The sequence below is a fragment of the Roseovarius sp. TE539 genome (assembly GCF_003298505.1).
GTDB lineage: Bacteria > Pseudomonadota > Alphaproteobacteria > Rhodobacterales > Rhodobacteraceae > Roseovarius.
The window spans coordinates 1-89,304 of sequence record NZ_QNGB01000013.1 but is presented as its reverse complement, the minus strand read 5'-3'; the positions used below and the strand labels follow the sequence as shown (position 1 = coordinate 89,304).

88 protein-coding genes, 1 tRNA gene and 5 pseudogenes are annotated in these 89,304 nt (G+C 64.1%); 54 read left to right on the top strand and 40 right to left on the bottom strand.

All coding sequences use genetic code 11. From position 1 onward, the window contains the following. Positions 1-352: 352 nt before the first annotated feature. Positions 353-1,369, bottom strand: coding sequence for an IS110 family transposase (locus tag DQW77_RS10310; protein ID WP_113258139.1), 1,017 nt, complete (start codon positions 1,367-1,369; stop codon positions 353-355). Between the two features lie 57 nt (positions 1,370-1,426). Here DQW77_RS10310 and DQW77_RS18775 point away from each other — a divergent pair, with 57 nt between their 5' ends. From DQW77_RS18775 to DQW77_RS10260, 10 genes are all read left to right on the top strand, one after another. Next, positions 1,427-1,621 (top strand): integrase core domain-containing protein, encoded by a 195-nt coding sequence (locus DQW77_RS18775; RefSeq protein ID WP_181711235.1) that lies wholly within the window; start codon positions 1,427-1,429, stop codon positions 1,619-1,621. A gap of 73 nt (positions 1,622-1,694) precedes the next feature. After that, positions 1,695-2,393, top strand: coding sequence for an ABC transporter permease (locus DQW77_RS10300; RefSeq protein ID WP_113258137.1), 699 nt, complete (start codon positions 1,695-1,697; stop codon positions 2,391-2,393). Positions 2,394-2,406: 13 nt separating this feature from the next. After that, a complete protein-coding gene (ade, locus tag DQW77_RS10295; RefSeq protein ID WP_113258136.1) occupies positions 2,407-4,197 on the top strand; it encodes an adenine deaminase in 1,791 nt (596 codons plus the stop codon). Positions 4,198-4,659: 462 nt separating this feature from the next. Beyond that, positions 4,660-5,619: an ABC transporter permease gene (locus tag DQW77_RS10290; RefSeq protein ID WP_113258135.1), complete on the top strand. Its 960-nt coding sequence runs from the start codon at positions 4,660-4,662 to the stop codon at positions 5,617-5,619. Further along, the gene (locus DQW77_RS10285) at positions 5,616-6,518 is read left to right on the top strand and encodes an ABC transporter permease (protein WP_113258134.1); all 903 of its coding nucleotides are present in this window, start codon (positions 5,616-5,618) and stop codon (positions 6,516-6,518) included. Before DQW77_RS10290 ends, DQW77_RS10285 begins: the two co-directional genes overlap by 4 nt. Position 6,519: 1 nt before the next feature. Then, the gene (locus DQW77_RS10280) at positions 6,520-8,577 is read left to right on the top strand and encodes an ABC transporter ATP-binding protein (RefSeq protein WP_113258133.1); all 2,058 of its coding nucleotides are present in this window, start codon (positions 6,520-6,522) and stop codon (positions 8,575-8,577) included. 301 nt (positions 8,578-8,878) lie between these two features. Continuing rightward, positions 8,879-9,913 carry a TRAP transporter substrate-binding protein DctP gene (dctP, locus tag DQW77_RS10275; RefSeq protein ID WP_181711234.1) on the top strand — a complete coding sequence of 345 codons (1,035 nt, stop codon included), beginning with the start codon at positions 8,879-8,881 and terminating at the stop codon, positions 9,911-9,913. Further along, positions 9,913-10,470, top strand: a complete 558-nt coding sequence (locus DQW77_RS10270) for a TRAP transporter small permease (RefSeq protein WP_113258131.1) — start codon at positions 9,913-9,915, stop codon at positions 10,468-10,470. Before dctP ends, DQW77_RS10270 begins: the two co-directional genes overlap by 1 nt. Beyond that, positions 10,457-11,764 carry a TRAP transporter large permease gene (locus DQW77_RS10265; protein ID WP_113258130.1) on the top strand — a complete coding sequence of 436 codons (1,308 nt, stop codon included), beginning with the start codon at positions 10,457-10,459 and terminating at the stop codon, positions 11,762-11,764. The genes DQW77_RS10270 and DQW77_RS10265 overlap by 14 nt, the downstream gene beginning before the upstream one ends. 6 nt (positions 11,765-11,770) lie before the next feature. Then, complete coding sequence (locus tag DQW77_RS10260; RefSeq protein ID WP_113258129.1) at positions 11,771-13,321, top strand: class I adenylate-forming enzyme family protein; 1,551 nt, start codon at positions 11,771-11,773, stop codon at positions 13,319-13,321. Here DQW77_RS10260 and DQW77_RS10255 read toward each other — a convergent pair. Continuing rightward, positions 13,291-14,238: a nitronate monooxygenase family protein gene (locus DQW77_RS10255; protein ID WP_113258128.1), complete on the bottom strand. Its 948-nt coding sequence runs from the start codon at positions 14,236-14,238 to the stop codon at positions 13,291-13,293. The genes DQW77_RS10260 and DQW77_RS10255 overlap by 31 nt on opposite strands. Before the next feature lie 216 nt (positions 14,239-14,454). On the opposite strand from DQW77_RS10255, the gene DQW77_RS10250 reads away from it, so the two are divergent. Both DQW77_RS10250 and DQW77_RS10245 read left to right on the top strand, forming a co-directional pair. Continuing rightward, positions 14,455-16,017 (top strand): class I adenylate-forming enzyme family protein, encoded by a 1,563-nt coding sequence (locus tag DQW77_RS10250; RefSeq protein WP_113258127.1) that lies wholly within the window; start codon positions 14,455-14,457, stop codon positions 16,015-16,017. A gap of 41 nt (positions 16,018-16,058) precedes the next feature. Continuing rightward, positions 16,059-16,769 carry a hypothetical protein gene (locus DQW77_RS10245; RefSeq protein WP_113258126.1) on the top strand — a complete coding sequence of 237 codons (711 nt, stop codon included), beginning with the start codon at positions 16,059-16,061 and terminating at the stop codon, positions 16,767-16,769. Between the two features lie 65 nt (positions 16,770-16,834). On the opposite strand, the gene DQW77_RS10240 is transcribed toward DQW77_RS10245, so the two are convergent. Further along, on the bottom strand, positions 16,835-17,464 hold the full coding sequence (locus tag DQW77_RS10240) for a TetR/AcrR family transcriptional regulator (RefSeq protein ID WP_181711233.1): 630 nt from the start codon (positions 17,462-17,464) through the stop codon (positions 16,835-16,837). Between the two features lie 165 nt (positions 17,465-17,629). On the opposite strand from DQW77_RS10240, the gene DQW77_RS10235 reads away from it, so the two are divergent. Beyond that, on the top strand, positions 17,630-18,433 hold the full coding sequence (locus tag DQW77_RS10235) for an enoyl-CoA hydratase/isomerase family protein (protein WP_113258124.1): 804 nt from the start codon (positions 17,630-17,632) through the stop codon (positions 18,431-18,433). 39 nt (positions 18,434-18,472) lie between these two features. On the opposite strand, the gene DQW77_RS10230 is transcribed toward DQW77_RS10235, so the two are convergent. From DQW77_RS10230 to DQW77_RS10215, 4 genes are read right to left on the bottom strand one after another with little or no spacing between them, the layout of a single operon-like run. After that, positions 18,473-19,735 (bottom strand): thiolase family protein, encoded by a 1,263-nt coding sequence (locus tag DQW77_RS10230; RefSeq protein ID WP_113258123.1) that lies wholly within the window; start codon positions 19,733-19,735, stop codon positions 18,473-18,475. Then, the gene (locus DQW77_RS10225; protein ID WP_181711232.1) at positions 19,728-20,720 is read right to left on the bottom strand and encodes a zinc-dependent alcohol dehydrogenase family protein; all 993 of its coding nucleotides are present in this window, start codon (positions 20,718-20,720) and stop codon (positions 19,728-19,730) included. The genes DQW77_RS10230 and DQW77_RS10225 overlap by 8 nt, the downstream gene beginning before the upstream one ends. A gap of 37 nt (positions 20,721-20,757) precedes the next feature. Further along, complete coding sequence (locus DQW77_RS10220) at positions 20,758-21,996, bottom strand: cytochrome P450 (protein WP_113258121.1); 1,239 nt, start codon at positions 21,994-21,996, stop codon at positions 20,758-20,760. Positions 21,997-22,049: 53 nt separating this feature from the next. After that, positions 22,050-22,304 carry a hypothetical protein gene (locus tag DQW77_RS10215; RefSeq protein WP_147094956.1) on the bottom strand — a complete coding sequence of 85 codons (255 nt, stop codon included), beginning with the start codon at positions 22,302-22,304 and terminating at the stop codon, positions 22,050-22,052. Positions 22,305-22,334: 30 nt separating this feature from the next. Here DQW77_RS10215 and DQW77_RS10210 point away from each other — a divergent pair, with 30 nt between their 5' ends. The 4 genes and pseudogenes from DQW77_RS10210 to DQW77_RS10195 form a co-directional block, all read left to right on the top strand. Beyond that, on the top strand, positions 22,335-22,865 hold the full coding sequence (locus tag DQW77_RS10210; protein WP_113258119.1) for a carboxyl transferase domain-containing protein: 531 nt from the start codon (positions 22,335-22,337) through the stop codon (positions 22,863-22,865). After that, positions 22,862-23,482, top strand: coding sequence for a 2-hydroxychromene-2-carboxylate isomerase (locus tag DQW77_RS10205; protein WP_113258118.1), 621 nt, complete (start codon positions 22,862-22,864; stop codon positions 23,480-23,482). The genes DQW77_RS10210 and DQW77_RS10205 overlap by 4 nt, the downstream gene beginning before the upstream one ends. Then, positions 23,479-24,234: an enoyl-CoA hydratase-related protein gene (locus DQW77_RS10200; RefSeq protein ID WP_113258117.1), complete on the top strand. Its 756-nt coding sequence runs from the start codon at positions 23,479-23,481 to the stop codon at positions 24,232-24,234. The genes DQW77_RS10205 and DQW77_RS10200 overlap by 4 nt, the downstream gene beginning before the upstream one ends. Positions 24,235-24,670: 436 nt before the next feature. Next, positions 24,671-24,831 (top strand): annotated as a pseudogene (locus tag DQW77_RS10195) (IS5/IS1182 family transposase); the annotation flags it as partial. Between the two features lie 32 nt (positions 24,832-24,863). On the opposite strand, the pseudogene DQW77_RS10190 reads toward DQW77_RS10195, so the two are convergent. From DQW77_RS10190 to DQW77_RS10180, 4 genes and pseudogenes are all read right to left on the bottom strand, one after another. Further along, positions 24,864-25,076 (bottom strand): annotated as a pseudogene (locus DQW77_RS10190) (IS3 family transposase); the annotation flags it as partial. A gap of 19 nt (positions 25,077-25,095) precedes the next feature. After that, positions 25,096-25,446: pseudogene (locus DQW77_RS18495) on the bottom strand (transposase); the annotation flags it as partial. 552 nt (positions 25,447-25,998) lie between these two features. Then, a pseudogene (locus DQW77_RS18490) lies at positions 25,999-26,811 on the bottom strand (DUF6538 domain-containing protein); the annotation flags it as partial. Between the two features lie 91 nt (positions 26,812-26,902). Further along, positions 26,903-26,977, bottom strand: a tRNA-Thr gene (locus DQW77_RS10180). Between the two features lie 86 nt (positions 26,978-27,063). On the opposite strand from DQW77_RS10180, the gene DQW77_RS18210 reads away from it, so the two are divergent. The 8 genes from DQW77_RS18210 to DQW77_RS10145 all read left to right on the top strand — a co-directional run bounded on the left by DQW77_RS18210 (position 27,064) and on the right by DQW77_RS10145 (position 32,610). Beyond that, positions 27,064-27,231 carry a hypothetical protein gene (locus tag DQW77_RS18210; protein ID WP_181711231.1) on the top strand — a complete coding sequence of 56 codons (168 nt, stop codon included), beginning with the start codon at positions 27,064-27,066 and terminating at the stop codon, positions 27,229-27,231. 6 nt (positions 27,232-27,237) lie between these two features. Next, positions 27,238-28,506: a UDP-N-acetylglucosamine 1-carboxyvinyltransferase gene (murA, locus tag DQW77_RS10175; protein WP_113258115.1), complete on the top strand. Its 1,269-nt coding sequence runs from the start codon at positions 27,238-27,240 to the stop codon at positions 28,504-28,506. After that, complete coding sequence (locus tag DQW77_RS10170) at positions 28,503-28,976, top strand: DUF2948 family protein (RefSeq protein ID WP_113258114.1); 474 nt, start codon at positions 28,503-28,505, stop codon at positions 28,974-28,976. Before murA ends, DQW77_RS10170 begins: the two co-directional genes overlap by 4 nt. Positions 28,977-29,268: 292 nt before the next feature. Next, positions 29,269-30,570, top strand: coding sequence for a histidinol dehydrogenase (gene hisD, locus DQW77_RS10165; protein WP_113258113.1), 1,302 nt, complete (start codon positions 29,269-29,271; stop codon positions 30,568-30,570). A 118-nt stretch (positions 30,571-30,688) separates the two neighbouring features. After that, positions 30,689-31,168, top strand: a complete 480-nt coding sequence (locus DQW77_RS10160) for a UPF0262 family protein (RefSeq protein ID WP_113258112.1) — start codon at positions 30,689-30,691, stop codon at positions 31,166-31,168. A 4-nt stretch (positions 31,169-31,172) separates the two neighbouring features. Further along, positions 31,173-31,634, top strand: a complete 462-nt coding sequence (locus DQW77_RS10155) for a low molecular weight phosphatase family protein (RefSeq protein WP_113258111.1) — start codon at positions 31,173-31,175, stop codon at positions 31,632-31,634. After that, positions 31,631-32,029, top strand: coding sequence for a ketosteroid isomerase-related protein (locus tag DQW77_RS10150; protein WP_113258110.1), 399 nt, complete (start codon positions 31,631-31,633; stop codon positions 32,027-32,029). The genes DQW77_RS10155 and DQW77_RS10150 overlap by 4 nt, the downstream gene beginning before the upstream one ends. Then, entirely contained in the window at positions 32,029-32,610 is a 582-nt protein-coding gene (locus tag DQW77_RS10145; protein ID WP_113258147.1) for a GNAT family N-acetyltransferase, read from the top strand. The genes DQW77_RS10150 and DQW77_RS10145 overlap by 1 nt, the downstream gene beginning before the upstream one ends. A gap of 110 nt (positions 32,611-32,720) precedes the next feature. Here DQW77_RS10145 and DQW77_RS10140 read toward each other — a convergent pair whose 3' ends face one another. Beyond that, positions 32,721-33,503: an arylmalonate decarboxylase gene (locus DQW77_RS10140; protein ID WP_113258146.1), complete on the bottom strand. Its 783-nt coding sequence runs from the start codon at positions 33,501-33,503 to the stop codon at positions 32,721-32,723. Between the two features lie 153 nt (positions 33,504-33,656). Between DQW77_RS10140 and DQW77_RS10135 the strand changes: the two genes are divergently transcribed. From DQW77_RS10135 to DQW77_RS10110, 6 genes are all read left to right on the top strand, one after another. Further along, positions 33,657-34,802: a Xaa-Pro peptidase family protein gene (locus DQW77_RS10135; protein WP_113258109.1), complete on the top strand. Its 1,146-nt coding sequence runs from the start codon at positions 33,657-33,659 to the stop codon at positions 34,800-34,802. A gap of 121 nt (positions 34,803-34,923) precedes the next feature. Beyond that, complete coding sequence (locus DQW77_RS10130) at positions 34,924-35,847, top strand: lipid A deacylase LpxR family protein (RefSeq protein WP_258523814.1); 924 nt, start codon at positions 34,924-34,926, stop codon at positions 35,845-35,847. A 90-nt stretch (positions 35,848-35,937) separates the two neighbouring features. Beyond that, positions 35,938-37,002, top strand: coding sequence for a Hint domain-containing protein (locus DQW77_RS10125; protein ID WP_113258108.1), 1,065 nt, complete (start codon positions 35,938-35,940; stop codon positions 37,000-37,002). A 230-nt stretch (positions 37,003-37,232) separates the two neighbouring features. Beyond that, entirely contained in the window at positions 37,233-37,853 is a 621-nt protein-coding gene (gene rpsD / locus DQW77_RS10120) for a 30S ribosomal protein S4 (RefSeq protein WP_113258107.1), read from the top strand. A gap of 109 nt (positions 37,854-37,962) precedes the next feature. Beyond that, positions 37,963-39,045 carry a histidinol-phosphate transaminase gene (hisC, locus tag DQW77_RS10115; RefSeq protein WP_113258106.1) on the top strand — a complete coding sequence of 361 codons (1,083 nt, stop codon included), beginning with the start codon at positions 37,963-37,965 and terminating at the stop codon, positions 39,043-39,045. Next, positions 39,045-39,962, top strand: a complete 918-nt coding sequence (locus DQW77_RS10110) for a prephenate/arogenate dehydrogenase family protein (protein ID WP_113258105.1) — start codon at positions 39,045-39,047, stop codon at positions 39,960-39,962. The genes hisC and DQW77_RS10110 overlap by 1 nt, the downstream gene beginning before the upstream one ends. A gap of 64 nt (positions 39,963-40,026) precedes the next feature. Here DQW77_RS10110 and DQW77_RS10105 read toward each other — a convergent pair whose 3' ends face one another. The 4 genes from DQW77_RS10105 to DQW77_RS10090 form a co-directional block, all read right to left on the bottom strand. Then, positions 40,027-41,127, bottom strand: a complete 1,101-nt coding sequence (locus DQW77_RS10105) for a transporter (protein ID WP_113258104.1) — start codon at positions 41,125-41,127, stop codon at positions 40,027-40,029. An 81-nt stretch (positions 41,128-41,208) separates the two neighbouring features. Further along, positions 41,209-41,685 carry a copper chaperone PCu(A)C gene (locus DQW77_RS10100; RefSeq protein ID WP_113258103.1) on the bottom strand — a complete coding sequence of 159 codons (477 nt, stop codon included), beginning with the start codon at positions 41,683-41,685 and terminating at the stop codon, positions 41,209-41,211. Positions 41,686-41,766: 81 nt separating this feature from the next. Beyond that, positions 41,767-42,123: a DUF2946 family protein gene (locus DQW77_RS10095; protein ID WP_113258102.1), complete on the bottom strand. Its 357-nt coding sequence runs from the start codon at positions 42,121-42,123 to the stop codon at positions 41,767-41,769. A gap of 57 nt (positions 42,124-42,180) precedes the next feature. Further along, positions 42,181-43,185, bottom strand: coding sequence for a DUF2125 domain-containing protein (locus tag DQW77_RS10090; RefSeq protein ID WP_113258101.1), 1,005 nt, complete (start codon positions 43,183-43,185; stop codon positions 42,181-42,183). Positions 43,186-43,251: 66 nt separating this feature from the next. Here DQW77_RS10090 and DQW77_RS10085 point away from each other — a divergent pair, with 66 nt between their 5' ends. The 3 genes from DQW77_RS10085 (at position 43,252) to DQW77_RS10075 (ending at position 48,043) form a co-directional block, all read left to right on the top strand. Beyond that, complete coding sequence (locus tag DQW77_RS10085; RefSeq protein ID WP_113258100.1) at positions 43,252-43,782, top strand: gamma-glutamylcyclotransferase; 531 nt, start codon at positions 43,252-43,254, stop codon at positions 43,780-43,782. Between the two features lie 65 nt (positions 43,783-43,847). Further along, positions 43,848-45,071 carry a biopolymer transporter ExbB gene (locus DQW77_RS10080; RefSeq protein ID WP_113258099.1) on the top strand — a complete coding sequence of 408 codons (1,224 nt, stop codon included), beginning with the start codon at positions 43,848-43,850 and terminating at the stop codon, positions 45,069-45,071. Continuing rightward, the gene (locus tag DQW77_RS10075; RefSeq protein WP_113258098.1) at positions 45,071-48,043 is read left to right on the top strand and encodes a peptidoglycan -binding protein; all 2,973 of its coding nucleotides are present in this window, start codon (positions 45,071-45,073) and stop codon (positions 48,041-48,043) included. Before DQW77_RS10080 ends, DQW77_RS10075 begins: the two co-directional genes overlap by 1 nt. Positions 48,044-48,186: 143 nt before the next feature. Here the strand turns inward: DQW77_RS10075 and clpA are convergent, their stop codons facing one another. Then, on the bottom strand, positions 48,187-50,520 hold the full coding sequence (gene clpA / locus DQW77_RS10070) for an ATP-dependent Clp protease ATP-binding subunit ClpA (RefSeq protein ID WP_113258144.1): 2,334 nt from the start codon (positions 50,518-50,520) through the stop codon (positions 48,187-48,189). A gap of 158 nt (positions 50,521-50,678) precedes the next feature. Next, the gene (gloB, locus tag DQW77_RS10065; protein ID WP_113258097.1) at positions 50,679-51,446 is read right to left on the bottom strand and encodes a hydroxyacylglutathione hydrolase; all 768 of its coding nucleotides are present in this window, start codon (positions 51,444-51,446) and stop codon (positions 50,679-50,681) included. A 63-nt stretch (positions 51,447-51,509) separates the two neighbouring features. Between gloB and DQW77_RS10060 the strand changes: the two genes are divergently transcribed. The 7 genes from DQW77_RS10060 to DQW77_RS10030 all read left to right on the top strand — a co-directional run bounded on the left by DQW77_RS10060 (position 51,510) and on the right by DQW77_RS10030 (position 58,127). After that, positions 51,510-52,250 (top strand): methyltransferase domain-containing protein, encoded by a 741-nt coding sequence (locus tag DQW77_RS10060; protein WP_113258096.1) that lies wholly within the window; start codon positions 51,510-51,512, stop codon positions 52,248-52,250. 454 nt (positions 52,251-52,704) lie between these two features. Continuing rightward, on the top strand, positions 52,705-53,265 hold the full coding sequence (locus DQW77_RS10055; RefSeq protein ID WP_113258143.1) for a F0F1 ATP synthase subunit delta: 561 nt from the start codon (positions 52,705-52,707) through the stop codon (positions 53,263-53,265). Beyond that, positions 53,266-54,804 (top strand): F0F1 ATP synthase subunit alpha, encoded by a 1,539-nt coding sequence (atpA, locus tag DQW77_RS10050; protein WP_113258095.1) that lies wholly within the window; start codon positions 53,266-53,268, stop codon positions 54,802-54,804. A gap of 15 nt (positions 54,805-54,819) precedes the next feature. Further along, entirely contained in the window at positions 54,820-55,698 is an 879-nt protein-coding gene (locus DQW77_RS10045; protein ID WP_113258094.1) for a F0F1 ATP synthase subunit gamma, read from the top strand. Positions 55,699-55,715: 17 nt separating this feature from the next. Next, a complete protein-coding gene (atpD, locus tag DQW77_RS10040; RefSeq protein WP_113258093.1) occupies positions 55,716-57,140 on the top strand; it encodes a F0F1 ATP synthase subunit beta in 1,425 nt (474 codons plus the stop codon). 65 nt (positions 57,141-57,205) lie between these two features. After that, complete coding sequence (locus DQW77_RS10035) at positions 57,206-57,631, top strand: F0F1 ATP synthase subunit epsilon (protein ID WP_113258092.1); 426 nt, start codon at positions 57,206-57,208, stop codon at positions 57,629-57,631. A gap of 145 nt (positions 57,632-57,776) precedes the next feature. After that, a complete protein-coding gene (locus DQW77_RS10030; protein ID WP_113258091.1) occupies positions 57,777-58,127 on the top strand; it encodes an H-type lectin domain-containing protein in 351 nt (116 codons plus the stop codon). Positions 58,128-58,176: 49 nt separating this feature from the next. Here the strand turns inward: DQW77_RS10030 and DQW77_RS10025 are convergent, their stop codons facing one another. Beyond that, on the bottom strand, positions 58,177-59,193 hold the full coding sequence (locus DQW77_RS10025) for a ribose-phosphate pyrophosphokinase (protein ID WP_113258090.1): 1,017 nt from the start codon (positions 59,191-59,193) through the stop codon (positions 58,177-58,179). Positions 59,194-59,299: 106 nt separating this feature from the next. Here DQW77_RS10025 and DQW77_RS10020 point away from each other — a divergent pair, with 106 nt between their 5' ends. Continuing rightward, positions 59,300-59,899: a 2-hydroxychromene-2-carboxylate isomerase gene (locus tag DQW77_RS10020; RefSeq protein ID WP_113258089.1), complete on the top strand. Its 600-nt coding sequence runs from the start codon at positions 59,300-59,302 to the stop codon at positions 59,897-59,899. Further along, on the top strand, positions 59,900-60,709 hold the full coding sequence (locus DQW77_RS10015; protein WP_113258088.1) for an alpha/beta fold hydrolase: 810 nt from the start codon (positions 59,900-59,902) through the stop codon (positions 60,707-60,709). A 311-nt stretch (positions 60,710-61,020) separates the two neighbouring features. Here the strand turns inward: DQW77_RS10015 and DQW77_RS10010 are convergent, their stop codons facing one another. The 6 genes from DQW77_RS10010 to DQW77_RS09985 form a co-directional block, all read right to left on the bottom strand. Then, positions 61,021-62,067 carry a low specificity L-threonine aldolase gene (locus tag DQW77_RS10010; protein ID WP_113258087.1) on the bottom strand — a complete coding sequence of 349 codons (1,047 nt, stop codon included), beginning with the start codon at positions 62,065-62,067 and terminating at the stop codon, positions 61,021-61,023. Then, positions 62,067-62,537, bottom strand: a complete 471-nt coding sequence (locus tag DQW77_RS10005; RefSeq protein ID WP_113258086.1) for a YcgN family cysteine cluster protein — start codon at positions 62,535-62,537, stop codon at positions 62,067-62,069. Before DQW77_RS10005 ends, DQW77_RS10010 begins: the two co-directional genes overlap by 1 nt. Next, on the bottom strand, positions 62,534-63,469 hold the full coding sequence (locus DQW77_RS10000; protein ID WP_113258085.1) for a bifunctional riboflavin kinase/FAD synthetase: 936 nt from the start codon (positions 63,467-63,469) through the stop codon (positions 62,534-62,536). Before DQW77_RS10000 ends, DQW77_RS10005 begins: the two co-directional genes overlap by 4 nt. Before the next feature lie 48 nt (positions 63,470-63,517). Further along, positions 63,518-63,700, bottom strand: coding sequence for a hypothetical protein (locus DQW77_RS09995; protein ID WP_113258084.1), 183 nt, complete (start codon positions 63,698-63,700; stop codon positions 63,518-63,520). A gap of 158 nt (positions 63,701-63,858) precedes the next feature. After that, a complete protein-coding gene (locus DQW77_RS09990; RefSeq protein WP_113258083.1) occupies positions 63,859-64,302 on the bottom strand; it encodes a MaoC family dehydratase in 444 nt (147 codons plus the stop codon). Between the two features lie 571 nt (positions 64,303-64,873). Beyond that, positions 64,874-65,743 (bottom strand): TIGR01459 family HAD-type hydrolase, encoded by an 870-nt coding sequence (locus DQW77_RS09985; RefSeq protein ID WP_113258082.1) that lies wholly within the window; start codon positions 65,741-65,743, stop codon positions 64,874-64,876. 101 nt (positions 65,744-65,844) lie between these two features. On the opposite strand from DQW77_RS09985, the gene DQW77_RS09980 reads away from it, so the two are divergent. Next, positions 65,845-66,450 (top strand): flavin reductase family protein, encoded by a 606-nt coding sequence (locus DQW77_RS09980; protein WP_258523813.1) that lies wholly within the window; start codon positions 65,845-65,847, stop codon positions 66,448-66,450. A gap of 25 nt (positions 66,451-66,475) precedes the next feature. Here the strand turns inward: DQW77_RS09980 and DQW77_RS09975 are convergent, their stop codons facing one another. Beyond that, positions 66,476-67,396, bottom strand: a complete 921-nt coding sequence (locus DQW77_RS09975; RefSeq protein ID WP_113258081.1) for a manganese-dependent inorganic pyrophosphatase — start codon at positions 67,394-67,396, stop codon at positions 66,476-66,478. Between the two features lie 321 nt (positions 67,397-67,717). On the opposite strand from DQW77_RS09975, the gene groES reads away from it, so the two are divergent. From groES to DQW77_RS09955, 4 genes are all read left to right on the top strand, one after another. Continuing rightward, positions 67,718-68,029 (top strand): co-chaperone GroES, encoded by a 312-nt coding sequence (gene groES / locus DQW77_RS09970; protein ID WP_113258080.1) that lies wholly within the window; start codon positions 67,718-67,720, stop codon positions 68,027-68,029. A 57-nt stretch (positions 68,030-68,086) separates the two neighbouring features. Further along, positions 68,087-69,736 carry a chaperonin GroEL gene (gene groL, locus DQW77_RS09965; RefSeq protein ID WP_113258079.1) on the top strand — a complete coding sequence of 550 codons (1,650 nt, stop codon included), beginning with the start codon at positions 68,087-68,089 and terminating at the stop codon, positions 69,734-69,736. A gap of 142 nt (positions 69,737-69,878) precedes the next feature. Then, on the top strand, positions 69,879-70,727 hold the full coding sequence (locus DQW77_RS09960; protein WP_113258078.1) for a DMT family transporter: 849 nt from the start codon (positions 69,879-69,881) through the stop codon (positions 70,725-70,727). Further along, positions 70,690-71,919 (top strand): hypothetical protein, encoded by a 1,230-nt coding sequence (locus DQW77_RS09955; RefSeq protein ID WP_147094955.1) that lies wholly within the window; start codon positions 70,690-70,692, stop codon positions 71,917-71,919. The genes DQW77_RS09960 and DQW77_RS09955 overlap by 38 nt, the downstream gene beginning before the upstream one ends. Positions 71,920-71,967: 48 nt before the next feature. Here DQW77_RS09955 and DQW77_RS09950 read toward each other — a convergent pair whose 3' ends face one another. Next, positions 71,968-72,411 (bottom strand): NUDIX hydrolase, encoded by a 444-nt coding sequence (locus tag DQW77_RS09950; protein WP_113258076.1) that lies wholly within the window; start codon positions 72,409-72,411, stop codon positions 71,968-71,970. Between the two features lie 64 nt (positions 72,412-72,475). Here DQW77_RS09950 and DQW77_RS09945 point away from each other — a divergent pair, with 64 nt between their 5' ends. Further along, positions 72,476-73,210 (top strand): alpha/beta fold hydrolase, encoded by a 735-nt coding sequence (locus DQW77_RS09945; protein WP_113258075.1) that lies wholly within the window; start codon positions 72,476-72,478, stop codon positions 73,208-73,210. Next, positions 73,207-74,364, top strand: a complete 1,158-nt coding sequence (locus tag DQW77_RS09940; RefSeq protein ID WP_113258074.1) for an alpha-D-ribose 1-methylphosphonate 5-triphosphate diphosphatase — start codon at positions 73,207-73,209, stop codon at positions 74,362-74,364. Before DQW77_RS09945 ends, DQW77_RS09940 begins: the two co-directional genes overlap by 4 nt. Positions 74,365-74,547: 183 nt before the next feature. Here DQW77_RS09940 and DQW77_RS09935 read toward each other — a convergent pair whose 3' ends face one another. From DQW77_RS09935 to DQW77_RS09925, 3 genes are all read right to left on the bottom strand, one after another. Then, positions 74,548-75,630, bottom strand: a complete 1,083-nt coding sequence (locus DQW77_RS09935) for a 5-(carboxyamino)imidazole ribonucleotide synthase (RefSeq protein ID WP_113258073.1) — start codon at positions 75,628-75,630, stop codon at positions 74,548-74,550. Beyond that, the gene (gene purE, locus DQW77_RS09930; RefSeq protein WP_113258072.1) at positions 75,623-76,111 is read right to left on the bottom strand and encodes a 5-(carboxyamino)imidazole ribonucleotide mutase; all 489 of its coding nucleotides are present in this window, start codon (positions 76,109-76,111) and stop codon (positions 75,623-75,625) included. Before purE ends, DQW77_RS09935 begins: the two co-directional genes overlap by 8 nt. A 438-nt stretch (positions 76,112-76,549) precedes the next feature. Continuing rightward, a complete protein-coding gene (locus DQW77_RS09925) occupies positions 76,550-76,774 on the bottom strand; it encodes a YdcH family protein (RefSeq protein ID WP_113258071.1) in 225 nt (74 codons plus the stop codon). Between the two features lie 159 nt (positions 76,775-76,933). Between DQW77_RS09925 and DQW77_RS09920 the strand changes: the two genes are divergently transcribed. Together DQW77_RS09920 and DQW77_RS09915 are read left to right on the top strand one after the other, a co-directional pair. Next, positions 76,934-77,347: an Hsp20 family protein gene (locus DQW77_RS09920; protein WP_113258070.1), complete on the top strand. Its 414-nt coding sequence runs from the start codon at positions 76,934-76,936 to the stop codon at positions 77,345-77,347. A gap of 5 nt (positions 77,348-77,352) precedes the next feature. Then, positions 77,353-77,580: a DUF1150 domain-containing protein gene (locus DQW77_RS09915; protein WP_113258069.1), complete on the top strand. Its 228-nt coding sequence runs from the start codon at positions 77,353-77,355 to the stop codon at positions 77,578-77,580. 76 nt (positions 77,581-77,656) lie between these two features. On the opposite strand, the gene DQW77_RS09910 is transcribed toward DQW77_RS09915, so the two are convergent. From DQW77_RS09910 to trxB, 3 genes are all read right to left on the bottom strand, one after another. Next, positions 77,657-78,373, bottom strand: coding sequence for a hypothetical protein (locus DQW77_RS09910; protein WP_113258068.1), 717 nt, complete (start codon positions 78,371-78,373; stop codon positions 77,657-77,659). Between the two features lie 120 nt (positions 78,374-78,493). Next, positions 78,494-80,200 carry a bifunctional sulfate adenylyltransferase/adenylylsulfate kinase gene (locus tag DQW77_RS09905; RefSeq protein ID WP_113258141.1) on the bottom strand — a complete coding sequence of 569 codons (1,707 nt, stop codon included), beginning with the start codon at positions 80,198-80,200 and terminating at the stop codon, positions 78,494-78,496. 217 nt (positions 80,201-80,417) lie between these two features. Further along, positions 80,418-81,407: a thioredoxin-disulfide reductase gene (gene trxB / locus DQW77_RS09900; protein ID WP_113258067.1), complete on the bottom strand. Its 990-nt coding sequence runs from the start codon at positions 81,405-81,407 to the stop codon at positions 80,418-80,420. A 201-nt stretch (positions 81,408-81,608) separates the two neighbouring features. Here trxB and DQW77_RS09895 point away from each other — a divergent pair, with 201 nt between their 5' ends. Further along, a complete protein-coding gene (locus tag DQW77_RS09895) occupies positions 81,609-82,109 on the top strand; it encodes an Lrp/AsnC family transcriptional regulator (protein WP_113258066.1) in 501 nt (166 codons plus the stop codon). A 10-nt stretch (positions 82,110-82,119) separates the two neighbouring features. Here the strand turns inward: DQW77_RS09895 and DQW77_RS09890 are convergent, their stop codons facing one another. From DQW77_RS09890 to lgt, 5 genes are all read right to left on the bottom strand, one after another. Continuing rightward, positions 82,120-82,884 (bottom strand): Hint domain-containing protein, encoded by a 765-nt coding sequence (locus DQW77_RS09890; RefSeq protein WP_113258065.1) that lies wholly within the window; start codon positions 82,882-82,884, stop codon positions 82,120-82,122. A 231-nt stretch (positions 82,885-83,115) separates the two neighbouring features. Further along, on the bottom strand, positions 83,116-83,259 hold the full coding sequence (locus DQW77_RS18205) for a hypothetical protein (RefSeq protein ID WP_181711230.1): 144 nt from the start codon (positions 83,257-83,259) through the stop codon (positions 83,116-83,118). Between the two features lie 227 nt (positions 83,260-83,486). Beyond that, positions 83,487-84,242 carry a peptidoglycan editing factor PgeF gene (pgeF, locus tag DQW77_RS09885; RefSeq protein ID WP_113258064.1) on the bottom strand — a complete coding sequence of 252 codons (756 nt, stop codon included), beginning with the start codon at positions 84,240-84,242 and terminating at the stop codon, positions 83,487-83,489. Beyond that, positions 84,239-85,300 carry a class I SAM-dependent methyltransferase gene (locus DQW77_RS09880; protein ID WP_113258140.1) on the bottom strand — a complete coding sequence of 354 codons (1,062 nt, stop codon included), beginning with the start codon at positions 85,298-85,300 and terminating at the stop codon, positions 84,239-84,241. The genes pgeF and DQW77_RS09880 overlap by 4 nt, the downstream gene beginning before the upstream one ends. After that, entirely contained in the window at positions 85,297-86,193 is an 897-nt protein-coding gene (lgt, locus tag DQW77_RS09875; protein WP_113258063.1) for a prolipoprotein diacylglyceryl transferase, read from the bottom strand. The genes DQW77_RS09880 and lgt overlap by 4 nt, the downstream gene beginning before the upstream one ends. A 96-nt stretch (positions 86,194-86,289) precedes the next feature. Between lgt and DQW77_RS09870 the strand changes: the two genes are divergently transcribed. Further along, positions 86,290-86,529, top strand: a complete 240-nt coding sequence (locus tag DQW77_RS09870; RefSeq protein ID WP_113258062.1) for an accessory factor UbiK family protein — start codon at positions 86,290-86,292, stop codon at positions 86,527-86,529. A gap of 251 nt (positions 86,530-86,780) precedes the next feature. Here DQW77_RS09870 and DQW77_RS09865 read toward each other — a convergent pair. Together DQW77_RS09865 and serS are read right to left on the bottom strand one after the other, a co-directional pair. Next, positions 86,781-87,421, bottom strand: a pseudogene (locus tag DQW77_RS09865) (transposase); the annotation flags it as partial. A 177-nt stretch (positions 87,422-87,598) separates the two neighbouring features. Next, positions 87,599-88,891 (bottom strand): serine--tRNA ligase, encoded by a 1,293-nt coding sequence (serS, locus tag DQW77_RS09860; protein WP_113258061.1) that lies wholly within the window; start codon positions 88,889-88,891, stop codon positions 87,599-87,601. Positions 88,892-89,304: the final 413 nt, after the last annotated feature.

Here is an 89,304-nt window from a genome sequence, read left to right as displayed (position 1 = left end):
CGGGGGACACGCCCCGGGCAACGGTCTTGCCGTCTGCATCAACAACGCAGATCGAAATCTCTTTCAGTGAAACGTCCAAACCAGCATAGTAAATCATGGTCGTTCTCCTCACGGCTGTTTCTCAGTGAGGCCATTATACCGGACCTCGCACGCCACCGGAGAGCGACCGCCGCAATCACACCATGTATGCTGTTCGGAAGGCCGGGTTCACATCGGTTCAGAGAGCTGCAAGCGCTCGAGCCCCGGGACTGGATCTCCCACCTTGAACTTCGAAGTCCGTGTCGCCTACTCCTCGTCGATCGCTCACCCTGGCCTTGCGGCCATGCCGTGCCCTTGCCCGTTCGGGTTCTGGTCACGCCATTCGATAATCCTCTCCCCTGGTCGTCATGGCCCAGATCATGCGGGCCATCTTGTTCGCCAGCGCGACGGCCGCGACCATCTTGGGCTTGCGCGCCACGAGCGCGGCCAGCCAGCGGTTCGAACTGCCGCCCTTCCTTACCACCCAGCGGATCACGCTCATCGCGCCCACGATCAGCAGCCGGCGGATGTCGGTCTGACCCATCTTGCTGACGGAGCCCAACTTGGACTTGCCGCCCGTCGACCTCTGTCGTGGCACCAAGCCAAGCCAGGCGGCGAAGTTGCGCCCGCTGTCGAACGTGTCGAGGTCCGGTGCGAATGCCGCGACCGCGCCCGCGGTGACCGGACCGATCCCGGGGACGGTGCACAACCGACGCAACTGCGCATCTGTCTTCGATGCCGCCTCGAGCTCGTCCGCCAGCTGTTCGATCACCTCGGTGAGCCGCGCGATCTGCTCGAGATAGATCTTCCCCATTTCCCGGACCGGGCCAGGCAGATCGCTGGTCTCGTCGGCCAGCGCGTTCTCGAGTACCTTCAGGCTCGCAGGCCCCTTCGGCGCCACGAGCCCGAACTCGGCCAAATGTCCCCGGAGCGCGTTGATGAGCTGTGTGCGTTGCCGGACCATGCATTGGTGCGTTCGGAAGGCCACCGCGCGCCCCTGGGTCTCGGCGCTCTTCACCGCCACGAAGCGCATGGTCGGGCGCAGGGCCGCCTCCGCGATGGCTTCCGCGTCTGCCCGATCATTCTTCTGCCGTTTCACGAACGGCTTCACGTAAGCGGCCGGGACGAGCCGCACCTCGTGGCCGTGCCGTTGCGCAACCCGGCCCCAATGGTGCGACGTGGCACAGGCCTCCATCGCCACCACGCAGGCCGGCTGCTCGGCGAGAAGCGTTGCCAGCCGCGTCCGCGACAGACCTCGGTTGTACAAAACCGCCCCATCCTGCCCCACGGCGCAGACCTGAAAGCTACCCTTCGCCAGGTCGATCGCCAGCATGCTGATATTCGTCGTCATCGGTGTGCCCTCCGCTAAGTTCCAATCGAACTATTATGGCATAAAGGATGCCGTCAGGTGGGGGCATCCACCGCATCAGTTCACTGCATCTACCGGAACGCCTTCGAGTCCGGGGCGGAAGCCCGTTCCGGGATCGGCGTCTGGATCAGCTACCACAGCGAAAGACGCCCGCATTCATCGCACGGGCTGCCGACGCCGGCCGAGGCCTATGATACGTCGCCCCAAGACCCTGAAAGCCGCCGCCTGACATGAAACCAATGCTATAGCTTAGCCAGGCGGAAAACTGGTCGAAAAAGCAGGACTATCTCTCCACCTCTGTCTGGCCGTGGGTCTGCTCATCGGGTTCATGACGATCACCTTGCGGGTGGACCATTTCGTCACCGGGCTGGGTTTCAACCTGTTGGCCAGCGGTCTGACGCTGTTCTGGTTCCGCAGCTATGTCGGCGGGGCTAAACCGCCAAGTTACTCGACCATCGACAAGGCGCCAATTCCCGGTCTGTCGGAAATACCCGTGATCGGGCCGATCCTGTTCGACCAGCACCTGCTGACGTATATTGCCTTTCTGGGCGTGCCGGTCATCGCGGTCTTCCTGCGACGCACGGCCTACGGGCTCGAGACGCGCGCGGCCGGCGAGAATTCGCAATTCCTCGAAGCAAAGTGGCTTTCGGTGGCGACCCGCCAGTATAGCGCTGTCCTGTTCGGGTCGGCACTGACCGCACTCGGAGGGGCCTTCCTTCTGCTTGCCTTTGCCGACCAGTTCCGTCCGGATATTTCCGGTGGCCTGTGGTGGCTGACAATCGTGGTCGTCATTGCAGGTAACTGGCGCCCCGGGCGTACCATGACTGCCGTTCTGATCTTTGCCATCCTAGACAGCGTGGCCGTCCATGCTCAGGGTGTCGGAGTGGATATTCCTTATCAGTTCTTCCTGATGCTGCCATATGTGGCATCCATCCTGTTGCTGGTCATGATCCGAAGCCGGTCCGGCCAGCCTGCCAAACTTGGCGTACCCTACCTGAGACACTAGCCCGGAGGTCATCATGCCCGTTCAAACCTGGACCGAAACCGCCCCCCGCCTGATCGACGTGGCGATGGGGCGGACAATGGCCGAGACCGTCGTGCGTGGCGGCAAGTGGGTCAACGTCTATTCCGGCGAGGTCATCCCGGATACGGACATCGCCATCGCCGCGGGGCGCATTGCCTATGTCGGGCCGGATGCCAGCCACACGGTTGGCGCGCAGACCCGAATCATCGAGGCGGGGGGCCGTTACATGGTGCCCGGGCTGTGCGATGCGCACATGCATGTGGAGAGCGGCATGGTCACCGTCTCCGAGTTCGCCCGCGCCGTGATCCCGCACGGCACCACCTCGATGTTCATCGACCCGCACGAGATCGCCAATGTACTGGGTTTGAGGGGTGTCAAGATCATGCATGACGACGCCGCGGGCCTGCCGATCAATGTGCAGGTGCAGGTGCCCTCCTGCGTGCCTTCCGCGCCGGGGCTCGAGAATGCCGGCGCCGAACTTTCGGTCGAGGACGTGGCCGAGGCGCTGAACTGGCCACAGGTCTGCGGGCTGGGCGAGATGATGAACTTCCCGGGTGTGGCGATGAATGACCCGAAGATGCTGGGTGAGATAGGCGCAACCCAGAACGCGCACAAGACCGTGGGCGGGCATTATGCGTCGCCCGATCTGGGCCTGATGTTCCACGGCTACGTGGCGGGTGGCCCGGCCGACGACCATGAAGGCACCCGCAAGGAAGATCCGATCGCCCGCGTCCGGCAGGGCATGCGCGCCATGCTTCGGCTCGGCTCCGCCTGGTACGACGTTGCAGAGCAGGTCAAGGCGATTACCGAGGACGGAATGGACCCTCGCAATTTCGTGCTGTGCACCGATGACAGCCATTCCGGGACCCTGGTGCGCGACGGGCACATGAACAGGGTGGTCCGGCATGCTGTTGCGCAGGGGCTGAAGCCGGTCACCGCCATCCAGATGGCAACGCTGAACACTGCGCAGCATTTCGGCATGGAGCGCGACATCGGGTCCATCGCGCCGGGGCGGCGGGCGGACATCATCCTCTCGTCGGACCTGCCGTCGCTGCCTGTGGAGCTCGTGATCGCCGGGGGCGAGGTCGTGGCCGAGAACGGCGCGCTCAAGGCCGATATCCCGGAGGCGGAGTATCCGGCGTTCTGCCGCAACACCGTCAAGCTGGGCAAGGCCCTCGCGGCTGACGATTTCGACATATTCGCTCCTGAAGGCGCAAAGGAGGTTCGGGCCCGCGTGATCGGCGTTCTTGAGAACCAGGCCCCAACGCGGGCATTGGAAAAGTCCCTCAAGGTCGCGAACGGTCTGGTGCAGATGGATGCGGATGAAGACGTGTGCCAGATCGCCCTGGTCGAACGGCATCGCGGAACGGGTGGCGTGGTCAACGGGTTCGTCTCGGGGTTCGGTTATGACAAGCCTTGTGCCGTCGCCTCGACCGTGGCGCATGACAGCCACCACATGATCGTGGTCGGCACCTCCAGGGAGGACATGGCGGCGGCGGCCAATCATCTCGGCAAGGTCGGCGGCGGCATCACCGTGTTCTCGGAAGGGCGGGAACTGGCGACGGTCGAGCTTCCGATTGCCGGGCTGATGTCGGACGAACGGGCCGAAGTGGTCGCCCGAAAGGCAGACGCGATGGTCGACGCGATGGGGGCCTGTGGCTGCAGGCTGAACAACGCCTACATGCAGCATTCGCTTCTGGCACTTGTCGTCATACCCGAAATCCGCATTTCCGATCTGGGGATCATCGACGTCACGAAATTCGAGAAAGTCGATCTGCTTTTGTGAGCGGGCGCATGCCGGGCGCGTAAGTGTGGCGGCGACAGGCGGCTTGCCGGGTCAGCAGGTAGCCGCTTATGTCGCGAGTGGGGTCTCGCCCTAAGGCCGCCCGACCACGCGGGATCGGCGCACACCCGGACAAAGGGCTGTGGCGTCCGATCTGGGAATGCCAACGCGCCGTGTGCCAAATGGGAACCGCCCGTTCAGGGCCGACGTGATCGACAGGGTCTACACGGGGCGGCAATCCACCTTCGCATGACGGCCGGACCCTCGATACCGGGCGCGGCGGGTGTATCGCGCAAAGAAGGCTTGCGGGTATCGCGATGCCCCGGCCGCGATCTGGCGATGTACGAGGCGACGGCACAGGTGCTCCGGCGCTTAGGGCGCGTCCGGCAAGAAGTTCTCGACTAATCGCTTTCGCGCGGGTTAACGTCCGGACAAAAGAAACCGTGCCGAGGGACAGACACGACGATGACCCGCATGATCCTGCGCCGCCTCCTGTTGGGTGCCGTGACAGTCTGGCTGGTCTCGGTGATCATTTTCGCCGGGGTCGAGATACTGCCCGGCGATGCCTGCACCGCTTTCCTGGAGCGTGAGGCGAAGGGGCAGCTTCTGGCCAATTGCCGGGCTGATCTGGGGCTGGAGCGCCCCGCGGCCCTGCGCTACCTCGATTGGGCCTGGGGCGCCCTGCAGGGCGATCTCGGCGTGTCGGCCGACGGTCAGGAAAGTATTGCCAGCCTCGTGGGCTCGCGGCTCAGGAACTCTGCGCTGCTGGCAGCCTGTGCTCTGGCCGTCGGCGTTCCGATGGCCATCGTGCAGGGCGTGGTTGCCGGGCTGCGGTGTGACGGACCACTGGATTACGGCATCTCGTCGCTGGCGATCGTGTCGATGACGATCCCCGAATTCGTTTCCGCCACGGTGCTGATCCTCGTGTTCTCGGTATGGCTGGGCTGGGTGCCGGGGATCGTGGTGGCCCCCGCCGACTACCCGGTTTCGGCGTTCTTTCCGGGCATAATCCTGCCGGTGGCGGTTCTCACGCTGCTGATGGTGGCGCACATCCTGCGCATGGTGCGGGCCTCGGTGATCGAGGTCATGGCCAGCGATTACGTGCAGATGGCGCTGTTGCGCGGGGTGCCGTACCGCCGCATCGTGTGGAAACACGCCTTGCCCAATGCGCTTTTGCCGGCGATCAATGTCGTGGCGCTGACGGTGGCCTGGCTTCTGGGCGGCGTGGTGGTGGTCGAGGTCGTGTTCAACTATCCCGGCCTCGGGAGGATGACCATCGACGCGATCTCGGATCGCGACCTGCCCGTGGTGCAGGCCATCGCACTGATCGTCGCCTCCGCCTATGTGGGCGTGAACCTTCTGGCCGATCTGCTGTCGCTTGTCCTCAACCCGCGCTTGCGCACCCACACCGCGAGGCGTGCATGACCGCCCCTGACGCGTCCGCCCCCGTTCCGCCGCGCGGCAACAGCCGGGCCCGCCGCGCCTGGCTGGTCGTGCGCGCGATGCTGCGCGAGCCGGCCGGCTGGTTCGGGCTGTCCCTCGTGGCCGCGCATCTGCTTCTGGCGATCTTCGCGCCGCTGCTGGTTCCATACAACGCGACTGCCATGGATGCCGGGGCGATCCTTGGGGAACCGTCGATGGCGCATCCGCTGGGCACCGATCACCTGGGCCGCGACATCCTGACCCGCACAATGCTGGGGGGGCGCGAGGCGCTCATTGTTACCGGCATCGGCACCCCCGCGGCGCTGGTCTGGGGCGGATTGCTGGGGATCTTCACCGGGTTGGTCGGGGGGCGTTTCGACGAGGTGCTCATGCGTATCGTCGATGCCTTCCTGTCGCTGCCCTGGATCCTCAAGCTTCTGGTCCTCGTGGTCACCTTCGGCACCACCAACGCGGTTCTGATCCCGACACTCGCATTCTTTTTCGGCATTCCGGTAATACGGGTCGCCCGCGCCGCCACCCATGAAGTCGTGGCGCGCGATTTCATCCAGGCCGCCCGGGCGCGCGGGCACGGCCGCGCCTCGATCATGATGCGAGAACTGCTGCCGAACGTCACCGGCCCGCTGATGGTGGAAGGCGCGATGCGCTGGTCCTGGATGCTGCTGGCCTTCTCGTCCTTGTCCTTCCTGGGCTTCGGCGCCACACCGCCGACACCCGACTGGGGCCTGATGATCTCGGATGGCAGGCTCTACATGACTGTTGCCCTCTGGGGTGTCCTGGGGCCGATGGTTGCGCTGGCGTCATTGATCATAGGCATAAACCTCGTGGCTGACGCACTGGCGATCGTGATGCGGGTCGACCACTCCAGAAGAGACGAAATCTGACATGGCGATACCTCCGCTCATCGATATCTCGGGGCTGGGCATCGGCCTGCCTTCACGCCGCGGCCACGCCCGCCCCGTCCTGCGTGATGTCAGCCTTCAGGTCTGCCCGGGTGAAAGCGTCGGCATCGTCGGAGAAAGCGGTTCGGGAAAGTCCACGCTCGCGCTTGCGGCCCTGGGCTACTTGCGCGGAGCGCTATGCCGTACCGGTGGCGACGTGCGCTTTGACGGTCAGGATGTGTTCGCCCTGCCCGGACCGGCGCTGGAGCGGATGCGCGGCGGCGACCTCGGCCTCATACCGCAGAACTCCGGTCAGGCGCTGACCCCCACCATGCGCGTGGGTCACCAGATTGCCGAGGCATTGCGACTGCATTCCGATACCCCGTCCGAAAAATGCGAGGAACGGGTGCGCGAACTTCTCGAACAGGTCCGCCTTCCCGACGCAAAGGGGTGTGCCGCGCGTTATCCTCACGAACTGTCTGGGGGGCAGCAGCAACGCGTCGCGGTGGCGCTGGCGCTGGCGGGCAATCCCAGGGCGCTGTTGCTGGATGAACCCACGACCGGGCTGGATGTGACCACCCAGGCTCATATCCTTCGGCTGCTGCGCGATATCGCTGCCCAGCGTGACATGGCGATGGTCTATGTCAGCCACGATCTCGGGGCCGTGGCGCAGGTTTGTGAGCGCACGGTGGTGATGTATGCCGGGCAGGTGGTGCTCGAGGGGCCGACGCGCGGCGTCCTGCGTGCGCCCCGCCACCCTTACGCCCGGGGTCTTCTGGCCTCGATCCCGAGGCTCCGCGAAGGCGGACTGCCCCGGGCGCTGGACGGGCGCCCGCCGGGCCCGGGCGAAGCCGGACCGGGATGTGCCTTCGCTGACCGCTGCGCATTGGCTATTGACGCTTGCCGCGCCGAGGTGCCGCCGCTTGTCGAAACCGATTGCAGCAGCAGGGCGCGCTGCATCCGTCTCGACGCGCTTGACAGCCTCCCCGCGGCTCCCGGGCCCCGGCCCGACGACCGCGGCGCTGCCGTAACCGATACCGGTACGGTCGCCCCGGCCCTCGATATCTCGGGGCTTTGCATCACCTACAACCGCCGGAACCTGATTCAGCGCCTTGCCGGCGCTCCGGTGCCTGTGGCCACGGTGGATGGGATCGATCTTCAGGTTCCGCCGGGCGAGACGCTGGCACTGGTGGGTGAAAGCGGGTCCGGAAAATCCACCATCCTCAAGGCCATCGCCGGGATGCTGGAGCCGGAGGAGGGCAGCATCACCGTCGCCGGGGGCGCGCCCCTTGCGGCCTCCGTGGAACGGCGCGACCCGTCGATGCTGCGCAAGGTCCAGATCGTTTTCCAGAACCCGGACGACAGCCTCAACCCACGCCACAGCGTGGCCGACATCCTTGCTCAGCCCCTGCGTCTCTACGAGGGGCTGACCGGTGAGGCCCTGCGCACCCGCGCTGCCAACCTGCTCTCGCAGGTGCGCCTTGGCGCCCATTACCTGGACCGGCTTCCGGCGCAGCTTTCGGGCGGCGAGAAACAGCGCGTCGCGGTGGCCCGTGCCTTTGCCGCCGACCCCGACCTGGTCCTGTGTGACGAGGTCACATCGGCGCTTGACGTCTCGGTGCAGGCGGCGGTGCTGGATCTGCTGCGCGACCTGCAGGCCCGGCGCGGCACCAGCTATGTGTTTGTCAGTCACGACCTCGCCGTCGTGCGTGCACTGGCGGACCGGGTGGCGGTTCTCTATCAGGGCAGGATATGCGAGATGGGCGAAACCGAACGCGTCTATTCCGCACCTTCGCATCCCTATACCGAGGCGCTTCTCGGTGCGGTCCTCGAACCCGACCCGGATACCGTGCCCCGCCTGATGACCGATGATCGTCCGGAACATGCCCCGCCGGCGCGCGGCTGCCCGTTCCAGCGCCGTTGTCCGCGCCACCTGGGCGCGATCTGCGACGAAACCGATCCTCCCTGGCACCGGCCCGGTGGCAGCCATGCACTGCGCTGCCACATCGCCCCCGAGGACCTGGCCGCGGCCGCAACGCCTGAAAAGTCTCGCAGCGCCTGACACGGGTCAGCCGCTGGCTCGCAAATGGTGGCACGGGTCGGTCTGATTCGCCCCAAAAGGGTGGAACCGGACCTGCCGCCCCCCTCACGTCGTTCCGCCGCGTGATCGGATCACGCTCTCCCGGAACCGCCTGCCCGGGCCGGCGATGATATCCTGCGGCGGCGCGATCCCGTCCGGATCAGGGCGCACACACGCATCTTGACATTTCGCAAAAGCAAACGATTGTTAGGTTTCGGAAAGGCGTTGGTAAACGGATCAGTTTCGGCAACGGTTTTCAAAGAAAAGACACAGGGAGGAACAAGTGTTGAATCGGATTTTCCGCGCAACGAGCGCAATTGCAATCGCGTTGATGGCACAACAGGCCACGGCCGAAGATTACCCGAACGTCACGCTGAGGATGGCACATCCGCTACCGGAAAGCTGGCCCGCGGTTCAGTGGGACAAGTGGTGGGCCGAGGAGGTCGAGCGCCGGTCGGACGGTGCCGTGAAGGTTGATATCTTCTGGTCGGGGCAGCTTGGCGGACTTCTCGAGATCAAGGAACTGGTGTCGTCCGGCTCGGTCGATCTCGGTGTTTTCGCGCAGGCCGTCCACGCGTCGGAGATGCCGATGACGGCGATCGCGGCCGGGCTTCTGAACCGCGTGTCAGCCGATCCCGAAACGGCGCATGAGCTGGCCCGGGACGTTTACGCAGCCGAGCCGGTTCAGCAGGAACTGGATGAGTTGAACCTGCATCCGATCAAGTGGACGGTGACATCGCCGTACCGTCTGACTTGCAACAAGCCGATCGAGAAAATGGCCGACCTCGAGGGTCTGAGGGTGCGGGCCGTGGGCGGCGCCTATGTCCCGATCTGGATGGAATCCTACGGAATGGTGCCCACCCGGGTGCAGGCGACGGAAATCCGCGAGGGATTGCAGCGCGGAACCCTGGACTGTAATTTCGGCCCGATCGAATGGGTTCCCTTTTTCTCGCTTCAATCCGTGGCGCCGTATGTTTCGGATATCAATACCGGAACCTTCACCACGTTCCAGCTCTATGCATCGGCGGACACCTGGAATTCCTGGCCCGAAAGCGTGAGAAACCTGATGACCGAGGTCGCGAACGACGCGATGCAAAAGGATCTCGAATGGATCGAGGGGGCCGAAGAAGAAGCGATGGAGACCTTCCGCGAGGCCGGAGGGCAGGTTGTCGAACTGTCAGACATGGACGAGTTCGTGGAACAGTCGCCCGACATGATCTCCATCTGGGAGGAGAAAATGGCCGAGCAGGACATGGGCGAGGAGATCGCGCCGCTTGTCCCTCTGCAGCGTGAAGCCGCCAAAAGCTTCAAGCCGTGATGCGTGACGGCAAGGCAAGGACCCGGGGGCGGCACGACGCCTCCGGGCTTTCGAGACTTTACCGCCGGAACGACCCGACACTTGCCGAGCGGCTTGCGCTGTCCTTTTGTGGAATAACGCTTTTCGTCGTGATGTTCGTCGGGGCCGCCGATATCGTATCGGGAGAGGTCTTCGGTGTTTTTCTGGCCCTCAAGGTCGATCTGTCGGGGACACTGGCCGCGGCTGCGATCTTTCTTGCCTGGCCGATGGTGCAGCGAGAGCGCGCGCATATCCATGTCGACCTGTTCCTGTCCCGGCTGCCCGGCCCGCTGATCAGTCTCGGGTGGTGGCTGGGCCAGATGATAGGGATGGCCATATTCGGCCTGATTACCTACGGGGCGGTTGAACTCGCGATAGACAGCGTATCCATCCGGGAGACATCCGCGGCGACAATGAATTACCCGATCTGGCCGGCCAAGATTGCCTGCGCGGTCGGTGCGGCGATCACGATGTTTGTTTTCGTATTCCAGGCGTTGAACCGCCTTTTCGGGGATCAGGGAAACAATGAGCGGTCTTGAACAGGGCGGGCTGGCCTTCGTCGTACTGCTGGCGATGCTGGCCATCGGCGTTCCCGTAGGCTTTGCCCTCGCGGGTGTGGCCGCCGCGGGGCTTTATCTCAGTGTCGGCACGACATTCATGCTGACCACCTTCAAGGTCACCCCCTACACACTGGCCAGTGATTACACATTCGTCGTGGTTCCCATGTTCGTCCTGATGGGGGCGATTGCCGGACGGGCGGGGATCATCGGCGATCTTTATGCGGCGGCGCAAGCAATGCTGAGCCGCGTCCGCGGCGGGTTGTTCATGGCGACGATCATGGCGCAGGCCGGCTTTGCCGCGGCGTCCGGCTCTACCGTGGTAGCATCGGGCGTGTTCACCCGTATGGCACTGCCGGAAATGTTGCGATTCCGGTACGATCCCGGGGTGTCCGCGGGCTGCATCGCGGCGGCCGGCACACTTGCAGGTCTGATCCCCCCTTCGATCGCAATGGTCCTTTATGCCCTTTTGACGGGCGAACCTGTCGGTGCGCTGCTGATCGCGGGCATTCTGCCCGGCCTACTGACCGCGGGCGGTTACATGCTCGGCATCCGGATATGGTTGCAGTTTCGCCCGGACTGGGCACCCCCGATGACCGAGCACGTCTCCTGGTCCGCTAGGTTCAGTGCGCTTGGCCGGGTCTGGAGCGTCCTGCTGCTGATGTTTCTCGTCATGGGAGGGATCTATTCGGGGCAGTTCCCCCCCTCCGCCGCGGGCGCCGTGGGCGCCGCCGGGGCGCTTCTGATCGCGCTTTCGATGCGTCGTATCGACAGCCGGCAGCTTTGGAGCGCGCTTGTCGAATCCGCACGGATCACCGCCATGATCTTCATAATCGTGATCGGTGGATTGATCTTCAGCCGTTTCCTGCTGATCAGCGGTTTCATCGGGGATCTTCGCGTCCTGATACAATCGACCGAACTGGGCATTGCCGGCTTCATGGTCATGACGGTGGCGCTGTTCCTTTTGCTCGGCATGTTTCTGGACTCGGTGTCGCTGCTGGTTATCGCGCTGCCGTTCCTCTATCCGATCTCGCAGACCCTCGGGATTGATGCCATCTGGTTTGCAGTCATCGTGGTGAAACTTATCGAGATCGCGGCGATCTCGCCGCCGGTTGGGCTCAATCTGTACGCGGTTCTGGCCGCGGCGGACAAAATGGTGACCAGCCGCGACCTTTTCAAAGGCGTCCTGCCCTTCATCGCGATCGAGATGGTGATCCTGGCTCTGCTTCTGCTGTTTCCCTGGATCGCCACCATCCTGCCGGAAACAATGGGATAGGGCGGCATGCGCCTGATAGATTTCTTTGACCGTGCCGCGGATTTGTATCCCGACCGCTGCTTCGTGAAACAGGGTGCGATTTCGCGCAGTTACCGTCAATCCCGGGAGATGACGCATCGAATAGGGTCAGCGCTTGTGCGGGACGGTTTGGGGCCGGGCACCCGCGTTGGTATCTACATGCCCAATGACTGGCGCGGACTCGAGGCGATGTTCGGCATGTTCCGGGCCGGATGCGTCATGGTTCCCGTGAACGTTCGAAACGCCGCGGCCCAGAACATGCAGATATTGCGTGATGCCGGGGTAGGGGCCTTGTTCTTCCACTCCGCTTTTCGCGCGGAAGTGGCGGAATGCCGCGCGCATTGTCCCGAGCTTGACCTCGCCATATGCATCGACGGTGGCGCGAGCGATGCGCCGGCGCTGCAGGACTGGATGGCGCCGGAGTTCACAAGATGTCCGGACCACCCGCACGATCCGCAGGATCTCTGGGCGCTTTACGCGACCAGCGGAACCACCGGAAAGTCCAAGGGCGTGCGCCATACCCATCTGACCAATCTGATTTCGTCGATGGACATGCTTCATGGCCTTGAGGTGCATGGCCCGGTCCGCAACCTTGTGGTCGCTCCGATGACCCATTTCGCCGGCACGTTCATCTTCGCGCTGACGATCACCGGAAGCACCCATATCCTGCTGGACGGCGCGGAACCGGCCGACATTCTTGCCGCGATCGAAGCCGAGCAGGCGGAGATCCTTTTCCTTCCGCCGACCCTGATCTACAGGATGCTGGCGGTTCCGACGCTGAATTGTCACCAATACACCAGCCTGCACCGTTTCGTTTATGCAGCGGCCCCCATGGCCGAGGAAAAGCTGCGCGAGGCGATCAGGGCGTTCGGGCCGGTGATGAGCAATTTCTACGGTCAGGCAGAGGCTCTTGGGCCGATCTGTTTTCTGCCGCCGGAAGACCATCACCTTGAAGAGAACCCGCCGTGGGACCGGCGCCTCAAGTCCATAGGCCGCCCGTCCATCATGCGCAGGACGGCGATACTTGACGAAGACGGCTCGGTGCTGGAGCCGGGGCAGCCGGGAGAAGTCGCGATTCGCGGCTGGAGCGTTGCCCAGGGTTATGAGAACAACGAGAAGGCGAACGCTGCGGCTTTCCGGGATGGATGGTACCTGACCGGCGATATCGGCATCGCGGACCCGGAAGGATATATCACCCTCGTCGATCGAAAGTCCGACATGATCATTTCAGGGGGATTCAACGTCTACCCCGCCGAGGTGGAGCGCGAACTGCTGTCGCATCCGGATGTCATTGAGGCCGCGGTGATCGGTGTGCCGGACCCCGACTGGGGCGAGGCCGTCAAGGCCGTGATCGAAGTTCGGCCGCAAGCCGACGTCAGCGCGGCGGATCTGATCAAACTCTGCAAGGCCCGGCTCGGCCCGCTGCGAGCCCCCAAGTCAGTCGAATTCCGCGACAGCCTACCGCGCAACGCGACCGGCAAGATTCTCAAACGGGAGATACGTGCGCCTTACTGGGCTGACCGGGACACCGAGATCTGACGCGCGGCGCGCCACTCGTGCGCCATTGTATCGATCCGCTCGCCGGCGGTGCAGATCGTATTGATCGCGCCACAGCCATGCCCCATGCTCCACACGGTTTTCCAGGATGCCACATCCAGCACACCCTCGTGCAAAGGGTTGCCATTGTTGTCGATGATCCCTTCCTTGAGAAGGCTGCTGCGTGCGAAATTCGCGGGGATACCGGTGACAAGGCTGCTCAGGCTCAAGCCGTCGGCATCCGTTTCCACCACGGTCTGCTTGTGATCCTGTTGCGCCATGCTTTCCCGGGTGGCAATGAACGGCGTGCCGGCATAGCCGAGATCGGCGTCCAGAACTTCAAGCGCGTGCAGGGCCCGTCCGGAACCAATCGCCCCGGCGACAGCGATGGGGCCGTCAAAGAATTTCCTGACGTCTTCAACGAAAGCGAAAGGGTTGAGCCAGCCGGTATTTCCGCCCGCCCCTGCCGTAAGCAGGACGAGACCGTCCACGCCCTCTGCGACGGCCTTTCTGGCATGGCGAAGGCTGGCCACGTCGGAAAACACCAGGCCGCCGTAGTCGTGGACCGGGCCGATCACCCGGCTGGGCGCCCCAACGGACGCGACCACGAGCGGCGCCTTGGCGCGAACCGTCGCCGCCAGATCATCCTCGAGCCGACCGTTGGACTTGTGCAGGATCAGGTTCACGCCCCAGTTCGCATTCCCCTCGGTTTCCTCGGCGATACGTCGCAGCCACCGGTCCAGTTCTGCGGGGGTGCGCGCGTTGATGGACGGAAACGACACCAGGGATCCCGCCCGTGCCGACGCGATGACAAGCTCGGGGCCGGAGATCAGGAACATGGGCGCAACGAATAACGGCAGCGCAAGCCGCGCCCTCAGGTGCGCCCGCAGCGCAGGTCCATCTGTCTTATCGGGCCACATCTTGTCCCTCTCTTTGCCGAACAGCTAACAAACAACTGTTTGGCACGCTAGAAGAATTACGATAAGCTCGGCAAGGAGAAGTGAAATCGGGATGCGCGACAGGGGGCAAGGACCTGGCAACAAGGTGCGGCATCCGAAGATCAGGGCTGCCTTGGAAATGAAAACAGCCATTCCTGCCGGAAGACCGCTTGAAGAAGGAAAGGACACGTCATCGACATGACAAGCGACGGAATTGATGATGCGCAGATTTACCTGCCCGATCTCCTTGCGACCCATGCAAGGCATTATCCCGACAAGAGCGCCATCGTCTGCGGTGACCAGAATCGAAGCTGGGGTGATTTTGCCGCCAACATAAACCGCGTTGCCAATTTCCTGATCGCCGCCGGCCTCCGCAAGGGTGACAGGGTTGCGGTGATGATGGGCAGCTCGGCGGAAATGCTGGAATGCCTTTTCGGTACGGTGCGCGCCGGAGGCTGTGTCGTGCCCTTGTCGGGTATGCTCACCGGCGAGCAACTGGAAAACCTGCTGGATGACTGTGACGCCCGTATCGCGTTCGTGTCGGCCGAGTTCCACGATACGGCCAAGACCCTTAAGGGCAGGATGGGCGGCATCGGGACATGGGTCGCCTCGGGTTTCGAGGAGCAGGACATGGACCTCTTGCCCGACATCCTGCGCACGTATCCGGACACGACACCGAACGTGCGGCACGCGACAACCGACGCGTTCAACATCATCTATTCGTCGGGTACGACGGGGCTGCCCAAGGGAATCGTCCAGACGCACCGCGCCCGCCTGCACTGGGCGTTTTCCAACGCGATCGAGATGGGTTTCGGATCGGACAGCCGTGCCCTGACGACGACGCCGCTGTATTCCAACGGCACGTGGCTGATGATGCTTCCGGTCCTGTTCACCGGCGGCACCCTGCACGTGATGCCGACCTTCGACGCCGGGGAATTCCTGAGCACGGTCTCGCGCGAGCGCATCACCCATACCTTCATGGTGCCCGCGCAATATATCCTGGTCCTTGATCGCCCCGAACTGAACGAGACGGACCTTGGTAGCCTGCAGGCGGTGCTGTCGGCGGGGTCTCCTTTGCGCCAGGATACCAAACGCGAGATCATATCGCGGATCTCACCCGGTCTTTACGAACTCTACGGCTTCTCGGAAGGCTTCGCGAGCATGCTGAAGCCGTATCAGCATGAGGAAAAGTTCGACACTGTCGGAACTCCCGTTCTGGGCTTCGAGGTTCGCATACTCGGCGAGGACGGCAACGAGCTGCCGCGCGGGCAAACCGGTGAGATCGCCGGTTACGGCGCGGGCATGATGAAGGAATACAACAAGAGGGATGAACAAACCGCGGAGCTTATCTGGCGCGATGACCGGGGTCGGTCCTTCATCCGTTCGGGCGATATCGGTCTTCTGGACGAGGATGGCTTCCTGAAGATCGTCGACCGCAAGAAGGACATGATCATTTCCGGCGGCTTCAATGTATTCCCGGCGGATGTCGAGGAAATCGTCGGTCGCCACCCGTGCGTCATGGATGTCACCGTCATCGGGATTCCGCACGAGAAATGGGGTGAAAGCTGCATGGCGCTGGTCATTCCCGCCCGGGATGCGGATGCGACCCCGGAGGACATCCAGAGCTGGGCCAATGAAAGGCTGGCCAAGACGCAGCGCCTGGCCGGTGTCGAATTCCGCGAGCAATTCCCCAGGAATGCCCTTGGCAAGGTTCTCAAGAAAGAACTTCGCGCCCCGTTTTGGAACAAAGCTGCGACTTGAGGAGGACAGGGGGCGCCGCAGCACAGAGAGGAGAAAACTTCATGAAATACCGCACCCAGATCGCGGCGGCAGCCGCCCTGACGGTCGCAGCCACCGCACCCGGCTTCGTCCTTGCCGAGGATAGCCCGCCACCGCCCTACCTCATGACGGATGCCAACACCGTGACCATCGCGGTGACCTGGGATGCTGACAGTCTCGACGGTATCTTGCCTGAAGGCGTGATGCCGGCCGAGGATCTTTCGGGTGGTCTGAATGTGTATGACGCTGACGGCGGCTATGGCCTGACACCCTACAGCGCGGCTTATGCCTACGTGAACGTCAAGGGCTGGAATTCGTCCTCGAACGCACCCGCGCGCTTCATCATCGGCGGCTGGTACGGGCCGGACCCGAAGGTTTCCAGGGCCATGCGGACCCATTTCAACGCCGATGTGAAAACCGGCGATGCAAGCCAGAGCGCGGACAACGAAAGCTGGATCGGTACGGGCGGTGACGATGCGGGCACCATCACGCTCGTGGTCAAACCCAGCGGTGACTGCATCGCGGCGGGCGGCACGCTCAATTACGTTGGCGATCCCGGCGGCGGAGAAGGCTACGAATTGATGCAGATCCCGTTTGTCGGAAACTACTGCCCGGCCGAGCCTGTCTCGGTCGATATATCGGGCCCCGAGGGATCGGCGCTCGCGCAAGTCAAGGTCGACAAGATGCTGGCCGGCGGCCAACTGCGTGACGGAACCTTCGCCTTCGCCGACTGAAATGTTTCGAACATTCGGTCACAAGGAGCATGGCGGCGCCCGGACAGGGCGCCGCCACCTCCATATCAATCGAGACCGGCCCTGATCGTTGACACGAATGTGCGCGCGATCTCTCCGGCGGTCTTGTCCTTTCCGGGATCATACCAAACCGGCACCCAGTTGAGTGCGCCGAGCAATTGGAGGCGCAACAGAGCCCTGTCGACACCTTCCGGCAGGTCCAGCGCATCGAAAAGCCCGCGAAACATCACCTCGTAGGCGTTGCGCTGCGCTCTCAGTTCGCGGTTCAGCTCTATCCTATGCTGTTCGAAGTGCGGGGAGATGATCGCAACCATGTTGCCCGTTTCCAGAAGCGCCTCCAGATGGGCGACGGCGGCCCGTTCCAGCCGGTCCCAGGGCAATCGCGCGTCTTCTATCGCCTGCTCCACCTTGCGGGTCATCTCGCCGACCACCCGTTCATGGATGGCAAGGACCATCTCTTCCTTGGACGAGAAATGATAGTAAAGCGACCCGGGCAGCATATCGACCGCGGTCGCGATGTCGCGCATGGAGGTTCCATCGATCCCGTGGCGGGCTATCAGCTCGGCCGCCTTGAGAAGAACGACTTCGCGCTTGTTCTTTCGCCGGGTGCTGTCGCCTTGCGCCGGCTGCCCGGCGGCCGTGCCAGCAGGGCCTTTCGCGGAAATATCGCTCTTCAAGAGGCTCACTCCATTTCAAACCGACCTGCCGGCAGAACCGTTGGCACATCCTCGGCTGTCCCGGCACACCATGCAACGTCGTATCACTGCTATACTTTTTACCTATTGTTTGTTTGAATATCGAGAACAAAATCGCAACGGTTTTCAAGGTCAGGAGCGCGGTGCATGGGACAGGGACAGGCGGTTTTGAGTGTCGAGGGCGCCGTGGCGCAGATCGATTTTTCCAACCCGGATGGCGGCTACATGGACAAGGCCATGGAAACCGGGCTGGCCCGGGCCGTCGAAATGATCGACGCCGATGAAGACATCCGGGTTTGTGTTCTGTCGGGGGCCACACCGGGTGTCTTCATTCGCCATTATGATCTGAAGGTGCTCGCGGACCAGGCCCGGTCGATGGTCCGGCGCGAGATGACGTTCTCGATGGATCGGCCTGTGCGGGAGGGGCCGATTCATACTGCCCTGCGCACCATCGAGACGGGCGATACGATTTACATCGCGGCGCTGAACGGCACGGCAATGGGCGGGGGATTCGAACTGGCCATCGCCTGCGATCTGCGTATCGTCCAGCGCGGCCAGCACCAGTTCGGCCTGCCCGAGATCAATCTCGGCATCCTGCCCGGCGCCGGTGGAACGCAACGCCTGCCACGGATTGTCGGACAGTCGCGCGCATTGTGGATGACGTTGACCGGCACCACGCTTTCTCCGGCCGAGATGGTGGAAAACGACATCGCGCTGGCTTGCGTGGAGGATGCCAGGGCCGAGGCATTGGCGCTTGCCCGGCAGATCGCCGGCAAGCCGCGGCGCGCACTGTCGCATATCAGAAGGCTTGTCAAGGCGGCACAGGTGGCACCGTCCGACGGATTCGCACTGGAACGCACGCTTTTTTGCGATCTGATGGTAAGCCCCGAGGCGGGCCGGCTTCTGCAGGAGGGCGGCGAGGGCCGCCGCCGCATCACTGACGACCCATGACTCCGCCCGCGGTTGCCGCCCGGAGGGACGCAACGCACTCTAGGCGCCGCCACGTCCTTCGAGCAGGATTATGGAGCAGGCCGCCTCGTCGAACCCGATCACGCCGCCGCCGTTCTCCGCAAGCGCGATCCGGGCCGCGTCAGCCTGCCGTTGCCCGGCCTCGCCCCGAAGCTGCAGTGCCAGTTCATGAATCATTGAAAGCCCTGTCGCTCCGACCGGATGACCTTTGGAAACCAAGCCTCCCGACAGGTTGACCGGAAGCCGGCCGCCAAGCGTCGTCTCACCGTTTTCCAGCATCTTTCCTCCCTCGCCATCATCGGCAAAGCCCATCATTTCCAGTTGGAAGATCTCGCAGAACGACGTGGCGTCATGAACTTCGACAATGTCGATGTCACCCGGTTCGATGCCTGACTTGGCATAGGCCTTGCGCGCTGCGACCCGGCTCAGCCCCGGTTCTGCCGCATCGCGGTACTTTCCGCCACTGAGGACCGATCCGCGTACCTTGATGGCGCGGTCGCGCACCTCTTTCGGCTGACGCGCGAGAACATCTTCGGAGACGAGGATCGCCGCCGCCGCACCATCCCCGATCGGCGCCGCCATCGACCGCGTGATCGGCCACGATATCACACGGTCCCCGAGAACGTCCTCGACCGAGACTTCGAACCGGTACTGCGCCTTGTGGTTCAACGAGCCGTGCCAGTGATTCTTCGAGGCGGCAATTGCGATCTGCTCCTGGGTGGTGCCCCATCTCTTCATGTGCCAGGCGGCCTGCATGGCATAGGTGTTCATGAACACCGTGCCGTTTCCGCCGTGAGGTTCGAACGGCTTGTCGGCTTCCTCGCCCCGCTTCTTGTAATACGCCTGCCATTCCTCCGGATCGAGCTGGTCGATCCCGCCTTCGAATATCTCCAGCGTGCGCTGCGCATCATCGGGCACGAAAGTCTTCTCGACCCCGATGGCCAGCGCGGTCTCCATGTCGCCGGAAGCCACGTCCTTCCAGGCACCGTGAAACGCCATGGATGCCGTCGCGCAGCCGCCCTCGACATTGATCATCGGCACCCGTTCGGGAAACAGCCCCTCGCGCACCAGCGGGGTAAAGCAGACCTGTCCGCGGATGTTCCTTTGGCCGAAGGTGCCCATTCCGCAATTGCCGAACCATGCCTGCTCGATCGCGGATCCGTCGTTCCATCCGGCATCCCCGATGCAGTCCAGATATGCCTCGCGGGTGAGATCCTTGAAACTGCAGCCGGGACGTTTTCCGAACGCGGTGCAAGATGTGGCAATGACATAGACGTTACGCATGAAGCCCCCCTGTCAGGATGATCTTGCCGTTACGGCCGCCGCGTCCGGCATGGGCAACCGCTTCCCGGATGCGGCCAAGGTCGTAGCGCGCCTCCACCGGCGAATGGATCACGCCGTCAAGCAATTTCCGTTCCAGAAATGCATGCAGCCTGCCCATGTCCTCGGGGCTGGCCCTGCGATACCAATCCGCAAGCCAGAAACCGCGCACCGAAACGTCACGGAACACAAGGTCGCGCGCACCGACCACACTGTCTTGACCCGAAAGCAGGCCGTAGACCACGACCGTTCCGTGCGGAGCCACCGCCCCGGACAATGCGGCCGTTGCCTCTCCGCCCACTGCATCGAAGGCGATCCTGGGGGTGGCTCCGGCGGCTTGCGTGACAGCCTCTGTAACGTCGGTGTTGCCGTCATCCACGATCACCGCGTCGGCACCATCGCCGCGCAGCACGGCGGCCACTTCGTGGCGGCGCACGATATTGGCGGTGTGAAATCCCATCTCGCGGGCGAAGCGGATGACCATTCTGCCGACATTCGAATTCGCCGCGTTCTGTACCACCCAGTCGCCCGGAGCAAGGTCTGCCATCCCTGTCAGCAAAAGGTATGCGGTGCCGGGGTTCGCACGCATCATCGCCGCCTGCTCAGGGTCGGCGCCGGCCGGCGCCGGGGGCGCCATACGTTCGGGCAAGATCACGATGTCAGCCCAAAGCCCGCCGCCGACCGGCAGCACCCTGTCCCCTGGCTTGAGGCGTTTGACGTCCTCGCCAACCGCATCCACGAGGCCGCAGGCGCCAACGCCGGGTGTCGCGGGCAGCGAGATCGGTTCCGTGCCGTAGCGCCCTTCGATCGAGAGCAGGTCGGCCGGGTTGATGGTCATGACGTGATTGCGTACGCGCACCTGGCCTGGGCCGGGCAAGGGGTCGTCTTCTTCGACGATCTCCAACACGTCTTGCGGCGATCCGTGACGGCGGAAAACTGCCCGTCTCATATGTCTCTCCCTTGTTGCAGGGCCGGGTATCGGCAGGTCATCCCCCGAGACGCACGGGCAAGCGGCGCGTCCCCCGCGGCACCATTGCATCGAGCCACTCCGGCCCCTCGTCAGGGTCCAGGGAGATATCCGGGAACCTGTCGAACAGCGCCTGAACGGCAATACGCCCCTCCTCGCGGGCCAGTTTCGCGCCCAGACAAAGGTGGATGCCCTGCCCGAAAGTCAGGTGCCGGTTGTTTTCCCGCGTGATGTCGAAGGTATCCGCATCCTCGAAACGGCGCGGGTCGCGATTGGCCGAATTCACCATCACGAAAACACGCTCACCCTCCTTTAGGGTCTTTCCGTGCAGCTCGTGATCTTCGGCAACCTCGCGCACCAGGGCGTTCGTGGGACCGTCGTAGCGCAGCACTTCCTCTATCGCGCTCTGGATAAGGGCGGGTTCCTCGCGCAGTCGGTTCAACTGATCGGGGTGGCGAAGGAAAAGAAGCGTGGCATTGCCGATCAGGTTGGTTGTTGTCTCGTGGCCGGCGAACAGGACAAGGATGCAGGTGGCCACCAGTTCGTCATCCGAAAGCTTGTCGCCTTTGTCGCGGGCATCGATCAGGTCCTGCAGGAATCCCGGCTTGGGATTCTTCGAGCGTTCGATCACAAGCTCGCGGAAGTATGCCGACATGTTCGTGCAGCCGCGCGCCGCGCGCTCGTACTTGTCGGTGGCGTTTCGCGCCCCGCCGATGAACACGGCCATGTCATCGGACCATTCCTTGAAATCGTCAAGCCTGTCACGTGGAACGTCGAGCAGATCCATGATCACGAAGGCGGGAAGCTGAAGCGCATATTCACGGACAAGGTCCACCTTGTCGGTCTTCTTTTCTTCCAGCCGATCCAGGAGCATGTTGCTGATTTCGACAATGTTGGGCCGCATCTTCTCGATCGCCGACGCGGTGAAGGCATGGCGCATGATGCGGCGCAACCGCGTATGATCGGGCGGGTCGCGGAACGCCAGCCAAAGATTCAGGTAGTAGACCATATCCTTGAGCAGCTCTGCTTCTCTTGGCGGCAGCGCGGTGTAGAATTGCACCAGCCGGTTCACCGAAAGATTGTCCGACAAGAGCATGTCGCGCACATCCGTATAGCGGGTGATGATCCAGGACTTGACGGAAGGGCTCCAGTGAACGGGATCCTCCTCGCGCAACTTCTCATAAACCGGAAATGGATCCGCCATCACATCGGGATCGGAAGGATTGTACTCAAGACCAGAGGCGTCTTGACCGTCCATGTTGTTCCTCCAGTACAAAAATCGGCATAAACACCAAACGTTCGTTAGTTTGATTAACAAAGGCGAGAGCAAAGCACAAGGCTGGCAGCCTCGGCGGCGGATAAACGGAGGAATCGTCGGGTCGAGATCGATCCGCCGAGAATGATCGTGCCGTCGAACATGCTCCGGACGTCCGGCACAAGCGCAAAGGCGCCGAGGGTGCTGGCACAGCCGCCGGCATCCCGGCAAACCGCGATCGTACCATCCACCGCGGCCTTGCGGACATGCGCGGGGTAATCGCGGTCATCGTCGATGGCGATCGATTCCACGGGCCGGCGGCTTGAAATGGGGCGCATTGCATCGCGCTTTCAAACCGGGAAGGTACCCTCATCGTTTTCCCGCAAAACATTACGGGTTATATGACGGGGTGTAGACACGAGAGCGCCGGAATCACCAAGGACGGAGCCAGGATGATCATGGTGAAGATATGCAGCCCTGTCCCGGGCTTCGCCACGATGCGTAACGGCGCTTTCGGGGCTGGCATTCACGGGGTGTGTGGGCGCGCCTTCGACGGGCGGTTCGTGGTCCCCCTGCCCAACAGCCAAATCGGCCTGATGGCTGGCGAACCGGCCGCCAACACGAAGGCCGATGTGAACGCCGCGCAAACAAGACGCAACGGCAAGGCGTTGAACGCCGCCGTGCAAAAGGATCCGCACGAGACCACCGGGAAGGCCCGCATGGAACAACTTTCGACCTGTTACGCCGCTCCAGATACTCGGGACGCCGGGATCGGTGATCCGGCCTATACGCGCAACGCGCTTGGCAGGGCGATCACCGGCGCGCTCACCCCACCACTTGGAGTACCGGGCCACGGGGCGCTGCGCCAATGACCGGCATCATAGATTTCTATTTCGATTTCGGTTCGCCCTATGCCTATTTCGCGGCATCCCGGGCAGAACAGATCGCCGCGTCGCACGGCCGCGCGCTCATTTGGCGCCCGGTGCTGCTCTGGGTGTGCCGCAATCATTTCGGTATGGTGGCGCCTCTGCAGGACGGCCCGAAAGCGGATTACATGCCGCTCGATTTCAAGCGTTCGGCGGCGTTCCACGGCCTGCCCTTTGTCTGGCCGCCCTCCTTCGGCAAATCCACCCATGCGGCGGCCCGGCTTTTCTACGCGATGGCAGAGCGTGATGCAGACATCGCCACCGATTTTGCCCGCCGCGCGCTTGATGCGCATTTCGGTCGGGGCGCGGACCTCAGGGAGCTCGGCACGCTCGCGGATATCGCCGCCGAGGCTGGCCTGCCGCGGCAGCATGCGACAGATTTGGGCACGACGGACAGTGCCAAGGCCAAGCTGCAACAGGTCAACGACGAGGCCATTGCGGCGGGTGTCTGGGGGTCGCCGTTCTTCGTCGTCGACGGCGAGCGGTTCTTCGGCGCCGACCGCCTGCCGCAGCTTGACTGGCGCTTGGCACAGGGCCGTGGCGCAGAAAGGGAAGCCCAATGAAGTACCAGGATATCACCGTCGAGACGGACGGGCCGGTCGCCACACTGACGGTCAACCGGCCGGACAAGCTCAACGCGATGCGCAATGAGACCGCTGATGACCTGCGCGCGGCCTTCGCGGCGCTGGAAGGCGACGACACGATACGTGCTGTCGTCATGACAGGGGCGGGCAGGGCCTTCGGTGCGGGCTACGACCTTTCGACGGTCGATCTCGACGAGGGGTGTGAACTCGGCCCGGTGCTCGAGAACCACTTCAATCCGCTCGTTCGCACGATACGGCGCTCGCGCCTGATTGTCATCTCGGCGGTCAACGGGCCCTGCGCGGGCGTCAATGTCGGCCTCGCCCTCGCGGCCGATATCGTTCTGGCCGCCGACAACGCCTTTTTCTACGAACCCTTCGCCGGGATCGCGCTGGTGCCGGATGGCGGTAACACGCTTTTCATTCCCCGCGTGGCGGGCCGGGTTCGGGCACTGTCGATGATGCTTCTGGGAGAGAAGATAGCCGCCGCGCAAGCGCGCGAATGGGGCCTCGTCTGGGCCGTTCACCCTGCGGAAAGCCTGCTTGCAGAGGCCCGCGCCGCCGCGGATCGCATCGCGGCATTGCCGCCGCTGGCCGCGCAGCGCACAAAGCAACTCGTGACCGCCGCCACGGAAGACGCGCTCGACACGCAACTCGACCTCGAGCGCGACTACCAGGCCGAGCTTTCGGGCACGCCGGAGATGATTGCGGCGATGTCGAAATTCGTGGGCTGATAGCACCTTCGAAGGGCGCTGACAGGTGGCAGACAAGACGCGCCCCCGCAACGCGGCCCCCGGAGGTGCCCCACAGCGACATGGGGTCCGGCGCTGCGTGGACAGCAATGCGCGGGCCGTGGGCGCTTTTGCCGAGGCCAAGCTCCCCGGTCCTGAGCCGGCGGCGCGGCAGACAGAAAAGACCATCCGGCTCTTCGACGCCGTTCGCGACGGGCTGTGCCACGATCCTTACACCTGTGATCTCACGACGTGGGCCTTGCGCGCCAGCGCCATCGCCGGCAGGCCGCGGCCCGTTGCGAGCCGAGGGCGATCCTCCCGACCGCTTGTCTGAGAGCCGCCAGGGCGGCCGCCGCACTCGGTTTCGCGGACGGGTTTCGTTACGGAATTCTGACGACGGCGGATTCATTCGTCGAACCCAATTGCTTACACGATCTGAATTAGCAAGCCACCTCTCGCCCGCTATAGCACGACAAACTGGTCCAGCTACAACGCGTCGCTGCGCAACCAGGGCCTCTGCTGATCTGGGTCGATAAGGACATGACCTGGCGCGCGCCGCGTGACGGGCGGCCGGTACGCCCGCCGGTGTTTTCTGAATCGCCCCGGTTTTACCGGAGACCTATAGCTTCATTTCACGCGACCATATCGAGCACGTCACGCTGTGCATGTAAGTTCTCTTCAGCCTCGGCTGGCGGGATGTTTCCGATGGGCCCGAGCAGACGTTTTTTGTTGACCCAATCGACCCAGCCGAGGGTTGCCAGTTCCAAATCCTGCATGTTGCGCCACGGTCCCTGGCGATGGACCAGCTCGGTTTTGTAGAGACCGTTGATCGTCTCGGCGAGCGCAGTGATGCTCCTATGTTTGTCAAGCGTGGCCGGCCTTGGTTGGCGGCACGCAGAGAGCGCGGTAGATTTCGCGCACGATGTACCGCTTGATGCAGCGCACGATTTCGCGCCGGGTTTTGCCTTCCGAAGTTCGCCGCGCGGCATAGGCCTTGGTCCTCTGATCGTCGCGCATGCGCACAATGGCGACGCGGTAGATAGCGGCGTTGGCCAGCCGGTTGCCGCCTCGGTTCAAACGCATCCGGCTTGTCTTGCCGCTGGAGGCCGGGATCGGGCAAACGCCACAGAGCTTGGCCAGGGCGGCTTCGGACTGGATGCGGTCGGGATTGTCCCCGAGATATTCCGGTGCAATATCCGCGTTACGGCCCACGGTCTTGAATCGGTGTCGCCACGCATGGTTCGGCTGGATGCGCAGATCGGTGATACCGACGCTGTCTCGCACCCAGACCGCAATCTTGTCTCTGGCGTTGCCTGAGCGTTTCACGGCTTCCGCCGGGGTGGAGGAACCAAAATGTAAGAGATAGCCGTTCTTCGCGCTTCTGATGAAGTCCAGAAGGCCAATCTCTTGCAGGTGAGGGTGGGCCGGCACGTTGCGATACATACCGGCCTTTACGCTTCCAGCCTCTGGCGTGATCGTGAGCTGCGGAATGCCGTTCACGACGGTTAGGTCTTCCTTGCGAAGCTGGGTGATCTCGCCTGCCCTTGCTCCCGAGTAGGCGCATATCCAAGGCACCCAGCGACATGCCAGCTTGTTATGGTGCGCCATGTTAGACGGCTGCTCGAAAACCCTGTTGGCAGCCGACAAGACTTGTCTTGCCTCTTCTTCTGTGAAGCCAGACGACCGCGACTTGACCTTCGGGGGAATCTTGGTGCTGACGTCTTTTGCCGGGTCGCGTTCAATTAGGAATTTGGAGCGGGCGAGGTGGAAGACCGTCTTCACCGCTGCGAGGTATTTTCCACTAACGGTTTTGGGTGAGAGACCCCGTTCGTGCCGCAGGTGGTCTGTCCATTCGGAAATTTCTCGCGGGGAGATGCGTTCAACATCCTCATGCCCCAAATAGTCTTTGAGGGCTTCCAGCTTCTGGGCGAAGTCCCGGACAGTGTTTTCCGGCTTGCCGTTGGTGAGGTGATCTTTCTTCCACCTGTCGAAGAGGTCCGAAAGCGTCGGCCCGGAAGCTGTCTTTGAGGGCTTCTTTTCGGGTGCCCATTCGGGGAACCGATTGGCGTTCGGGTCGGGGGAGAAGTCTCCTTGTGACCGCTTGTGCAGTTGTTCGGTGGCTTGTTCCCATGCGCGGTGAGCTTCGATGATCAAGCGCTTCCGAGTGGCCTGATCAATGGCGATGCCCTCTTCGAGCAAGATTTCATCCACGGTTGGACCATACCACCTTTCCACCGCGCCTTCGTCGCCCGTTGCCTGTTCGTTCAAGCGCGCAACGTGTTCCCAGATCGAAGATTCGCCGGGTTCATTTTCTAGGGTTACCATCAGGCGCTGATAGACCCGCCCAGCCAAGCTGACGATCTGTTTGAGCGGAATTGGTTCTGGCGCGGCTCTCAGGGCCACCCAGCGGCGTTGGATGGCTGCGTACTCGGTAGCGAAGCGTTCCTTGGCTTCGGCAGGTTCGCGCGTTCGCAACGATTTCGAGACCTCGGCACGCCCGAATGAGGCCGTTAGGTCAGCCGGAACGCGCACGCGGATGTAGTAGATTCCGGTCTTTGGGTCTTTGACTGGACGGGGCATAATCAGGGTCACTGTGTAGGACTCCTGTGTAGGAGTCGGCAAGCGCAAGGCGCTGATTTCACGCAAGTATTTGTGTTTTCTGGTGTTTTCATGGTGCTGCTGGAGAGAATCGAACTCTCGACCTCTCCCTTACCAAGGGAGTGCTCTACCTCTGAGCTACAGCAGCACGTGGTGGCGGGGTGATTAGCCCCTTCTCGGGAGCCGTGCAAGGGTAATCTGGACGCTTTTTTCCCCCTGCTGTAGAGAAGGGGCATGAATAGCAAAACACCCCGCAAAAAGCCTGCAAAGAAGGCTGGACAGACCCGCGAAGACAGGCTGAAACAGGCACTAAAGGCCAATCTGGCCCGTCGGAAGGTGCAAACCCGCGCCCGTTCGGGCCCGAAACAGGGCACGGGGCAGGACGGGCAGAAGGAAAGCTGAAACCATATGGATTCGATCATCGTCACGGGCAACGGCCATCTGAACGGGCAGATCCCGATCGCGGGGGCAAAGAACGCCTGCCTGACCCTGATGCCGGCAACGTTGCTGAGCGAGGAACCGCTCACGCTGACAAACGCGCCTCGCCTGTCGGACATCCGGACGATGGCGGCGTTGCTTCAGTCTTTGGGCGCAGAGGTGTCGCAACTACAGAGCGGGCGGGTTCTGGCCATGTCCAGCGCCGCGCTTTCGAACCACGTCGCGGATTATGACATCGTGCGCAAGATGCGCGCCTCGATCCTTGTTCTGGGGCCGATGCTGGCGCGGGACGGTCATGCCATCGTGTCTCTGCCTGGCGGGTGCGCGATCGGTGCGCGTCCGGTCGATCTGCATCTGCGTGCCCTCGAGGCAATGGGTGCCGAGCTGGACCTGCGCGAAGGCTACGTGCATGCCAAGGCGCCGGGCGGGTTGCGAGGCGGGGTTTTCGAATTTCCGATCGTGTCGGTGGGCGCGACCGAGAATGCCCTGATGGCGGCGACGATGGCGAAAGGCACGACTGTGCTCAAGAACGTCGCGCGAGAGCCGGAGATCGTCGATCTGGCCACCTGTCTGCGGCGGATGGGTGCGCAGATCGAAGGCGACGGGACCGGCACCATCACCGTTCAGGGGGTGGACCGGCTTCATGGCGCGACGCATCCGGTGGTGCCCGACCGGATCGAGCTTGGCACCTACATGCTGGCGCCGGCCATCTGCGGCGGAGAGGTCGAATGCCTGGGCGGGCGGATCGATCTGGTGGGCGCGTTCTGCGAGAAACTGCAGGAGGCGGGCATCGACGTGACGGAAACCGGGAACGGGCTGACGGTTTCCCGGCGCAATGGCCGGGTCAGTGCGGTGGACGTCGCGACCCGGCCCTTTCCCGGTTTCCCGACGGATCTGCAGGCGCAGATGATGGCGCTGATGTGTACTGCGGAAGGTACCAGTGTTCTTGAAGAACGCATTTTCGAGAACCGTTTCATGCATGCGCCGGAACTTGTCCGGATGGGTGCCCGGATCGACGTGCAGGGCGGCACGGCCACGGTGACCGGGGTGGACCGCCTGAAAGGGGCGCCGGTGATGGCCACGGATCTTCGCGCCAGCGTATCACTGATCCTGGCGGGGCTTGCCGCGGAAGGTGAAACGATCGTGAACCGGGTCTATCATCTGGACCGAGGCTATGAGAGTGTCGAGGAGAAGCTCGGCAATGTCGGCGCGAAGATCGAAAGGATTTCCGGCCAATGAGTCAGCAGGACGCGCGTTTCGAGGAAGGCCGTGAAGCACCGTTGAACCTTGGTGCCATGGATGCCGAGGATCTGCAGGTCATATCGGCCCTTTTGCAGGACGCGGTATTCCCGATCACCGAGATGAGCTGGCTTCCGAGGGAGCGGCGTTTCGCGCTCTTGCTGAACAGGTTTCGCTGGGAGGACACCGGGCGTGAGCGCCATGGCCCCGAGCGCGTGCGCGCACTGCTTGTCATCGACAACGTCCTGCACGTGTCCAGCCACGGCATTGACCGCAACGACAAGGACACGATCCTGTCTCTTCTGTCGGTTACCTTTGAACCGGGCGCTGAAGGTGTCGGTCGGGTCCTGCTGACGCTTGCCGGCGATGGCGCGATCCGTCTGGATGTCGAGGCGCTGGAGGCGGCGCTGCGCGATGTGACCCGGCCCTACCGCGCGCCGTCCGGAAAGGCGCCCGATCACACGGGTTGAACCGCGCGGATCGCCCGACATGGGAGCGGGGCCGGGCATCCGACACCCGCGAGGTGGGCCTGACGCGACGTTCGCCCGCCTTGCCGCTCCTTGCTTGAGGCCCGGCGCTGATCCATTTAGGGTGCGCTGCGCCGGATCGGGGTCACCCGCCCTTCGCACCTGCGACGGGCACGCACCCACCCGCCCCAAGGCGTGCGTTCCGCACCCACCCGGGCGGACACGCGCCCGTCTCCGGACCGTTTCCGATCGAATGCAACACGCTATAAGGAACCATCATGCAAGGAGGCCAGCGATGCCCGTTTTTCTAGATGCTGCCGATCCGGGGTTCGAGGAAGACTTCGCAAGACTGCTGAACGCCAAACGCGAGGACAGCCCGGATGTGGACGGCATCGTTGCCGGGATAATTTCGGAAATACGGGCACGTGGTGATGCCGCGCTGATCGAACTGACCGAAAAATTCGACCGTTTGAAGATTGACGCGCACGGCCTGCGCTTCACCACCGCCGAGATTGACGCGCTGGTCGCCGGTATCCCGGAACGCGAGGTTGACGCACTGTGCCTGGCGGCGGACCGCATTCGCGCCTACCATTCCCGTCAGGTGCCGTGCGATGAAAGCTGGACCGACGCGGCGGGCGCCACGCTTGGATGGCGGTGGTCTCCGGTTGCCGCGGCGGGGCTTTACGTCCCGGGAGGGCTGGCTTCCTATCCGTCCTCGGTACTCATGAACGCGATTCCCGCCAAGGTGGCGGGTGTGGAGCGTCTGGCGATCACCGTGCCAACCCCGGACGGGAAGGCCAATCCGCTGGTCCTGCTGGCGGCGCGTATCGCCGGGGTGGACGAAATCTACAGGGTTGGCGGTGCGCAGGCCATCGCCGCGCTCGCGTACGGGACCGAAACGATCGCGCCTGTGGACAAGATCACCGGCCCCGGCAACGCCTATGTGGCGGCCGCCAAGCGCCGGGTTTTCGGAAAGGTAGGGATCGACATGATCGCCGGGCCGTCGGAAATCCTGGTGATCGCGGATCGCGACAACGATCCGGACTGGATCGCGCTCGACATGCTCAGCCAGGCCGAACATGACGAAACTGCGCAGGCGATCCTTATCACCGACGACCCGGATTTTGCGCAGGCGGTGACACGCGCTGTGGAAAAACACCTTCAAACCCTGGTCCGCAGGGAGATCGCCGGCGCAAGCTGGCGCGATTACGGAGCCGTCATAACCGTGCCCGATCTGGACACGGCGGCACGGCTGTCCGATCGTGTGGCCCCCGAACATCTGGAATTGTGTGTCGCTCAGGCGGATGCCTTGGCAGCCGGGATCACCCATGCCGGCGCGATCTTCCTCGGGCATTGGACACCCGAGGCGATCGGTGATTACGCCGGTGGGCCCAATCATGTTCTGCCGACCGCCCGCTCGGCGCGTTTCAGCAGCGGCCTGAGCGTGCTGGATTTCATGAAGCGCACCACTCTGGCGCGCATGACGCCCGAGGCTCTCAGTGCGATCGGACCCGCCGCCGAAACCCTGGCCCGGTCCGAAAGCCTGGAGGCGCACGCCCTTTCGGTGCGGGCCCGGCTTGACAAATTGAACGGGTGATCGCGCCGATCCGGCGGGCGCGCGTGCAACACCGGACTGCATGCCGCTTGGCGGGCGCATTGCCCCGCGGCGAACCCCGCGCTAAGAGGCCGTACGTCCCGAATTCAGGATCGCAGGAATGTCACGCATCAGCCATATCGACCTAGACGACGCCAACCTTCCGCCGCCCACGCCCGAGATCGAGCAGGAGCGCAAGGTGGCCATGTATGACCTGATGGAAGAAAACACCTTTTCGCTGCCCAGACGTGACGACCGGCAGGTGCCCGAGGGCCCTTACCGGGTGGGCCTTTCGATACGCGAGAAGCGGCTGGTTTTCGACGTTCGCACAGAGGATGGCGGCCCGGCCGCGGAATTCCACCTGTCGCTGTCCCCCTTCCGACAGGTGGTCAAGGATTACTGGGCGATCTGCGAAAGCTATTTCGACGCTGTCAAGAACATGCCGCCAAGCCAGATCGAAACCATCGACATGGCCCGCCGCGGGATTCACAACGAAGGCGCCCGTATTCTCGAGGAAAGGCTGGAGGGCAAGGCCGCCGTCGATACCGATACCGCCCGCCGCCTTTTCACGCTGATCTGTGTCCTGCATTTCGGGGGGTGACGGAATGGCGGCGGAACTTCCGCAATCGGTCCTGTTCTGCTGCGATCACAATGCTGTCCGCTCGCCGATGGCCGAGGGGATCATGAAAAAATTCTATGGCGCCGACACCTACGTGCAATCGGTCGGGGTCAAGAACGACATGGAAATCGACGGGTTCGCCATTTCCGTCTGTGCCGAGATCGGGGTGGAGCTTGCGCGCCACCGGTCACGGAGTTTCGACGAGATGGAGGAATGGGGCGATGACCTGTCTTCCTTCGATCTTGTGGTCGCGCTCAGCCCGGCAAGCCAGCGCCGGGCACTCGAACTGACCCGGGTGTTTCACCTTGATGTCGAATACTGGCCGATCATGGACCCTTCGGGCCTGGGCGAGGGCCGCGAGGACCGCCTGTCCGCTTACCGCCAGACCCGCGATCAGATCATTTCCCACCTGACCGAGAGGTGGGGACCACCGGAGAGCCAGACATGAATGCCGAACCCACGCTGAAAGCCTATTTCGATGCCTTCAACCGCGGTGACATCCCCGGGATGCTGGCCTGCTTGTCCGAGGATGTGGCCCATCACGTCAACGAAGGCGAGGTGCGGCGCGGCAAGGATCTGTTCCGCAGTTTCTGTGTGCACATGGGGCGCTGCTACCGCGAGGAACTGACCGACATGGTGGTGTTTTCCAACTCCGACGGAACCCGCGGTGCGGCCGAATACATCGTCAATGGCACCTATCTGGAAACCGATGACGGGCTCCCGGAAGCGCGGGGCCAGAGCTACCGTCTGCCCGCCGGTTCCTTCTTCAGCCTGCAGGACGGGCTGATCACGCGGGTGGTCACCTACTACAATCTCGCCGACTGGACGGCACAGGTCTCTTGATCCGGGTGGCGCGGCTCACCGGCACGGCGCTTGAAGATGCGCTCGAGGACGTGGCAAGGCTGCGTATCTCCGTGTTCCGTGACTGGCCCTATCTCTATGATGGCAGCATGGAGTACGAGCGGGACTACCTGCAGGCTTACCGTGAAAGCGCGAATGCTATCCTCGTGGGGGCTTTCGACGGGGATAGCCTGGTCGGGGCCTCGACCGGCACGCCGATGGAGGACCACGCCGATGATTTCGCCGCCGCCTTCGACGGGACCGGCCATGACCTTCACACCATTTTCTACTGTGCCGAAAGTGTGCTGTTGCCGGGCTATCGCGGGCAGGGGATCGGGCATGCGTTTTTCGATGCCCGCGAAGCGCATGCCCGGGCTCTGGGACGGCGATACTCGGCATTTTGCGGAATCGTGCGCGCGGCGGAACACCCCTTGCGGCCTGCCGATTATGCCCCGCTTGATCCGTTCTGGCGCAAACGCGGCTACGAACCGGTGGATGGTGCGGTGGCAACCTTTCGCTGGAAAGACATCGACCGCCCGGACGAAACCGATCACCGTCTTCAATTCTGGATGCGGCGCCTCTGATCGGTCCGGCGCCTCAAGAAATTGAGGTGTACGTCCTTTGAAGAAACGGCGGCGCAAACCCGGCCGCGCGCACCCGTCGCCCAGCCGTATCCGATTGACCGCAACGCCCCCTAATGCTCGCGCAGCAGGCGTCCGAGCCGGGGCAGGTGATCATCCACACCGGCCAGGCGCAGACAGTCCCAAAGCATGGCCTGGTTCGAGCATATCACTGGTTTGCCGAGGCATTGTTCGATTTCATCCACGACCTCGGAGCTGCGCAACGCCCCGCAACTCAGAAGGACGGCATCTGCATCCGGACGGTCGATCGCACGGGCGAAATCGAAAATGTAGTCCGGCGCCACGCGGGTCATCTCGGTATCGAATTGGAGGCCCATGCCATGCGCGGCCAGAACCGAAAGTCCGGCGCCCTCGAGGTACTGCACGACAGACGCGTTGAGTTCCGGGACATAGGGAGACCCGAGAACGATCTTTCGCGCGCTCACCGCTGCCAGGGCCTTGCGGACCGCACCGGCCAGCGTGGTGGCCCGGGCGCCGGGCGCGCCTTTCTGCAACTCACCACGGGAAGCCTGCTCGCCGACGGCCACGGTGCCAGAGGTGCAGGCAAAGCAGATCACGTCCAGCCCGTCATCCGGAAGAATGCGGCCGGCCGCGTCGGCCAGTGATCCGCGCAGTCGGGACAGGCTTTCGGTGCTGATCTCCCGCGGCATGGTGGCGCGGCTGAAATAGATGCCCACACCGTCGGGGGCGAGGCGTGCCATTTCGGGTTCCACTGTCTGTTCGTTCGGGATCAGGACAAACCCGATTCGTGCCCTGTGATTGAGGCCGGCATCAAAACGCGGCTCTTCAAGCACCGCTTTGCGCGCCTCGTTTTCCAGCAGGTTGGCCTGGTTCATGGAATCGTCCTCCGCCTGGGGCTGCCGGTAAAGTATGTCGCAGGAACCGGGCTTCAGGAAGCCCCGCCGGCGAAAACTCTTGACCGTGGCGCCGGCCACGCAGTCAGCTTTGCGCGGCGCCTCTTGCGGCGCGTGCCGAGACGGAGATCCCCGATGCATTCCAACCCTTTCACCGATGAGGAGCTTGACCGGCGGATGTCGGCAATGCGCGCGGCCATGGCCGGGCGCGGTATCGATATCGCCCTTGTTTCCTCGCCCGAGAACATCTTTTACCTGGTCGGCCTGGATCACTGGGGGTATTTCGCGCCACATCTCCTGATCGTTCCGGCGCAGGGAGACCCGGTGCTTGTCACCCGGCAGATGGAACAGGTGGCGATCCGCAAAATGGTGCGCAATGCGGATTTCCTTGGTCACAGCGATTCCGAGACCGCGGCGGACCTGGCCGTGCGCCATCTTGGCGGACGGTGCGCGAACATGGTGCTTGGTCTGGAAAGCTGGTCTTCGGGCCTTTCACACGGCATGGGCATGGCGCTGCGCGGCGGTCTCGTCGTGCAGGACTGGCAGGACATAACCGGCATGCTGGATGCGATGCGACTGGTGAAATCCGATGAGGAACAGGTTTACATGCGTCGTGCCGCCAAGGCCGCGGACGCCGGCACGCAGGCGGCGATCGCGGCGATCCATGACGGTGCGCTCGAGGCCGATGTGGCGGCGGAGTGCCAGTCGGCCATGATCCGTGCGGGGGGGACGCCGCCGGGGTTCGGTCCGTTCCTGAGGCCCGCCGACCGCATGGAGGAAGAGCATACCTCCTGGGGGGAGGGCGCGCATCAAGAGGCCGTTTTCCTGGAGCTCGCGGGCTGCGTTGCACGGTACAATGCCCCGATGGGCCGTCTGGTGCATATCGGCAGAATTTCCGCGAATGACGCACAGGCCGCGGATCTGAGCCTGCGTGCCTTCGAAGCTGCGCGCGCGGCGCTTCGGCCCGGGGTCAGGGCCCGTGACGTGTATGATGGCTGGCAGTCCGTGGTCGACGCGGCGGGGATACCGGAGTATCGTCGCCATCACTGCGGTTACCTGGTCGGTATCGGGTTTCCGCCCTCCTGGACAGGAGGACCACGGGTGACCGGCCTTCGGCATGACTCGGACCTGATAATGAAGCCGGGCATGACATTTCACCTCATGTCATGGTTCACCGGCACCGGGCGGGGGAATTTTTTCGTGTCCAATACCGTTCTGCTCGGAGAGGAGTCGGCCGAACTCCTCACCGGAACGCCGCCCGGTCCGCATGTGCGCCCCTGATCACGCAATCATGCAACAGAAACGGTTTGTTTCCGCGGCCGCGTTCTGGTTTCCACTGGCAATCTCGACATGAGCTCTGTTATACAAGCTCCTGCCGGGGGGCAAGAAATGGGAATTTTCCATGCTGTTCCGCCTTCTGGTTGTCACCGTCGGATCCTGTTTGTTCGCCATGACCGGCGCTTTTGCGTCCGAGCGTGTCCGGCTGGGCTACGGCATTCTCGTGACGAACGACATCATTGGCGACGGGTCGGACCGCTGGCAAACCGGCTCAGTTGCATCAAGCCGCATCTGGGGCCCGGAGTGGGCGGGGGCGCCACCGGAAAAGTTCGGTCAACTGCTTGAGTTCAGGTTCAACGCGCAGACCGTTTCGCCAGAGAACATCGTCACCCCGGCTGCGGGAGACAGGCCGTTCGCGGGCGTGTTGACCCTTGGCGTGCATTCGCATTTCCGGGCCGGGGGCATGGACGTTTCGCTTGGCGGGGATCTGGCGTTCACGGGTCCGCAGACCGGACTTGATGATTTCCAACTCTTCCTGCATGACCTTGTTGGTCACAACAACCTGTCGCCGGCAGTGCGCAATGCCCAGATCGGCGACGAGGTCCATCCTGGGGCGGTCTTCGAGGCGGGTCGCAAGTTCGACCTGGGAGGAACTGCCCGCGTTCGTCCGTTTGTCGAAAGTCGTGTTGGCCTCGAGACGATGGTGCGCATTGGCGCGGATTTCCAGGTCGGGAGCATCGGGCGGGATGAACTGTACGTCCGCGCGCCGGTCACGGGCCACCGTTACCGGGCTGTCAAGAATGGTCCGACAGGGGGGATGATCTTCATCGCCGGTGGGGATTTTGCCTATGTCAGCGACAGCGACCTGTTGCCTGAAAGTCGCGGTTTGTCGCTGACCGATCACCGGTCGCGATTGCGCGCCGGCCTGCATTGGGAAGGCGAAAAGGGCCATAGTGCGTTTTATGGCGTGACCTGGCTGAGTGAGGAGTTCGACGGTCAACGGGAAAGCCAGATCGTCGGATCGCTTCGGATCGGACTCAATTTCTGAAAAATCGAATCGGTTTCAAACGATCTCTTTTCAGGGTGAACATTGTTTGCTAACTTGCTGGCAATAAAAACAAGAGGCAGGATACAGGTAATGGAAACGGGCTTTCGCGGCACGTTTGTCATCTCCTGGTCGCAGACGGAAACAGACGGCCTTAGGGCCGCGCCGGTCGAGGCGCTGGATGTCGGTGCCACATGGGCATGGCACGGCGAAGCGATTCGTGTGGATGGGCCGAACGAGGTCTTGCGTCTGGAGCAGGCAAAAGGTGACAGGATCAGCAGGAAAAGCGCTGCGCGCATGGTAAGGCGTCTGGTCGGGGCGGCGCTTTCTCGGGACAGGACATACCACGACATTCCCAGCGACAAGACGCTGAGGGACAGCAGCTTCGTGGTGACCGACGGAGCCCGGAGCTTTACCATCACGGTAATCGAGGTGGGCGGCAATGCCGCGCCGCTTCTCATGTTTCTCGATGAAATCCCGCCGGCCGGCATCGAGATGTGGGTCGTTCATCACACCCTTGACCGCACGGCTGCGCCGTCAACCGGCCCCGATACGGGCGGCGTGATCTGTTTCACGCCCGGCACCCGGATCGAGACACCTCAGGGGCCGAGGCTGGTCGAGGAGTTGCGCGAAGGCGATCCCGTGCAGACCAAGGATGACGGTGCGCAGGAAATCCAGTGGATCGGCAGTCGGCGCATGACCGGCGCGCGCCTGTTCGCGATGCCACATCTGCGTCCGGTGCGGATACGCACGGGCGCGCTCGGTGTTTCAAGGCCGGATCAGGAGCTTCTGGTTTCGCCCGAACATCGGATGCTGGTGCAGGGCGATGTGGCGCAGGCGCTCTTCAACACGCCCGAGGTGCTGGTTTCGGCGAAGGATATCGCCAACGGGTCCACGATCAAGGTGGATCTGGCCGTGCGCGAAGTCACCTACGTGCATCTCCTTCTGCCGCGGCACCAGGTTCTGTGGGCAAACGGGATCGAGACCGAAAGTTTCCATCCCGCCAGCACGGCAATGTCGACGCTCGATGATGATGATCGGCTGCGCCTTCTGTCACTGTTTCCCGCACTCGAGCAGGAGCCACATGTCTATGGCAGTTTCGCGCGCCGCAGCCTCAGTGGATCCGAAGCGGCAATCCTGGCTCACGAGGCAGCCTGAGGCGGGACCGGAACGCGACACACCGACGTGCCGGAAAATCATCGATAGCGCGTTGACATCGCCGCGGGGGCCTGTATAGACGCGCGCATTGGTGTTGGTGGCCCCCGCGAGGGGATGCCTGTCGGGACCCTGTCGAGATTTCAGGACAAGGCCAGAGGACAACGCCCTTCATCCTGCCGCGAAGCCGCCTGCGAAGGCGGATGAGCGGTACCAGCCGAAGGAGATCAGCCGTGACCAAACGCACGTCTGCCAAGTACAAGATCGACCGCCGTATGGGCGAAAACATCTGGGGTCGTCCGAAATCACCTGTCAATCGCCGCGAATTCGGCCCCGGACAGCATGGCCAGCGCCGCAAGGGCAAGATTTCCGACTTCGGCCTGCAGTTGCGGGCCAAGCAGAAGCTCAAGGGATATTATGGCGACCTGACCGAGAAGCAGTTCCGCCGCATCTTCGCCGAGGCGGAGCGTGTCCGCGGCGATACCGGCGAGCTTCTCATCGGCCTTCTCGAGCGGCGCCTCGACGCGGTGGTTTACCGCGCCAAGTTCGTGCCCACCATGTTCGCTGCCCGCCAGTTCGTGAATCACGGTCATGTCCGCGTGAACGGCAAGAAGGTCAACATCCCCTCCTACCGCGTCAAGGAAGGCGATATCGTCGAGGTGCGTGACCGGTCCAAGCAGATGGCCGCCCTCCTGGAGGCGATACAACTGCCCGAACGTGACGTGCCGGACTACATCGAGGCCGATCATTCCAAGATGACCGCCACGTTCGTTCGCACGCCGGGCCTGGGCGATGTGCCGTATCCGGTGATGATGGAGCCCAACCTCGTCATCGAATTCTACGCGCAGAACTAAGCCATTCGCATATCTGCACGGGGCCGTGACGGGAAACCGCCACGGCCTTTTCGTTCGGTGCTGGCCAACCGATGCAAGCGGGGCTAGAACGTCGCGGAGGAGAAAGAGAATGACCGGGATCAAGCCGCAACCAGGCATAATGAAGATCGCGCCCTATCAGGGCGGCGCTTCGTGTGTCGACGGAGTGGCCAATGTGGTCAAGCTCAGTTCGAACGAGAATCCGATCGGAGCGAGCGACGATGCCAAGGAGGCATTTCGCAAGGCTTCTTTCGATCTGCATCGCTACCCGCCGACGGATCATGCATCGCTTCGAGAAGCAATTGGCGAGGTTCACGGCCTCGATCCCGGTCGCATGATCTGTGGCGTCGGCAGCGATGAGATCATCGCCTTCCTGTGCCAGGCCTACGCCGGTCCGGGTACGGAGGTCATCCATACCGAGCATGGTTTTGCGATGTATCGGATCTCGGCGCTGGCGAACGGGGCTCGCCCTGTCGAGGTGGCCGAACGGGACCGTGTCACGGATATTGATGCCATCCTCGCGGCCTGCACGCCCAAAACTTCGATCGTTTTCATCGCCAACCCCAACAATCCCACGGGCACGATGGTCGGCGAGGGGGAACTTGCACGGCTTGCCGACGGTTTGCCGGACCATGTGCTTCTGGTCATCGACGGGGCGTATGCCGAATACGTGGACGGTTATGATGGCGGCGCGGCCCTTGTCGAGGCGCGCGAGAACGTGGTCATGACGCGGACCTTTTCCAAGCTCTACGGGCTGGGAGGGCTGCGTGTCGGCTGGGGGTACGGGCCGGCGCATGTCATCGACGTGCTGAACCGTATCCGCGGGCCCTTCAACCTCAGCCAGCCGGCCCTCGTGACGGCGGAGGCTGCCGTTCGGGATGCCGCCTGGGCTGACAAGTGCCGGAACGAGAACGCGCGCATGCGCGCCTGGCTGGCGGATGCGCTGGCGGGGCACGGCGTGGCTTCGGACACGTCCACGGCGAACTTCATTCTTGCGCGTTTCGCCGGTCCGAAAGAGGCGGAAGCATGTGACGAATATCTCAAAACCCAGGGCCTCATCGTGCGCCGGGTTGCCGGTTACAACCTGCCGCAATGCCTGCGGATCACCGTGGGCGACGAACCGGCCTGCCGGCGTGTGGCCCACGCGGTCGGGCAATTCATGGGGGCGATCTGATGACGGTGGTCTATGACCGCGTTGCGTTGATCGGATTGGGGCTGATCGCCTCCTCGATGTACTGGGCGATCAAACGTGCAGGTATCGCGGGTCATGTGTCCGGCTTTGCCAGGTCCGGGGAAACCCGCCGCACGGCGCGCGAGATCGGATTGTGCGACGAGATTTGCGAAAGTGCGGCAGAGGCCGTGCACGGCGCCGACCTGGTGGTCCTCTGTGTCCCTGTCGGTGCGATGGGAAACGTCGCCGCCGAGATCGCACCGGCGTTGAAACCCGGTGCCTGCGTGAGTGATGTCGGGTCGGTCAAGAAGGCCGTGTTCGAGGCCGTCGCGCCACATATTCCCGATGGTGTGCATTTCATTCCCGCGCATCCGCTGGCGGGGACCGAGCATTCGGGTCCGCGATCCGGCTTCGCGACTCTGTTCGATGAACGTTTCTGCCTGATTGTCCCTGCTGAGCGAACCGTGCCGGAAGAGGTCGCAAGGCTGTCCGCTTTCTGGCAGAGCCTGGGCGCCCATACCGAGGAGATGGATGCGGATCATCATGATCTCGTCCTGGCCGTGACCAGCCACGCGCCACACCTCATAGCCTACACCATGGTGGGCGTGGCCGACGATCTGCGCCGCGTGACCGACAGCGAAGTGATCAAGTACTCCGCCGCGGGTTTTCGCGATTTCACCCGCATTGCGGCCAGCGATCCGGTGATGTGGCGCGATGTCTTTCTCAACAACAAGGACGCGACGCTCGAGATCCTTGGCCGGTTCACCGAAGAGTTGTTCGCATTGCAGCGCGCCATCCGCACCGGAGACGGCGCGTTGCTGCACGATTATTTCACCCGTACGCGTGCAATCCGTCGTGGTATCATCGAGGCCGGTCAGGATACCGACGCACCCGATTTCGGAAGGATGCGTCGGGATTGATCCTCGTGCCGGTCCCGGTGGTGGCCCGCAAGCACACCCGGCCGGACGGACCTGAGCCCTCGGATCAGAAGGCGTATTGCCAGCCGGCAGTGAGGGTCCAGTCGGTTTCCATCTGCACGCCGTTGAGGTCCTGATAGACCGGCACCCCGGCTTCTATCGCGAACCTGTGGCCGCGCATGGCGCCCTTCTGCACGACGAAATTCACCCCGGCGTGAAGCGACACGGTCTCGCCGCCGTAGTTGCGTGGATCGGCTGTCTGGACCGGGCCCATGATCGACATGTCCCGACCGTCAATGCGGCCCACCGATTTTGCCTCGACACGTCCGGAAAAGGAGATTGCCGGCACAGGTTGATGGCTCGCCCAGATACTGGCCCGGATTTCGTCGCCCAGGGAATACCCTTCGTCATTGTCGCCAAGACGGATCACACCTGACAGTTGCGCGCCATACCCCGTGTCGCCGGTCCTGCCTGTATAAGTGATGCCGGGCAGCAGGTCGAACGTGCCCGAACCCAACTGCATTGCATAAGGCACCCGCACCGTGGGGCGCATGCCCATCGGCGTCAGGATCCGGTGTGTCTCGGTGATTGAACCTGTTGGCAGGCTCAGGCCGAGATTGGCGTGAAGCGCGCTGTTGCCGCCTGTCCACAACCCGACAAGCGCCGAGGCCTTGATATCGCCCAGGCCCTCTGTCTTGACATTGAATCCTCCCAGGACCGTGGGGCCGGCCGCACCCGAGAAGGTCAGGTGGTTCATGGATTTTCGCAGGATCGGCACCATCGCCATCAGCGTCATACGGTCATTGGGGGCATACATCGCGCCGAACATGTGCATGTCCATCTCCATCTCGGTGGGCACGATCCGCAATGTCGGCGGCTGGCCGGGCATGCCGGCAAAACGGTTGGGCAGGCTGGTCGCGATTGCGGTCGGGGATATGCCGGTGGTGCCGATCTGGTTGCCGGCCATGTCCATGCGCATGAACCTGTAGGAAAGCATGACTTCCCCTGTGGAATGGCGATGATCGCCCATCACTCCGATTGGTGCGTGACCATCGGCGCGCAAGGGCTGGTTTGCCGCGGTGTTTCCGCCATGACCGGCATCGGCAATGGCGATGGATGCGCAGGGCGCAAGGCAAGCGGCCAGGGCCGCAACGAGTTTGTATTTCATTTGATAATCCTCACCCGTTCGTGTGCCTTGGCACACGTTCAGGGCTGGTTGTGAACTCAGAAAGGTCGGGGCAGCGGCAGGTTACTCGCTGCCGGAGCCCTGCATGCTGTCGTGATCCATATGGCCGGTGCGTTCGATCACCTTGAACATGATCTCCAGGTCGCCCGCTTTCTCAAACCTGAGCGTCGCCGGCACCTCGTCACCTGCTTCCAGAGGTTCGGAAAGCCCCATGAACATCACGTGGTAACCACCCGGCGCCAGCTCCACGATCTCTCCCGCAGGCAGCGAGATCTCGTCAACATGCCGCATGCGCATCACGCCGTCTTCCTCGGTTGATCGGTGAAGCATGACCTTGGGGAAGTCAGCATCGACACCGATCAGCGCGTCGGCCGTCCCGCCTTCATTCGCAATGGTCACGTAGCCGCCGCCGGCCTTGGCTGTCGCGGCGGTTTCGAATATCCGCGGGTGGATGATCTCGAGGTCGCCGAGGATGTAGTCATGCGCCGCGGCAAGACCCGGCACCGCGAGTGCGAGGGCGGTTGCAATAACAGTCTTCATTTGTGTCTCTCCGGTTTGAAGTCGTGTAGTTCCCTCCGGACAGGTCCGGCGGAGAACTGGAAGGGGTCATCGTTAATGTCTTCAAACGGCGGGCGGAGCACGGGGAAACGAGGGTGGGTAGGACTGCTGCAAGGGCCGGGCCATGCGCGGCCGGACCGGTCGGAACCTTGCGGGGAGCCGTGTGTGGGCGGATGGCGGCACCACCGCGTTCGCGGTGTCCACCGCCTGTGTCATGGCGCAGTATTCGGACTCGTCGGAGATATCCGCAGGCTCTCCGTCGGCGCCGATCCGGATGGTGCGCAACCCGTCACCCGTGCAGATCACCATCACCCGACCGTCGGCCAGACCCGACAGCGCCGCAAGCCCCGCGCCCTGAGGCGCCAGAATGGCAAGGGTCACGAGAACCGTGACGAATGCGCGTGTCAGCCAACCGTTCATATGTTCGTGATAACCGCGCGAGCACCCGACCGGCAATACTGAAACCATCACCTGTGACTATCTGATGCGCAATACCGGCGCCGCCATGACGGGAATCGGGCCGATGCTCACGTCACCACCGGAGAATCGCAGCGGAATATCCAGAGTGCGCGGATTTCCCGACATCCGCGACAACAACGAAAGCCCGCGTTCCAGCGGCCCAAGCATGGCTTCGGGCAGCGCCCGTGACGACCTGGCAAGTTTCATGATTTCCGGCCAATTGCGGGCTTTGATCGTGATCGTGCCTTCCGGAATGCCGTCGCTTCCGACATCGAGCTCACCGGCCGCCTGAAGCTCCAGATGCCCCCAACGGGCCTCTGCCAGGCGCAGGAATAAGTGGCGCGGCTGGGGTCGTGCCTCCTCGATCGCGCGTCGATCCCATGGTTTGTCGAAGCGCACCGTCAGATCGGCGGAGAGAGCATTCAGCGTTTCCGGCAGGTCCCGCACGGCAATCCTGTCGCGCAGGTCCTGCGGTGGGGCGAATCCGTCCGCCGAAAGACCCAGGCGGTAGGTGGCGGATGCATCCGCCGGTGCGTGTTCCGCCGCGAGGGTCAGGTCCGAAATCACGCTTTCTTCGTATTTGCTGCCGGGATTGATGCGCAGGTTGTTGGTGGTCAGCGTGCCGCGCTCGACCTCAAGCCGGACACCGGGGCGAAAGACGAAGCTGGCGCGCATGTCGTCGTTCTGGATGCCGTATTTGCGGAAGGGGGTGGCAAGCTTCTGGTTGTCCGGCCATACCGCGATCACGTGGTTGGGCCGGTAACTGAGTGCCAGGACCTGAAAGAAAGGCGCGTCCCAGGCCAGGCCCGTGTCGGGGTCCGCGAGGGACAGGTTGCTGAAGCTGATGTCAAAACGATTGGGAAAACCGCGCACTGCCAGATTGTCATATGCGGCAACCCAGCCGTCGCCGCGGCGGGCTTGAAACCAGTCCTCCATCGCGCCCCGGGTGGTGGCCGCCCCCCAGAACCAATACCCCGACCAGGCGGCGGCCGCCAGAAGGATGCCTGTAAGCAGCAATCGCATGAAACGCCCCTTTCCTGCCGCGTCCCGATGGTGTTTACAGGCCGCAAACGGGAAGGAACAGCATTTATGAGCATGTGGGTGTTCGGGTATGGATCGCTGGTTTGGAACCCCGGTTTCGAGGTCGAGGAACAGCTTGTCGCGACGTTGCCGGGTTACGCACGCAGTTTCTGCATGCGCAGCATCCATCATCGCGGGACTGTCGAAAATCCCGGCCTGGTTCTTGCGCTGGATGCGGTCGAGGGGGCACAGTGCCACGGTGTCGGGATGTCGGTGTCCCCGTGCAAGCGGAACGAGGTTATCGAATACCTGCGGGAACGCGAACTGGTCTCGGCGGCGTATCTGGAAAAACGGCTTCCGATCCGCCTTGCCGATGGCAGGTCAGTGGAGGCGGTGACGTACGTGATCGACCCTCGGCACGTTCAATACTGTGGCACGCTGGAGCTGGAAGAACAGGCCAGGATCATTGCTGCGGCACATGGAGGGCGCGGCCCGAACTCTGAATACTTGCACAATACTTTTGCACATCTCAGGGAGTTGGGTATCGACGATCCCGATCTGGAGTGGCTGTCCCGCCGCGTGAGGGCGCTGAGCGGATAAATCCTTGGCTTGACTAGCCGCAACGCGTAGAGTTGCGCCAACAAATTAGTGTCGGGAGCGTCCATATGGACCAGCCGGGCCGCGAGGTCGAGCCGCAATTCACCCACCCCGTGCGCCAGATCATGCTGATGCTGATCGTTCTGGCACTGACCGGGTTTGGTGCCTTCGTGGCCCTGCCGCGGGTGTTGCCCGTGTTCGAGGCGAACCCGTACCTCAACGGGTTCATCTTTTTTGTCTTCGTCATCGGTGTGCTGGCCTGTTTCTGGCAGGTCTTCCAGTTGATCGGCTCGGTGCGCTGGATCGAGGGCTTCGTTGCCGATTATCCGGGTCACGAGATGACCAAGGCACCGCGGCTGCTGGCGCCTCTGGCCACCTTGTTGCGGGCGCGCGGCAAGCGCATGCAGATCGCCTCGACCTCGGCCCGGTCGATCCTCGATTCCGTGGCGCAGCGCATCGACGAGGCGCGCGAGATCACGCGCTACATCGTCAACCTGCTCATCTTTCTGGGTCTGCTTGGCACGTTCTACGGGCTGGCGACCACCGTTCCGGCGGTTGTCGATACGATCCGCAGCCTTGCGCCACAGGAAGGCGAGGGCGGTGTGGATGTCTTCAACCGCCTGATGACGGGACTGGAAACACAGCTTGGCGGCATGGGTGTGGCCTTTGCCTCGTCGCTTCTCGGGCTGGCGGGATCGCTGGTCGTCGGTCTTCTCGAACTGTTCGCGGGACACGGACAGAACCGCTTCTACCGTGAGCTGGAAGAGTGGATGTCGACGATCACCCGGGTCGGCTTCTCTTCGGGCGATGGAGAGGGGGGGCTTGAACAGAACCTCGTGGGCAGTGTCATCGACCAGATGAGCGAGCAGATGGAATCGCTTCAGCAGATGATGACGCAATCTGATGTGAGCCGCGCCATGGTCGACGAGAAGCTTGGAGTGCTGGCGGATTCGGTCGAACGTCTGACTCACAGGATGAGCGATTCCAACCCCCTCAACGCGACACTTCTGCGGGTCGCCGAAGGTCAGGAGCAATTGATCGAACGGATGGATGCCCGTGCATCCGAGGGTGGCGAGGGTCTTGATGCCGAAAGCCGGATGCGCCTGCGCTCGATAGATGTGCAGATGCTCCGTATTCTCGAGGAGATCAGCGCGGGCCGGCAGGAAACAATGACGGAACTGCGCACGGATCTGGCGGCGCTGTCGCGGGCGCTGTCGCAGCCACGCGGGCCTTCGCGGGGTCGGGGCAAGACGCAGCCCGTCGTCTCCCCGAAGGATCCTGGAGGTGAGTGATGGCTCTCTCCCGGCGCACCGGCCAGAGGTTTCAATCGTCGATCTGGCCCGGCTTCGTGGATGCGATGACGGGGCTCCTGCTGGTCCTCATGTTTGTCCTGTCCATTTTCATGATCGTGCAGTTCGTCCTGCGCGAGACGATCACCGGGCAGGAAACCCGGCTGGATGAACTCTCTGCCGAGGTGGCGGCGCTGTCGCAGGCCCTGGGGCTGGAGCAGGACCGCAACGAAGACCTCCAGCAGCGCGTCGGGGAATTGACGGCGACGCTTGGCGATGCTCGTGAGCGGGAGCAGAGGCAGACCGCGCTGATCGCGTCTCTTCGGGCCGAAAGGGCCGCGCAGGAAACCGCCCTCGAGGATGCGCAATCCCGTATCGCCAGTTTCGAGGAACAGGTTGCCAGCCTTCTGGCTGAACGTGACGAAGCGATGGGCCGTATCGCGACCCTGGAAGACGAAAAGAGCGACCTGCAGGACGAAAAGCAGGATCTTCTTTCCCGGCAGGAGGCGGCCCAGCTTGCCCTTGCGGAATTGCGTGACGAAATCGACGCCCGCAGCGAGGCAGCGAGGCTTGCGGCCGCTCAGCGCGAGGCGCTGGAGGCAATGATTGCCGATCTGCGCCGGCAGAACGCACAAGGACAGGAAGCGCAGGCGGCACTCGGGGACCGGATTTCCGATCTTCAGGATCAACTGAGCGAAGAGGAGAAGGCGCGCCTTGCCGAAGCCGCCGCCGCGCAGGCCCTTCAGGAAAAGCTGAAGAATGCCGAGGCCGAACTGACGGCGATGACACTGGCGCTCGAGGAAGAGCGGCGCAAGGCCGAAGAGACCCTGACCATGCTGGCCGCTGCCGAGGCCGCGACAGAAGATCTGGACCTGCAATTGGCACAGGCTCTTGTCGCGCGGGATGAAATGCAGTCTGTGCTGCAGGACCGGAACGCGCGGATTGATGCGCAGGCCGCGGAAATCGCGCAATTGCAGGCGGCCCTGACCGAAGCGGGTGCTCAGCTCACCACTGCCGAGGCGGACATGCGCGCCGCCACCACGCGCCTTGAATCGCTGGAGGCCGAGCTTGCGCGCGCCCTGGCTGCCGCGTCCGGGGAGCGCGAGGCCGCGGAAGGGCTGCGCCTGCGCCTGAGCGACACCGAGGCGAAGCTGAAGGAACTGCGCGCAACCAGTGCCGAAACCGAGGCCGAGATGGCGGCGCAGGTGGCCGGGCTTGAAGAGCGTCTTGCGCGTGCTCTGGCCGATGCCGAGGAAAAGGCCGCGGCCCTGGACGCCCTGCGCGCGCGTCTTGCCGATACGGAAACGGCCCTCGCGGATGCCTTGGCAGCGCAGGAGCAGACCCGCGAGACCCTTGACACAGAAACCCGGACACTGGAGCAGCAGTTGTCACAAGCGGTGGCCGAAGCCCGGCAAGCCGGCGCCGAGGCGGAGGACCTTCGTACCCGCCTGAGCGAGCGGGAGGCGGAGCTGGCCGAATTCCGGCTGAGCACCAAGGAGATGCAGGCCGAATTCGAATCCCGTCGCACGCGGCTGGAAGAGCGTCTGGCGCGGGCGCTGGCAGAGGTGGATGACAAGAGCAGCGAAATCGCCGCGTTGCGCACCCGCCTGGCAGAAACCGAGGCCGCGCTGGCGGACGCTGTCGCGGAGCGCGAGGAAACCTTGGCGGATTTGCGGCAGGACCGCTCAGACCTCGAGGAACGGCTGGCCGAGGCTCTTGCGGCCAAGACCGCCGCGGAGACCGAGGCTGTGGACAACGCCGACGTGATTTCCGACCTGCGCCTGCAGCTGGACGAAGCCAAGGCCGAGCTTGCCCGCGTGCGTGAGGACCTGGCTGCGGCACGCGCCGCATCCGAGGAGATGACCCTGACGGCCGAGGAGGTGCGCCAACGGCTGGCTGCGGCGCTCGCGGCGAAGACACAGGCCGAAAGCGAGACGACCAAGCAGGAAGACCTGATTGCGGATTTGCGCGCCCGCCTGGAAGCCTCCGAAACGGAACTGGAGGAAACGCAAAGGGCGCTGGCAGAGGCACGCGCGGCCTCCGAGGATATCGCGCTATCGGCCGAGGAAGTGCGTCAGAGGCTTGCCGCGGCCCTCGCTGCCAAGCTTTCGGCCGAGCAAAGGGTCGCCGAGGAGCTGAGCAAGGCAGAGGAACGTGCGGCCTTGCTGGCCGAAGCCCGTGAGAAGCTGGCCGAACAGGAGGACATGGCCGAGGCCGCGCGGCGTGAACAGGCACTGCTCAATCGTCAGGTTTCCGCTCTGCGCACCCAGCTTTCGGAACTGCGCGCGCTGCTTGACGATGCGAAAATTCGCGATGCCGCGGCTGAAGTGCAGATCCAGACCCTCGGACAGGACCTTAACGCGGCGCTGGCACGCGCCGCCGCGGAAGAGCGCAAACGCCGTCAACTTGCCGAAGAAAAACAGCGCCTGGCGGAAGAAAAACGCCGGCTCGCAGAAGAAAAGAGCAAGCTGGAGGAAGAGAAACGCAAACGGCTGGAGGAGCAGAAGGAAGATCTCGAGAAGTACCGGTCGGAATTTTTCGGCCGGCTGCGTGACATCCTGGGCGCACAGGAAGGTATCCGGATCGAGGGCGATCGTTTCGTTTTCTCGTCCGAGGTTCTTTTCGCACCGGGCGAGGCTGATCTTTCGGCAGACGGCGAACGCGAAGTCGCCAAGGTGGCACAGATATTGCGGAACGTGACCGACGAAATTCCGGCCGGCATCGACTGGGTCATCCAGGTGGACGGGCACACCGACAACGTTAAAATTCGAGAGGGTGCCGAGTTCGAGGACAACTGGGAACTGAGCCAGGCGCGGGCCCTTTCCGTGGTACGGTACATGATCGATGCGTTGGGGATCGCGCCGGAACGCTTGTCGGCCAACGGTTTCGGCGAGTATCAACCCATCAACACGGCGGACACGGCCGCAGCGCGGGCTCAGAACCGTCGTATTGAATTGAAGTTTACCGAAAAATAAGCGGGTTGGCGGCGCCGCTCTCGGATGATGCGTCGTGGCGCCGACGCGCGAGATGCGTGGTTGCCCGGATATATGGGCCGGCGCCATCACGCGCCGGCCCTCATTTCTCTAACCCCTGATATTCACTCCGCGGAGTTTAGTGGTCAGTCAGCCGTCAGAAGTGGTGGACGTTTGCCGGACAGCCGCGGACGATCCGGACCTTCCAGTTTGATATCGATCTTGCCATCCTTGATGCCAACCTTCACGACACCGCCCTTGGCCAGTTTTCCGAAGAGCAGTTCCTCGGCCAGCGGTTTCTTGATGTGCTCCTGAATCACACGCCCGAGCGGGCGGGCCCCCATCTTGTCGTCATAGCCCTTCTCGGCCAGCCATTCGGCCGCGGGCTTCGTCAATTCGATGGTGACATTGCGATCCATGAGCTGTGCTTCAAGCTGCAGGACGAATTTCTCGACCACCTGGAGAATGACTTCCTTGGGCAGTGGTCCGAAGGAGATCACGGCGTCCAGACGGTTGCGGAACTCCGGTGAGAATGTCCGCTCGATTGCGGCGGTATCCTCGCCTTCGCGCCGATCCCGGCCGAATCCCACCGCCGACTTCTCCTGTTCGGCGGCGCCCGCATTCGAGGTCATGATCAGTACCACGTTGCGGAAATCGACGTTGCGGCCGTTATGATCCGTGAGGCTGCCGTGATCCATCACCTGCAGCAGGATGTTGAATACGTCCGGGTGCGCCTTTTCGATCTCGTCGAGCAGCAGCACGCAATGCGGATGCTGATCCACACCGTCGGTCAACAGGCCCCCCTGATCGAACCCCACATAGCCCGGGGGCGCACCGATGAGCCGGGAAACGGCGTGCTTCTCCATGTATTCCGACATGTCGAAGCGCAGCAGTTCCACCCCGAGCGTATCGGCCAGCTGTTTGGCAACCTCCGTCTTGCCGACACCCGTCGGACCGGCAAAGAGGTAGTTCCCGATCGGCTTTTCCGGCTCGCGCAGCCCTGCGCGGGCCAGCTTGATCGAAGACGACAACGCCTCGATCGCCTTGTCCTGCCCGAAGACCACACGCTTGAGCGCCCCTTCGAGATCCTTGAGGACCTCCGCATCGTCCTTCGAGACGTTCTTGGGCGGGATACGCGCCATCTTGGCGATCACCCCCTCGATTTCCTTGGTGCCGATACTCTTGCGCCGCTTGGAGGCAGCCACGAGGTGCTGCGCTGCGCCAGCCTCGTCGATCACGTCGATCGCCTTGTCGGGAAGTTTGCGGTCATTGATGTATCGCGCGCTCAGGTCCACGGCGGTGCGCAAGGCGTCATTGGTGTATTTCACGCTGTGGTGGTCCTCGAAATACGGCTTGAGGCCCTTGAGGATCTTGACCGTGTCGTCAACCGTCGGCTCCACGACATCGATTTTCTGGAAACGGCGCGACAGCGCGCGGTCCTTCTCGAAATGCTGGCGGAATTCCTTGTATGTGGTCGATCCCATGCAGCGCAGCTTGCCGCCCTGAAGCGCCGGCTTGAGCAGGTTGGAGGCATCCATTGCCCCGCCCGAGGTCGCGCCCGCGCCGATGACGGTGTGAATCTCGTCGATGAAGAGTACCGCGTCGGGATGATCCTCCAGCTCGTTCACGACCGCCTTGAGCCGTTCCTCGAAATCGCCCCGATAGCGCGTGCCGGCGAGAAGCGCACCCATGTCGAGCGAATAGATCGTGGTGTTGGCCAATACCTTGGGCGTGTTGCCCTTGACGATCTTGTGCGCCAGACCTTCCGCGATGGCAGTCTTGCCGACACCGGGATCGCCGACAAGCAGCGGGTTGTTCTTTCGCCGGCGGCAAAGCACCTGGATGCAGCGCTCGACCTCTGAGTCGCGACCGATCAGCGGATCGACGTCGCCGGTCCGCGCCTTCTCGTTGAGGTCCACGCAATATTTGGCGAGTGCCGATTCCCCGGCTTCCACGGCGTCGGACTCGGCTTCGGTCTTGCCAGACGTGTCATCGGGATCCGCCGACCCGGTGACAGGGCGCGATTCCCCGTATGCGGGGTCTTTTGCGACGCCGTGCGCGATGAAGTTGACCGCGTCGTAGCGGGTCATGTCCTGTTCTTGCAGAAAGTAGGCCGCGTTCGATTCACGTTCCGCGAAAATCGCGACCAGGACATTGGCGCCCGTCACTTCCGTGCGACCTGAGGATTGCACGTGAATCGCGGCCCGCTGGATGACGCGCTGGAACGCCGCCGTGGGAACGGCCTCGGACCCGTCAATGTCGGTTTCGAGGTTGGACAGTTCCTCGTCGATGAAATCCACCAGAGTGCTGCGCAGATCTTCCGTGTCGACACTGCACGCTTTCATGACGCGGGCTGCATCCGGCTCGTCGATCAGAGCCAGAAGAAGATGCTCGAGCGTGGCGAACTCGTGCCGGCGTGCATTGGCCATTGCCAGTGCAGCGTGGATTGCCTGTTCCAGTGTATTGGAGAATGACGGCACTTTCCTTCGCTCCTTGATGATCCGGGAGGCCGGGTACGCCTCCATCGTTGCCTACATGTATTAAAGTTTGGTCGATATGGCTGCTGCTTCAAGGGTTTTCTGGCAAACACCGGTAACTTTTCTTCGGATGTGCGCCCTATGGTCGCGCGATTGCAGGGTCAGAAGCTGTCCTTGCGGCTGCGTATCTCTGCGAAGACATCGGCCGGGTCGGCACCTTCCATGCCCAGATGCGCCTGAATCGCCGGGTCCTCGGCGCGCAGGAAAGGATTGGTGTCCAGCTCTTCGGCCAAAGTCGAGGGCACGGTGGGCTGTCCCTCTTCGCGGGCCGCGTCGATCATCGCCTTGCGGGCCGTGAGGGCGGCGTTGCCCGGATCGACGGTGACCGCGAAAAGCGCATTTTTGCCGGTATATTCGTGACCGGAACAGACGGTCGTGTCCCCCGGGAGCGCCGCGAGCTTCTTGAGGCTGTTCCACATCTGCGGCGGCGGGCCCTCGAAGACACGGCCGCATCCCAGGGCCATCAGGCTGTCGCCGGAAAACACCACCCGGCTTTCGGGAAAGTGGAAGGCGATGTGTCCCACGGTGTGGCCGGACACATCAATCACCTCGCCGACCTCGTTGCCGATCATGACGGGATCGCCTTCGCGCACCGCGATATCCAGCGCCGGCAGGCGGTGTGCATCCGCTTCGGCACCGATGACGCGGGCGGGTGCCTCCGACAGGAGCTGATCCAGCCCTTGCACATGGTCGGCATGATGATGCGTCAGAAGGACATGCGACAGAATCCAGTCTTCCTCGTCCAGCGCGCGCAGGATCGGTGCCGCTTCGGGAACGTCCACGGCGGCGGTCTGGCCGGTGTCCGGGTCGTGGGCCAGGAAGGCGTAATTGTCGGACAGGCACGGAACGGTCCGGATTTCGAGTGTCATGGTGTTTGCCCTTTTGCCGGTTGCTGTTACCGTTCAGAGTGACGGATCGCGGGCGGCGCTGCAATGCATCTCGATGTACAGGACCTTCGCAATTTCTATTATCGCGGCGTTCTGGGGCGGGCGGCGCAGAAAGCCGTGCGCGCGGGGATTGCGGAATTCTGGCCGGAGGCGCAGGGGCAGACGGTGGCCGGGTTCGGCTTTGCGGTTCCCTTTCTTCGGCCCTACCTCGACGGCGCGCGGCGGGTCGTGGCATTGATGCCTGGGCCCCAGGGGGTGATCGGGTGGCCACAAGGGATGCCGAATATTTCGGTCCTTTGCGAGGAAACCATGTGGCCGCTGGAGACCGGGCATGTCGACAAGCTTCTGGTGGTTCACGGGCTCGAGGCGAGCGAGCGGCCCTCGATGCTGCTCGAGGAATGTTGGCGGGTGCTGGGGCCCGGTGGCTCGGCGCTTTTCGTGGTGCCCAACCGTGCCGGGCTGTGGTCGCGCAGCGATCGCACGCCGTTCGGCCACGGGCGCCCCTATTCGCAGACCCAGCTGGAAACCCAGCTCAAGGCGCATAATTTCCTGCCGGAACGGCATGTTACCACGCTCTACCAACCGCCGTCTCAGCGCCGGTTCTGGCGCAAGACGGCCGGGATGCTGGAGAAGGTCGGCGGCTCGTTGCCGGTGATTGCGGCGGGGGGTGTCCTGATGGTGGAGGCGACCAAACGGGTACAGGCGCCGGGCGGCCCCGGCCTGCGTGAAACCGTGCGCAAGCCGCTGGATGTGCTCAAGCCCAAGCCCGAGGCCAAACCGGTTTGAGGTTTGCGCATTTCGCAAGGGGCCAAGGAGGCGTTTCGTGGTCGAGCCAAGAGGGGGCGAGCCAAGCGGCCCCCGTCCGGGATCATCGCTTGCCGGTTTCCGTGCTGCGCGGACATGACGGAATTGGCCTGACGCCCCGGACCGGCCCGTGCTGCGGTTGCGCTAACAAGACGGGCGGACCATTGGGAGCGGTGCGCGGCAGGAATCGCAAAAATCCTGTGGATAAGTGATCTTTTTCATGCCGCCGCGCATGCGCAAACCGTCGCAGGGTAGGTAACAATTTGAAAACATGCAGTATTCAATGGTATACAATTGTTTTTGCCGCGCTTGCTAGCTGCGCAAGGCTCTGCTAGACCCACGCCGAATTTCGGTGCTATGAGTACTCAGCGCATGCCAAAGCCCCCGGAGACGGTTCTGCCGTCGGAACCGGGGCCAAACTGTCGGAAGGGTGGACGTGTCCGAACCAGCTTCGATTGCCTCAGGGATTGCCGAGCGCTATGCGACGGCGATCTTCGACCTCAGCAAGGAAAACAAAAAGCTTGCCAAGCTCGAGACCGGCGTGAACGATCTTGCCGCCGCGCTTGATGAAAGCGCTGACCTGCGGGCGATGATCGCGTCGCCGATCATCCCGCGCAGCGAGCAGGGCAAAGCCATTGCCGCGCTGGCCTCCGAGATGGGGCTGATGGTGCCGCTGGCGCGCGGCCTGGGCCTGATGGCCCAGAAACGGCGCCTTTTCGCGGTTCCGCAGCTTATCACGCATCTGCGCGCGATGATCGCCGAGGAAAAGGGCGAGGTTACCGCGCAGGTCACCAGCGCCAAGGCGCTGACCAAGGCGCAGTCCGAAAAGCTGGCGGCGACGCTGAAGAAGCGTATCGGCAGCGATGTCAAGATCAATGCGACCGTCGATGAGAACCTCATCGGCGGTCTTGTCGTAAAGGTGGGCTCGAAGATGATCGACACCTCGATCCGCTCGCGCCTCAACTCCCTCCAGAATGCAATGAAAGAGGTCGGATAAATGGGTATCCAAGCTGCAGAGATTTCTGCGATCCTGAAGGACCAGATCAAGAATTTCGGCCAGGAAGCCGAGGTAGCCGAGGTTGGTCGGGTCCTGTCGGTGGGCGACGGCATCGCGCGGGTTCACGGGCTGGACAACGTTCAGGCGGGCGAGCTGGTCGAGTTTCCCGGCGGCGTCATGGGCATGGCGCTGAACCTGGAAACCGACAACGTCGGCATCGTGATCTTCGGATCGGACCGAGAGATTTCGGAGGGTGACACGGTCAAGCGGACCAACTCGATCGTGGACGTGCCGATCGGTGACGAACTGCTGGGCCGGGTCGTGGACGGCCTTGGCAATCCGCTGGACGGCAAGGGCCCGATCAAGACCAAGGAACGCGGCGTGGCCGACGTGAAGGCGCCGGGCATCATCCCGCGCAAATCGGTGCATGAACCGATGGCCACCGGCCTCAAGTCCGTTGACAGCATGATCCCGATCGGACGGGGCCAGCGCGAGCTGATCATCGGGGACCGCCAGACCGGCAAGACCGCCGTGGCCCTCGACACGATCCTCAACCAGAAGACCTACAACGAGGCTGCGGGCGATGACGAGAGCAAGAAGCTCTATTGTGTCTACGTGGCCATCGGGCAGAAGCGCTCGACCGTGGCGCAGCTGGTGAAGACGCTGGAGGAGAACGGCGCGATGGAGTACTCCATCGTCGTGGCTGCCACCGCCTCTGATCCGGCGCCGATGCAGTTCCTGGCGCCCTATTCGGCCACCGCGATCGCCGAGCATTTCCGCGACAACGGGCGGCACGCCCTGATCGTCTACGATGACCTTTCCAAGCAGGCCGTCGCCTATCGGCAGATGTCGCTCCTGCTGCGCCGCCCGCCGGGCCGCGAAGCATACCCGGGTGATGTTTTCTACCTGCACTCCCGCCTTCTGGAGCGGTCCGCGAAGCTCAACGATGACAACGGGGCGGGCAGCCTGACGGCCCTGCCGATCATCGAGACGCAGGGCGGGGACGTGTCGGCCTTCATCCCCACCAACGTGATCTCGATCACCGACGGGCAGATCTTCCTTGAGACCGAACTCTTCTACCAGGGCATTCGCCCGGCCGTGAATACCGGCCTGTCGGTGAGCCGGGTCGGCTCCTCGGCGCAGACGGCGGCGATGAAGTCGGTCGCCGGCCCGGTGAAGCTGGAACTGGCGCAATACCGCGAGATGGCGGCCTTCGCGCAGTTCGGTTCGGACCTTGACGCGGCGACACAGCAGCTGCTGAACCGCGGTGCGCGCCTGACCGAACTGATGAAGCAGCCGCAATACTCGCCGATGACCAACGCCGAGATCGTGTGCATCATCTATGCCGGCACCAAGGGCTATCTCGACAAGATCTCGGTCAACCAGGTGGGCCGGTTCGAGCAGGGGCTTCTGAACCACCTGCGCAGCAAGCATCAGGACCTGCTGGATTTCATCACCAAAGAGGATCCCAAGATCAAGGACGATGCCGAGGACAGGATCAAGGCGGCCATCGACGAATTCGCCGCGGACTTCGCGTGAAGCGGGGAATAGGCCATGCCAAGTCTTAAGGACCTCAAAAACCGGATCGAGTCGGTCAAGTCGACCCGCAAGATCACCAAGGCCATGCAGATGGTCGCGGCGGCCAAGCTCCGCCGCGCCCAGGAAGCGGCAGAGATGTCGCGGCCCTATACCGAGCGTTTCAATGCGGTCATGGGGCGCCTTGCGGCGGCCGTGGGCGATACCGAGGACGCGCCCAGGCTGCTGAGCGGCACAGGCTCGGATGACGTGCACCTGCTGATCGTGATGACTGCCGAGCGCGGGCTTTGCGGGGGCTTCAACGCAAACATCGCCAAGCTCGCCAAGGCCGAGGCCGACAGCCTGAAAAAGGCGGGCAAGACGGTCAAGATCATCACCGTTGGCAAGAAGGGCCGCGATGCCATGCGCCGCGATTACGGTGACATGTTCGTCGATCACGTCGACCTGAGCGAAGTCAAGCGCGTGGGCTACGGTGATGCGCAATCCGTGGCGGCGAACGTGCTGGACAGGTTCGAGGCGGGCGAGTTCGACGTCGCAAAGATCTTCTTCTCGCGCTTCGAGAACGTGGTCAGCCAGATCCCCACCAAGCAGCAGATCATTCCGGCCGATTTCGACGCGCCGGAGGATGATGCGCAGGGCGGCACCTTCTACGACTACGAGCCCGACGAGCAGGCGATCCTTTCCGAACTCCTGCCGCGCGGCGTGGCCACCGCGATCTTCAGCGCGTTGCTGGAGAACGGGGCCTCCGAGCAGGGCGCGCGGATGAGCGCGATGGACAACGCCACGCGCAACGCCGGCGAGATGATCGACAAGCTGACGATCGAGTACAACCGCTCGCGTCAGGCCGTCATCACCAACGAGCTTATTGAAATCATTTCGGGCGCCGAGGCGCTCTAGAGAACCGGAGACGAAACATGGCAAACGCAAAAGGCACAATCACCCAGGTGATCGGCGCCGTGGTGGACGTGCACTTCAGCGATCACCTGCCGGCGATCCTGAACGCGCTGGAAACCGACAACAACGGCAAGACGCTGATCCTGGAGGTCGCGCAACACCTTGGTGAAAGCACCGTTCGCTGCATCGCGATGGACGCCACCGAAGGACTGGTCCGCGGCCAGGAAGTGACCGACATGGACGGCCCGATCACCATGCCGGTGGGCGACGCGACGCTTGGGCGGATCCTCAACGTGGTGGGTGAACCCGTGGACGAGGGCGGCCCCGTCGAGGCCAAGGAGCGCCGCGCCATCCACCAGTCCGCCCCCTCCTTCGAGGATCAGTCGACCGAAAGCGAGGTCCTGATCACCGGCATCAAGGTCGTGGACCTTCTGGCCCCCTACGCGAAGGGCGGCAAGATCGGCCTGTTCGGCGGTGCCGGCGTGGGCAAGACGGTTCTGATCATGGAACTGATCAACAACATCGCCAAGGTGCACTCGGGCTACTCGGTCTTCGCCGGCGTCGGCGAGCGGACCCGCGAGGGCAACGACCTCTATCACGAAATGATCGAATCCGGGGTCATCAACCCCGATGACCTGACCAAGAGCCAGGTCGCGCTGTGTTACGGCCAGATGAACGAACCGCCGGGTGCGCGCGCCCGTGTGGCGCTCTCGGGCCTGACCCTTGCCGAACAGTTCCGCGACCAGTCCGGGACCGACGTCCTGTTCTTCGTCGACAACATCTTCCGCTTCACGCAGGCGGGCTCTGAGGTGTCGGCGCTTCTGGGCCGGATCCCTTCGGCCGTGGGTTACCAGCCGACGCTGGCCACCGACATGGGCGACCTGCAGGAGCGGATCACCTCGACGAAATCGGGCTCGATCACCTCGGTGCAGGCCATCTACGTGCCCGCGGACGACCTGACCGACCCGGCGCCGGCAACCTCGTTCGCGCACCTTGACGCTACCACGGTTCTGAGCCGGGCGATTTCGGAGCTTGGCATCTACCCGGCGGTGGACCCGCTCGACTCGACCTCGCGCCTGATGGACCCGGCGGTGGTTGGCGAAGAGCATTACCAGGTTGCCCGTGACGTGCAGGGCATCCTGCAGCGTTACAAGAGCCTTCAGGACATCATTGCCATTCTCGGCATGGATGAACTGAGCGAGGAGGACAAGCTGACGGTGGCGCGGGCCCGGAAGATCCAGCGCTTCCTGTCGCAACCCTTCGACGTGGCCAAGGTGTTCACCGGTTCGGACGGTGTGCAGGTGCCGCTGGAAGAAACCATCGCCTCGTTCAAGGCCGTGGTTGCCGGCGAATACGATCACCTGCCCGAGGGCGCCTTCTACATGGTTGGCGGTATCGAGGAGGCGGTCGCAAAGGCCGAGAAAATGGCCGCCGACGCGGCGTGATGTGACGCGCGTCCCGCTCCGGGAGGGCAGGCCCCTCCCGGGCAGGGCGCGACAAGGAGGCCCAGATGGCTGAAAAAATCCAATTCGATCTGGTCTCGCCCGAGCGGCTGCTGGCTTCGGTCGAAGCTGCGGAAGTCCAGATACCGGGCGCCGAAGGCGACATGACGGCGATGGCCGATCACGCGCCGCTGATCACCACCCTGCGGCCGGGCATTGTCCGGGTTTCGGGAAGTGACAGCGATGCGGAATATGTGGTGACCGGCGGATTCGCCGAGATCAACGGCGAGAGCGTGTCGGTCCTGGCGGAACGCGCGCTGCCACGTGCGGATGTCACGCAGGACGAGTTCAAGGCGATGGTCGACGAGGCCAATGCGAAGCTGGAAAAGGCGCAGGAAGCCTACGAGAACGAACCCGGCCCGGTGGACGAGGCGGCGAAGCTGCTTGCTGACATGGTGGCACTCGGTGACGAGATGGGCCTCGCGGCCTATTGAGGGGCATCCCCTTGTGATGGTCGTCAGCCAGACCCGGATGAAATGGTGAACGCGGTTGCCAAAGAGCCCCCTTCGCGGGGCTCTTTTTCGTGTCAAACTCCAGCCGCATTCACGCTATAGTGGGTTCGTTCGGGGACGTGAGGCCATGAAACATATCGGAAAACAGCCCTTGGGCATTGACCAGGGAGAAGATGTCCTTTTCTCGGATTTCGCCGATAACGGCGAGATGTGGACCGGTATCGGCGAGCGTGAGCGGCGCATGCCGGTGCAATTCTCAGGCGCTTTCACGGCGGTGCCGACAGTCCATGTCGCGCTGTCCATGTGGGATATCGACAATGGCTCGAATGCGCGTGTCGAGATCGTCGCCGAGGCCGTCAGACCGGATGGATTCGAGGCGGTTTTCCGAACCTGGGGCGACACGCGGGTGGCCCGCGCGCGATTCAGATGGATTGCCATCGGTCCCGTCCGCGACGAGGATGACTGGGATTTGTACTGACCCGGGCAGGGTGCTGCGCGGGTGCCGCGACCCTCGGGAAACGGGCCTCTCAGGTGCCGAACTGGCCTTCATAGACGGGTTCCAGTGTCGGGGTCTCGAAAAGCGACGAGACGCTGGTGCCGTTCCAGATGTTGAGGATCGCCTGTGCGAAGACGGGTGCGGTGGGGATGATGCGGATATTGGGCGTGGCCCGGACAGCATCCGTGGCTGCGATGGTGTCGGTGATGACCATGGATTTCAGAACCGAATTCGTGATCCGCTCCACGGCGGGACCTGACAGCACTCCGTGGGTGGTGTAGGCGTGCACCTCCAGTGCGCCGTTGTCCATCAGGACCTGCGCGGCCTTGCAGAGGGTTCCGGCCGTATCGCACATGTCATCCACGATGATGCATTTCTTGTCGGTGACATCGCCGATCACCGTCATCTCGGCCACTTCGCCGGCCTTTTCGCGGCGCTTGTCCACGATCGAGAGCGGCGCCTCGATCCGCTTGGCCAGTTCGCGGGCACGGGCGACGCCGCCCACGTCGGGCGAAACGATCATTACGTCCTCTATCGAGCCCTTGAACTGGGTCATGATATCCAGCGCGAAGACCGGCGAGGCGTAGAGGTTGTCGACGGGGATGTCGAAGAAGCCCTGGATCTGCGCCGCGTGCAGGTCCATCGTCAGCACCCGCTCGATCCCGGTGCCGACAAGCATGTTGGCCACCAGCTTGGCCGAGATCGGCGTCCGGGCCCGCGACCGGCGGTCCTGGCGCGCGTAGCCGAAATAGGGAATCACGGCGGTGATGCGCTTGGCCGAGGAGCGACGCAGCGCATCAGCCATGATCAGCAGCTCCATCAGGTTGTCATTGGCGGGGTTCGAGGTGGGCTGGATGATGAACATGTCCTCGCCGCGGACGTTCTCGTAGACCTCGACAAAGATCTCGGCGTCGTTGAAACGTTCGACCCGGGCATCCACGAGCCCGACATTGACGCCGCGATGCATGGACATCCGCCTGGCGATGGCGTTGGCCAGCGGCAGGTTGGCGTTGCCCGAAATCAGTTTCGGCTCTGGCGTGTGCGGCATGGCAGGAATCCCCGGATGGCAGACGATGACAGATTCGTGACGTTGACACCGCTTAGCATGGGCTTAACGTCTGGCAAAGTTCGCCGGTCAGGGAGAGGCGCGGAAAATGGCCCATATCGACTATTATCTTTCGACGTTGTCGCCCTTTGCCTATCTGGCGGGCACCCGGCTCGAGGAGATCGCCGCGCGGCACGGTGCAACGATCACCTACAAGCCGCTCGACATCATGGCGCTGTTCGCGCGCACCGGGGGCACGCCGCCGGCCGAACGTCACCCCAGCCGGCAGGCATGGCGCGCGCAGGATCTACCGCGGCAGGCCCGCAAACTGGGGCTGCCCCTTAACCCACAGCCGGCGCACTGGCCGACCAACCCGGCGCCGTCCTCCTATGCGATCATCGCCGCGCAGGGCGCGGGGGGCGGCGACGTGGGCGGTCTGGTTCATTCCATCCTGCGCGCCTGCTGGGCCGAGGAGCGCGACATCGCCGAGGACAACGTCGTGCGCGACTGCCTTGCCGCGGCCGGCTTCGATCCGGGGCTGGCCGACAGCGGGTTGCTGAGCGGTGCCGAGACCTACGCCGCGAACCTCGAGGAGGCGGTGGCTGCGGGCGTCTTCGGATCGCCCTTCTACGTGACCGATGGCGGGCAGGTGTTCTGGGGGCAGGACCGGCTGGAGGATCTTGATCTGCAGCTTTCAGGCAAACTCTGAATGCCGCAGACGGTGAAGGCGGGGTTTCCCACCGCATGGACGACGTTCGGACAGGGGCCGCGCAAGGCGCTGATGATCCACTGTTCGCTGGCGCAGTCGGGCAGCTGGGGCGGCATGGCGCGGTATCTGTCCGGGGCGCTGGAGATGACGGCCTTCGACCTGCCGGGGCATGGCCGGAGTGCCGATTGGGACGACCGGGGCGAGATTCAGGAGGTGACCACCCGGATCGCGGCGGCGTTCTGCGTTGACGGGCCTCACGACGTGATCGGGCATTCCTTCGGGGCGACGGTGGCGCTCAGGCTGGCACTGGAGAGGCCGGGCCTCGTGCGGTCGCTGGTTCTGGTCGAGCCGGTTTTCTTCGCCGCGGCCTTTGCCGACCACCCGGAGGTGCGCGCGCGGCTTGCGGCCCGGATGGCGGACGTGTCGCAGGCCATGGCGGCTGGCGATCACACCGCCGCGGCGCGGGCCTTCACCGCGGTCTGGGGCGACGGTACGCCGTGGGAGGACCTGCCCGCGGCGCAGCAACGGGCGCTGGCCGTGCGGATGCCCCTGGTCCGGGCGGGCGAGCCGGCGCTTTACGACGATGCCGGCGGGATGCTGGCGCCGGGCCGGCTGGAGGCGCTGGACCGCCCCGTGCTGCTGATCGAGGGGAGCGATTCGCCTGCCATCATCCCGGCGATCAACGAGGCGCTGGCCGCGCGGCTGCCGCGCGCCGAGCGCGCGGTGATCGCCGGCGCGGGTCACATGGCGCCGATCACCCATGCCGGGCAGGTGGCCGCAGAGGTGCTGCGCTTCCTGAGGCAGTTTTAGGGGCAGAGGGCCGGGTCGCGGCTGCCAGCCCGGGCCGGAACAGCACCGAAGGTGCCCCGCCCATCGCCAGACCGCCCCCCGGGCTGGCGATTTGGTGACGCTGGGCGCGCCCCCTCATGCGCAGTGCGTATGTGGCAGGCATAAAGCGCGTGGAAGAGCGGTGGATCGCCATCCCGCGGTCTGGCGATGGGCCTTGCTCATCTGTCTGCCCCGGGCTCGGACCCGGGTTTCGACACTTTGCACCCCCCTCCCTGCGCATCGCGGAGTTTCATGCCGGGCGCGGCATCGGCGGGACAGGCCCGGAACGCCCGTCAGCCGCTTGCGGTGGCGATGAAACGGTCGATCGCGTCGGGCGGGCAGGACCAGTCGCAGACCAGCCGCATCAGCAGCGGCTCGTCCGGGGCACCCTCGCCGAGTGGCCCCTCGTAGAGCCCGTAGACCGCGCCGGCCGCCTGGAGGCGCTGATGGGCCGCGCGGGGCAGCCGGGCAAAGATCATGTTGGCCTGCGGTTCGGCCAGGAACGTGCAGCCGGGCACGCCGCGCAGCCCCTCGGCCAGCCGTGCGGCACTGGCGTTGGCCGCCTGTGCCGAGCGCAGCCAGAGCCCGTCCTCCAGATAGGCATCCATCTGTGCCGACAGGAAACGGTGCTTGGAAAAAAGGTGCGCGCCGCGCTTGCGGCGCAGTTCGAACTCCCAGGCGTGGGCGGGATCGAAGAAGATCACCGCCTCGACGCCAAGGCAGCCGTTCTTGGTGGCGCCGAAGCTGACGGCATCGACGCCGGCTTTCCAGGTCATTTCGGCCGGGGTGCAGCCGAGGGCCGCCACGGCATTGGCAAAGCGCGCCCCGTCCATGTAGAGGGGCACGTCGTAATCGTGCGCCACGGCCCCGAGCGCGGCGATCTCGGCGCAGCTGTAGACCTGACCCATCTCGGTGACCTGCGTCAGCGCGACCGGCCCGCGCTGCGGCCCGTGCACGCCCAGGAATTCCTTCGACCCGATGGCCGCGCGCAGGGTGTCGGGATCGAGCTTGTCAGCATCGCCGACAAGCGTGAGCTTGGCGCCGCCGGTGTAGAATTCGGGCGCATTGCATTCATCCGCCTCGATATGCGCCTGCCGGGTGCAGAAGATCGTGTCCCAGGGCCGCGACAGGGTGGCGAGCGCCAGCGCGTTGGCCGCGGTGCCCGTGGCCACCAGATAGACCGCCGCCTCGGGGGCCTCGAACAGACTGCGCAGCCTTTCGCGAACCGTCAGGTTCAGCTCGTCGGTGCCATAGGGCGCGGCGTAGCCCTCGTTGGCCTGCCCGAGCCCGGCAAGAACCTGTGGGTGGGCAGGCCCGGTATTGTCGGAGGCAAAGAACATCAGGTCGGCTCCTCGATGATGTGGTCTTCCCAGTCTTCCTCGGGCGTCGTGACTTCCGAAAGGGTGCGCCCGCGGACCGACACCCCGGCGCGATGAACGGTTTCGGGGGTGCCGGAAATCAGCGGGTGCCAGTCAAACAGGGGGCTGCCCTGCCACAGCAGCTTGTAGGCGCATGTTTCGGGCAGCCAGTAGAGGTTTTTCTCGAGGCTGGCGGGATCAAGCACCACGCATTCGGGCACATGGCGGTGGCGGTCGGCGTAGCTGGCGCAGCGGCATGTGCCATCGTCAAAGAGACGGCAGGCCACGCGGGTCAGCGCCACTTCGCCGGTGTCCTCGTCCTCGAGCTTGTTGAGACAGCACTTGCCGCAACCGTCGCAAAGCGCCTCCCATTCACGGTGGGTCATGCGCGACAACGGTATGTCTTGCCAGAAACGCGGGCGCAGGCCGGTCCGGTCGATCGGGTCGCTCATGCTGTCCTTGCCAAGATGTCGCGGGCGTGTGCGCAATCGGCATCCATCTGCGAGACGAAGGCGTCCAGCCCGTCAAATGTTTCCTCGGGGCGCAGGTATTCGACCAGCGCCACCGAAAGTTCGGCCCCGTAGAGATCGCCACTGAAATCGAAAAGGAAGGTTTCGATATTGGGCTCCTCGCCGTCGAACATGGGCCGCACCCCAAGCGATGCAGCGCCGTGATAATGGCCCGCATGCGGCCCGTCGAGCACATCGACAAGAACGGCGTAGACCCCGAAGCGGGGCGGGTGCAGCCCCTTGATGGACATGTTGGCGGTGGGGTAGCCCAGCTCGCGGCCGCGCTGTTCGCCCCCAAGGACAGGCCCGTCGATGCGGTGCCAGTGGCCCAGCATCGCGGCAGCGTCGCGGGGACGCCCCTCGCTGAGCGCGGCGCGGATCGCCGTGGACGAGACTTCGCCATCCGCCCCTTCGAGAAGCGGCGCGATTGTAACGCCGAATCCCATTTCCTGCCCGAAGGCCCGGAGATCGGCGGCATCGCCCGCGCGCCCCTGCCCAAAGCAGAAATCCGCGCCCACCACCACATGCGCAAGCCCCAGCCCGCCGCTGATCACTTCCTCGCAGAAAGCCCGGGGGCTGAGGGCTGACAGGGCGGCATTGAAATTCAGTTCGTAGAGCCGTTCGACCCCCAGCTTTTCCAGCCGGTGCGCGCGCGCCTCGCGCCCCATCAGGCGGAACGGTGCCGCGTCGGGGGCGAAATATTCCCGCGGATGCGGCTCGAAGGTCAGCACACCCAGCGGCGCGCCGTCGCCGGCCTGCCGGGCGATGTCGATCACCGACTGGTGGCCGACATGCACGCCGTCGAAATTCCCGATCGCGACGCTGGCGCCACGGTCGGCGGGATCGACGAATGTATAATCCCGGATGATCCGCATGGGGTTTGCGTAGCCCCATGCGCAGGCGGGTGCAAGCGGGATGGTTCGTCAGCCCTGCCGGGGCCCGCGCATTTCGCTGATCGCCAGCCGTATCCGGCGCCAGTCCTCGGCCTCGTCCGGCTTGCCGGCCTTGGTCGCCTCCTGCATTCTTCGGGCTGCTTCGGCCTCTGCCTTGCCGCCGCGCGATGACAGCAGGGCGCGGGCGTATTCGGTGGTCTTGGTTGCATCCATTTCCGTGTCCTCCCTCCAGACTTGGCAATGCCGCCGCAGCCGAGAGCCCGTTGCGACGTCCTTCCCAGATGATTGCGCGGCGAGGACGTTTCAACAGCGGGCGCGTACGGTCACCAGTGTATTGCGCGAATGCCCGGTCCGGGACGGGATGGGCGCGGTCAGTCGAACTTGCGCGACGGCGCCAGCACCGTGGCCTCGCCGACAAGCACTTTCTTGCCGTCCACGGTGCAGCGGCAATCGAGCTGTACGCGGCGCTTGGCGTGGTCGATGCCGGTCACCTCGACCCGCGCCTCGACCATGTCGCCGGGACGCACCGGGCCGAGGAACTTCAGGCTCTGGCCCATATAGACGGTTCCGTGGCCCGGCAGTTGCTCGCCGATCACGGCCGAAATCAACCCGGCGGTCAGCATGCCGTGCGCGATACGGCCCTCGAAGATGGTATCGCGGGCATAATCATCGTCGAGATGAACCGGGTTGTGATCGGTGGACACCTCGGCGAACAGTTCGATGTCCCGGTCCGTCACCACTTTGCGCAGGTGGCGGGACATGCCCATCTCGATGTCTTCGATGCAGATCGTGCCACGCGGCATGTTGTCCAACATTCGCCCCTCCGGATCGTCAGGCTGGTAATTTTAAGACGCCAGAGCGCCGATTGTTGGAACTTTATTACTTTGCGTGCGCAGAAAATCAAGGGTTTTCTTGTCGCCGGCTTCCATGACGCATGGCAGGGATGCGGGCCTCGGGCACAATTGCGGTCCGGGCCATGCCCGGCCCCGCCACGACGCGGGTGGCTGCGCCTCCCTCATGGTGCTGGCACCTTTTTGTCAGGCGCCGACACCAGTCCTCGCAACCTGACATCAGATGCCCGGCAGGCGCAGGGTATCAGGTGCCGTTCCAGCCTTGTTGAGCGACACGCGGTCATATGGCGCCAGAAGGCCGCGGCCGGCGTGCCCTGCGACACCTGCCGCGCTGCGCCGGGCCGCCCCAAGGCTCGGCCAGCTCCCTGCGCGGACTGCGCGGGCGCGAGGACTTGGGGAGTGACGGATTTGACAGACATGACGCCACTGCAACCCAATCACCGGATCACCGCGCCGCGGCCCGTGGTTGCGCGCCTGTTCACCCGGATGGTCGCGCGCCCGTCTGCAGATCGTTTCTGATTGCCCCCGACAGTCTCTAGCTCAGATATCCGATCGCGTAGGTCGGATTGACGGCTTCTTCCCGAAGGTAGGCCTCAAGCGCGTCCGGGTCGGGGTGCGAGCGGGTCCGGGTCTCGCGCGCGGCCAGGCCGCCGGAGATGAAGAGGCTGTCAAGATCCTCGCCCATGGCACCAAGGATGTCGGTCTGCGCGCCGTCGCCGATGGCCAGGATGTTGTTGCCCGCCCCGCGCCCGAGCGCCGCAAGACGCTGCCGGGCGAGATCGTAGATCGGCGGGTGCGGTTTGCCGAAATAGAGGCTTTCGCCACCCATTTCCGTATATAGCCGCGCAACCGCACCGGCGCACCATTCACGGTGATCGCCCCGGTCGACGACGATATCGGGATTGGCACACAACAGTTTCATGCCTGTCTGCTTGGCATACAGCAGATCGGGGCGCAGAACCTCCGGGTCGGAAGTGGCATCGAAGGGGCCGGTGCAGACAATGCCCTCGGCTGCATCGCGGTCCACCCGTTCGATGGCGACAGGGTCATCCACCACTGCAATGGGATCGAAAAAGGGCCGGTCGCCCGGGGTGCCGACATGCCAGACCCTTTCCCCCACGACACCGCGGAACATGGCGGCGCGGGCGCTGTCGCCCGAGGTGGCGATGGTGTCCCATGCATCCTCCGGCACGCCGAAGCGGCGGAGCTGCCGTTCCACCCCGGCGCGTGGGCGGGGCGAGTTTGTCAGAAGGACCACGGTGCCGCCGCGCTGCCGGTAGCCCTGCAAGGCCGCAACCGCGTCGGGCAGGGCGCGCACGCCATCATGCACGCAGCCCCATAGATCGACGAAGAGGGCCGAATACGGGTCGGAGATCTCGGCAAGTGAGGTGATGATCCGGGTCATGGGAGCTAGCCTCGTGTCTGCTGCGTGATTGGTCGTTCTATGGCAGGGCCGAGCCGGATTTGCCAGTGGCAGGGAAAGGGTTATGTAAGCGGTTTCGGCAAGTGGCCGGATCGGGTGAATTCGTTTTCCACGGTGCGGTTTTTCTGGCAACCTCTGGACGGCATGAACAGGGAGAGGCGCGTGAAGACGGGATTTTCGGGTACGGGGCCAATGTCATGAACGCGGCACGGGACGCCTTTATCGAGGCGATGCGACAGGTGGCGGCAACGGTCACGGTGGTGACCACGGACGGGCCCGCCGGGCAGATGGGCGCAACCGTCAGTGCCTTCACCTCGCTGTCAGCCGATCCGCCCTCGGTTCTGGTGTGCCTGAAGTCCGACAGCCGGATCGCCCGGGCGGTCGGCGACAACGGGGCGTTCTGCGTCAATGTCCTGCCCGAGGATGCCGACGATCTGGCGCGCGCCTTCGCCGGGGCCTTCGATGCGCAGCGCCCGGACCGTTTTCACGGGCTGGACGTCATGGCGACGGAGTTCGGCCCCGTCCTGCCGCGCGCCACGGCCTTCACATGCACGCTTCAGCGCAGCGTCGGCCACGGCACCCACGCGATCTGCATCGGCGCGGTGACGGGGATTTCCAACGCCGGCCAGGCGCCCCTGACCTACATGCAGGGCGATTTTCACGTGGTGCGGCGCAAATCCGGGGGCTGACCGGGTTCGCCCCCGGCGCGGACGGTCATGTCTTGAGGTTGGGGATGATCTGTTTCTTGCGGCTCATAACACCCGGCAGGACCGCCGTGTCGGCCTTTGGTGTGACGCCGAAGCTCTTCTCGGCCACGGTTCGGACCAGGTCGTTGGGCACCAGAAGCGTCGCTTCCTCGTCCAGGATATCCACGACAAACAGAAGGACCTGATCGACCCCGTCTTCGGCAGCGACCGTTTTCATCGCTTCCATCAGGCTGTCCTTTCGGTCCAGCACCATCTGCGGCGCGGTGGTTTCCAGGACAGAGACGCGGAACGCGGTGCCGTCTACGGTGTATTCCTTGCTGTCCATGCGGATCAGTTCGGCATCCGAGAAGGCGGAAACGTCGGATTTGGCCGCGAACATCTGCGCGGCGTAGTCCGCGATGTCGATCTGCAGGTCGCGCGCCAGCTGCTCGGCGGTAGCGCGGTCATGGTCGGTGGTGGTGGGGCTGCGGAATTCAAGCGTGTCCGAAAGGATGCAGGTCAGTGCGGCACCCTTGGCCCAGTCAGGCAACCCGGCCGCATTATCGCCCATAAGGTCAAGCATGATGGTGGCGGTGCAGGCCAGCGGACGGATCGTGATGTCGATCGGGCCTTTCGTCTCAAGCCCGCCGGCCAGCTTGTGGTGGTCGATGATCGCCTGCAGGTCGGCATTGGCGATATTGGCCGGAAGTTCGGCGGGGTTGTTGGTGTCCACCACCACGCAGGGGGTGTCGTCGGCCACGTCCTCGACGATCTCGGGTTTGGGCAGGGTCCAGCGCTCGAGCATGAAGGCGGCCTCGGAGTTGGGTTCGCCCAGCAGGACGGCCCGCGCATCAATGCCTTTCACCTCGTTGAGATACCAGGCCCAGAGGATCGGTGATCCGGTGGAATCGGTGTCGGGGGATTTGTGGCCGAAGACGAGAGTGGTCATGTCGCAATCCTTACGCAAATCAGGGTGTCGCGCGCCTTATAGGCATGGCGGCGGGGCTTGTCACCTGCTGATGCTGCGCTGCGGCGACAGGCGCCAGCCGGGGCCGAAAGGCGCCGGCGGTTCACCGGACCGGCACCGTTCACAGTGGCGCCCCGGCGGGACAAGGACAGCGCCGCGAACGGCGTGACGATTTTCCGACGGGCGGGTGTTGACAGATTTCGCCGCAGCGCCTAGCTACACGCTGTTATCACTCGCCGGATGTGAGTGATAACGGCCCCTAGGAGGGCCAAGGGAGAAACTTTGAGCCAAGGAGCCTCAGAGATGGCATTTAAACCGCTGCATGACCGCGTGCTTGTGCGCCGCGTTGAGAGCGAAGAGAAAACCGCAGGCGGGCTGATCATCCCCGACAGCGCGAAGGAAAAGCCCCAGGAGGGTGTTGTCGTGGCCGTCGGCGCCGGGGCGCGCGACGATGACGGCGACCGCATCAAGCCGGACGTGTCGGAAGGCGATCGCGTCCTGTTCGGCAAGTGGTCCGGAACCGAGATCACCATCGACGGTGAGGAACTACTGATCATGAAGGAAAGCGACATCCTGGGCATCATGGACGGGGACAAGGCCGCCAAGGCCGCCTGAACGCCCCGATTCGTGTAATCACCCCCGGAAATTCAAAGACATCAGGAGCAACCAGACATGTCTGCAAAAGACGTCAAGTTTGACACCGAAGCCCGCAGCAAGATGCTGCGCGGCGTGAACGTCCTGGCCGATGCGGTCAGGGTGACGCTTGGACCCAAAGGCCGCAACGTGGTGCTGGACAAGAGCTTCGGCTCGCCGCGCATCACCAAGGACGGCGTCAGCGTCGCCAAGGAAATCGAACTGGAAGACAAGTTCGAGAACATGGGCGCGCAGATGGTCAAGGAAGTGGCCCAGCGGACCAATGACGAGGCCGGTGACGGCACCACCACTGCCACCGTTCTGGCCCACTCGATCATCAAGAGCGGCCACAAGGCCGTTGCCGCCGGCATGAACCCGATGGATCTCAAGCGCGGCATCGACCTGGCCACCACCAAGGTCGTCGAGGCGATCAAGGCCGCCGCCCGCGACGTTTCGGGCAGCGACGAGGTTGCGCAGGTCGGCACCGTGTCGGCCAATGGCGAGGCCGAGATCGGCCAGATGATCGCCGACGCGATGCAGAAGGTCGGCAACGAGGGCGTCATCACCGTCGAGGAGAACAAGGGCCTAGAGACCGAGACCGACGTCGTCGAGGGCATGCAGTTCGACCGCGGCTACCTCAGCCCCTATTTCGTCACCAATTCGGACAAGATGATTGCCGATCTGGATGACTGCCTGATCCTGCTGCACGAGAAGAAGCTGTCGAGCCTTCAGCCGATGGTGCCGCTGCTCGAGCAGGTGATCCAGAGCCAGAAACCCCTGCTGATCATCGCCGAGGATGTCGAGGGCGAGGCGCTGGCGACCCTGGTGGTCAACAAGCTGCGCGGTGGCCTGAAGATCGCTGCTGTCAAGGCACCCGGCTTCGGCGACCGCCGCAAGGCCATGCTGCAGGATATCGCGATCCTGACCGGTGGTCAGGTCATCAGCGAAGACCTGGGCATGAAGCTGGAAAATGTCACCATGGACATGCTGGGCTCGGCCAAGAAGGTCGAGATCACCAAGGATGAGACCACCATCGTGGACGGCAACGGCGAGACGGCCGAGATCGAGGCGCGGGTCAGCCAGATCCGTCAGCAGATCGAGGACACCACCAGCGATTATGACCGCGAGAAGCTGCAGGAACGTGTGGCCAAGCTGGCCGGCGGTGTGGCCGTCATTCGCGTCGGCGGCATGACCGAGACCGAGGTGAAGGAGCGCAAGGATCGCGTCGATGACGCGCTGAACGCCACCCGCGCCGCGGTTCAGGAAGGTATCGTCGTGGGCGGGGGCGTGGCCCTCGTGCAGGCCGCCAAGGCCCTGGACGGGCTGTCGGGCGTCAACAGCGACCAGGATGCCGGTATCGCGATCGTCCGTACCGCGCTTGAAGCGCCGTTGCGCCAGATCGCCGAGAACGCCGGTGTCGACGGGGCTGTTGTTGCCGGCAAGATCCGCGAAAGCAGTGACCTGTCCTTCGGCTTCAATGCCCAGACCGAGGTCTACGAGGATCTCTTCAAGGCGGGTGTCATCGACCCGGCCAAAGTGGTGCGCACCGCGCTGGAGGACGCCGCCTCGATCGCGGGTCTGCTGATCACCACCGAGGCGATGGTGGCCGACCGGCCCGAGAAGGAAGGCGCCGGCGGTGGCGGCGGCGGCGGCATGCCCGACATGGGCGGCATGGGCGGCATGATGTAAGCCTGCCACGCCATTCGCACGGTTCAGGGGCCGCCTTCGGGCGGCCCCTTTGCGTTCGGGATGCGGCCGGCACATCGGGACGTGTGGTCCCGATCACGATCATCTGATTGTATCTTTTCGGTGTTCCTGTCTAGCTGAGGCCATGCGCCTTTTTCTGCTTGTCGCCCTCACCATGACCGCTTTTGCCGCCAATTCGGTGCTCAACCGCCTGGCGCTGGCCGGGGGTGCAATCGACGCGATGAGCTTTGGCAGCATCCGCCTGCTGGCCGGAGCGGGAATGCTGGCGATTCTTTGCGTGGGGCTGCGCGGGAAGCTGCGCCTGGGCGGGCCGGCGCGCCTGACGGGGGTGCTGTCACTGCTGCTTTACATTTACGGGTTCTCGGCGGCCTATGACGTTCTCGATGCGGGGCTGGGGGCGCTGATCCTGTTCGGCGTGGTTCAGATCACCATGTTCGCCGGCGGGATCCTGGCCCGTGAGGCCATGCCGGCGCGCCGCTGGATCGGCGCGGGCCTGGCCTTTGCCGGTCTGGCCTGGCTGCTGTGGCCCGGGGGTGGCCCGCAGGTCAGCCCCGTTCATGGCCTGCTGATGGCCGCGGCCGGGGTGGGCTGGGGACTGTATTCGCTGGCCGGACGCAAGAGCGGTGACGCGTTGCAGGCGACGGCGGCGAATTTCATTCTCGCTGCCCCGGCCGGGGTGGTGCTTGGCCTTGTCGTGCCGGGTGTGCCGGCCGTACAGGCCGACATGCAGGGGATCGCCGTGGCGGTGATTTCGGGGGCCGTGACCTCGGGGATGGGGTACGCGCTGTGGTATGCGATACTGCCGCGCCTGGCGTCGTCGGTGGCGGCTGTGGCGCAGCTCACGGTGCCGGTGATCGCGATGGCCGGCGGCATTGTTTTCCTGGGCGAGGCGCTGACAGCGCAGTTCGCGCTGGCCGCGGCGCTGGTGCTGGGGGGTGTCGGCATTTCCGTCCTGCCGCGCCGCGGCTCTTGATCTGGGGCAATTGCCCGCCGCCCGCGACGTGATAGAAGGCGGCGAAACCGACCACCCGAGGACCGCGGAGGATCTCATGCATTGCCGAGCCCTGTTGCTGCTGATGATGACAATGACGGCCCCGACCGCGATGGCGGACGAACACCAGACCCTGACCCGCATCGCGGACGATGTGTATCTGGCCGGGTCGGACCCCGAACATGCCGAAGACGAGGCCGAAGACCTGTTCATCGCCGGCGACTCGCTGCGGGTCAGCGCGCCCGTGACGGGCACCGCACACATGGCGGGCCGCACGGTCGAGGCCCTCTCGGACATCGCCGGCGATGTCTATGCCGCCGCCATGGACCTGACCATCGCGGGCGATATCGGCGGCGATGCAAGCCTTGCGGGCTATGACATCAGGGTCGCGTCTGTGGGGGGTGATCTGCGCGCCACTGCCGCGCGCCTGCGGCTGGACGGGCCGGTGGGTGGCTATGCCCTGCTGGCGGCCGATGAACTGACGCTCGACGCCGCGGTCGCCGGCGATCTGTTTCTCAGCGCCGATGAAGTGAATTTCGGCCCCGCGGCGCGGGTTGACGGCCGCCTGCTGCTTTACGAGGCTGAGCCCGGCACACTGGAGGTGCCGGCGCGGGTCGCGCCCGAAGACCGGGTCGAGCGCCGCGAACAGCATGAGTGGCAGCACGACGTCGGCGACTATACCGCGCTGTCCTGGGCCGAGATTCTGGGTCGGTTCGTCCTGGGGCTGGCGGTGGTGGCGCTTCTGGCGGGGCTGGCCGCGGCGCTTGTCCCCGCACCGATGGCGGCGCTGCGGCGGCGGCTGCTGGAAACACCGTGGCGCGCACTGTGGATCGGGTTCCTTGGCCAGTCGGCGGTTGTCGGATCGGGGTTCGTACTTGCCCTCACCGGGATCGGTATCCTGCTGCTACCGGCGGTGATGCTGCTTGCTGGGCTGTTGGGTCTGGCCGGCTACATCGTGGGGGTCTATGCCTTCGGTGTCGGGCTGCTGCACATGCTGGGCCGGGCCTTCCCGACACATTGGCGCGACCGGGCGATGGCCGCGGCTGTGGGCGCGGTCACTGTCGGGCTGCTGGGGCTGGTGCCCCTACTGGGCTGGATCTTCGTGCTGGCACTCAGCTTGGCGGGGGTCGGTGCCATCGTCTCTCACGGGGTGCGCCCGCGTTTCTTCGCCTGAAGCCGGTGGCACCGCGTGCCGCGCGCCCCCGGGAAGGGGGCTGGCCGGTCACCTGACCAGCGTTTCGAGCGGGTCGTAGACAGGGCCACCGCCACCATTGAAGGCCACCATCGGCAAGCTGTCGGGCTTGAAACGCAGGCCGGCCATTTCCGCACGGTCGAAGAAGCGGCGGCGGGTCACGATGGACTCGGGGTCGCGCCAGTCGTCACTGAGCATGCCGCCGGTGACGGAGCAGCGAAAGAACACCTCGACCTGATGAAAGCCGGTTGCCGGCTCGTGGAACTCGTTTACCAGGCAGGGTGCGCCGACGGCGATGTCCAGCCCCGTCTCCTCATGCACTTCGCGCTGCAGGTTGCAAGGCAGCGAGACCCCCGGTTCGGCGCCGCCTCCGGGGGCGCACCAGAGGTCGCTTTGCGGACCGGGAAAGGCGTTGACAAGAAGCAGCCGACCCTGATCGAGGATGACCGCGCGCGCGGCGATGCGGATCGGCATGAATGTCCCCTGAAGACGGTACGTGGGTCTTTCTTAACGCTATGGGAGGGGTTATCTCAAGCGCATGAAATATCGCGTTCGCGTCCTTGCCATGATCCTTGCCGTCATGTTCCCCTTGATGGCGCGTGCCGATTGCGTCGTGCTGCTGCACGGTCTGGCACGCACCGAGGCGTCTTTCCTGGTCATGGAGCAGGCGCTGTCGCAGAAGGGCTACAGCGTCTTTCGGCCCGAGTACCCCTCGACCGAGGCGCGCATTGCCGAACTGGCCGATGAGACACTGCCCTATGCCTTGCGGGTCTGCGGCGCGACGCGGGTGCATTTCGTCACCCATTCGATGGGTGGCATCCTCCTGCGGCACTGGTTGAGTGACCATCGCCCGGCGAACCTTGGGCGTGTGGTGATGCTTGCGCCCCCCAATCACGGCTCGGAAATCGTCGATGAGTTGGGTGGCCTGGAGCTTTTCCGCTGGCTCAACGGACCCGCCGGGCAGCAACTTCAAACCGGCGAGGCGGGGCTGCCCGAGCGCCTGCCGCCGGTCGATTTCGAGTTGGGCGTGATTGCCGGCACCCGCTCGATCAACCCGTATTTCTCGACCCTGATCGAGGGACCGGACGACGGCAAGGTTTCGGTCGCCTCGACGCGCGTGGAGGGTATGGCCGACCATATCGAACTGCCTGTGACGCATACATTCATGATGAACAACCCGATGGTTATCGCGCAGGTAATGGAATTTTTGCGCGCCGGCGAATTCGATCACGACATGGAGCTTCGGGATCTGTTCTGGGACGGGCGCGAATGATGGCGCCCGGGCTGCGTCTGAAGGGGGCGCGGGTTCTGTTGCCGGACGGGCTGGCGCGGGTGCCGCTGACAATTTGCGACGGGGTGGTGTGTGACGGGGCGACGGCGCCTGACGCCCGCGATGTCGATCTGACAGGATACCTGGTCATGCCCGGTATCGTCGATGCTCATGGCGACGGGTTCGAGCGCCATCTCGCCCCGCGGCGCGGCGCCATGAAAGATCTCGACCAGGGATTGGTGGCGGCCGAGGCGGAGCTGGCTGCGAACGGCATCACCACCGCAGTGCTGGCACAGTTCTACAGTTGGGAAGGCGGCATGCGCGGTCCGGATTTTGCCACGCGGGTGCTGGCGGCACTGGATGCGGTGCGCGATTCGGTGGTGACGGATCTGCACGCGCAACTACGCTTCGAGGTCCCGATGCTTGATGATTACGGCACTTTTCGCGCACTGGCGGCAGCGCACGGGGTGCGGCATGTCGTTTTCAACGATCACCTGCCGCATGACGCGCTCGACAAGGGCAAGCGGCCGCCACGCCTGACGGGGCACGCGCTGAGGATCGGCAAGAACCCGGACACCCATCTTTCAGACATGCAGGCCCTCCACGCCCGGATGGACGAGGTGCCCGCGGCGCTGGATGATCTTTGCGCCGGTCTGGCCGCCGACGGCGTGCGTATGGGCAGCCATGACGATCGCAGCGCGCAGGACAGGGCCGCATGGCGGGGCCGGGGGGTTCGGATTTCGGAATTTCCCGAAACACTTGCCGCGGCAGAGGCCGCGCGCGAGGGTGATGACCTCGTGATACTGGGCGCGCCGAACGTGGTGCGGGGCGGCTCGCACAATGGCAATGTCAGCGCGCTGGATCTGGTGGCGATGGGGCTGTGTGATGCGCTCGCCTCGGACTATCACTACCCGTCACCCCGGCGCGCGGCCTTCCTGCTGGCCGATAGCGGAGTGCTGGATCTGCCCGGGGCATGGTGGCTGATCTCGGGCGGGCCGGCGCAAGGGCTGGGCCTGACGGACCGGGGGGATCTGACCCGCGGGAAGCGTGCGGACCTGGTGGTGCTGGACGCGGAAACGCGGCGGATCGGGGCAACGCTTTCCGGCGGGCGCGTGAGTTACATGAGCGGCGCGGTGGCGGCACGTTTCTTGCGCTGAGAGGATGGGGTGCAGGGTCAACGTGCCCACTTCCCGGCGCCATCGTCGGTCCGTTCTTGCGCGCAGGGGAGATTTCTTCGGGTGCCGGCCTTTGGTCGACTTCGCCGCACAGGTCGGAGACAAGGCCCTTGCGGGATCGGGGTGGTTCGTCCGCCCCCGCCCGGTATCTTGCGAGGCAGGCCGTCAGGCCTGACGAGCGCCGCCTGCCACCCGGTTCACATGCCCCATCTTGCGCCCCGGCTTGACATCGGCCTTGCCGTACAGATGCAGGGAGGCGTGGGCCTCCCGCGCGATTCCGGGCACCTTGTCCATGTCCTCCCCGATCAGGTTTTCCATCTCGACGTCCGAATGGCGCCCGCCGTCGCCGAGCGGCCAGCCCGCGACGGCGCGGATATGCTGCTCGAACTGGTCGATGCTGCATCCCTGTTGTGTCCAGTGGCCGGAATTGTGAACACGCGGAGCGATCTCGTTCACGATCAGGCCGCCGGCGGTGACGAAAAGTTCCACCCCCATGACGCCGACATAGCCCAGCCTGTTCAGAATCCGCCCGGTCAGAAGCACCGCGTCCGCGCGTTGTGCCGCCGAAAGCTGCGCGGGAACGGACGTGCTGCGCAGAATTCCGTCGCGATGCCGGTTCTGCCCCGGATCGAAGCAGGCGACCTCGCCCGAAAGCCCGCGCGCCCCGATGACCGAGATCTCTTGGGAGAAATCGACAAAGCCTTCCAGGATCGCCGGAGCCCCGTTCATCGCATCGAGCGCGGCCGCGGCCGCGTCCGGTGAATCGATCCGGGCCTGCCCCTTGCCGTCATAGCCGAAACGGCGGGTTTTCAGGATCGCCGGCAGGCCGATCTCGGCAATCGCCTCGGCCAGGTCCTGCGCGTCGTCCACCGCGGCGAAAGGTGCGGTGGCAAGGCCCAGTTCGGCCAGAAATGCCTTTTCGGTCAGACGGTCCTGGCTGACCTTGAGTGCCTTGCGTCCGGGGCGCACGGGTGTCGCGCCTTCCAGCAGGTCGAGCGCGCCGGCGGGAATGTTCTCGAACTCGTAGGTGATCACGTCCACGGTGGCGGCGAAGGCCCGCAGCGCGTCGTGATCCTCGTAGGGGGCGCTGGTCACGGCCGCGGCGACATGGCCGGCGGGTGCCGCGCCGTCAGGGTCGAAGACATGGCAGCGCATCCCGAGACGCGCGGCGGCAACAGACAGCATCCGGCCCAGCTGTCCGCCGCCGAGGATGCCGATGGTGGCGCCGGGGGCGAGGGGATCAGTCATCTTGCGGCTCCTCCGGGATTGAGGCGGAGAGCGCGGCGCGCCAGGCGTCAAGCCGCATGGCCAGGGCCGCATCCCCGTTGGCCAGGATCGCGGCCGCCAGAAGGCCGGCATTGGCCGCACCTGCGGCGCCGATGGCCATGGTTGCCACCGGGTAGCCGCGTGGCATCTGCACGATCGAATAGAGGCTGTCGACACCCGCAAGCGCCCGGGTCTGGACCGGCACACCGATCACCGGAATCCGCGTCTTCGAGGCCATCATGCCCGGCAGGTGGGCCGCACCACCGGCGCCCGCGATGATCGCCTCCAGGCCGCGGCTGGCCGCGGTGCGGCCATACTCCCAAAGCCGGTCCGGGGTGCGGTGTGCCGACACGATACGCGTCTCGTGGCCGACCTCCAGCTCGTCCAGTAGATCGGCGGCCTCCTTCATGGTGGGCCAGTCCGACTGGCTGCCCATGATGATGCCGATTTTGACCTGCGTCATGTCTCAACCCTGATGAATGAAGGCCGCACTATACTGATTGTCGCGCAGAGTTCTACCGTCAAGATGGGGGGAATTTGATCCTCCGGCGGATTCTGACATTATCAAAATTGTCGGGGCGGCGTCGGCCCATGAAAGGCCCGGCAACGCGTCCGCCTCCGGTTCTCCGGTTTGCCCGCACGGGCGTTGGTCGGGGCATCGTGACTGCCTGCATTGCCTTGGGGGGCGCGCGGTTGACGGAACCCCCTTGCGCTGACCGGCAGCAGCATTGCGACGGATATCAGGGCCGTGCGGGGCCGCTGCCGATGTGCGTCACCCTCGTGGCCCGCAAATCGATCCCCCGAGATTTCCTGCGATCGCCCCCATGGGTCATGCCCGTCGATCATGCGTCGTGCAGGGCGGTTAGCCCCGACGTCCCCGCCGGCCCGGCATCCGCCGTCTTCAGGCGATGATGTCCGGATACAGCCGATCCTCGATCAGTGCGATGATGTCCTTGAGGCGCAGCTTCTGCTGCTTGAGGCGCTTGACGGTCAGCGGGTCGCTGGCGCCTTTTTCCTCAAGCGCGGCGATCGCTTCGTCGAGGTCGCGATGCTGGCGGCGGAATTCCTCGAGCTCCACGCGCAAGACCTCGTCAGACTTCATTGAGAGGTCACCAAACGCATTCATAAGGCTGATTCCTTTTGACGCTGAGGCGAATATCATACCGGACGCGGCCGGTTTGGCAAAGCCCTTGCACCGACAGGGGCCAGAGCCCATATTCATGGGGACCGGTCGCCGTCAGGGGCCGGCAAGACCCGAACGCCGCTTCAAGTCAAGGACGTGTCGATGACAAAGCTATCCCTGGGGGCGCACCCCTACATGCTGGGTTTCGAGCAGCTGGAACGGCTGCTGGAGCGCAGCGCGAAATCCGGCAACGAGGGCTATCCGCCCTTCAACATCGAACAGACGTCGGAAAACTCCTACCGCATCACGCTTGCCGTGGCGGGCTTTTCGGAGTCCGATCTTTCGGTGACGGTCGAGGACCGGCAGCTGGTGATACGCGGACGGCAGGCCGATGACGGGGATGCGCGCGTCTACCTGCATCGCGGCATCGCGGCGCGGCAGTTTCAGCGGTCCTTCGTCCTTGCCGACGGTGTCGAGGTCGGGGCTGCGATCATGGAAAACGGATTGCTGCACGTGGATCTGACCCGTGCAGAGCCCGACAGGGTGGTCCAGACGATCCGGATAGACAAGGGGTAAGCAGAATGGATACGAAATACGATTTCGGCACGGAACAGGGGCGTCGCATCGTCTATGTGCGCCCGGTCGCGGTGTCCGACCTTCCGCAGGACATTCAGCGCGAGGTCGAAGGCGCCGAGACGCTCTATGCGCTTCACAGCGCCGAGGGCGAACGGCTTGCGCTGGTGCGCGACCGCAATCTTGCATTCGTGCTGGCGCGGCAGAACGACATGGAGCCGGTGACAGTGCACTGAAAACCCGCCTGCAAGGCGGTGCCGATGCCGTTGTGACATTCGCATGACGCGATGCGGTTGCGTCCTAGGCGAAAGGTCATGGCCGGGCCTTGGCCGGTGGCCAGATGCCATAGCGTTCATGCAAAAGCCCGGCGCAGGTCAGATTGGCGGCGTGACGCCCGCGTCCTGCAATCATAGTGTCCTGAAGCCGGTGTTCATCCTCGAAGGCAAGACGCATTCCCTTGCGCGCCGCTTGTACCGTGCGCAGGGCAATGTTCCGGTGCGCAAGGATGCCGGACAGCCAGATGTCGTCGACCGCCCATGCGGCCGCCGGAGGATCGAACGCGGGTGACGACAGCCATTCCGGGTCCACCAGAACGCCGGAAAACCCCTGCGCAATGTCGGTGAGGTCGGGATCGCCACCGCCGCGGTGCGTTTGACAGCCCAGACGAGATACCGCAAACCCCGACCCCGTGACCGCTGTGCCCGGGGTCTGCGCATCCATCAGGGTCGCGGCCCATCCGGGTGGCATGATCCAGTCATCATCGCAATAGACGAGGCGCCGGCACCGGCCGGCAAGGTGCCGCGCGGCCGGAAGAACCTTTGTCGCCGGGCCGAGATCGGCATCGTGCCAGAGGATCTCCACCCCGTCGGGCAGGGCCGGTGGCGCGGCGGGCGCGGGAAACCGCGCGTGGCGCCGCGGAAGGCAAAGGATCACACGGGCCGGCGCCGGGCGCTGGTTCACAAGGCTGTGAAGTACCGGCCCAAGACGCGGATAACGCGGCGGGATCGAGGTGAGCGAGATGGCGTACATCCCCCGCCTGAACCGCAAAGCCGGCGCCCCGTCAAGGTCGCCCCGCGGAATCCGCGGCGGGCTCGTCAGCCCTTGCGGCCTGCCTCGCGCGGCGCGCCGCAAGGCGCGACAAGCGGCCCCTCACCCGGCAATCAGGCCCATCTGCTCGAGTTTCAGGATCACCTGGTGGGCGCAGTTGTCAACCTCGACATTTTCTGTCTCGACCCTGAGTTCCGGCGACTCCGGGACGTCGTAAGGATCTGAAATCCCGGTAAACTCCTTGATCTTGCCTTCACGTGCCAGCTTGTAGAGCCCCTTGCGGTCGCGCCGCTCGCATTCCTCGATAGAGGTGGCGACATGCACCTCGATGAAGGCGCCGAACTCTTCCACATCATCGCGCACCGCCCGGCGGGTGGCGGCATAGGGGGCGATCGGCGCGCAGATGGCGATGCCGCCGTTCTTGGTGATTTCGCTGGCGACATAGCCGATGCGACGGATGTTCAGGTCGCGGTGCTCCTTGGAGAAGCCGAGCTCGGAACTCAGGTTCTTGCGCACGATGTCGCCATCCAGAAGGGTAACGGGCCGGCCGCCCATCTCCATCAGCTTGATCAGCAGCGCGTTGGCGATGGTCGATTTGCCGGACCCGGAAAAGCCGGTGAAGAACACCGTGAAACCCTGCTGGGACCGCGGCGGATAGCGGCGGCGCAACTCTCCAACCACTTCGGGGAACGAGAACCATTCGGGAATTTCCAGCCCTTCGCGCAGGCGGCGACGCAGTTCGGTGCCCGAGATGTTGAGCACCGTGTCGTCGTCGCGCACCTCGTCGGCGGGTTCGTATTGAGCGCGTTCCTGCACATAGACCATGTGCTTGAAGTCGACCATCTCGATGCCGATCTCGTCCTGGTGGGCGCGGAACAGCTCCTGCGCGTCGTAAGGCCCGTAGAAATCATCGCCGGCGCTGTTCTTGCCGGGACCGGCATGGTCGCGGCCCACGATCATGTGGGTGCAGCCGTGATTGCGCCGGATCAGCCCGTGCCACACCGCCTCGCGCGGACCGGCCATGCGCATCGCCAGGTTGAGAAGGCTCATCGTGGTGGTCGAGCCGGGATACTTGTCCAGAACCGCCTCGTAACAGCGCACCCGGGTGAAGTGATCCACGTCACCTGGCTTGGTCATGCCCACGACCGGATGGATGAGCAGGTTGGCCTGCGCTTCCTTGGCGGCGCGAAAGGTCAGCTCCTGGTGTGCACGGTGCAGCGGATTGCGGGTCTGAAACGCGACGACCCGGCGCCAGCCCAGCTTGCGAAACAGCGCGCGCAACTCGTTGGGCGTGTCGCGGCGGCCACGGAAATCGTAATGTACCGGCTGCTGGATGCCCGTCACCGGCCCGCCCAGATAGACCGTCCCGGCCTGGTTGTGCAGATAGTGCACTGCCGGGTGGGCGGTGTCGTCGGCGCCGAACACCCTCTCGGCCTCGCGTGCCTTGTCGGGGGTCCAGCGGTCCGTGACCGTCATCGTGGCGAGGATCACGCCCTCCTGGTCGCGCAGGGCGATGTCCTGGCCCAGCTCCAGCGTCTCGGCGAATGCCGCGCCCACGTCCAGCGTGACCGGCATCGGCCAGAGCGTGCCGTCAGCCAGCCGCATGTTTTCGAGAACGCCGTTGTAATCCTTCTCGCCCAGGAACCCCTTGAGGGGGCTGAAGCCGCCGTTCATCAAGAGCTCCAGATCGCAGATCTGGCGCGGCGTGAGATCATGGCTCACCAGGTCGCCGGCTTCCGCTTTTAGCTTCTGGGCGCTTTCGTAGGAAACGTAGAGTTCCGGGATCGGGGCGAGGTTCGGCTGAAACATGAGGATTCTCGATTTATGACTTGTCCGCTCGGTCTGCGCCGCCCGGCGCATCCGCTTTTAACGCTGCCGTAAACCCGCTTTGTGGCAGGTTTCAAGCCGAGTTTGGGCGATTTGCCGAAAAAGGGACCGGGGTGACGCGATTATGCTGCAATGCAGAAAAGTGTCCCGGCCTCGCATGGATCGGGCGGACTCCCGATCCGGTGTCCCATGCGTCAGATCACTCTGCCGCCGCGTCGTGGCGGACCGGATCGGGATCCTCGTCCACCACGTCCTGCTCGGCCAGGAACTTTTCGGCGTCCAATGCCGCCATGCAGCCCATGCCCGCACTCGTGACCGCCTGCCTGTAGATGTGATCGGTCAGGTCCCCGGCAGCGAAAAGCCCCGGAACCGAGGTGCGGGTGCTGCCCGGTTCGACACGCACGTAATCTCCGTGGTGCATCTCGACCTTGCCTTTGACCAGTTCGCTGGCCGGGGCGTGGCCGATGGCGATGAAGACGCCCTTGCAGGCGATCTCGGATGTTTCGCCGCTCCGGTTGTCGCGCACCCGGACGCCGGTCACACCCTTGGGGTTGTCCTCGCCCAGCACCTCCTCGAGTTCATGGAACCACAGGGTTTCGACCTTGGGATGTTTCATCAGCCGGTTCTGCAGGATCTGCTCGGCCCGCAGCTCGTCACGGCGGTGGATCAGCGTCACCTTGCTGGCGAAATTGGTCAGGAACAGCGCCTCCTCGACGGCGGTGTTGCCGCCGCCGATCACCACGATTTCCTCGCCGCGGTAGAAAAACCCGTCGCAGGTGGCACAGGCCGACACGCCGAAACCCTTGAACGCCTCCTCCGAGTCGAGCCCCAGCCATTTGGCTCTTGCGCCGGTGGCCAGGATCACCGCGTCGGCGCTGTAGATGGCGCCGCTGTCGCCGGTCGCGGTGAAGGGGCGCGCGGAAACGTCCAGGTCGGTGATGATGTCGCCGATGATCTCGCAGCCAACGGCCTTGGCATGGGCTTCCATGCGCACCATCAGGTCCGGGCCCTGCACCTCGGTGTCGCCGGGCCAGTTCTCGACCTCGGTGGTGGTGGTCAGCTGCCCGCCCGGTTCCAGCCCCTGCACAAGCACGGGTTCCAGCATTGCCCGGCTCGCGTAGACCGCAGCGGTATATCCGGCCGGCCCCGATCCGACGATCAGGCATTTCGTGTGTCGCTTGTCGGCCATCCTGCGCCCCTTCCCGCCAGTTCCTTGCATGACTCGGCTGAAGATATAGACGCCCGCGACGTGGCTTGAAACCCCCGCGGGCGTGCTTCGCCAGCCTTTGTGCTTCGGAAGTAATGAGAAATTATCTTGCGCAGCGTTGAAACAATATTGCGCAATGCCGGTGCGGTGATATAACAATCGCGAAAAACCCGGAGATTGCCGATGCCCGCCTCCCGCCTCGATCCCATTGATCGCAAGATTCTGGCCGAGTTGCAGGCCGATGGCCGAATGACCAACGTCGAACTTGCCCGCCGCGTGGGTATTTCCGCGCCGCCCTGCCTGCGCCGGGTTCGGGCGCTGGAGGACGCGGGCCTGATCCGTGGCTACCATGCCGAGGTCGATGCGCGCGAATTGGGTTTCGAGGTTCAGGTCTTTGCCAGCGTGGGCTTGCAGAGCCAGGCCGAAGCCGATCTTTCCGCCTTCGAGGCGCGCTGCCGGGCTTGGCCTCTGGTGCGCGAGTGCCACATGCTCAACGGGGAGGTGGATTTCATCCTCAAATGTGTCGCGCCGGACCTGTCGACTTTCCAGCAGTTCCTGACAGGTGAACTGACCGCGGCCGAGAACGTGGGCAGTGTCAAGACCTCCCTGGTGATCCGCGGGGCCAAGGACGAGCCGGGCGTTCCGTTCGATATCCTTGAGGCACGGCTGAGCGAACAGGACTGAGCGGCGTGCGTCAGGCCACGTCGGATTGTCCGCCGGCGCTGCCCAGCGGTTGGCGGGGATGCGCAAGCGGTCCGAATTCCGATGGCCTTGCGAGATGCGGAAAGAACGCCATGAACCGCTCCAGCATGGCGGCGGTCATCTGACGCTCGAACCCCGGTCCGGGGTGAAACGACTCGATCGTGAGTCCGGCCGCGGTGATCGTGGCGTGGCGCCGCAATCCCAGGTGAAAAAGCCGTACCGGACTGGGCGGATTGACCGCGACCACCCCGTTGCCGTCGACGAGATCCAGAAAGGGGGTCAGCACCATGTCGGCTTGCGCGCCGTTGCGTTTCAGGATGCGCGCGCCGGGACCGGTCAGGAAGTCGGGCATCGGGCGGCCGATGCCGAAGGCATCCGCCATCACACGTATCAGACGGGTATCGCCATCGCGTCCGGCCGGGCGCGGCGGAAGCGTCATCGCGCCGATCCACATGAGGGGAGAGGGGCCCCGCTCGTTGGTGACAAGCTTCATGCCCGGGGCCAGATCCTCGACGGCGACCTGTCCCCTGGTCGTCGCGATCAGGGTGCCGCGTGCAACGGCGGAGAATGCTGCTTCGAAAGCCGGGGTCGCGGGCGCGCCGAGGCTTCTTCGCGTTACCGATCCGTCGGGTCGCAGCGCCTCGACATCGTAGGTTCTTTCCCGGCTCAGGGCCCGCTCCGTGCCGGCCCTTGCAAGCCCGGAACCCAGTTCGTGCCGCGCCGCCACGAGGGCAGGCGCAGTGGGGGTATAGACCATGTTGCGTTTCCTTTTAAAAGGACGTCACAACCGCGCCGGCCCCCACCGACGACGACAGATGGACTTGGTTCGTCGCTATGAACAATATGATCTTGCAGGACGGATCGGTCAAGCGGCACACCGGATTGAACGTGGTATGCCGCCAATCTCCGGCTGCACCGACGATTGTAGCGGACGCCGGGACAGGAGTGGCACAATCTGTCCGGAACTGTGCGAATCGCCTGCCGGCAGTCAGGCCGAGCGCAAAAGCATCGGGGCGGTGTGGCGTGCCTTCAGCCCCCCCTTGCGCCGCGCCTGGCGGCTGAACGGCAAGGCGGGCATGTCCTGTGTGCTCGCGTCGATCACCGACTGCATCCAGCGCTTTTTCCGTGTCATGGCGTGTCCTCCGTTGCTGCCCTCGAACTCTGGGTGGCAGCATCGCGCTGCAAACGGGCCACACTTGGGCAGCTTCATGGGATGGTCGTGGCGGCGATCCGAGCTGCCGCCGCCCGCCAATGTGCCGCAGGATTCTTCCAAGTTTATGAAAACATTGTGAAAAGCGAGGTTCCAGGAACCAGACAAGGATTCGAATGGGGCTGAAATCTGTCACGTGTCAGGGCGGTTCAGATACGGATGACTGAAATCAGCCGTCCATAGTCCACGTCGCCCTCGTGCACCGCGCGCCGATAAGAGTAGAAGCGGCCCGGATCGCTGTAGGTGCAATGGCGGGTCCATTCTGCGCTGCCGACCCCGGCCTCGCGCAGGCGGTGCAGCCCGTATCCGGGCAGATCGAAGTGAAGGCGATCACCGTTGCCGGACGCGAAGAAGCGGCTGTTGGCCGGATCCTGGTTCAGGAATTCGTCCAGGAATTCAGGCCCCACCTCGTAGGCGGCCTGGCTGATCGTGGGGCCGATGACCGCCGCGATGCGCGCGCGCGCCGCGCCGAGGCTTTCCATCGCGCCAATCGCGGCGTCCAGCACTCCGTCGAGCGCCCCGCGCCAGCCGGCATGCGCGGCGCCCACGATCCCGGCCTCGTGATCGGCAAGCAGCACCGGCTGGCAATCGGCCGTCAGGACCGCAAGTGCCAGTCCGGGCACCGCCGTTGCCATCGCGTCGGCGTGCGTTGCCGTGTCGGGGGCCGCGTCCAGTGTCACGGCGTCGGCTGAATGAAGCTGGTGAAGAGTCACCAGTCGGCCGGGCGGGACACCCATCGCATCGGCAACGCGGCCGCGATTGATGGTCACGATCTCGCGCTGGTCCGACGACCCGATGCCGCAGTTGAGCCCGGCAAACACCCCCGAGGACGCACCGCCCCGACGGGTGAAAAAGCCGTGGCGCAACGGCGCGAGGCTGTCGGAGGTCAGTATTTCCAGCGTCATGGCGTGGTTCCGGGCGGCGGCGCCGCGGTTTCGGGATGAAAGGCGATCACCTTGAAGACCGTCCCCATTTCCTCGGGATGGGTCAAGCGCCGATGTGCGGCCACATGCGCCTCCAGTGCCGCGCCCTCCAGCCGCCGCGCGAGGGCCTTTGCCCGTGCGGTGATGCCAAGCCGTTCCAGGAAAACACCCTGTGCTGTCAACCGGCTGTGGGCCGACGGGGTCGCGTGCGCAAGCGCTTCGAAATCCACATGCGCGGTCAGGTCGGCGGTGCCCGGGGCCTCGAAGGGGTCGGCTGTCCGGTGCCCCTTGACCGCCTGGAGCGTGTCACCCAGCGACCGCCAGTCACCATAATCGAAGATCAGCGCCGCCCCGCCATGCGCGGCGATCCGGGTGCCGATGGCCTTGGCGACGGCTGCCGATTCGGACGACACCTCGACCACATCACCGTCACGGGTATCCTCCAGCCGGTGATCGAGGCCGCCCAGGGGCAACGGTGCCCCCAGGCCCGGACGAAGGCGCCCCCCCTCTAGACCCACGCAGCGTTCGCGCCACAAACTTCCCGCGCGTTCGTACTGCCGCACCGGAAGCGCGTCGAAGAACTCGTTGGCGATCAGGAAAAGCGGAAGATCGGGCAGGGTGCCATGATGTTCATGCCATGTTGCGGGATGCCCTGAAAGCGTATTGCGCTGCACGTCGCGCAGGGTGGCCGAGGTTTCGATCAGATGCAGCTCCGCGGCGGCGTGGAATCCCGAAACGGCGCGCGTTGCACGCAGTAGATCGGCCATGAGCGTGCCGCGTCCGGGCCCCGCTTCGGCAAGGGCAAAGCGGGTCGGGGCCCCCTGGTCCAGCCATGCCTGTGCCAGCGACAGCCCAACCAGTTCTCCGAACATCTGGCTTATTTCCGGCGCGGTGATGAAGTCGCCGCCGCGTCCCAGCGGATCGCGGGTGGCGTAGTAGCCGTTTTCGGGATGCATGAGGCAGATATGCATGAATTCGGAAATCGGCATCGGACCGTCGGCGCGGATGCGCATGGCGATAAGGTCCGACAGGGCCGTCATGCGTGGCGCCGCGCCGCCCGTGACGCGTGCCACGCCACCGCAAGGCCGAAGAGGATCATCGGCACCGACAGAAGCTGCCCCATCGTCAGGCCGACTCCCCCGGCATGAAACGCGAGTCCCAGCGGATTGCCCGGGGTGACGAATTGCGGATCGGGCTGGCGGACGAACTCGACCGCGAAACGCGAGAGCCCGTAACCGGCGAAGAACAGTCCGGTGATCAGGCCCTTGCGGCGCAACGCTCCGCGCCGCCATGCCAGCCATAGCAGGACCGCGCCCAGCACCAGCCCCTCCAGTGCCGCCTCGTAGAGTTGCGAAGGATGCCGTGCGCACAGCCCCGTCACCCCGGCGCAATCCTGTGCCGCCGGACCGGGAAAAACAACGCCCCAGGGCAGGTCCGTCGGCCGGCCCCAGAGTTCGTTGTTGATGAAGTTGGCAACCCGCCCCAGCAGCAGACCGATGGGTGCGACCATGCACAGCAGATCGGCCACCGAAAGCCACGGATGCCGGTTTCGACCCGAGTGAACGACGCAGGCCGCGACCACCCCCAGAAGCCCACCATGAAACGACATTCCGCCCCGCCAGACCATGAGGATCTCGGCCGGGTTCTGAACGAAATACGCCGGTTGGTAAAAAAGTACATAGCCCAGACGACCACCCAGAATTATCCCCAGGATGATCCATGTGGCCAGATCGTCGAACCGCTCGCGCTCCATCGGGGGGGTGTCGGCGGGCCAGAGTGTCGGGCGGTCCAGCGCCCGCAGCGCGACACGCCATCCGATCACGATCCCGACGACATAGGCCAGCGCGTACCAGCGCAATGCGAGCTCGAAGCCGAAAAGATCAATCGAGAAGATCTCCGGGGCGATTTCGGGAAATGGGAGACTGGCCAGCATGGCCGCCTCTGTGCCTGTGCGCTGCGCGGAAAGTCAAGCTTGCCGCCGCGGCCCGTCCATCCCATATAGACTTGAAACGGAACCGCGGAGGACAGCATGCAGACCCGCAACAAGATGATGGACGACATCTCGCAGTTGATGACCAATGCCATGGGCGTGGCACAAGGCGCCCGCGAGGAGGCCGAAACGGCGATGAAGTCGATGCTCGACCGCTGGCTCGCCGAGCGCGATCTCGTCACCCGCGAGGAATTCGAAGCCGTCCGCGAGATGGCCCGCAAAGCGCGCGAGGAAAATACCGCGCTCGAAGCTCGCATCGCCGCGCTGGAAAGGCGTTGATGATGTGACCGCCCCCCGACGGCACCGATGTGCCAGGACGGGTCTGCGATGACCCTCAAAGACGTCCGGTCATGTCGGAGATGTTCAAGATTGGGCTCGATCTGGCGAAGAACGGGTTCCAGATCCATCGGGCAGATGGCGATTGGCAGCCTGTTCCGCGCAAGAAGGTGCGACGGGACCACGTACTGATCTTTTAGTCAGCTACAGCCTTGTTTTGTGGCGATGAAAGCCCACGGCGGCGCGTACTGCCGGGCTGCGGTCCATTGGCTGGGCGGATCTGAATGCGAAATGAACTTGGGTTGAACCTCGCTGGCGGCGCCGAACGCGGCCAAGTCCAGCGTGTCGAGATACTCGCAAACCGCGCGGGGCGCATCGGCCGGGTCGATCCGCGCCGAGTCCCGGTCGTCCCTCGGTGTCGAGTTCTGCTTGTTCGCATCCGCTTCGATCAGGCTGGCATCGATGGCCATGCTTGGGCCACTGACCAGGCCCTTCTCGATACAGCGCGCCACCGTTGTCTGGAACAGATGGCGCAGCAGTTCGCTCTCGCGAAAGCGCTCATGCCGGTTCTTGGAAAATGTCGAGTGATCCGGGATCCGGTCGGTCAGGTCGAGGCGGCAGAACCATCGATACGCCAGGTTCGGATGCACCTCTTCGCAGGCCGCCACTCGGACCGGATACCAAGGCAATAGCCGACCAGCCGCATCCGGATCAGCAACTCGGGATCGATCGAGGGACGGCCGGCGTGGCTGTAGAAATCTGCAAGATGGGCACGGATGCTTCTCAGGTCGACGAACCGATCAATCGACCGCAAAAGGTGGCCTCGTGGAACGTGATACTTATGCGAGAACGCGCAGAATGGCGCCGGTTGCGCCTCCTGCCGCGATCCCATCATCGCCGATCCTCCGGCTCATCGGCAAAATTGGATCAGCACAACACGCTTCAATCAAGCCCGAGTTTTCAACAAAATGGGCTGACACCCGCCGATTGCACCTGCGGCATCGCGGCCGTTCGGGCTGCCCGGGCCGGGCGCCGGGCGGAGAACCGGAAACGGGGCCGGGGGCGCCGGGCGTCAGACCAGTTCGCCATCGGGGTTCAGCCGGGTCCGGCCGCGCAGCCAGGGGTGCAGGGCCTCGGGCAGATCAACCGATCCGTCGGCCTGTTGGCCGTTCTCCAGCACCGCGATCAGGCAGCGCCCCACGGCCAGACCCGAGCCGTTGAGCGTGTGCAGGAACCGCGGCTTGCCGCCCTCCGCGGGGCGGAACCGCGCGTTCATCCGTCGTGCCTGGAAATCGCCGCAGACCGACACCGACGAAATCTCGCGGTAGGTGTCCTGCCCGGGCAGCCAGACCTCGATGTCATGGGTCCGCCGCGCGCCGAAGCCCATGTCGCCGGTGCACAGCACCACCGTGCGGTAGGGCAGGCCCAGCCGTTCGAGGATGCCCTGCGCACAGTCGGTCATCCGGTCCAGCTCCTCGCGGCTCCTGTCCGGATGGGTGACGCTGACCATCTCGACCTTCTCGAACTGGTGCTGGCGCAGCATCCCGGCGGTGTCCTTGCCGGCGCTGCCCGCCTCCGAGCGGAAGCACTGCGTGTGGGCCACGAACCGCCGCGGCAGGCTCTCCTCGTCCAAGGTCAGGCCGTTGACCAGGTTGGTCAGCGTCACCTCCGCCGTGGGCACCAGCCACCAGCCGTTGGTGGTGCGGTAACTGTCCTCGCCGAACTTGGGCAATTGCCCGGTGCCGTACATCATCTCGTCGCGCACCAGCACCGGCGTCCAGGTCTCGCTCAGGCCGTTTTCCTCGACATGGGTGTCGATCATGAACTGTGCCAGCGCCCGGTGGATCCGTGCGACACCGCCCGACATCACCACGAAACGTGATCCCGAAAGCCTTGCGGCGGTTTCGAAATCCATTCCCGGTTTCACGCCGGCGATGTCGAAATGCTCGCCGGGTGCGAAATCGAATGGCCTCGGCTCCCCCCGGCGGTGGATCTCCCGGTTGTCGGCCTCGTCCGCGCCGTCGGGCACATCGTCCATCGGCAGGTTGGGCAAGCCCATCAGCAGGTCGGTGAGCCTGTCGTCCATCTCCCGCGCCTCGGCCTGCATCGCGGCTACCTCGGCCTTCTTCTCGGTGACCTTGGCGCGCAGCCGCTCGAAGGCCGCGTCGTCGCCCTTCGCCTTGGCCGCGCCGACCTCCTTGCTGGCCTTGTTCTGCTCGGCCTGTGCCACCTCGGCGGCATGGATGCGGGCGCGGCGCGCCTCGTCGAGCGCGAGGATGTCGCCCGAAACACTCTCCAGCCCTCGCCGGGCCATCGCCGCATCGAAAGCGTCCGGATTGTCGCGGATGGCGCGGATGTCGTGCATGGAATGGTCCCTCGCGTGAATCGTCTCCCGCGCGCTTATGCACCAGTTTTTTCCCGAGGTGTAGGGCGGGGTTCATCCCGCACCCGGCGGGTCGGGTGGGGTGTAGCCCTCCGGACCGGCCTGCCACTTGCGCCATTCCGCAAACGTTATTCTTATTCCTCAATATACGGCCAACCATCCAACCCCATAGATTGAAGGAATTCCTTCCTAGCCGGTCCGAACGCCAAATCCCGTTTGGCGTCAAAAGGAAACCAGTATTTGAAACCAGCATCCTCAATCTGATTTTGGCGGCGTCTGCATTTAGGGGATTCCCAAATCGGTTCTCGTTTGATTCAAGATCAAAAACGGGAGGCGATCTTGAGCAGACGGACTTTGACAGACAGGCAGTGGGCGATCATCGAACCTTTGGTTCC

Bases quoted from the DNA above. Each gene is read 5' to 3' on its own strand.
- DQW77_RS10310 (WP_113258139.1), bottom strand. From the start codon at position 1,369: ATGACGACGAATATCAGCATGCTGGCGATCGACCTGGCGAAGGGTAGC.
- ade (WP_113258136.1), top strand. From the start codon at position 2,407: ATGCCCGTTCAAACCTGGACCGAAACCGCCCCCCGCCTGATCGACGTG.
- DQW77_RS10290 (WP_113258135.1), top strand. From the start codon at position 4,660: ATGACCCGCATGATCCTGCGCCGCCTCCTGTTGGGTGCCGTGACAGTC.
- DQW77_RS10285 (WP_113258134.1), top strand. From the start codon at position 5,616: ATGACCGCCCCTGACGCGTCCGCCCCCGTTCCGCCGCGCGGCAACAGC.
- DQW77_RS10280 (WP_113258133.1), top strand. From the start codon at position 6,520: ATGGCGATACCTCCGCTCATCGATATCTCGGGGCTGGGCATCGGCCTG.
- DQW77_RS10270 (WP_113258131.1), top strand. From the start codon at position 9,913: ATGCGTGACGGCAAGGCAAGGACCCGGGGGCGGCACGACGCCTCCGGG.
- DQW77_RS10265 (WP_113258130.1), top strand. From the start codon at position 10,457: ATGAGCGGTCTTGAACAGGGCGGGCTGGCCTTCGTCGTACTGCTGGCG.
- DQW77_RS10260 (WP_113258129.1), top strand. From the start codon at position 11,771: ATGCGCCTGATAGATTTCTTTGACCGTGCCGCGGATTTGTATCCCGAC.
- DQW77_RS10255 (WP_113258128.1), bottom strand. From the start codon at position 14,238: ATGTGGCCCGATAAGACAGATGGACCTGCGCTGCGGGCGCACCTGAGG.
- DQW77_RS10250 (WP_113258127.1), top strand. From the start codon at position 14,455: ATGACAAGCGACGGAATTGATGATGCGCAGATTTACCTGCCCGATCTC.
- DQW77_RS10245 (WP_113258126.1), top strand. From the start codon at position 16,059: ATGAAATACCGCACCCAGATCGCGGCGGCAGCCGCCCTGACGGTCGCA.
- DQW77_RS10235 (WP_113258124.1), top strand. From the start codon at position 17,630: ATGGGACAGGGACAGGCGGTTTTGAGTGTCGAGGGCGCCGTGGCGCAG.
- DQW77_RS10230 (WP_113258123.1), bottom strand. From the start codon at position 19,735: ATGCGTAACGTCTATGTCATTGCCACATCTTGCACCGCGTTCGGAAAA.
- DQW77_RS10225 (WP_181711232.1), bottom strand. From the start codon at position 20,720: ATGAGACGGGCAGTTTTCCGCCGTCACGGATCGCCGCAAGACGTGTTG.
- DQW77_RS10220 (WP_113258121.1), bottom strand. From the start codon at position 21,996: ATGGACGGTCAAGACGCCTCTGGTCTTGAGTACAATCCTTCCGATCCC.
- DQW77_RS10205 (WP_113258118.1), top strand. From the start codon at position 22,862: ATGACCGGCATCATAGATTTCTATTTCGATTTCGGTTCGCCCTATGCC.
- DQW77_RS10200 (WP_113258117.1), top strand. From the start codon at position 23,479: ATGAAGTACCAGGATATCACCGTCGAGACGGACGGGCCGGTCGCCACA.
- DQW77_RS18210 (WP_181711231.1), top strand. From the start codon at position 27,064: ATGAATAGCAAAACACCCCGCAAAAAGCCTGCAAAGAAGGCTGGACAG.
- murA (WP_113258115.1), top strand. From the start codon at position 27,238: ATGGATTCGATCATCGTCACGGGCAACGGCCATCTGAACGGGCAGATC.
- DQW77_RS10170 (WP_113258114.1), top strand. From the start codon at position 28,503: ATGAGTCAGCAGGACGCGCGTTTCGAGGAAGGCCGTGAAGCACCGTTG.
- hisD (WP_113258113.1), top strand. From the start codon at position 29,269: ATGCCCGTTTTTCTAGATGCTGCCGATCCGGGGTTCGAGGAAGACTTC.
- DQW77_RS10160 (WP_113258112.1), top strand. From the start codon at position 30,689: ATGTCACGCATCAGCCATATCGACCTAGACGACGCCAACCTTCCGCCG.
- DQW77_RS10155 (WP_113258111.1), top strand. From the start codon at position 31,173: ATGGCGGCGGAACTTCCGCAATCGGTCCTGTTCTGCTGCGATCACAAT.
- DQW77_RS10150 (WP_113258110.1), top strand. From the start codon at position 31,631: ATGAATGCCGAACCCACGCTGAAAGCCTATTTCGATGCCTTCAACCGC.
- DQW77_RS10140 (WP_113258146.1), bottom strand. From the start codon at position 33,503: ATGAACCAGGCCAACCTGCTGGAAAACGAGGCGCGCAAAGCGGTGCTT.
- DQW77_RS10135 (WP_113258109.1), top strand. From the start codon at position 33,657: ATGCATTCCAACCCTTTCACCGATGAGGAGCTTGACCGGCGGATGTCG.
- DQW77_RS10130 (WP_258523814.1), top strand. From the start codon at position 34,924: ATGCTGTTCCGCCTTCTGGTTGTCACCGTCGGATCCTGTTTGTTCGCC.
- DQW77_RS10125 (WP_113258108.1), top strand. From the start codon at position 35,938: ATGGAAACGGGCTTTCGCGGCACGTTTGTCATCTCCTGGTCGCAGACG.
- hisC (WP_113258106.1), top strand. From the start codon at position 37,963: ATGACCGGGATCAAGCCGCAACCAGGCATAATGAAGATCGCGCCCTAT.
- DQW77_RS10110 (WP_113258105.1), top strand. From the start codon at position 39,045: ATGACGGTGGTCTATGACCGCGTTGCGTTGATCGGATTGGGGCTGATC.
- DQW77_RS10105 (WP_113258104.1), bottom strand. From the start codon at position 41,127: ATGAAATACAAACTCGTTGCGGCCCTGGCCGCTTGCCTTGCGCCCTGC.
- DQW77_RS10100 (WP_113258103.1), bottom strand. From the start codon at position 41,685: ATGAAGACTGTTATTGCAACCGCCCTCGCACTCGCGGTGCCGGGTCTT.
- DQW77_RS10095 (WP_113258102.1), bottom strand. From the start codon at position 42,123: ATGAACGGTTGGCTGACACGCGCATTCGTCACGGTTCTCGTGACCCTT.
- DQW77_RS10090 (WP_113258101.1), bottom strand. From the start codon at position 43,185: ATGCGATTGCTGCTTACAGGCATCCTTCTGGCGGCCGCCGCCTGGTCG.
- DQW77_RS10085 (WP_113258100.1), top strand. From the start codon at position 43,252: ATGAGCATGTGGGTGTTCGGGTATGGATCGCTGGTTTGGAACCCCGGT.
- DQW77_RS10080 (WP_113258099.1), top strand. From the start codon at position 43,848: ATGGACCAGCCGGGCCGCGAGGTCGAGCCGCAATTCACCCACCCCGTG.
- DQW77_RS10075 (WP_113258098.1), top strand. From the start codon at position 45,071: ATGGCTCTCTCCCGGCGCACCGGCCAGAGGTTTCAATCGTCGATCTGG.
- gloB (WP_113258097.1), bottom strand. From the start codon at position 51,446: ATGACACTCGAAATCCGGACCGTTCCGTGCCTGTCCGACAATTACGCC.
- DQW77_RS10060 (WP_113258096.1), top strand. From the start codon at position 51,510: ATGCATCTCGATGTACAGGACCTTCGCAATTTCTATTATCGCGGCGTT.
- atpA (WP_113258095.1), top strand. From the start codon at position 53,266: ATGGGTATCCAAGCTGCAGAGATTTCTGCGATCCTGAAGGACCAGATC.
- DQW77_RS10045 (WP_113258094.1), top strand. From the start codon at position 54,820: ATGCCAAGTCTTAAGGACCTCAAAAACCGGATCGAGTCGGTCAAGTCG.
- atpD (WP_113258093.1), top strand. From the start codon at position 55,716: ATGGCAAACGCAAAAGGCACAATCACCCAGGTGATCGGCGCCGTGGTG.
- DQW77_RS10035 (WP_113258092.1), top strand. From the start codon at position 57,206: ATGGCTGAAAAAATCCAATTCGATCTGGTCTCGCCCGAGCGGCTGCTG.
- DQW77_RS10030 (WP_113258091.1), top strand. From the start codon at position 57,777: ATGAAACATATCGGAAAACAGCCCTTGGGCATTGACCAGGGAGAAGAT.
- DQW77_RS10025 (WP_113258090.1), bottom strand. From the start codon at position 59,193: ATGCCGCACACGCCAGAGCCGAAACTGATTTCGGGCAACGCCAACCTG.
- DQW77_RS10020 (WP_113258089.1), top strand. From the start codon at position 59,300: ATGGCCCATATCGACTATTATCTTTCGACGTTGTCGCCCTTTGCCTAT.
- DQW77_RS10015 (WP_113258088.1), top strand. From the start codon at position 59,900: ATGCCGCAGACGGTGAAGGCGGGGTTTCCCACCGCATGGACGACGTTC.
- DQW77_RS10010 (WP_113258087.1), bottom strand. From the start codon at position 62,067: ATGTTCTTTGCCTCCGACAATACCGGGCCTGCCCACCCACAGGTTCTT.
- DQW77_RS10005 (WP_113258086.1), bottom strand. From the start codon at position 62,537: ATGAGCGACCCGATCGACCGGACCGGCCTGCGCCCGCGTTTCTGGCAA.
- DQW77_RS10000 (WP_113258085.1), bottom strand. From the start codon at position 63,469: ATGCGGATCATCCGGGATTATACATTCGTCGATCCCGCCGACCGTGGC.
- DQW77_RS09995 (WP_113258084.1), bottom strand. From the start codon at position 63,700: ATGGATGCAACCAAGACCACCGAATACGCCCGCGCCCTGCTGTCATCG.
- DQW77_RS09990 (WP_113258083.1), bottom strand. From the start codon at position 64,302: ATGTTGGACAACATGCCGCGTGGCACGATCTGCATCGAAGACATCGAG.
- DQW77_RS09985 (WP_113258082.1), bottom strand. From the start codon at position 65,743: ATGACCCGGATCATCACCTCACTTGCCGAGATCTCCGACCCGTATTCG.
- DQW77_RS09975 (WP_113258081.1), bottom strand. From the start codon at position 67,396: ATGACCACTCTCGTCTTCGGCCACAAATCCCCCGACACCGATTCCACC.
- groES (WP_113258080.1), top strand. From the start codon at position 67,718: ATGGCATTTAAACCGCTGCATGACCGCGTGCTTGTGCGCCGCGTTGAG.
- groL (WP_113258079.1), top strand. From the start codon at position 68,087: ATGTCTGCAAAAGACGTCAAGTTTGACACCGAAGCCCGCAGCAAGATG.
- DQW77_RS09960 (WP_113258078.1), top strand. From the start codon at position 69,879: ATGCGCCTTTTTCTGCTTGTCGCCCTCACCATGACCGCTTTTGCCGCC.
- DQW77_RS09950 (WP_113258076.1), bottom strand. From the start codon at position 72,411: ATGCCGATCCGCATCGCCGCGCGCGCGGTCATCCTCGATCAGGGTCGG.
- DQW77_RS09945 (WP_113258075.1), top strand. From the start codon at position 72,476: ATGAAATATCGCGTTCGCGTCCTTGCCATGATCCTTGCCGTCATGTTC.
- DQW77_RS09940 (WP_113258074.1), top strand. From the start codon at position 73,207: ATGATGGCGCCCGGGCTGCGTCTGAAGGGGGCGCGGGTTCTGTTGCCG.
- DQW77_RS09935 (WP_113258073.1), bottom strand. From the start codon at position 75,630: ATGACTGATCCCCTCGCCCCCGGCGCCACCATCGGCATCCTCGGCGGC.
- purE (WP_113258072.1), bottom strand. From the start codon at position 76,111: ATGACGCAGGTCAAAATCGGCATCATCATGGGCAGCCAGTCGGACTGG.
- DQW77_RS09925 (WP_113258071.1), bottom strand. From the start codon at position 76,774: ATGAATGCGTTTGGTGACCTCTCAATGAAGTCTGACGAGGTCTTGCGC.
- DQW77_RS09920 (WP_113258070.1), top strand. From the start codon at position 76,934: ATGACAAAGCTATCCCTGGGGGCGCACCCCTACATGCTGGGTTTCGAG.
- DQW77_RS09915 (WP_113258069.1), top strand. From the start codon at position 77,353: ATGGATACGAAATACGATTTCGGCACGGAACAGGGGCGTCGCATCGTC.
- DQW77_RS09910 (WP_113258068.1), bottom strand. From the start codon at position 78,373: ATGTACGCCATCTCGCTCACCTCGATCCCGCCGCGTTATCCGCGTCTT.
- DQW77_RS09905 (WP_113258141.1), bottom strand. From the start codon at position 80,200: ATGTTTCAGCCGAACCTCGCCCCGATCCCGGAACTCTACGTTTCCTAC.
- trxB (WP_113258067.1), bottom strand. From the start codon at position 81,407: ATGGCCGACAAGCGACACACGAAATGCCTGATCGTCGGATCGGGGCCG.
- DQW77_RS09895 (WP_113258066.1), top strand. From the start codon at position 81,609: ATGCCCGCCTCCCGCCTCGATCCCATTGATCGCAAGATTCTGGCCGAG.
- DQW77_RS09890 (WP_113258065.1), bottom strand. From the start codon at position 82,884: ATGGTCTATACCCCCACTGCGCCTGCCCTCGTGGCGGCGCGGCACGAA.
- DQW77_RS18205 (WP_181711230.1), bottom strand. From the start codon at position 83,259: ATGACACGGAAAAAGCGCTGGATGCAGTCGGTGATCGACGCGAGCACA.
- pgeF (WP_113258064.1), bottom strand. From the start codon at position 84,242: ATGACGCTGGAAATACTGACCTCCGACAGCCTCGCGCCGTTGCGCCAC.
- DQW77_RS09880 (WP_113258140.1), bottom strand. From the start codon at position 85,300: ATGACGGCCCTGTCGGACCTTATCGCCATGCGCATCCGCGCCGACGGT.
- lgt (WP_113258063.1), bottom strand. From the start codon at position 86,193: ATGCTGGCCAGTCTCCCATTTCCCGAAATCGCCCCGGAGATCTTCTCG.
- DQW77_RS09870 (WP_113258062.1), top strand. From the start codon at position 86,290: ATGCAGACCCGCAACAAGATGATGGACGACATCTCGCAGTTGATGACC.
- serS (WP_113258061.1), bottom strand. From the start codon at position 88,891: ATGCACGACATCCGCGCCATCCGCGACAATCCGGACGCTTTCGATGCG.